Source organism: Streptomyces sp. CBMA152 (assembly GCF_014596475.1).
GTDB lineage: Bacteria > Actinomycetota > Actinomycetes > Streptomycetales > Streptomycetaceae > Streptomyces.
Genome location: NZ_MECJ01000029.1, coordinates 682,225 through 788,318, shown reverse-complemented (window position 1 = coordinate 788,318; position 106,094 = coordinate 682,225). Strand labels below are relative to the sequence as shown.

Below are 106,094 nucleotides of genomic sequence, written 5' to 3'. Positions count from 1 at the left end.
ATCGCCGGCGGCGGGCCCGCGGGCGGCGGCGGCATCTGCGGCGGCTGTGCGGGCGGCACGGGCGTCCCGGGAGGCGGGTCCGTGGGTGCCCCGAAGCCCCCCTGCGGCGGCTGCTGGCTGGGCGGCTGGCTCACAGCGTGTATCCCCCTTCGTGCGGACCGCTGCCCGAACGGACTCCCCCGCGTTTCCGGAGCGGAATCGGACATGGTCCCGCACAGTTTGCGTCAGTCGAGCGGGGCTTCTTTCTATCACTCGGGCCCCTCGAACAACGGGCCGGTCCGCCCCTGTTCCCAAGGGCGGACCGGCCTGTGATGCGCCTGTTATGCAGTTTCCACGCGCTCTTTACGGATCCTTACGCGGCCTTGACAGCATTCAGTTCCGCGCCACCCAAGGGGCGCGGGGAACTGCGCGAGCAACCCAGCACGGTCCGCAGACAAAGACCGCGCCCTTCCAGCGGAGCGCTACGCCTCCTCGGCGAGTTCCAGCCAACGCATCTCCAGCTCGTCGCGCTCGCCGATGAGTTCGCGCAGCTCCGCGTCGAGTTTCGCGACCTTCTCGAAGTCCGTGGCGTTGTCGGCGATCTGGGCGTGCAGCTGGGTCTCTCGGTCCGAGATCTTGTTCAGCTGCCGCTCGATGCGCTGGAGTTCCTTCTTCGCGGCGCGGCTGTCGGCGGCCGAGGCCGTGCCCGCCGACTTGGCGGCGACCGGCGCGGGGGCCGGGGCCGCCGCCTCGATCATCCGCTTGCGCCGCTCCAGGTACTCCTCGATGCCGCGCGGCAGCATCCGCAGCGACGCGTCGCCGAGCAGCGCCCACACATGGTCGGTGGTGCGCTCGATGAAGAACCGGTCGTGCGAGATGACGACCATCGAGCCGGGCCAGCCGTCGAGCAGGTCCTCCAGCTGGGTCAGCGTCTCGATGTCGAGGTCGTTGGTGGGCTCGTCGAGAAAGAGGACGTTGGGCTCGTCCATGAGGAGGCGGAGCAGCTGGAGCCGCCGCCGCTCACCACCGGACAGATCCCCCACCGGCGTCCACTGCTTCTCTTTACTGAACCCGAACTGCTCGCAGAGCTGCCCGGCGGTCATCTCCCGGCCCTTGCCGAGGTCGACGCGGTCCCGGATCTGCTGCACGGCCTCCAACACCCGCAGCGAGGCCGGGAGTTCGGTGACGTCCTGGGAGAGATAGGCGAGCCGCACGGTCTTGCCGACCTTGATCTGCCCGCCGGCCGGCTGCGTCTCGCCGCCGGTACGGGACGCCTCGGCCAGCGCCCGCAGCAGCGAGGTCTTGCCCGCGCCGTTCACCCCGACCAGACCGATCCGGTCGCCCGGGCCGAGCTGCCAGGTCAGATGCCTGAGCAGCACCTTCGGCCCGGCCTGGACGGTCACGTCCTCCAGGTCGAACACGGTCTTGCCGAGCCGCGCGTTGGCGAACTTCATCAGCTCGGAGGTGTCGCGCGGCGGCGGCACATCGGCGATCAGCTCGTTGGCGGCCTCGATGCGGTAGCGCGGCTTGGAGGTACGGGCGGGGGCACCGCGCCGCAGCCAGGCCAGCTCCTTGCGCATCAGGTTCTGCCGCTTGGTCTCCTCGGTGGCGGCGATCCGCTCCCGCTCGGCCCGGGCGAAGACGTAGTCGCTGTAGCCGCCCTCGTACTCGTACACACTCCCCCGCTGCACATCCCACATCCGCGTACAGACCTGGTCGAGGAACCAGCGGTCGTGGGTGACGCAGACGAGCGCGGAGCGGCGGGCCTGGAGGTGGGCGGCGAGCCAGGAGATGCCCTCCACGTCCAGGTGGTTGGTGGGCTCGTCCAGGATGATCAGGTCCGGGTCGGCGATGAGCAGCTTGGCCAGCGCGATACGGCGGCGCTCGCCGCCGGAGAGCGGGGCGATGACGGTGTCGAGCCCGTTCTCGAACCCGGGCAGATCGAGCCCGCCGAACAGTCCGGTGAGCACATCGCGGATCTTGGCGTTGCCGGCCCACTCGTGGTCGGCGAGGTCCCCGATCACCTCGTGCCGGACGGTGGCGTCCGGGTCGAGCGAGTCGTGCTGGGTGAGCACCCCGAGCCGCAGCCCGCCCACGTGCGTGACGCGCCCGGTGTCGGCCTCCTCCAACTGCGCGAGCATCCGGATGAGGGTGGTCTTGCCGTCGCCATTACGCCCGACCACCCCGATCCGATCCCCTTCGGAGACGCCGAGGGAGACACCGTCGAGCAGGGCACGGGTGCCGTACACCTTGCTGACTGCCTCGACATTGACCAGGTTCACGGCCACCAACGACTCCTGACGCGAAAGGATCGATCCGGCTCCAGCCTAATCGCCGCAGCCGGCCCCGCTGCCGTGCGGCGGACGCCCGCGATCAGCGCACACGGCCGTGCCACGGAAAATTGTTCGCGCCGACCCGTGACCGGTCACCCGCTCGGACGGTTGTACGTTCGGATGGTGATCACATGGGCAGGCCGAAGGGCACGACACGACGACCACGGGCGTCGGCGACCAGCGGACTGCGGGTACTGACCGCTGTAGTCCCCGTGTGGCTGGACCGCGCCGACCACGAACGTGCCCACCGGGCCTGTCATGCCTCGGCATTGCTGTGGAACCGCTGTGTGGCGTGGGTCCGGAACGAATGGCGGTCGGGCCGTCGACCGGGCCGGGAGGACGTGCGCCGGTTCGTCACCTCGCTGCCCGTGAAAGAACGGCCGGTGCACGCCCATACCGCGCAAGCAGTGGCGTACGACCTGTGGGACGCGATCGAGACCGCCCGCGCGAACAAGGCGAGCGGGCTGCCGCACGTGCGCCTGCCCTGGCGGGAGAAGGCGTACCGCCCGCTGGTGTTCACCCGCAACTACGGCTGGCGGGTCACTCCGGACGGGTGCCTGTCGCTGTCCCTCGGGCTCGGTCAGGGGCGGATCGTGCTGCCCCTGCCGGAGTTCACGGGGCGAGGTCCGACCAGGACGGAGATCGAGCAGTGGGGCGAGATCAAGCTGTGCTGGGCCCACGACACGGGTGCCTGGGCTCTGCACATTTCCCACTCCTGCCCGCAGCCCGGGTTGCCGGGCCCGGCCTCTGGCACGGGCGACCACGGCCCATCGGACGAAGGCGCCCCGGTGCGGGTGGTCACGGTCGCGATCGACGAAGGGATCATCAATCCCCTGACCATGGCCCATGAGGCGCCTGACGGCGGACGCGAAGTGACGGTGATCAACGGCCGGTCGGCGCGAGCGATCAAGCGCGAGCGGAACAAGACCGTCGCACGGCTCACCTCCATGCTGTCGAGGTGCAAGAACGGCTCGCGCAGGCATCGTCGTCTGGTGACCGCAAGGAGAAAGGCCCGGGGAAAGGCCAGGACCCGACTGCGGGACTTCAACCATCAGACGACCGCGAAAGCCGCCAAGGTCGTCCGGGCCGCGTATGCCCAGCACCGGGCGGCCGCTCCTCAAGGCGCCACCGTCCAGATGCGGGTGGTGGCCGGAGACGTCCGTGGCATCGAGAAGCGCACGGCCGAGCGGCGCAGGGTGAACCGGTCGACGCGCCAGCAACTGTCCCAGTGGGAGCGAGCCGCACACGAGCACCAACTCGCGTACAAGACCGGCTTGAAGATCGAGTACGTCGACGAGGCGTACACCTCTCAGACATGTCCGGCGTGCGGGCGCCGCCGCAAGGTGCGCGGGCGCCGGTACGTCTGCGCGAACCAGGCGTGCGGCTTCCGCTTGCACCGGGACGCCGTGGGCGGCGTGAACATCCTCACGCTCGCCGACAACGGCGGAACACTCGTTCCGGCTGGACCCGACCTCGCGGTACGGGTCACGTATCTACGAGCCCAGCCCGGCTGGAGTCCGCTCCAACGGGAACTGCACGGCCACCATCAGCACGCGCTCGGTCGCGCGAGGGTGGCCGGGCAGGGAAGCCCGTAGTAGTGCCCATGAACCGGGCCCCATTCGCTCTCAGGAACGGATGGTGTCGCTGCGGCGCCGCCTCGCGGTGCAGCGGGTAGTTGGAACAGGCGCACTCTCCGCACCGTGCGGTGCGGCCGGTGAGACTCTTGTCGTCGCCTGGCTCTTTACCTTCGTCGCAGAAACCTCGGCTCCGAGCCGGGGAGGTTCACGGCCATTTCACTCCGCCCCATGCTTCAGGCAACCACGACAGTCGCCCCGGGGGCGGGTGAGGTGGCCACCCTCGCGGAGCGGCAGGTGCCGGATGCCGTCAGCGCGTCCGCGATCTTCCGCGCCGACGCCGCGTCCTCCGCGAGGAACGCTGTGGTCGGGCCGGACCCGGACACCAGCGCCGCCAGGGCGCCCGCTGCCGTGCCCACCGCCAAGGTGTCCGTGAGCGATGGGCGCAACGACACCGCGGCCGTCTGGAGGTCGTTGGACAGCGTGGTCGCCAGGGCCTTCGCGTCGCCCGCGCGCAGGGCGGACAGCAGGGACGGGTCCGCCGCCGGCGGCGCCGCGTCCGGGCTGAGGCGGTCGAACTCCGCGTACACCGCAGGGGTGGACAGGCCGCCGTCCGCCGCCGCGAAGACCCAGTGGAACGTGCCGCCCACCTCCAGCGCGGACAGCTTCTCGCCGCGGCCCGTGCCCAGTGCCGCACCGCCCACCAGGCTGAACGGGACGTCGCTGCCCAGTTCGGCGCAGATCTCCAGCAGCTCCGCGCGCGACGCGTTCGTGCCCCACAGCGCGTCGCACGCCACCAGCGCCGCCGCGCCGTCCGCGCTGCCGCCCGCCATGCCGCCCGCCACCGGGATGTCCTTGGTGATGTGGAGGTGGACGTCGGGCGAGCGTCCGTACCGCGCGGCCAGGAGTTCCGCCGCCCGCGCCGCCAGGTTCGTACCGTCCAGCGGGACCTTGTCCGCGTCCGGGCCGGAGCACGTGATCTTCAGCGAGTCCGCCGGGGACGCCGTGACCTCGTCGTACAGGCCCACCGCCAGGAACACGTTGGCCAGGTCGTGGAAGCCGTCGGGGCGGGCGGGGCCCACCGCGAGCTGGACGTTGACCTTGGCGGGGACGCGGACCGTCACCGTCACTTCTTGGCCTCCGCGATCCGGGCGAACTCCTCGACGGTGAGCGCCTCGCCGCGCGCCTGCGGCGAGATCCCGGCCGCGACCAGCGCCTCTTCGGCGGCGGCCGCCGAGCCCGCCCAGCCGGCCAGCGCGGCCCGCAGGGTCTTGCGGCGCTGGGCGAAGGCCGCGTCCACGACCGCGAAGACCTCCGCCTTGGTGGCGGTGGTCCTGACCGGCTCCGCGCGCCGGACCAGGGAGACGAGGCCCGAGTCGACGTTCGGCGCGGGCCAGAAGACGTTGCGGCCGATCGACCCGGCGCGCTTGACGTCCGCGTACCAGTTGGCCTTCACCGACGGCACGCCGTACACCTTGTTGCCGGGCTTGGCCGCGAGCCGGTCGGCGACCTCTGCCTGGACCATGACCAGGGTGCGCTCGATCGTCGGGAACCGGCCCAGCATGTGCAGGAGGACGGGGACGGCGACGTTGTACGGGAGGTTCGCGACCAGCGCGGTCGGGGCCGGGCCGGGGAGCTCCTGGACCAGCATCGCGTCGGAGTGGACCAGCGCGAAGTGGTCCTTCTTCGCGGGCAGCCGGGCCGCGATCGTGGACGGCAGCGCGCCCGCGAGCACGTCGTCGATCTCGACGGCCGTCACCCGGTCCGCCGCCTCCAGGAGCGCCAGCGTCAGCGAGCCGAGGCCGGGCCCGACCTCCACCACGACGTCGTCGGGCCGTACCTCCGCCGTCCTTACGATCCGGCGGACCGTATTGGCGTCGATGACGAAGTTCTGACCGCGCTGCTTGGTGGGGCGTACGCCCAGCGCTGCGGCCAGTTCACGGATGTCGGCGGGGCCGAGGAGGGCGTCGGGCTCAGTGGTGCTCACCGATACAGCCTACGGCCGCAGTGCGGCCACGGGCTCGACCCCCGCTGTACGTAGAGCTTCTTCGCCCGGAACGTCTGCTCGGCGGCGCTCGCGTGCTGCGGCAGGCCGCTGCCGCCGAGCGCGTGCCAGGTCTGGCCGTCGAACTGGTAGAGCCCGCCGTAGTTCCCGGTCGCGTCGACGGCTCCGGCGCGCCCGCCGGACTCGCAGTGGGCGAGCTGGTCCCAGTTGAGGTGGTCGGCGCCGCCGACCGAGCTGGGCAGCGGCTTGGTGCCGATGCGGACGGTCTGGGTGACCGGCCCGCGTACCACCTGCTCGGCCACCTTCTTCGGCTTCTGCCGCACCCCGTTGACGGTCCGCAGGGCGTACGTGACCTTCCGCAGCCCCTGCTGGCCGGGCCGGTCGACGACCTCGGTGCCGGTGAAGAGCGACTCGTCCTTGGTCTTCTCGACCTCGTACGGGATGGGCTCGGCGCGTACCTCGCGGGTGCCGGTGATGCGCATGACGGTGATCGTCTGGCCGTCGCGGGGGAACGAGGACTGCGGCACCGAGGTGGTGTCCTCGCCCTGGAGGGAGATCCCGGCCTCCTCGACGGCCTCGGCGACGGTCGCCGCGTTGGTGCGGATGGTGCGCTCGCGGCCGTCGGCGAGGAAGGTGACCTGGCGCTCGGTGCGTACGTCGAGACCCATTCCGGCGCGGCCGATGGCGGAGGAGCGGGAGGCGGAGAGGTAGGCGCCCTCGGCCCGTACGCCGAGCTGGCGCAGCGCCCCGTCGACGGTCTGCGCGGTGGTCCACACCTGGCGCCGCTCGCCGTCGAGGGTGAGGGCGACGGGTCGGCCGTAGCGGACGACGACCTCGTCGCCGCTGGTCAGGGCCTCGTGGCGGCCCGGGGCGACGATGTCGTGGTCACCGACGGCCACATGCTGGTCGGCGAGGAGTTCGTCGACGTCGTCGGCGAAGGTGTGCAGGGTGCGCGGGACGCCGTCGACGGTGAGGCGTACGGCCTTGTCGTTGGCGAGGAACGCGGAGGTGCCGCCCGCGAGGAAGGCGACCACCAGGGCCTGCGGGATGAGCCGGCGCAGCGCGTCGGGGCGGGAGGGCGCGAAGCTTCTGCGGCGCCGCGCGGCCCGCCGCGCCCCGGCCCGCCCGCCGGGGTCGGCCGGGTCGGGGTCGGCGGGGTCCGGGCCGCCCCCTTCCGGCCCGTCGCCCTGCCGGGGCAGGAGGGGCGCGGCCACGGTCTGGTCGGCGTCGAAGGCCAGAGGCGGCACCTCGGCCGTTCTGGTGGCGGCGCGGCGGCCGCCACGCGCGGCTCTGTGACTGCCCTGCGAAGTGCTCACGGTGCTCCAGAGGTCCGGCCGATCGTCCCGTCGAGGCCGGGACATTAGCGGAGCCTCTGTCACTCTCCAAAGCGATTCGACTACGGAGCGTCGTCGCGCTACCCTACGTTCGCCCGCTTGGGGGGCATCGTCCGTTATCTCTCAGTAATCGAATGCACGCGCAGTGTTCTCCGCGACGGCCGCGGCCAGCGCGTCCTCGTGGAGGCCCTTCACCGCGGCCATGGCCCGTACCGTAATCGGAATGAGATACGGCGCATTGGGCCGTCCGCGGTACGGCGCCGGGGTGAGGAAGGGCGCGTCGGTCTCCACCAGGACCAGTTCGAGCGGTGCCACGGCGAGCGCGTCGCGCAGCGGCTGGGCGTTCTTGAAGGTCAAGTTTCCGGCGAAGGACATGAAGTACCCGGATTCCGCGCAGAGTTCCGCCATTTCCGCGTCACCGGAATAGCAGTGGAAGACCGTGCGTTCCGGGGCGCCCTCTTCGCGCAGAATGCGCAGCACATCCGCGTGCGCCTCGCGGTCGTGAATGACGAGCGCCTTGTCGTGCCGTTTGGCGATCTCGATATGGGCCCGGAACGAGCGTTCCTGCGCGGCCATTCCCTCGACTCCGGTGCGGAAGTAGTCGAGCCCGGTCTCGCCGACGCCCTTGACGTGCGGGAGGGCGGCGAGCCGGTCGATCTCGCCGAGCGCGTCGTCGAGGGCGCTGGCGCCGCCGGGGGTGCGCGCCCCCTGGCGGGACCAGCCGTCGGGGTCGCCCAGGACGATCCGGGGCGCCTCGTTGGGGTGCAGGGCGACGGCGGCCCACACGCTGTCGTACGCGGCGGCCGTCTCGGCCGCCCACTGCGACCCCTTCACGTCGCAGCCCACCTGGACCACGGTCGTCACCCCCACGGAGGCGGCCTTGGTCAGCGCCTCCTCCACGGTGGTGCCCTGCATGTCCAGATGGGTGTGCGAGTCGGCGACCGCGATCCCGAGCGGTTCGGGCAGCGGCGGCGGGGCATCCTTGGCGGCACTCATGGAGCCGATCCTATGAAAGCCCCCGGGCCGTCACTTCTTGTGGTGGTGGAAGGGGTGCAGCAGGTCGGAGAGGTGCCAGTGGTGGGCGGTGTCGGTCGCGGCCTCGTCCGCCGCGGACTCCGCCGCCGCGGACGGCTTCGGCCGGTCCGGCTCGGGGTCGCCACCGGAGCCCACCGGCCCGGCCGGCGCCTGGTGCGTGGAGTGGTGCGCGAGCCACTGCGTCACGCTGGAGACCCGGCCGGCACGCAGGGTGCGCACCACGTGCCCGCCGCAGTTCGCGCAGGTGGGCTGGGACAGCGGCGACGGCACCCGTTCCCCGTCCGCCTTGTAGACCACGAAGGGCTGGCCCTTCCCGTCCACGTGGTGCTCGATCTCGTACGCCTGCTCCCAGCCATACCCACACCGCATGCACGCGAACGCGTACTCCTCGTGCGCAGTGGTCTCAGCGATCTCACTCATGTGCCGGCTCCTCTTGTCCGCTGGACAAGCTCTTGCGAGCGCTCCTTGCGAAGCGGGGGCGGAAAACGTCCCCGATCCATGGGACGCCTTTCGCCGCCAAAACGCATCAGGGGCTGTCGAGTGTTGGTACCGTCTTGGCCTTTCCTAGGCAAAAGCCCCGGTCTGCGGCCTGAGCTTTACTTTTCGCGTTACGTTTCACGATAGTCCTTTACCGTCCCCCGGTGCCGCCCGTGCCGCGTTCTTTGCCGCCACCACCGCGTCGAACACCTCGCGCTTGGGTAGACCCGCATCGAGCGCCACGGCCGCGATGGCCTCCTTGCGCCGCTCGCCCGCCTCCTCGCGCACCTGCACCCTTCTGACCAGCTCCTCGGCGTCCAGCTCGGCGGGCCCGCTCTCGGCCGCGCCCTCGACGACGACGGTGATCTCACCGCGTACGCCCTCGGCCGCCCACTCGGCGAGGTCCTTCAGCGTCCCGCGCTTGACCTCCTCGTACGTCTTGGTCAGCTCGCGGCAGACGGCGGCGCGGCGCTCGGCGCCGAAGACCTCGACCATCGCGGCGAGCGTGTCGTCCAGGCGGTGCGGGGCCTCGAAGTAGACGAGGGTGCGGCGCTCGTCCGCGACCTCGCGCAGCTTGCCCAGGCGCTCGCCCGCCTTCCTCGGCAGGAAGCCCTCGAAGCAGAACCGGTCGACGGGCAGCCCCGACAGGGCGAGCGCGGTCAGGACCGCGGAGGGCCCCGGCACGGCCGTGACCTTGATGTCCTTCTCCACGGCGGCGGCCACGAGCCGGTAGCCGGGGTCGGAGACGGACGGCATCCCGGCGTCGGTCACAAGCAGCACGCGCGCGCCGCCTTCGAGCGCCTCGACGAGCTCCGGCGTACGGGCGGACTCATTGCCCTCGAAGTACGAGACGACGCGTCCCGAGGTGTGGATGCCGAGCGCCCGGGTCAGGCCGCGCAGCCGCCGGGTGTCCTCGGCGGCGACGACGTCGGCCCGCTCCAGTTCGGCGGCGAGTCGGGGCGGCGCGTCCGCGATGTCGCCGATGGGGGTCCCTGCGAGTACGAGTGTTCCGGTCACCCCGCCATCCTCCCAGCCCCCGGCGGCTCCGGTCGCCCGGGCGGGATCGGGCCCGGCCACGGGACTCGCACAGGCGCTTTCCCTACGATGGCGCGGTGACCAGTACAGCGCCACAGACCCTTGAGGGGCAGGCCGCCGGCGACGCCCCGCCCGGCTGGCAGGACCGGCTGCGCCGCTTCGGCTACTCCGCGCAGCCGAGAACCGGGCTGCGCGAGCGCCTGGTGCCGCCCTACACCCGCCCGTCCGGGCAGCTGTGGTCGGTGCTGCGGGTGCCCCCGACGGTCGCCGGATATCTGGTGCGCTGGTCGGGGTGGGTCGGGCCGCTGCTCGTCACGCTGGTGGCGGGGCTGCTGCGGTTCTGGAAGCTGGGCAGCCCGGACGCGGTGATATTCGACGAGACGTATTACGCCAAGGACGCCTGGGCGCTGATCAACCACGGCTACGAGGCCGCCTGGCCCAAGGACATCGACAAGTCGATCATCCAGGACCCCTCGACGGTGACCATCCCGGCCGACCCCGGCTATGTGGTGCATCCGCCGGTGGGCAAGTACCTCATCGGCCTCGGCGAGAAGTGGTTCGACTTCACCCCGTTCGGCTGGCGCTTCGTGATGGCGGTGCTCGGCACGCTCTCGGTGCTGATGCTCTGCCGGATCGGGCGGCGGCTGTTCCGCTCGACGTTCCTGGGCTGCCTGGCGGGCCTGCTGCTCGCGGTGGACGGGCTGCACTTCGTGATGAGCCGCATGGCCCTGCTCGACCTCGTGGTCATGTTCTTCGTGCTCGCGGCCTTCGGCTGCCTGCTGATCGACCGGGACCGGGCGCGGGCCCGGCTCGCGGCGGCACTGCCCGAGGGCGAGGACGGCGAGCTGCGCCCCGACGCGCGGGTGGCGGCCACGCTGCGGTTCGGCCGGCGGCCGTGGCGGCTCGCGGCGGGCGTGATGCTGGGCCTGGCCTGCGGCACCAAGTGGAACGGCCTGTACGTCCTGGTCTTCTTCTTCGTGATGGCGGTGCTCTGGGACGCGGGCGCCCGGAAGACGGCGGGCGCGGTGCGGCCGTACCGCGCGGTCCTCAAGAAGGACGTGTTCCCCGCGTTCGTCTCCACGGTCCCGGTCGCCATCGCCACGTACATGGCCTCCTGGACCGGCTGGTTCATGACGGACAAGGGCTACTTCCGGGACTGGGCGCACGGCCGCGCGGGCCTCTCTCCCGACCATGTGAAGCTGCCGCTGATCGGCGATGTGCACCTGCCGCAGTTCGGCATGAGCTGGATGCCGGAGTCGCTGCGCAGCTTCTGGCACTACGAGTCCGAGGTCTACAGCTTCCACGTCAATCTGACCGACAAGCACACCTACCAGTCGAACCCGTGGAGCTGGATCGTCCTGGGCCGCCCGGTCTCGTACTACTACGAGAGCCCGTCGCCCGGCGCCGACGGCTGTCCGTCGAACACCGCCGACAAGTGCGCGCGCGAGGTGCTGGCGCTGGGCACGCCGCTGCTGTGGTGGGCGGCCTGCGTCGCGATCCTGTACGTGCTGTGGCGCTGGATCTTCCGGCGCGACTGGCGGGCGGGCGCTATCGCCTGCGGCATCGCGGCGGGCTATCTGCCCTGGTTCCTCTACCAGGAGCGCACGATCTTCCTCTTCTACGCGGTCGTCTTCGTGCCGTTCCTGTGTCTGGCGGTGGCGATGATGATCGGCGCGATCATCGGGCCACCGGGCTCGGACGAACGCCGCCGGGCGATCGGCGCGATCGGCGCGGGCGTCCTCGTCCTGCTGATCATCTGGAACTTCATCTACTTCTGGCCGATCTACACCGGCACCGCGATCCCGCTGGATTCCTGGCGGAACCGGATGTGGCTGGATACCTGGGTGTGAGCGTCGCGTTCCGGTAACGGGAGCCGCCCGCTGTCACTGGTGTCACGTACAGTGCCTCTCAAGCAATGCTCTTGAACATGTTCAAGAGCCTCCTGGGGAGGGGCTGCGATGCGCAGTGGAGCGAAGGCCGCCATAGTCGGCGGAGCGTTCTTGGTGGTCGGCGGGGGCGTCGTCTACGGCGGGTACGAGATGCTGGCCGGGGACGACTCGTCCCCGACCGTGCACACCCAAGCGGCGCCGAAACGGACCGGTCCGCCGAGCGGGGACGAGGTGACGAAGACGGCGCAGGCGTTCTTCGACGCCTGGTCGAAGGGGGACACGGCGGCCGCCTCGGTGCTCACCAACAACAACGCGGCCGCGCAGACCGCGCTCGCGGGCTTCCACGACGACGCCCATGTGGACAAGGTGACGATCACCGCGTCCCCGGCCACGGGCGCGACCGTGCCGTACACGGTGAAGGCGGAGGTCACGTACGAGGGGAAGACCGCGCCGCTGACGTACGCGTCCCAACTGACCGTCGTACGGGGCCTGACCACCGGCAGGGCGCTGGTCGACTGGAAGCCCGCCGTGGTCCACCCGCAGCTCAAGGCGGGCGAGAAGCTGACGACGGGGGCGGCGAAGAACCCCGAGATCGAGGCCGTCGACCGGCAGGGGCGGGTGCTGACGAAGGAGAAGTACCCCTCGCTCGGCGCGGTCCTCGACTCGCTGCGGCAGCGGTACGGCGCCAAGGTCAACGGCACGCCGGGGGTGGAGCTGTCGATCGAGAGCGGCGACGCGGGCACCCCGAACCGGACGCTGCTGACCCTGGCCAAGGGCAGGGCGGGCAAGCTGACGACGACGCTGGACGCGGACGTCCAGGCGGCCGCCGAGCAGGCCGTGAAGCGGTTCGACGAGTCGTCGGTGGTGGCGATCGAGCCGGACAACGGGGAGATCCGGGCGGTGGCGGACAACCGCAAGGACGGCTTCCCCGCCTCCCTCCAGGCCTCGGTCGCACCCGGCTCCACCATGAAGATCATCACGGCCGCGATGATCGTCCAGAACGGCGTGGGCGGCGCGGACCAGCGGGTGGAGTGCCCGGCGACGGCCATATGGGAGGGCTACACCTTCCACAACCTCAACGACTTCACGATTCCGAACGGCACGCTGACCGACGCCTTCGCGCGGTCCTGCAACACCGCCTTCATCAAGCCGGTGAAGCCGCTCACCGGCAAGCACATCGCCGGGACGGCGCTCGGTCAGACCGCCCGGGACTACTTCGGCCTCGGCCAGGACTGGAAGCTCGGCGGGGTGAAGTCCTTCGACGGCAGCGTTCCGGAGTCGTCCGGGGTGGAGACGGCGGCCTCGTACATCGGCCAGGGCAAGGTCCAGATGAGCCCGCTCGACATGGCGTCCGTCTCGGCCACCGTGATCAACGGCGGCTTCCACCAGCCGATCATCGTGCCGAAGGACCTGGACGGCCGTGAACTGGCCACCGCGCAGCCGCTGCCCGGCGCGCTCGCCGGACAGCTCCAGCAGATGATGCACGCGGCGGCCACCAACGGCACGGCCGTGAACGCGATGTCCGGGGTGCCCGGGCCCAAGGGTGCCAAGACCGGCTCGGCCGAGGTCGACCAACAGGGCAAGTCCAACAGCTGGTTCACGGGGTACGGCAACGGGCTCGCCGCCGCCGCGCTCGTCCAGTCGGGCGGCCACGGCGGGGACGCGGCGGGTCCGATCGTGGCGGCGGTACTGCGCGCGGGGTGAGGCCAGGGTCCACCGCTGTGACGAAAACGTCGTCGCGTGCCCCGTACAACCACCGCTAGCGTGCGGATCCATGAGCTCACAGCAACCCCCTTACGCGCAGGACACCCGTATATGAGCCTGCTCGTTGTCGTCGCGGTGCTGGTGGCCGCCTTCACGCACGCCGCGTGGAACGCGATGGCGCACGCAATCAAGGACCAGCTCGTCGCGTTCACCCTGATCGGCGGCGGGGCTTCGGTGATCGGCGCGGCGCTGGCGGCGTTCTCGCCAGTGCCGTCCGGCGGCGCCTGGCCGTATCTGATCGCCTCGGCGCTGCTGCACATCGGCTACCAGGTGCTGCTCATGCGGTCGTTCAGCCTGGGCGACTTCGGGCAGATGTATCCGATCGCGCGCGGCACGGCACCGCTGGTGGTGACCGTCCTCGCGGTGGTCTTCGTCGGCGAGAGCCTGAACGCGTGGCAGGCGGCCGGGGTGGCCGTCGCCTCGGCGGGCCTGGTCGGGGTCGCCCTGTGGGGCATCCGGGGCTCGGGCGCGCGGCCGCACTGGCCAGCGCTCCTCGCCGCGCTCGCGACCGGCCTCTCGATCGCGTCGTACACGGTGGTGGACGGCGTGGGCGTACGCGCCGCCCACACCCCCATCGGCTACATCGCGTGGCTGATGATCCTGGAGGGGCTGCTGATCCCGGCGTACGCCTGGTACAGCCGCCGGGGCGCGCTGTGGGCGCAGCTGCGGCCGTACGCGGTACGGGGTCTGCTCGGGGCGGCGCTGTCCATGACGGCGTACGGCCTGGTCCTGTGGGCCCAGACCCGCGCGCCGCTCGCTCCGGTGGCCGCGCTGCGGGAGTCGAGCATCATCGTGGGGGCGGCGATCGGCGCGGTGTTCTTCAAGGAACGCTTCGGGGCGCCGAGGATCGCGGCGGCGGGGCTGATGGTGGTGGGGATCGGGCTGATGCTGCGGGCGGGGTGACTGCGCCGGGCCCCGTTTTTCGGCTGCGGGCCGCCTTTGGGCTGGTCGCGCAGTTCCCCGCGCCCCTTAATGGGCCCTTCGGGCCCTCCTAGGGGCGGGGAAGAATCGATTCAGCCCACCACGTTGAATGGACCGCGTGCGTCAGCAAGGGCGCACTCGGGACGTGGGAGTGGCAGTGGTGGACGTGCGGGGCACCGTGGACCCGGGGTTCGAGTCGGTCAGGGACGCCTTCATCCGTAACTTCGAGCAGGGCGGCGAGCGCGGCGCGGCCGTCGCCGTCTACCACCACGGCCGCAAGACCGTCGACCTGTGGGGCGGCACCCGCGACGTGGACGGCACCGCGCCCTGGGCCGTCGACACCGTCCAGATCGTGCGCTCCGTCACCAAGGGCGTGGCCGCCGCCGTCCCCCTGCTGCTGCACCAGCGCGGCCAGTTGGACCTGGACGCGCCCGTCGCCACGTACTGGCCCGAGTTCAAGGCCAACGGCAAGGACCGCACCCTGGTGCGTCATCTGCTCTCGCACCGCGCCGGCGTGCCCGTACTGGACCGCCCCCTCACGACCGCCGAGGCCGCCGACGGCGAGTCGGGTCCAGCCGCCGTCGCCGCGCAGGCACCCGTCTGGGAGCCCGGCACCGACCACGGCTACCACGCCCAGACGTACAGCTGGCTGCTCGGCGAGCTGGTGCGCCGCGTCACCGGCCGCACCCTCGGCCGCTGGGTCGCCGAGGAGATCGCCCGGCCGCTGGCCGCCGACTTCTGGATCGGGCTGCCGGACGAGGAGGCGCACCGGGTGGGCCGCGTCGGCCCGGTGGAGACGCCGCGGGTGGCGGGGGCGATCACGACACGGCCCAAGCGCTCGGTCGTGGAGGCGTACGCGGACCCGACGTCGCTGACCCGCCGGGCGTTCGGCGCGATCGACCCGCTCCCGGACGAGAACGACCCCGTCTACCGCGGCGCCGAACTCCCCGCCGCGACAGGCGTGTCCACGGCTCGCGGCCTCGCCCGTATCTACGCGGCGACCCTCGGCGAGGTGGACGGCCGCCGTCTGTTCGCCCCCGCGACGATCGCGCTCGCGCGGACGGAGGAGTCGGCCGGGATGGACCGGGTCCTGGTCGTGGGCACCCGCTTCGGCCTCGGCTTCATGCTCCACGGCCCGGCGTCCCCGCTCCTGTCCCCCGGCTCCTTCGGCCACCCCGGCCGAGGCGGCTCCCTGGGCTTCGCCGACCCCGAGTCGGGCGTGGCCTTCGGCTACGTCACCAACGGCCACCAGAAAAACGTAACGGCGGACCCACGAGCACAGGCGCTGGTGCGAGCGGTACGAGCATCCATCGAGGCCACGAAGTAACCCCCTAGGGGCGCGGGGAACTGCGCGACCAGCCCAGCACGGTCCGCAGACGAAGACCCAGGCCGCCCGCCCAGGGCTTTCGGGAAGGGGCGGGGTGGGGAAAAAGAACCGCAGCCCCCACCGCCCCGCACCCAAACAACCCGCCCCGCGAAGCGCTACGCCTTCGTGGACACCGCCCGAGGATCGAACCCGAACGGCAGCTCAAGCCGATGCGTCCGCATCAGCTCCTCGTCCGACAGGACATCCGCGGTCTTCCCGTCCACAGCGATCGCCCCACCACTGAGAATCACCGACCGGGGGCACAGCTCAAGCGCGTACGGCAGGTCGTGCGTGACCATCAGGACCGTCACGTCCAACGTCCGCAGGATGTCGGCCAGTTCGCGCCGCGACGCGGGGTCCAGGTTGGACGACGGCTCGTCCAGGACCAGGATCTCCGGCTCCATCGCGAGCACGGTCGCCACGGCCACGCGGCGGCGCTGGCCGAAGGAGAGGTGGTGCGGCGGCCGGTCGGCGAACTCCGCCATCCCCACCTGCTCCAGCGCGGCGCGCACCCGCGCCTCCAGCTCCGGCCCCCGCATCCCCGACGCGGCCGGCCCGAACGCCACGTCCTCGCGGACGGTGGGCATGAAGAGCTGGTCGTCGGGATCCTGGAAGACGATGCCGACCCGGCGCCGGATCTCGGCGAGGTTGCGTTTCTCGACCGGAAGACCGGCCACCGTCACCGTGCCCGCGCCACCGGTCAGGATGCCGTTGAGGTGCAGGACGAGGGTGGTCTTGCCGGCGCCGTTCGGCCCGAGCAGCGCGACGCGCTCGCCGCGCGCGACCGTCAGGTCGACGCCGAACAGCGCCTGGTGGCCGTCCGGATAGGCGAAGGCGAGCCCGCTGACCTCAAGCGAAGCGGGAGCGGCAGCAGAAGAGGGAGTCTCGGAAGACGTGTTCACAGGGTCCACCCCAACAGACAGACGACTAGAGCCGACGCGGGGAGCGCCGCCGCGTAACGCCATTGCGCACCGGTCGCCGTCACCTCGTCGATGACCGGTATCGAGCCCGCGTAACCGCGGCTGACCATGGCCAGATGCACCCGCTCGCCGCGTTCGTACGAGCGGATGAAGAGCGCGCCCGCCGACTTGGCAAGCACGCTCCAGGCCTTCACGCCCTTCGCCTCGAAGCCGCGCGAGCGGCGGGCGATGGACATCCGGCGCATCTCGTCCGTGATGACATCGCCGTAGCGGATCATGAACGAGGCGATCTGGACGAGCAGGGACGGGAGCCGCAGGCGCTGGAGGCCGAGCAGCAGCGCCCGCAGGTCGGTCGTGGAGGCGAGGATCACCGAGGCCGCGACCCCGAGCGTGCCCTTGGCCAGCACGTTCCACGCGCCCCACAGACCGTTCTCGCTCAGCGCCAGGCCGAGCACATGCACCTTGTCCCCGGGCACCACGAACGGCATCAGGACCGCGAACGCCACGAACGGGATCTCGATCAGGAGCCGCTTGAGCAGGAAGCCGACCGGGATGCGGGCCGCCGTCGCGACGACGCCGAGCAGCACCGCGTACAGCCCGAACGCCCACATCGCCTCGCGCGGGGTCGAGACGACCACGATCACGAAGAGGAAGCTGGCCGCGATCTTGCAGTGCGGAGGCAGGTCGTGGACCGGTGAGGCGTCCTGCCGGTAGAGCTTGTGCGCGTGACCCGCGCCCATGTCAGACCTTCTCCGTCTCGGGGATCGCGGTGGGGGTCGCGTCGGCGAGGGTGCCCTTGCGGCGGCGCACCACCCAGAAGATGCCGCTGCCGACGCCCACGGTGACCCCGACGCCGATCATGCCCGCGAGGCCCGTGGCCACCCGGTTGTTGCCGATGTCCTTGACCGAGTAACCGGCGAGCGGCGAGCTCTCGGTGGCGTGCTTCTTCGTCTTGGTGTCGATGCCCTTGTCGTGGGCCACCTTCTCCAGGCCGTCGGGCGAGGCGGAGGCGTAGAAGGAGACGAATCCGGCCAGCAGCAGCGCGGCGAAGACGAACACCGCCCGCACCCGGCGAGTGGACCGCGCGGCGGCGGGTACGCGCTGGGGTGCGGGGGCGTCGATCAGTTCGCCGCCCACCCGGAGCTGCAGCGGGACGGTGAGCCCGCGCGCCCCGTGGACGAGGTCGGGCCGTACGGCGATGACCGCACCCACGGTCAGCGCGGTGATCGCCGCCTCGCCGATGCCGATGAGGACGTGCACGCCGACCATCGCGGTGAGCACCTTGCCGATCGGGACGTCGGTGGTGCCGCCCAGCGCGTAGATCGCGGTGAAGGTGAGGGCTGCGGCCGGTACGGAGATGAGCGCGGCGACGAAGGAGGCGACGGTGATCGAGCGCCGCTTGCGGGGCAGCACCTTGACCAGGCCGCGGAAGACGGCGTACGCGACGACCGTCGTCGTGATCGCCATGTCGGAGATGTTGACGCCGAGCGCGGTCAGACCGCCGTCGGCGAAGAGGATGCCCTGCATCAGGAGCACGACCGAGACGCAGAGGACACCGGTGTACGGGCCGACGAGTATCGCCGCCAGCGCGCCGCCGAGCAGATGGCCGCTGGTGCCCGCCGCGACCGGGAAGTTGAGCATCTGGACGGCGAAGATGAACGCCGCCACCAGGCCCGCGAGCGGGGCCGTCCGCTCGTCGAGTTCACGCCGTGCCCCGCGCAGGCTGACGGCGATCGCGCAGGCCGCGCCGACTCCGGCTACCGCGGAGACGGGGGCGTTGATGAATCCGTCCGGGACATGCATGGGTGGTCTCCGCAGGGGCCGGGTCGACGGGATCGGGGGCTGAGCCGTTCGATGATAGTCGTGCACCTGCGAATGGCTTGCAAGAGCGTACGAGTGACTAATAACAAGCGCTCGCCCGCCCGGCGCGCCCCCGAAAATATGCGACATTTAATTACAAAGAGTATGAAAAGCTGCGCACAGTGAGCGTGAGGAGCGACCGATGTCCCCCGCCGTCGAGGAGCACGCCCGAGCGAGGATCGTCACGGACGCCCCGCACCACCGACCCGTCCCCGTCGCCCTGCGCTACGACCCCGCAGAGGACCCGCTGACCGTGCGTTTCGAGTTCCCCGGCGGCAACGACTGGGTCTTCCCGCGCTCGCTCCTGGAGGCCGGTCTGCGCGGCCCGGCGCGCGGCGGCGACGTCGGCGTGTGGCCGTGCGGGCGGGCCCAGACCGTCCTGGAGTTCCATTCGCCGGACGGCGTCGCGGTGGTCCAGTTCGACAGTTCGCCGCTGGTCCGCTTCCTGCGGCGTACGTACAGCGTGACGCCCGCATCCAGTGGCCGGGCGTAGGAGAGCGTACGCACGAAGAGAGCCGGCCCCCCACGCGTGATGCGTAGGGGGCCGGCTCAACGCCCCACGGTCCCGTCCCCACAGGCCGTGGGCGTCCAGGGGCGGCGTCGGGTCAGACGCGCGCCAGCTCGCGGTCCTCGTCGCCGTCGGACGCCTTCTCGGCGTGGGCCTTCAGGCCCTCGCCCTCGACGTCGACGTTCGGAAGGACCTTGTCGAGCCACTTCGGCAGCCACCAGGCCTTCGAGCCGAGCAGCGCGAGCACCGCCGGGACGATGGCCATACGGACCACGAACGCGTCGAAGAACACCGCGATCGCGAGGGCGAAGCCGATCATCTTGATCATCTGGTCGCTGGCCCCGATGAAGCCGGAGAAGACCGCGATCATGATCACCGCGGCGGCGGTGACCACCCGGGCGCCGTGCCGGAAACCGGTCACGATCGCCTGACCGGGACGCTCGCCGTGGACGAACGCCTCGCGCATACGGGTGACGAGGAAGACCTCGTAGTCCATGGCCAGACCGAAGACCACACCGACCATGAAGATCGGCATCATCGACATGATCGGGCCGGGGTTCTCCACCCCGAACAGCCCGCCGAGCCAGCCCCACTGGAAGACCGCGACGACCGCGCCGAGGGCGGCGACCACCGAGAGCAGGAAGCCGAGGGCCGCCTTCAGCGGAACCAGGATCGAGCGGAAGACCACCATCAGGAGCAGGAACGCGAGACCGACCACGAGCCCGAGGTAGGGCAGCAGCGCGTCGTTCATGCGCTGCGAGAAGTCGATGTTCATCGCGGTCGCGCCCGTGACCAGGACCTCGGCCTTGGTGTCGGACTTGATGCCGCTGCCCGCGTCACGGATCGAGTGGACCAGGTCCTCGGTGTCCGTGGACGACGGCTTCGACTTCGGGATGACCGTGATGGTCGCGGTGTCGCCGTCCTTGTTGAGCGCCGGCGGCAGGACCTCGGCCACGTCCGGCAGCTTCTTGATGGTGTCCGACGTCTTGTCGGCCGCCGCCTTGGCACCGCCGGACGCCTTGGCGCCGTCCACGACGATCATCAGCGGGCCGTTGAAGCCCGGGCCGAAGCCGTCGGAGAGGGTGTCGTAGGCGCGGCGCTGGGTCGTGGAGGTCGGCTGCGAGCCGTCGTCCGGCAGACCCATCTCCAGCGAGGCGGCCGGGATGGCGATGGCGCCGAGCCCGAGCACACCGGCGAGCAGCACCCAGATGGGCTTGCGCAGGACGAAGCTGGACCAGCGGGTGCCCATGTTGGGCTTGGCCTCGCTGGAGTCCTCGACCGTGCCGGCCTCCATCTTCTTGCGGGTGCGGCGCCCGAAGACGCGCTTGCCCGCGAAGCCGAGCACCGCCGGGATCAGGGTGAGCGCGATCAGTACGGCGATCACGACCGTACCGGCCGCGGCCACGCCCATCTTGGTGAGCATCGGGATGTTGACGACCGCGAGGCCGCACAGCGCGATGACGACGGTCAGACCGGCGAAGACGACAGCGGAACCGGCGGTTCCGACGGCCCGGCCGATCGCTTCCTCGCGCTCGCGGCCCTCGCGGAGCTCGGCCCGGTAGCGCGAGACGATGAAGAGCGCGTAGTCGATGCCGACCGCGAGGCCGATCATCGAGGCCAGCGTCGAGGTGGTGTTGCCGAGGTCCAGGACGTTGGCGAGCGCGGTGATCGTGGAGACACCGATGCCGACACCGATGATGGCGGTGATCAGCGGAAGTCCGGCCGCGATCAGCGAGCCGAAGGTGATCATCAGGACGATGCCGGCGATCACCACACCGATGATCTCGCCGGAGCCCGTCTCGGGCTTGGCCTGGAGCGCGTCACCGCCGATCTCGACGGTGAGCCCGGCCTTCTGCGCCGCCTTGCCGGAGTCCTCAAGCGACTTCTTGTCGTGCTCCTCCAAGGCCATGCCGTTGACCTTGTACTTCACGGATATGTACGCGGTCGAACCGTCCTTGGAGACGGCGTTCGCCTTGTACGGGTCCGTGATGGAGGCGACCTGCTTGGACTCCTTGGGCAGATCCGTGAGGACCTTGTTGACCTCGGCCTTCTCGGCCGCGTCCTTCATGGTCTTGCCGGCGGGAGCCTTGAAAACAATGCGGGCGGTGGCGCCGTCGGCGCTCCCCCCGGGGAAACGCTTCTCCAGCAGATCGAAGGCCTTCTGGGCCTCGGTGCCGGGCATCGAGAAGGAGCTGGCGGAAGGAGTGGAGGCGGACGCGGCGCCGAATCCGGCGAGGAACAGCAGCGCCACCCACACCAGGGCGACATAGCGGCGGCGCCGGAAGGCGAATCTGCCGAGTCGGTAGAGGAACGTGGCCACGAGGGCGTACTCCCGGTCGGTCGTTGGCTTACAGGGCGTGGATAACCAGCCCGACGACGAGAGCGGCGTACGTCAGGTGGGGCAGGTTTGTGGGGAGCTAGACGGGATCGCCGAGGGCGGGGAGAACCACGGCGTCGATGTAGTCGAAGAGGAAGGCCTTGTCGACCGGTCTGTCCTCCACGAGCTGCCGGGCGACGAAAGCGCCGACCAGCATATGGATCACAAAGGGAAGGGCCGGACAGTCCGCGCGGACCTCGCCGCGGTCCACCGCGCGCCGCAGCACGTGTTCGAGCCCGTTGATCTCCGGCTCGATCAGTACTTCGCGCAGCGCCTGGTGGAGGTCCTGGTTGTCATGGACGGCGCGCATCAGACCCCGCATCAGGGCGGAGTCCTTCTCCAGCTTGCAGTCGTCCTCAAGACCGACCAGCTCGTGGAAGTCGCGGCGCAGCGAGCCGGTGTCGATCTCGTGGAGACTCACCGGCTTGTTGTGCCGCAGCGCCCGCGCGACCAGCTCCGGCTTGTTCCCCCACTGACGGTAGAGGGTGGCCTTGCTGGAGCGGGTACGGGCGGCGACGGCGTCCATGGTCAGGGCGTCGTAGCCGACCTCGCGCAGCAGGTCGAGTACGGCTTCGTACAGTTCTGCCTCGCGTTCGGCCGTGAGCCTGCTCGCCATTCTCGACCTCCCATCCGTGCGAAACGGTTTCGTACTCGTCCGAGGGTAATCCCGTCGGCGAGCGAAACGAAATCGTTTCGCATGTGTCCTCCGCCACAAGTGTCAGGGGTTCATAAGTTGCCGCACCCCCGCCGCGCGGAAAGCATTGAGAAGTGAGCGACGCAACGGTGGACGACCAGCAGCAGGCGCCCGTGACCGAGGGCGCGTACCTCCGCTTCCCGCATCTGCACGACGACTTGATCTGTTTCGCCGCCGAGGACGACCTGTGGGTCGCGCCTCTGGTCCCGGCCGGCCACAGCCCGTCGCGGGCCTGGCGGGTCACGGTCGACCGCACCAAGGTCAGCCACCCTCGCTTCTCCCCCGACGGCAGCCAGATCGCGTACACGACCTGGCGCAGCCTGGACCCCGAGATCCATCTCGCCCCGGTCGGCGGCGGCCCGGCCCGGCGGCTGACCTACTGGGGCTCCTCCGACACCCGGGTCTGCGGCTGGACCCCCGACGGCCACATCCTGGCCGTCTCCTCGCACGGCCAGCCCTTCTCGTACTTCTCCTGGGCCTACAGCGTCCCCACCGACGGTTCCCCCGGCGGGCGGCTGCCCTGGGGGCCGGTCTCCGACATCGCGGTCGCCGACCTCGACGGCGAACGCCGCACCCTGCTGCTCACCGGCAAGCCCCCGCACGAGCCCGCCGCCTGGAAGCGGTACCGGGGCGGCGCCATGGGCCGCCTGTGGCTGCACGGCGAGCGGCTGCTGAAGGACATCGGCGGCCATATCGAGTCGGTGATGTTCGTGGCCGGGCGGATCGCGTTCCTCTGCGACCACGAGGGCGTCGGCAACCTCTACTCCTGTCTGCCCGACGGCTCCGACCTGCGCCGCCACACCGACCACGACGAGTACTACGCCCGGCACGCCTCCTCGGACGGGCGGCGGGTGGTCTACCAGTGCGCGGGCGACCTGTGGGTCGTCGACTCGCTCGCCCCCGACGCCGCCCCGCGCCGCCTGGACGTCCGCCTCGGCGGCCCGCGCGCCGGCCGGCGCACCTACCAGGTGCCCGCCGCCAACCACGTGGACGGGATCTCGGTCGACACCACCGGCCGGGCCAGCGCGGTCGTGGTGCGCGGCAGCCTGTACTGGCTCACCCACCGCGACGGCCCGGCCCGCACGATCACCGACACCGCGGGCGTACGGGTGCGGCTGCCGGAGATGCTGGGCACCGGCGGGCAGGTGGCGTATGTGACGGACGCGGACGGCGAGGACGCCGTCGAGATCGCGTATCTGCCCAGAGCCAGCGGCGACCGCGAACCCAGACGGCTGGCCTCCGGGGAGCTCGGCCATGTCCTGGAACTTCTCTCCGACTCGGACGGTGAGCGTCTGGCGATCGCCTCGCACGACGGCCGTCTGCTGCTGATCGACGCGAGCGAGGAGTCCAACGGCGAGGTCACCGAGCTCATCCGCTCCATCAACGGACCCGTCCGCGACCTGGCGTTCTCGCCCGACGGCCACTGGCTGACCTGGTCGCACCCCGGCATCGGCCGCTCGCTGCGCCAGATCAAGATGGCCCGGATCGCGGGTCCCGGCGCGCGGGTGATCGTGGACGTCACCAACGGCCGCTTCGAGGACGAGAACCCGGTCTTCACCCGGGACGGCCGCTATCTGGCCTTCCTCTCCTGGCGCGGCTTCGACCCGGTCTACGACGTCCACACCGGCGACCTCTCCTTCCCGCTGGGCTGCCGCCCGTATCTGGTCCCGCTCTCCTCGGCGACCCCGTCGCCCTTCGCGCTGCTGCCGGACGGGCGCCCGGCGGCGGGCGGGCTCGACCCGCTCGACGAGAACGGCGACGGCACGGTCACCGTCGAAGTGGAGGGCCTGGAGAGCCGGGTGACGCCGTTCCCGGTCTCGGCCTCCAAGTACTCGGCGCTGTGTCCGGTCTCCGGCGGCGGCCTGGTGTGGCTGCGCTGGCCGATCTCGGGCGCGCTCGGCGAGACCTTCGCCAACCCGGCGGACACCTCGGGCCGCCCGACCCTGGAGCACTTCGACATCACCAAGGCCCGCAAGACCGAACTCGTCGACCACCTCGACTGGTTCGCGGTCAGCGGCGACGGCAGCCGCCTGGTCGTCGTCGACGACGGCGATCTGCGGGCGGTGCCCGCCACCGAGTCCGGCGACACCGACTCCACGGTCTACCTGGACCTGCGCCGCATCCTGCACGAGGTCGACCCGCCCTCCGAGTGGCGCCAGGCGTACGCCGAGGCGGGCCGCGTCATCCGCTCCTACTTCTGGGAGCCCGACATGTGCGGCATCGACTGGGACGCGGTCCTCGACCAGTACCGCCCGCTGGTCGAACGGGTCGCCTCCCCCGACGAGTTCGCGGATCTGCTGCGCGAGGTCCTGGGCGAACTGGGCACCTCGCACGCGTACGTGTCGGCCGCGCGGCGCAACGAAGGCCCGCCCCACTACCAGCGCCCGCAGGGCCTGTTGGGCGCCAACCTCGTCCCCCGGGAGGACGGCTGGATGGTCCGCCGCATCCTGCCCGGCGACTCCTCCGACTCCAAGGCGCGCTCACCGCTCGCGGGCACGGGCATCCGCGAGGGCGCGGTGCTCACCCATGTCGACGGCCGCCCGGTGGACCCGGTGACGGGCCCGTATCCGCTGCTTGCGGGCGCGGGCGGGACGACGGTGGAGCTGACGTTCCAACCGGCGGAGGGCGAGGGCAGATCGAGACGGGTGGCGGTGGTCCCCCTGGTCGACGAACGCCCTCTCCGCTACCAGGACTGGGTGGCCAAACGCCGGGCGGTCGTACGGGAGTTGAGCGGCGAGAAGTGCGGCTATCTGCACATCCCGGACATGGGCGGCTCGGGCTGGGCCCAGTTCAACCGGGACCTGCGCCTGGAGATGTCCCGCCCGGCGCTGATCGTCGACGTACGCGGCAACGCGGGCGGGCACATCAGTGAGCTGGTGATCGAGAAGCTGACCCGCAAGATCCTGGGCTGGGACCTCACCCGGAACGCCCAGCCGGTGTCGTACGCGTCCAATGCGCCGCGCGGTCCGGTGGTGGCGCTGGCCGACGAAGCCACGTCCTCGGACGGCGACATGATCACGGCCGCGTTCCGGCTGCTGCGGCTCGGGCCGGTGGTCGGGCAGCGGACGTGGGGCGGGGTGGTCGGGATGACCGGGCGCCATACGCTCGGCGACGGCACGGTGATCACTGTGCCGATGAACGCGGCGTGGTTCGACCAGTACCACTGGTCGATCGAGAACCACGGCGTCGAGCCGGACCTGGAGATCCTGCGGACGCCGCTGGACTGGGCGGAGGGGCGGCATGCGCAGCTGGACGACGCGGTGCAGCTGGCGCTGGATCTTCTGACGGGCGATCCGGCGGCGGTCCCGCCGGACTACACGAACACCCCGGACCGACGTCGCCCCAAGCTCCCGCCTCGCTGAGCCCCACTCCCCGCCGGGCTGCGCAACCCGCTTGGACCCCCACCCCACCCCTTCCCGAAAGCCTCCGGCGGTGTCGTTCGGCTGCGGACCGGCGGGGGCTGGTCGCGCAGTTCCCCGCGCCCCTGTGGGGCACGCACGAAGTGACGCACCCCCGCGTACCGGGGTGCGCCACTTCGTACGGCTGCGCGCAGGCGTTACACGTCGTAGTCCATGTCCATGCGGTCCTGGGCCTCCTGCTGCGCCCGCTGGGTCTCGTCGTTGCCCTTGGCCTTGCTGCGGAGCTTGTCCTGGGCCTGCTGGCCCCGCTGCGGCGCGTCCTGCTGTGCCTTCTGCTTCGCCTGCTGCGCCTTGTTCTGCATCTCGTCCTTCATGCCCATGAGGTGTTCTCCCGTGAATGGGTGAGGGGGTTGGACCTCGACCAGCGTGGCACGCAGGGACACAGCACGCATTTCGGTCGATTACGGCCGGTGACGGACCACCCGTTCCTCCTCGTCGGCGGCCCCACCGGCCCCCACGAGCCCCCGCCCGACCCCCGCGAGCCGGGGCTCGAAGCGCCGCATCTCGCGCTGGCCCACGGCCCCGATGACCGACGGCAGATACCCCCGCACCGACTGCATCCCCCGCAGCCACCACTGCGCGTACACATGCGAGGAGCGCCGCTCGATGCCCGCCACGATCCGGTCGACGGCCGGGCCCAGCGGATACGTACGGTTGGACGGCCACGGCAGCCGCTGCCGCAGCTCGCGCATCACCTCGTCCTGGTCGGCGCCGCGCACCATGTCCGTGTCGGTCCAGGACAGATACCCGACCCCGACCCGTACGCCCTTGTAGCCCACCTCGGCCCGCAGGCTGTGCGCGAACGCCTCCACGCCCGACTTGGACGCGCAGTACGCCGTCATCATCGGCGCCGGAGTGATCGCGGCGAGCGAGGCGATCTGCAGGAAGTAGCCCCGGCTCTCCATCAGTACGGGCAGGAAGGCGCGGGCCGTCACCGCGCCGCCGATCAGGTTGACCTCGATGACCCGCCGCCACGCCTCGGGGTCGGAGTCCACGAACGGTCCGCCCGACGCGACGCCCGCGTTGGCGACCACGATGTCGACCTTGCCGAACCGCTCCTTGACCTCGCCCGCGACCCGCGCCATCGCCTCGTGGTCGGTGACGTCCGCGAACCAGGACTCCGCCTCGGTGTGCAGCCGCGCGGCCACCCGCTTCAACTCGTCCGGCTCCAGGCCGACCAGCGCCACCTTGGCGCCGCGCGCCGACAGTTTGCGGGCGAGCAGCTCGCCCACTCCCCGGGCGGCTCCTGTGACGACCGCGACCTGTCCTTCAAGGCTCACCCTGCTCATACCAAGTCCTCCTCGACCGTCGCGGTCACCGTCACATACGTACGAACCAGTTCACGGATGCGTTCCGTGACCACCTCCGGCGCCTCGACCGGAGTCATGTGCCCGACGCCGGTGAGCTCGGTGAGCCCCGCGCAGACGGGCAGCGCGGCCGCGAGCCGCCGGGCGTGCACGGGCGGGGTCAGCCGGTCGGCCGTCCCGGCGATGACGGCGGTGGGCACCCTCAACTCCCGTACGAGACCGTCCAGTTCGAGCCCGCTCAGGACCTGCGACCAGGCGTACCGGGGACCCCGGCCGCAGCCGTGCACGATCCTGGCGCACGCCTCTATACGGTCGGGGGCGGCCCCGGGCCCCATCGTCGCGTAACGAAGGACCTTCTTCCCTAGGGGCGTGACCGGGCCGAGCGGGGCCTTCGAGCCGAGGACGGCGTGGGTGAGCCGGGTGCGCACCCGCCCCGCCCGCAGCGGCACCACCAACGACTCGGCCACCAGCCGCGAACTGCCCGTACTGCACAGCAGCACCGCCGCCGCGTGCTCACGAAGCCCCGGCCGCCGGGCGGCCGCCATCAGCGTCATCCCGCCCATGGAGTGCCCCGCGAGCACGGCCTTCTCGTCCGGCGCGAGCGTCGCGGCGAGCACCGCCTCCAGGTCGTCGGCGAGCGCGTCGGTGGAACAGACGGCGTGCGCGGGCGTACGTCCGTGGCCGCGCTGGTCGTACGCGATCACCCGGTGCTCCCCCGCCAGCGCACGGATCTGCGCGGCCCAGAAGGCGGTCGAGCAGGTCCACCCGTGCGCGAGGACGACGGCCGGGGCATCCTCGGCTCCGTGCACCTCGACGTGCAGCCGGGCGCCGTCGGCGGAGACGGCGGTGAGCGTACGGGTGGGGGTGGGCGGGGCGTAGGGGCCGGTGGTGACGTAGGGGGTGCGGACGGGACTCATGAGGCCACCGCCTCGGGGGTGTTGGGCTTCCGGCGGGGTGTACGGGACTTGGCGGGCGCGGGCTCGTCCGTGGACTCGGCGGCCCTGGCCCGGATCACCTCGTACTCCCCGAGATCGACCGCACGGGTCTCCTTGCGGAACTCGCCGGTCGTGCCGGGCCAGATGGTGGTGTTGCGGCCGCTCGGGTCCAGGTACCAGCTGGTGCAGCCGCCGGTGTTCCAGACGGTCCGCTTCATACGTTCCTGGACGCGGCGGTTCCAGGCGCCGACGGCGGAGGGCCGGGCGCCGAGGGCGACGCGCCCGCCGAGGACGTTCAACTGCCGCAGATAGTCGGCCATGTAGTTGAGCTGCGACTCGATCATCAGGATCATCGAGGAGTTCCCGAGCCCGGTGTTGGGCCCGATGATCGTCATCCAGTTGGGGAAACCGGCGGCGGTGGCGCCGCGCAGCGACTCCATGCCGCCCTTCCACGCCTCGGCGAGCGTGTGCCCGTCGGCGCCGACGACGCGGTCGGCGATCGGCATGTCGGTGACGTGGAAGCCGGTGCCGAAGACGATCGCGTCGACCTCGGTCTCGGTCCCGTCGGCGGCGACGAGGGTGGACCCGCGTACTTCACCGAGCCCGGAAGCGACCAGGTCGACATTGGGCTTGGCGAGCGTCGGGTAGTACTCGCTGGAGAGCAGGATGCGCTTGCAGCCGATCCGGTAGTCGGGGGTCAGCTTGGCGCGCAGGGCCGGGTCCTTGATGGCCCGGGCCATGTTCCGCTTGGCCAGCGACTCGACGAGCCCCAGCTCATTGGGCCGCTTGGTGAACGCGCTGACCTGCAACTCCCGTATCCCCCACAGCAGTCCGCGCCGCGCGGCCCCGGTGAACGGCAACTGGCGGTGCAGCCACCGCTCGGGCGCGCTGATCGCCCGGTCGACGCGCGGCATGACCCAGGGCGGGGTGCGCTGGAAGAGGGTGAGGTTGCGGACCTGGGGCTGGATGGCCGGGACGATCTGAATGGCCGACGCCCCGGTCCCGATCATGGCGACGCGCTTGCCGCGCAGGTCGTAGTCGTGGTCCCAGCGGGCGGAGTGGAAGACCTTGCCGGGGAAGGTGTCGAGCCCGGGGATGTCCGGGATCTTGGGATCGGAGAGGGGCCCGGTGGCCGACACAACAACATCGGCGGTGATGGTGGTCCCATTGGCGGCCTCGATGACCCACCACAGCTGCTCACTGTCCCACCGCATCATCGTGACCTCATGCCCGAGGCGCAGATGGGGCCGCAGCCGGAAGACGTCGGCGACATGCTCCAGATAGGCCCGGATGTGCCGCTGCCCGGAGAAGGTACGCGGCCAGTCCGGGTTGGGCGCGAAGGAGAACGAGTACAGATGCGACGGCACGTCACAGGCGCATCCAGGGTAACTGTTGTCCCGCCAGGTCCCGCCCACGGAGTCGGCCCGCTCAAGGACCACGAAGTCGGTGATCCCTTCCCGCCGCAGCCGCACGGCGGCCCCGAGCCCCCCGAACCCGGATCCGATCACCGCGACGCGAACGTGCTCGTGGTCGCGCTCGCGTTCATGGTCGCGCTCGTGCTGGGCCATGCCACCGCCTCCATGCCGTTTGTCCGTGCGTAGCGACTCTGCCAGTAATCACTGGCACAATTGGGAGAGTAGAGCAGCGGCATACCGAGCGGTAGGGGTTCGGACGGGGAAAGTTACCGGCGGTACAACATAGGCTGGCGAACGTGACAGACGGAGGAGCAGGCGCGGGGGACGGTGGCTCCGCCACGGGCGGCGGCACCGACCCCGCCGCGGGCGCCCACTCCCGCCCCACCACCCCCCACCCCGCTGTGGGCAGTCGTTCCGCTGGGGCGGAACGGGTGGGCACAGCGGACGACGGCCTGCAGCCGAACGGGGGGTCCGGGGGCGGAGCCCCCGCCGGGACCGAGGCCCCCCGCACCTCACAGAACCCCGCAGTCGACCCCGCCCGCACCCCGCCGGGGCCCGTCGACCCCGCCCCGCCCCGCGAGTACCGCATGGACGAGCTCGCCGCCAAGGCCGGCATCACCGTGCGCACCCTCCGCTTCTACCGCGAGCGCGGCCTCATCCCGCCGCCCCGCCGCGAGGGCCGTATCGCCTGGTACGACGACCACCACCTGGCCCGCCTCCGCACGATCACCGCGCTACTGGAGCGCGGCCACACCCTCTCCGGCATCGCCGACCTGACCGCCGCGTTCGAGTCCGGCCGGGACGCGGGCGAGGCGCTGGGCCTGGTCGAGCCGACCGAGGAGACCCCGGTCCGCCTGACCCCCGAGGCCCTCGCGGACCACTTCGCGGGCGAGGTGACCCCGGAGAACCTGGCGGCCGCGCTCGACCTCGGCTATCTCGCCGTCGACGGCGAGGAGATCGTCCACATCAGCCGCCGACTGCTCGACGTCTCGGCCGCGCTGGTACGCGAGGGCGTCCCGCTGGCGGCGGTCCTGGCGGCGGGCCGCGAGGTCCGCACCCACGCGGACGCCCTGGCCCGCCTCTTCCTCACGCTGCTGCACGCCCACGCCCCCGACCAGGACATCGCCACCCTGCGCCCGCTGGCCAAGAACGTGGTCGAGGCGGAACTGTCCATGGCCCTGGACCGCCACATGGCGAAGGGTCCGGCCGAGGGACCGACCACGTAACCCCCGTACGCCTACAGCGCGTACACCTCGTACGTACGCCTGAAGCTCGTACGCCTACAGCTCGTACGCCACAGTGACCGGCGCATGGTCGCTCCACCGCTCCCCATGGCTGGCGGCCCGCTCCACGAACCCCTTGACCGCCCGCGCGGCCAGCCCGGGCGTGGCGACCTGGTAGTCGATGCGCCAGCCCGTGTCGTTGTCGAAGGCGCGCCCGCGGTAGGACCACCACGAGTACGGGCCCTCCTCCTCGGGGTGCAGCCCGCGCACGACGTCCACGTAACCGGCGTCGCTCCCGGCCCCGTCGCCGAGTTCGCCGAAGACGCGGGACATCCACTCGCGCTCCTCCGGCAGGAAGCCGGAGTTCTTCTTGTTGCCGCGCCAGTTCTTGAGGTCGGCCTCGCGGTGGGCGATGTTCCAGTCACCGCAGACGACGACCTCGCGCCCGTCGGCGGCGGCCCGTCCGCGAAGTTCCTTCAGATACGGGAGGAACTCCCCCATGAACCGGCACTTCTCGTCCTGCTTCTCCGTACCGACCTCGCCGGAGGGCAGGTAGAGGCTGGCGACGGTGACGCCGGGCAGGTCCGCCTCGACGTACCGGCCGCTGCCGTCGAACTCCGCGCTCCCGAACCCGACCCGTACGCGCTCGGGCTCGCGGCGGGTGTAGAGCGAGACCCCGGCCCGGCCCTTGGCCGCGGCGGGCGCGTGCACGACGTGCCACCCCTCGGGCTCGCGTACGTCGGCCGTCAGCTGCTGCGGCTCGGCCCGTACCTCCTGGAGGCACAGCACATCGGCGTCGGTCCCGGCCAGCCACTCAAGGAAGCCCTTCTTGGCAGCGGCGCGGAGCCCATTTACATTCACAGAGGTAACAGTGAGCACCGGGGCACCATACCCACCCGGTCATCGTGATCGTCTGCATAGAAGTACGCTGGAACGCATGGATATCCGCACCCTCGGGTACGACCACCCGGACGCCATCAAGCTCAACGACCAGGTGCAGCTCGAATACATCGAGCGCTACGGGGACGACGGCGACGCCACACCGCTCGACGCCTCGATGTTCGTACCCCCGAACGGGCTGTACCTCATCGCGTACGACGCGGACGAGCGCCCGATCGCCACCGGCGGCTGGCGAACCCAGGACAAGAACGACGAAGGCTACTCGGACGGCGACGCCGAGCTGAAGCGCATGTACGTCATCCCGGAGGCGCGCGGCCTGGGCCTGGCCCGCCGCATCCTCGCCGCCCTGGAAGCCGACGCCCGCGCGGCCGGCCGCACCCGCATGGTCCTGGAGACCGGCAACAAGCAGCCGGAGGCAATAGCCCTCTACACCTCGACGGGCTACACCCCCTGCACCAAGTTCGGCCACTACCGCGAATACCCGAGCAGCCGCTGCTACGCCAAGCCGCTTGTGTGAGACGGAGCCCACACCCCAAGGGCGCCCACCGGGGCGGCCCTTGGGGCCCTCTCGCCCGTACGGCCGTCTGTCTGGACACATGTGAAAGAGCCCCTGCCGGATTTCTCCGACAGGGGCTCTTCCCTGTTGTTGTGGACCTGAGGGGATTCGAACCCCTGACCCCCTCGATGCGAACGAGGTGCGCTACCGGACTGCGCCACAGGCCCTTGCAACGGGTGAAACATTAGCACCCCGATCGGGGTGCTTGGAAATCCGATCCCCGCTGGTGGGCGAGACGGGCGTCACTCGTTGGCCGCGCGGGGGCGGTCCTGCTCCGCGTACTGGTCGAAGAGCGGGGTCCGGCGGCGACTTGGGGACGTGCGCTGACGGGGTGCCGGAGCGGCCGGGGCCGTCGGGTCCGCGGTGGAGGAGCGGGCCGAGGACCAGGTGTCCGGGGCACCCAGGTCGATGCTGCCGGTGGCGCGGGGGGCGACCGGGGCCGTCACGTACGTCGGGAGCGGCACCGGGACCGGCTCCCAGCTGTCGCCGCGCTCGGGGCCGCGCTCGCGCTGCTGGTCGACCCACTCCGCGTGGTCGGTCTGCTCGACCAGCGCGCGCCGGTCGGCCTCCTGCGGGGAGACCACGGGCTCGGGCTCGGGCGCCGGGTGGAGCTCCGGCTCGTCCTCGGTCTCCGCCACGGCGGCGGGCTGGCGGCGCGGCTGGCGCTCGCGCAGCCGCTGCGCGGCGACCTCGGCCCGGCGCCGGTCCATGACGAACGCGAACCGCCGCCGCTCGCGCGCCCGCAGATGCACGATGTACGCGCTGAGCAGTACGGCCGGGCCTGCGGGCGCCCACAGGAACTCAAGGCCGCCCACGGCCGCCACGACCGTGCCCAGCGTGAAGGCGAGGAAGAGGATCACCGTCGTACGCCGGCGGCGCGCCAGGACCGCGCTGCGCCGGGCGCGGCGGGCGCGTTCGGCGGCATCGGCAGGTCGTTCGGTGCGCCGGCGCCCGGCATCCTGCCGCGCGCCCTCGGGCCGCTCCTCGCTCCGGCGTCCCGCACCCGTCCGCTCGTCCCGGTGCTCCCTGCCGGATGCCCGGTCCTCGCCCCGGGAGGAGTCCTCTTGGCGGGCGGCGGCCTCGGAGGACGCCGTCTCCTCCCGCCGCGCACCCCCCGTGCCCGTCGGGTGCGTCCGGGGCACGTCGAAGTCCCGGACGTCGGCGCCGCTTGCGGGGTCCCCCAGGGACTCCGTGGGCGCGTCCGGGTCGGCGTCGGGTGCGATGGCGCCAGAACCTCGCTGCCGCAGCTCCTTGGCGTACCGGCGCTCCATGGCAGACCGTCCGGACAGCAGCCGGATGGCAGTGCTGAAGCGTTCCGTCGGACGGGCTTCGTTGAGCTCGTCCTGCCTGCGGAGCCACATCGGCACCAAGTAGGCGGCCCAGGCCCCGACGATGACTGCGTAGATGAGGCCGCTGCTGCTCACACCCCACACGGTAGAGGGACGGGCCCGACGGGATACGCCAATTGAGCCGGTGTGTCGCACGATCTGGCTGATATCACTGGCTTTTTTTGTGATTCTTCAGATCGGTTCGGTGGAACGAAACAAACGTAGGCAATCGAATTCGAACGTATATTTCATTTCTCGTGGTGGGCCCGGCGCGCCTGCTTCCACCTGTGCAGCAGCCCCTCCGGCACCTCTTCCGCCGTCAGCGCGTACACCAGATGGTCCCGCCATCCACCGTCGATGTGGAGATAGCGCGGGCGCAGGCCCTCCTCGCGGAATCCGAGTTTCTCCACCACCCGCCGGCTCGGCCCGTTCTCGGGCCGAATGCAGACCTCCATACGGTGCAGTCCGACCGTACGGAAGCAGTGGTCGGTGGCGAGCGCGACGGCCGTCGGCATCACGCCCCGGCCCGCCACGTCGCGGTCGATCCAGTACCCGACGTGCCCCGAGCACATCGAGCCCCAGGTGATCCCGGCGACGGTCAACTGGCCGACCAGGCGGCCCTGGTACTCGATCACGAACGGCAGCATCCGGCCCGCGTTCGCCTCGGCGCGCAGATGCCGGACCATCTGCCGGTACGTGGGCCGCTGGGCGGCCGGGGCGCCCGGCACCGGCGGCGGAATGGTCGCTTCCCAGGGGCGCAGCCACTCGCGGTTGCGCCGGTTCACCTCGCGCCAGGCCCGTTGGTCGCGCAGCTTTATGGGGCGGAGGACCACATCGCCGTCCGCCAGCTCGACCGGCCACGATGGGACGTTCAGCTTGGGCTCCCCGTGGGTCTGGGGTGGTCGCCGCCCCGGATCTGGTCGACGGCGTGCGTCAGCAGCCGCCCGAGGACCGCCAGGCCGTCGCGTACGCCGCCGGTGGAGCCCGGCAGGTTCACGATCAGGGTCCGGCCGCCCGCGACCCCGGCCAGGCCCCGCGAGAGCGCGGCGGTCGGCACCTTCGCCAGGCCCTCGGCGCGAATCGCCTCGCCGATGCCGGGCACTTCGTAGTCGATGACGCGGCGGGTGGCGTCGGGGGTGCGGTCGGTGGGCGAGATGCCGGTGCCGCCGGTGGTCACGATGACGTCGTACGCCTGCGCGACCCCGGCCCGCAGCGCTTCCTCGACGGGGTCACCGTCGGGCACGACCCGGGGGCCGTCGACCTGGAAGCCCAGTGCCGTGAGCCCTTCGGCGACCAGCGGGCCGCCCTTGTCCGCGTAGACCCCGGCGGAGGCGCGGTTGGAGGCGGTGACCACGAGGGCGCGGTAGCCGGAGGGGGAACCGGTCACGGCGTGCCCCCGTCCACCCCGGGGCGGGCCCAGTCGCCCGACTTGCCGCCCGTCTTCTCCTCGACCCGGATGTCCGTGATGACGGCCGCCTTGTCCACGGCCTTCACCATGTCGACGACGGTCAGCGCGGCCACCGACACGGCGGTCAGCGCCTCCATCTCGACGCCCGTGCGGTCGGTCGTCTTCACCGTCGCCAGGATCTCCACCGCGTCGTCGGCGAGCGCGAGGTCCAGCTTCACCCCGGAGACCGCCAGCGGGTGGCAGAGCGGGATCAGGTCCGGGGTGCGCTTGGCACCCATGATCCCGGCGATCCGGGCGGTCGCCAAGGCGTCGCCCTTGGGGACGCCCTCGCCACGCAGCAGCTCCACGACGCGCGGCGAGACGAGCACGCGTCCGCTCGCGCGCGCGGTGCGGACCGTCACGTCCTTCTCGGAGACGTCGACCATGCGGGCCGCGCCCGCCTCGTCGATGTGGGTCAGCCTGCCTTGCGTACTCATGGTGTGTGGCGCTCCCGGTCCGGCCTGTGTGGGCAGACACGCTACCGCCACCCCGGCCCCCTCAGCCGAGCAGGATGACCTCGACCTCCGTGCCGGGCTCCGCCGATGTGACGTCCTCGGGGAGCACGATCAGGCAGTCCGCCTGCGCCAGGGCCGCGATCAGATGCGATCCGGAGCCGCCGACCGGCGTCACGGTGGCTTCGTCGGCGTCGTACGTACCGCGCAGGAACTGGCGCCGGGCCGCCGGGGACGACAGCGGCTTGTCGGCGCTGAGCACGGCACGCGCGCGTGGCCGGTGCACGTCCGGCAGGCCCATCAGGGTGCGGATCGCCGGGCGTACGAACAGTTCGAAGGAGACGTACGAGGAGACCGGGTTGCCGGGCAGGGCGAGCAGCGGGGTGTGGTCGGGGCCGATCGAGCCGAAGCCCTGGGGCTTGCCGGGCTGCATGGCGAGCTTGCGGAAGTCGATCCCGCTGCCCGGCTCGTCCTCGTCGCCCACCGAGGACAGCGCCTCCTTGACCACGTCGTACGCGCCGACGCTGACCCCGCCCGTGGTGACCAGCAGATCGGCGCGGATCAGCTGGTCCTCGATGGTGGCGCGCAGGACCTCGGCGTCGTCGGTGACCGCGCCGACCCGGTAGGCGATGGCTCCCGCCTCGCGCGCGGCGGCGGCGAGCGCGAAGCTGTTGGAGTCGTAGATCTGGCCCTGGCCCAACTCCTCGCCGGGCTGGACGAGTTCGCTGCCGGTCGACAGGACGACCACGCGCGGGCGCGGGCGTACGGTGACGCTGCCGCGGCCGATGGCGGCAAGGAGGCCGATCTGGGGCGCCCCGAGCACCGTCCCGGCCGCGAGGGCCAGGTCGCCCGCCTGGACGTCGCTGCCACGCGCGCGTACGTGCGCTCTCGCCTCGGCGGGGCGGTGCACCCGGACCTCGCCGCCGGCGCCCTCGGGCGCGGCGCCGGCGGGGCGCATGGTGGTGGCCGGGCCCCCGCCCGTACCGCCGTCGGTCCATTCGACCGGGACGACGGCCTCGGCGCCGGGCGGCAGCGGGGCGCCGGTCATGATCCGGGCGGCCTGACCGGGACCGACGGCGGGCAGCTCGCCGCTGCCCGCGGCCACGTCGCCGATCACCGTGAGCACCGCGGGGAACTCCTCGCTGGCGCCCGCCACATCGGCGACGCGCACCGCGTACCCGTCCATCGAGCTGTTGTCGAAGGGCGGCAGGGCGACCGGCACCGTGACGTCCTCGACCAGGACGCAGCCCTGGGCGTCGGGCAGTTGCAGCTCGATGGGTTCGAGCGGCTTGACGGCGGCGAGGACGTCCTCCAGGTGCTCGTCGACCGACCAGATCGTGTTGCTCACGGTGCCTGCATCTCCTCGGTGACATAACTGCGAAGCCAGGCCTTGAAGTCCGGGCCCAGGTCTTCACGTTCGCACGCGAGTCTGACAATGGCGCGCAGATAGTCCCCGCGGTCGCCGGTGTCATAGCGGCGGCCCTTGAAGATCACACCGTGCACGGGGCCGCCGATCTTCTCGTCCTCGGCCAGCTGCTGGAGCGCGTCGGTGAGCTGGATCTCGCCGCCGCGGCCCGGCTCGGTCTGGCGCAGTATCGCGAAGACGGCGGGGTCGAGGACGTATCGGCCGATGATCGCCAGGTTGCTCGGCGCGTCCGCGGGCTCGGGCTTCTCCACCAGGCCGGTGACCCGTACGACGTCGCCGTGGCCGGTGGGCTCGACGGCCGCGCAGCCGTACATCTGGATCTGGTCGGGCTCGACCTCCATCAGGGCGATCACGCTGCCGCCCTCGCGCTCCTGGATCTCGACCATCCGGGAGAGCAGCGGGTCGCGCGCGTCGATGAGGTCGTCGCCGAGGAGCACCGCGAAGGGCTGGTCGCCGACGTGCGGCGCGGCGCACAGCACGGCGTGGCCCAGGCCCTTGGGGTCGCCCTGGCGCACATAGTGCATGTTGGCGAGGTCGCTGGACTCGCGGACCTTGGCGAGCCTGGCCTCGTCGCCCTTGCGGGAGAGGGCCTCTTCGAGCTCGTAGTTGCGGTCGAAGTGATCCTCCAGCGGACGCTTGTTGCGCCCCGTGACCATCAGGACGTCCGAGAGACCGGCGGCGACCGCCTCCTCGACCACGTACTGGATCGCGGGCTTGTCGACGACCGGCAGCATCTCCTTGGGCGTGGCCTTGGTGGCCGGCAGGAACCGGGTGCCGAGGCCTGCCGCCGGAATGACAGCCTTGGTGATCCGTGGGGGCGACTGAGTCATGCGCAGCACACTAACCGCTGCGTATGGGCGGAAGATTATCCTCCGGTTAATTCGCTCTCATAAACGGTCATTTGAGGGGATTGTGAAAAACACTGTGAGTGATGGTGCAGCCGAAAAGGCCCTCTTGCGCGGGGAACTCCTGGGTGTCCGGCGCCTTCTGACGGACGACGACGTCCGCGCGGCGGGCGAGGCCCTGGCCCGCCGGGCGCTGGCACTTCCCGAGCTCGCGGGGGCCACGACGGTGGCCGCGTATGTCTCGGTGGGGCGCGAACCCGGCACGCGCGCGCTGCTCGACGCACTTCGCACGCGGGGCATCCGCGTCCTGCTCCCCGTACTGCAATCGGACAATGACCTGGACTGGGCGGAGTACGAGGGCGCCGACCGCCTCGTACGGGCCGCTCGGGGACTCCTGGAGCCGACCGGCACCCGCCTCGGCCCCGCCGCCGTCCTGGAGGCCGACACGGTGCTGCTGCCCGGCCTCGCCGTCGACGCGCGCGGGATGCGGCTCGGCCGGGGCGGCGGCTCGTACGACCGGGTGCTCGCCCGGATCGCGGCCGCCGGGCACGACCCCGCGCGCGTGGTGCTCCTCTACGACGACGAGGTGGTCGCCCGGGTCCCGGAGGAACCGCACGACCACCCCGTTCACGCCGTGGTCACCCCGAAGGGGGTGACCCGCTTCACGGCTTCAGAGTGAGCTTGTCCACCGTCGCGGTGTCGACCGACTTGGCGGTGTACGACCAGTCCAGCTGCTCGCCCTTGGCCCACTTGGAGGTCTGGTCCGAGTAGTGCGCGCTGTAGGCGTGGCCCGAGGCACCGGTGAGGTTGATCCACTTCGACTTGTCGAAGTCCTTCAGGTTCACCACCATCCGCATCGACGGCACCCAGGTCACTCCGTAGTCGCCGCCTCCCGCGTTCCAGCCGGTGGCGTTGACCGCCGCCTCGCCGCCGCCCAGGTTCCACGGGCCGCGGTTGAGGAGGTACTTGACGATGCCGGGCCCGTCGGTGCCGAGCGTCTGGTTCTTGAGCATCAGCTGGTGCAGCCGGCCCCAGCTCCAGGTGGTGACGTCCTTGCCGAGCTTGGCCGTCAGCTCCCAGCGGGCGTCCTTCATGGCGCGCGCCAGCAGCTGGTCGCGGGTCGTGGTGGCCTTGTCCAGACGGCTGCCCGGCGACTGCCACCAGACGTTCTTCTGGTCGGGGAAGATGCGGCGCACCACCTCGAACCAGCGGTCGCCGCCGTCCGGCTGCGCCGAGTCCGCGTCGCGCTCGCCGCACTCGCGTACGCGCGCATTGGGGTCGTCCACCGGGCCGGAGCCGACCGGCGGAAGGACGTACAGGCACTCGCCCTTGACCCGGAGCTCCTTCGGGAGCTTGTTGCCGAAGGCCAGCTTGAGGACGTTGCGCCAGACCGCGTTGAAGTAGGCGGCGGCCCCCGAGTCGGACTCCTGGGTGTAGTCCCAGCCCTCAAGGAGCTTCTGGGCCTCCCGTACGGCCGGGTCGGACACGTCGATCTTCAGCAGAGCGGGCGTCAGCAGCGCGGCGATCTCGCTGCTGTTGTCCATCTGCATCTTCTGCATGTCCTCGGTGGAGATCTTCCCGCCGTCCTTGGTCTTCGACTCGATGAGGTCGTTGATCCGCTGGCTGCGGGTGCCGTAGCCCCAGTCCTTGGTCAGCAGGTACGGGTACTTCTTGTCGTCGACGACGGCCTGGTTGGCGGTGACGATGTAGCCGCGCTTGGGGTCGTACTCGTAGGGCAGCGCGTCGAAGGGGATGTACTTGTTGTTCCAGCTGTACTTGGAGTCCCAGCCGGGGGCGGGCATCGTGCCGTCGACGCCCTTGGCGCGGATCGGGATCCGGCCCGGCGCCTGGTAGCCGATGTGGCCCTTGGTGTCGGCGTAGATCAGGTTCTGCGAGGGGACCTCGAAGTCCTTGGCGGCCGCCCGGAAGGACTTGAAGTCCTTGGCGCGGTCCAGCTCGAAGACGGCGTCCATGGACTTGCCCGGGTCCAGGGCGGTCCAGCGCAGCGCCACCCCGTATCCCTCGCCCCGGTCGGGCGCGGAGGTGGTCACCGGGGCCTTCTGACCCACCTTCTCCAGCTCGTCGTTGCGGTCGGAGACCAGCGGACCGTTGTTGGTCTCGCGCACGGTGATCGTCTTGCTCTTGCCGCCCGCGACCTTGATGACCTCCTCACGCGTCTTGAGGGCCACCTGCTGGTTGTCGAGCGTGTAGGTGTTGCCGGAGATCTTCTCCAGGTACAGGTCCGTCACATCGGCGCCGAGGTTGGTGAACCCCCAGGAGACGTCCTGGTTGTGGCCGATGACCACGCCGGGCATCCCGGAGAACGTGTAGCCCGCCACGTCGTAGCCGCAGGTCGCGGAGACGGTCCGGCAGTGCAGACCCATCTGGTACCAGAGCGACGGCATCATCGGCGCCAGGTGCGGGTCGTTGGCGAGCAGCGGCATACCGGTCGTCGTGTACTTGCCGGAGACGACCCACGAGTTGGAGCCGATGCCGCTGCCGTTGGGGCCGAGCAGCGCCGGGATCTTGTCGAGGTTGTCCGAGAGCCGCGCGAGCTGCGTCTGCGCGCCCTGGGTCGCCCCGTCGGGGGTGCCCGCGAGGGCGGTGCCGGTGCCCGGCTCGCGGTTCGGGTCGTACTTGCCGGTGGTCTTGTTGAGCGAGCCCTGGTCGACGATCGGCCGGTGCGTGGCCGTCGGGTACGGCGGATACAGATCCTTGATCTGCTGCGGGCTGAGCCGGCTCGTCATCAGCGAGCGGTCGATCTCGTCCTGCATGTTGCCGCGCAGGTCCCAGGCCATCGCCTTGAGCCAGGCCACCGAGTCGACCGGCGTCCACTGCTCGATCTTGTAGTCGTGCACGAAGTCCAGCGCCGCGTACTCGACCGAGATCTCCTTGGGGCTCTTGCCCTTGAGATACGCGTTGACACCGGCGGCGTACGCCTGGAGGTACTTCTTCGTCTGCGGTGACAGCTTGGTGTCGTACTCCTGCTGCGCGACCCGGCGCCAGCCGAGAGTGCGCAGGAAGGAGTCCGTCTCGACCTGGTCCTTGCCGAACATCTCCGAGAGCCGGCCGGAGGTCATGTGGCGGCGGACGTCCATCTCCCAGAACCGGTCCTGGGCCTGGACGAAGCCCTGGGCCATGAAGAGGTCGGTGTCGCTGTCCGCGTAGACCTGCGGCACTCCGTAGTCGTCGCGCTTGACGTCGACCGGGCCCGACAGGCCCTTGAGCTGGATCGACCCCGTGGTCTGCGGGAACGAGGCGCGCACGGTGCTCACGCCCCAGTAAGCGCCGTACCCGACACCCGCTACGAGCGCCAGCACCAGGACGATCAGGAGGAGGCGGGCGCGGCGTCCCTTCTTCCTGACTTTCGTCTTGGCGGAAGGGGCGGTTGTGTTGGCGGGCATCGCTGTCCTTCGAGGGGCAGGGTGGTCCTAGGTGCTGGAGCAACCATAGGCGCAGCCACTGACAGCCCCGGACGCGGTGTCTTTTATGAGCATCGGACCGCCGTCTTATGAGCGTCGGACCGCCGTCGCCGTACAGCCGTGCGTAAAGAACTCGTCAAAGATTAGGTAAGGTAACGAAGTACCAGGTGGTCGAAGAAACGTTCCGGCGCCTGTACGTGAGGGCGCCCGACGGCGCGTGAGGGGAAGGATCGGCCACTGACTGTCCACCATCTCAACGAGCTCCTGCTCATCTGCTCGCTCGTCCTGCTCATCGCCGTCGCGGCGGTGCGGATCTCCTCGCGCAGCGGGCTCCCGAGCCTGCTCCTGTACCTCGGCATAGGCGTCGCGATAGGGCAGGACGGGATCTTCGACGTCAAGTTCGACAACGCCGAACTGACCCAGGTCATCGGCTACGCAGCCCTGGTGGTGATCCTGGCCGAAGGCGGTCTGGGCACCAAGTGGAAGGAGATCCGTCCGGCCCTGCCGGCGGCGATCGTGCTGTCGATCGTCGGTGTCGCGGTGAGCGTGGGGGTCACCGCGGCCGGTGCGCACTATCTGGTCGGGCTCGAATGGCGGCAGTCACTGATCATCGGCGCGGTGGTGTCCTCCACGGACGCCGCGGCCGTCTTCTCCGTGCTGCGCAAGGTGCCGCTGCCCTCGCGGATCACCGGCGTCCTGGAAGCCGAGTCGGGCTTCAACGACGCCCCCGTGGTCATCCTGGTCGTCGCCTTCTCCACGCCGGGTCCGGTGGACTCCTGGTACCTGCTGGCCGGGAAGATCGCCCTTGAGCTGGCCATCGGCGCGGGCATCGGGCTCGCGGTGGGCTGGCTCGGCTCCTGGGGACTGCGGCACGTGGCCCTGCCCGCCTCCGGCCTCTACCCGATCGCCGTGATGGCCATCGCGGTGACCGCGTACGCGGCGGGCGCCATGGCCCACGGCTCCGGCTTCCTCGCCGTCTACCTGGCCGCGATGATCATGGGCAACGCCAAGCTGCCGCACTGGCCCGCGACGCGCGGCTTCGCCGACGGGCTCGGCTGGATCGCCCAGATCGGCATGTTCGTGCTGCTCGGCCTGCTGGTGACCCCGCACAAGCTCGCCGGCGACTTCTGGCCCGCCGTGATCATCGGCCTGGTCCTGACGATGGTGGCGCGGCCCCTTGAGGTCCTGGTCAGCCTGCTGCCGTTCAAGATGCCGTGGCAGGAGAAGGCCCTGATGTCCTGGGCGGGGCTGCGCGGCGCCGTACCGATCATCCTGGCCACGATCCCGATGGTCTCCGGGATCGAGGGCAGCCAGCGGGTCTTCAACATCGTCTTCGTCCTGGTCGTCGTCTACACCCTCGTCCAGGGCCCGACGCTGCCCTGGCTCGCCCGCAAGCTGCGGGTCTCCGAGACCGAGGCGGCCTCCGACCTGGGGATCGAGTCGGCGCCGCTGGAGCGGCTGCGCGGCCATCTGCTGTCCGTGGCGATCCCGGACGAGTCGAAGATGCACGGCGTCGAGGTGCACGAGCTGCGACTGCCTCCGGGCGCGGCGGTGACGCTGGTCGTACGGGACTCGAAGAGCTTCGTACCGGGGCCCACGACCGTGCTGCGGCGCGGCGACGAACTGCTCGTCGTGGCGACGGATCCGGTACGGGACGCGGCCGAGGCGCGGCTGCGGGCGGTCGGACAGGGCGGCAAGCTGGCCGGGTGGCTGGGAGCGGGCGGCGCGGGCGCCTCGGGCCGCTAGGACGGCCGGGGCCTTGGGCGGCTGGGCCTGTGGGGGCTCTCGGCCGGTGGGGCGCTGGGCCGCCTGGGGTCGCCCGGGTCGCTGGGGCGCCGGGGGCTGGGCCGCCGGGTGGCGTCGTCTCGCGTCCATCGAATCAGGGAACAACCGGGCGAAGATCCGGTTAATCACAGGTGTGATCTCGGCCATCTGCGCGCTTTCTCAGGCGCAGATCCGATTCCCCCTGTAGCATGAAGGCACACCACTGATCGACCAACTCTGCCTGACGCAGAGCTGGCGCGACCGTATGGCGGTCGGAGGCTCTCGCAGTGAGCCCCGGCATCTACCGCAGTTCCGCGCAAGAGGACAGCTCTCGGCAACGCCCGTACTCACCCGTACCAGGGGCGCGCTACCAGGCGGCAGAAAGGCAAGGACCGTGGCATCCACGGTCACTTCTGAGCGTCGCCCCGGATACGGGCAGCTCCTGCGCACCCCTGGCGCTCTGTCGTTCGTTCTGCCCGGATTCTTTGCCCGGCAGCCTTTCGCGATGCTCACCATCAGCATCGTGCTGCTCGTCCAGCACACCACCGGCTCCTACGGCAGCGCGGGCGCCGTCGCCGCCGTCACCGGTGTCTCCATGGCGCTCTTCGCGCCGCAGGGCGGCAAGCTCGCCGACCGGTTCGGCCAGCGCGCCGTGTTGCTGCCCGGCGTCCTCGTGCACGCCGCCTCGGGCTCCGTACTGATCTCACTGGCCCTGGCCGGCGCCCCCCTGTGGGCGCTGTTCCTGGCCGCCGTCCCGACCGGTGCCTCGGTGCCGCAGGTCGGGCCGATGGTGCGGGCACGCTGGGCGGCCAAGCTGGAGGGCTCGCCCCTGATGTCGACGGCCGCGGCCTTCGAGTCGGTGACGGACGAGTTCACCTTCGTCATCGGCCCGGTGCTCGCCACCGCGCTGTGCACCGGCGTCCACCCGGCCGCCGGTCTCATCGCCGAGGCCTCGCTGACCCTGGTCGGCGGCCTGCTCTTCGCCTCCCAGCACCGCACCCAGCCGCAGCCCAGCCGCGACATCGCGGGCCACGCGCGCGTGGAGCACGTCTCCGCGCTCTCCATCCCCGGTGTGCGCGTCCTGGCCGTGTCCTTCCTCGGCATCGGCGCGGTCTTCGGCGGTATGCAGGTCTCGCTGACCGCGTTCTCCGAGGAGATCGGCAACCCCGGCGCCAACGGTCTGCTGTACGGGATCTTCGCCGCGGGCAACATGCTGGCAGGCATCGCGTGCGGCGCCATCGCCTGGAAGTCGGCGCCCCGGACACGTCTGATCGCGGGCTACACCGGGCTGACCCTGGCGGCCTCGGGCCTGTGGGCGATGCACTCCGCGGTGCTGCTCGGCGGCCTCGGCCTGATCGTCGGCCTCTGCATCGCCCCGGCCCTGATCACCGGCTACACGCTGGTCGAGTCCCTGGTCCCGGCCTCCGCCCGGACCGAGGCCTTCACCTGGCTGACCGGCGCGGTGGCCCTCGGCCAGGCGGGCGCGGTCACCGTGGCCGGCCGTCTCGCCGACGCCCACGGCTCCAGCGCGGGCTTCCTGGTGCCGCTCGCGGGCACCGCGCTGGCCCTGATCACGCTGGTCTCCCTGCGTTCGCGGCTCGCGCCGCGCGCCGAAAGCCGGACCGTCGCGCGTAGTGGCGTCGGTCACCGAGTTCCCGTGACGGTGGACTGATCCAGCGGAATACGTCACTATGGACCGTCGTTAGCACTCATCGAGTGAGAGTGCCAGGAGGAAGACACAGTGCCGACCTACCAGTACCAGTGCACCGAGTGCGGCGAGGGCCTTGAAGCGGTGCAGAAGTTCACCGACGACGCCCTGACCGTCTGCCCGAACTGCGACGGACGCCTCAAGAAGGTGTTCTCGGCCGTCGGCATCGTCTTCAAGGGCTCCGGCTTCTACCGCAACGACAGCCGTGGCGCGTCGTCGAGCAGCACGCCCGCATCGTCCTCGGCCGCCAAGCCGTCGACGTCGTCGAGCTCCGACTCGAAGCCGGCCGCGTCCTCCTCGACGCCGTCGAGCTCCACCAGCTCGTCGTCGGCCGCCTGACCCACCGGGTCGCGCGCTCCAGACCATCCGAAGACCCTGCCGTCACGCACGGCGGGGTCTTCGGCGTACCCGCGGCGACGCACGCGCGCGTACGGGTCCACAAGATGTGCGTGTGCCCGCCGACGACGCACGCGCGCGTAGGCGTCCGTACGCACGTTTTGGCGTCCGGCGGCCCCGGCTAGTGTGCTCCGCATGGCTAACGCAGAGATCGGCGTCATCGGCGGTTCGGGCTTCTACTCGTTCCTTGAGGACGTCACCGAGATCCAGGTCGACACCCCGTACGGCAGCCCCAGCGACTCCCTGTTCCTGGGCGAGATCGCCGGGCGCCGGGTCGCGTTCCTGCCCCGGCACGGCCGCGGCCACCACCTGCCGCCGCACCGCATCAACTACCGCGCCAACCTCTGGGCCCTGCGGTCGGTGGGCGTACGGCAGGTGCTCGGCCCGTGCGCGGTGGGCGGGCTGCGGCCCGAGTACGGCCCGGGGACCCTGCTCGTACCGGACCAGTTGGTCGACCGTACGAAGGCGCGCACGCAGACGTACTACGACGGTTACCCGCTGCCCGACGGCTCGATCCCGAACGTCGTCCATGTCGCGCTGGCCGACCCGTACTGCCCCGAGGGCCGCAAGGCGGCGCTGTCGGCGGCGCGCGGGCGGGACTGGGAGCCGGTGGACGGCGGCACGCTGGTCGTCATAGAGGGCCCGCGGTTCTCCACGCGCGCGGAGTCGCAGTGGCATGCGGCGATGGGCTGGTCGGTGGTCGGCATGACCGGGCACCCCGAGGCCGTGCTCGCGCGTGAACTGGGGCTCTGCTACACGTCGATGGCCCTGGTGACCGACCTGGACGCGGGGGCCGAGACGGGCGAGGGCGTCTCCCACGAGGAGGTGCTGCGGGTCTTCGCGGCCAATGTGGACCGGCTGCGGACGGTGCTCTTCGACGCGGTGGCCGCTCTCCCGGCGGGCGAGGGCCGCGACTGTCTGTGCACGCGGGCGCTGGACGGGCTGGACACGGGGATCCGGCTGCCGTAGGGCACCGGCTGCCGCACCGACACGGCCGGGTGACCGGGTTCCGGCCCCAGGAGTGTGGGTGCCGACGCCCCCACCCGCTCGACGCGCCATCCGCTCGAACGGGTGACGGAGTTATCCACAATCGGGGAGCAATCCACAGGGCTCAGCGGGAAGTTGGCGGGGCGGGGATCGTGAGGAGCGTTCGAGCAGCACTCGCTCCGCACGATCGGTGGTGACCCACGATGTCCATGCCTCCTGCCCTGCCCACACCCTCCCCCGCGCACTCCGCCGCACCCGAGCCGCTCGGCGTGCCCGCCTTTCCGCCGCTCCGGGTGCGCGGCGGCAGAAATCGGCTGCGGCGGGCCGTGCGACGTCGGCGGCGGGCGATGGCCGCCGGACTCGCCGTGGCGGCAGCGGCCCTGGCGGCGACGGGCGCGGGCGGCTCCGGCCGTGCGGCCCCGCGCGTCAGCGATACGGCGAACACCGCGAGCACGGGCGTCCACCGGCAGGCCGCGCCGCGACAACCCGCGCGCCAGGCCGTCGAAGTGGTGTCCGCGCCGGTACGGATCGCGGACGCGGAGACGGTCCGGCTGCTGCGGCCCGGCGACCGGGTCGATGTGATCGCGTCCCCCGACTCGCGCTCGGGCGGCGGGGGCGCGGCGCGCGTGGTGGCGTCGGGTGTACGGGTGACCGACGTGCCCCGACCGCGCGACCTCTCGCCGGACGGCGGAGCGCTGATCGTCCTCGCCGTCCCCCGCGCCACCGCCACGACGCTCGTCGGCGCGGGAGCCTCGGCCCGGCTGGCGGTGACCCTGTGCTGAATCACATGAATAGCACTGACATCCTGTCAAGTCACCTGTTTGCGTATGTGGATTGGACATCCCGGCCATGCGCTGACGTAGGTTGCGGAACGGTTTGCTCCACCTCCTGCACCTGCGAAGAGAGGCTCACTCGTGACCGACGAGAAGAAGGGCGGCGGTGTCCTGGACGGCTTCAAGGCCTTCCTGATGCGCGGCAATGTGGTCGACCTGGCGGTCGCGGTGGTCATCGGCGCCGCGTTCACCGCCGTCGTGAACTCGGTCGTGAAGGGCGTCATCAACCCGCTGATCGGCGCGTTCGGCACGAAGGACCTGAACAGCTACAGCTCATGCCTGAAGGGACCGTGCGGCGTCGACCCGAAGACGGGCGAGGCGGTCTCGGGCATCCCGATCATGTGGGGCTCGGTCCTCAGCTCGGTGCTCACCTTCCTCATCACCGCAGCCGTCGTGTACTTCCTGATGGTGCTGCCGATGGCCAAGTACCTGGCCAAGAAGACCCAGCGGGACAGGGCGAAGGAAGGGGTCCAGGAGACCCTGGAGGTCAGCGAGCTGGAGGTCCTGAAGGAGATCCGCGACGCGCTGGTCTCCCAGCGCGGCTCGGGGCACAGCGCGCCGTAGCACTCCTGCGGCGGCTCTGTCAGATGTGGTGGGGCGGCTTCTCGTCGAGGAAGCGTGCGAGGTCGGCCGCGCTGCCACCGGCCGGGGCCCGCTCACCCCACCCACGGTCCGTGTCGTCCGTCGACTGCTGGTCGAGCGGATCGTCGAAGACCAGCGCGGGCCTGGGCTTCGGGTCGGACGCCGACTTCGCATCGCGCGGTCCGGGGGCGGGGGCGGTACTCATGCTTCCAGGGTACGGCGACACCGCGCCGAGGACGGGACCAGTCCCGCCCTCGCCTCTCACCCCGCCCCCACTTCTCGCCCCGGCCCGGCCTCCGGCACCGAACCCTCAGCGATCCCTCGGGTCGAGCAGCCACAGCCCGAGGACCACGACGAACGACAGGCCCAGGAAGCCCGCACCCCACCAGGCGGTTCCGGTGGCGCCCTTCATCCACTCGTTGACGACGACCGTCAGACCCCAGAGCTGGCCGATGACCACGGTGATGGCCAGGGCGAGGCGGGCGCTGAGTTTCGAGGACCGCTCGGGCTCCTGCTCGGTGCCCGCGCCGGGTCCCGGACCGGTGCGGCGGATCCGGGGGTCGCCGTATCCGCTCGTGGAGCGGATCTGGGGGTACCGGTCCCGCACCGGACGGTTGAGCCGGGGCTGCGCGCTGCCGGGTGTGTACTGCGGCCGAGGGGGGACCGCCGCACCGCCGTCGCCCATACCCGCACCCGTACCTCTGTCGGCACTCATGTCGGCTCGCTCTTCATGTCCGCTCGCCCTTCTCGGTCTCGGCCCGTGTCCCGGAGCAGCCGATCCGGGCCGCCATGTCCGGGTGCTGGTCGGCGAACTGCCGGCACATGGCGTCCTTGACGCTCTCTCCGGAGCGGGTGGTGGCCACCGCCCAGACGCTGCCGTCGATCTCCTCCACGAGGAGCACCTTCGGCAGCGGACGCGGCGGCGGCCCGGCGGTCACCTCTCCGGTCCGGGCGTCGAAGACCCCTTCGTGGCAGGGGCAGTACAGCTCCCCTTCGTTGCCCCGATGCGCGCGCCACAGCACCCCGCAGGCCAGATGGGTGCAGACAGCCGAATAGCCGACGAGGGTGCCGTCCTTGAGGCGTACGCCGACGGCGCGGTCGTCCTCGCCGGGGAAGCGGAAGGCGATGGACTCGCCGGGGCCGAGCCGTGCGGCGACGCGCTTGGCCTGGGGGACGTCGTCGCTGTCACCGTGCCGGTGGAGCACTCCCCCGGCCACGGCGACACCGCCGACGGCGAGCCCGCACGAGACGGTGGAGACGATCCGCAGATAGTCGCGGCGGGTGGTCAGCGAGTCGGCGAAGACGCGGTCGCGCAGCGCCTCCTGCGCGGGGTCCGGCCAAGGCCTCGCCCCGGGTTCACCGGCCGGTGCCCGGGCTGCTCCCGACGCCGGTCCCGCAGCCGGTGCCGGGGGGCTTGGCTCAGGGGCTGGTTCTGGCACCCGTTCCTGGCCCGGCACCGGTTCCGGGCCCGAGGGCGGCTGTTCCGGCCTACTCATCGAACCGCCCTCCCGTTCACCTCGACGACCGGGAGGCCACCGGGCACCGGCCACTGCACCTTGTCGGCCGGGACGACCATCGCCACTCCGGTGGAGACGACGACATCGCCGAACGTGAAGGAGTCGGCGACGCGGACGCCGGGGCGCTCGGCCTGGAGCTCCTCAAGGGTTCCGTAGAAGAGGGCGCCGGTGGGGCAGACCGTGGCGCACATGGGGGCGAGGCCATAGGCGGTGCGGTCGTAGCAGAGGTTGCACTTCATCTGCAGCTTCGCCTGGAGGTCGATCTTCGGTACGCCGAAGGGGCAGGCGTTGACGCAGTTGGCGCAGCCGATGCAGCGGGTGGTGTCGGCCTGCTGCACCACACCGTCGGCGGTCACCAGGATCGCGTCGGCGGGACACACCTCGGCGCAGGGCGCGACCGGGTCCTCGCAGTGCATACAGACCGTGGGAAGGGAGGCGACCGAGTGCCCCTCGTCGGGGTAGTCGAGATGGATCATGGATTTGCCCCGGTGCGAGTCGCACTCACGGCAGGCCGAGACACAGGCCTGGCAGCCGATGCACCGCCCCGGGTCGATGAAGATCGTTCTGCCCATCATCGCGGGCGTCAGCTCCTCTCGGCGGTGCCACGGCCCTGCGGGGACGTGGGCGGCAGCGGATCGGTGCGGGAGACCTGGGTCGCCGGGTAGGCCACCTGGCCGGGGGCGGTCGGGGGCGCCGGGACCTCGTCGATCCGCTCGCCGGGCTCGATGCGGCAGGCACAGACCTTGTACTCGGGAATCTTGGAACGGGGGTCGAGGGCGTCGATGGTCAGCGCGTTCGCGGACGTGGGGACCGGCCAGTGGTACGGGATGAAGACGGTGTCGGGGCGGATGGCCTCGGTGACCAGGGCGGGGAAGACCCCGCTGCCGCGCCGGGTGACGACGCGGACCGGGTCGCCGTTGCGGAAGCCGTGCGAGGGGTGGATCTCGACCCAGGGGCGCGGGGTCTGTTCGACCAGGGCGCCGAGCCTGCGGGTCTGGTTGCCGGAGAGGAAGTGCGCGACGGTCCGGCCGGTGGTGAGCGAGAGGGGGTGTTCGTCGTCGTACGGGTCCATCGGCGGGTGCCACTCGACCACCTGCATATGGATCTTGCCGTCGGGGTGCCAGGTCCGCCCGTCCTCGAAGAGACGCGGGGTGCCCGGATGGTCGGTGGAGGGGCAGGGCCAAGCGATCCCGCCGGTCTCCTCCAGGCGTTCGTAGGTGATGCCGTAGTAGTCGTTGACCGTTCCGGCGGAGGCGGTGCGCAGCTCGTCGAACACCTCGCGCGAGCCGGGGAAGGCGAACTTGTCGCCCGCGCCGAGGCGCCCAGCCAGCTGGCAGATCACCCAGGTGTCGGTGCGCACCCCGGCGGGGGGTTCCTGGGCCTTGTTGTGCTTGACCACCCGGGCCTCGGCGTTGGCCATCACGCCTTCGTCCTCGGCCCAGGTGGTGACGGGGAAGACCACATGCGCGTTGGCGGCGGTCTCGGAGAGGAAGAAGTCGAATTGGGCGTGGAATTCGAGGGTGTCGTAGCCGTCCTTGACGGTCGCGTAATGGGGGAGGGAGACGAAGGGGTTGTTGCAGATACCGATCAGGCCGCGGATCTCCTGGCGGCGCATCTGATGGACCATTTCCACCATCGAGGTTCCGGCGGGCGGGAGTTCGGACTCCTCGATGCCCCAGATCTCACAGATCTGCCGGCGGTGCTCCGGGTTCGTGATGGAGCGCCCGCCCGGCAGCAGGTCGGCCTTCTGGCCGTGCTCGCGCCCGCCCTGGCCGTTGCCCTGGCCGGTGATGGTGCCGTAACCGGCGCCGGGCTTGCCGAGGTTGCCGGTGGCCACGCAGAGGTTGATGACGGAGAGGCAGTTCTCCACACCCTGCGAGTGGTGCTCGATGCCCCGGGCGTGCCAGGCCATGGCCCTGGGGGCGCGGGCGAACGTCCGGGCCACCTCGACGATCTGGCCGGCCGGGATCCCGCAGATCTCGGCGGCGTGCTCGGGGGGATACTCGGCGACCGTGTCGCGGACCTCTTCCCAGCCCGTGGTGTTGGCGCCGACGAAGCCCTCGTCGTCGAGTTCCTCCTTGATGACCACGTGGAGGACGGAGTTGAAGAAGGCCGAGTCGGTGCCGGGCTTGAGGGCGACATGGATGTCGGCGGTGCGGGCGACCGCCGTCTCGCGCGGATCGATCACGATCAGCGTGGCACCCCGGTCGCGCGCGCCCCACACGTACTGCGTCATGACGGGGAAGCACTCGCCGACGTTGGACCCGGCGATCAGCAGGCAGTCGGTGAGGAGGATGTCGGAGAAGGGGTTGGCGGCGCGGTCGATGCCGAAGGCGAGTTTGTTGGCGCCCGCGGCGGAGACCATGCACAGCCGGCCGTTGTAGTCGACGTGCCGCGACTTGAGCGCGACGCGGGCGAACTTGCCGACCAGATAGGTCTTCTCGGAGAAGAGGCTGGCGCCACCCAGCAGCCCGAAGGCGTCGTTGCCGTGGGCGGCCTGGATGCGGCGGATCTCGGCGACCGTGAAGTCCAGCGCCTCCTCCCAGGAGGCCTCCCGGAACGGCTCGTCACGGGAGCGGCGCAGCAGCGGGGCCGTCAGCCGGTCGGGGTGGTTGACCTGCTGATACGCGTTGATGCCCTTGGGGCACAGGCGCATCCGGTTGATGTCGTGGTTGCGGGGTTCGACGCCGAAGACCTTGCCGCCGCCGTCGACGCGGAGATACATCCCGCACTGCACCCCGCAGAAGCAGCAGTGGGTGGGGACCAGGGTCTCGCCGTCCTGGTCGGCGCGCCACTGGTCGGCCGGGATGCCGCCCGCGTCGCGGAAGTTGCGGGTGCCGGGCGGGGCGATGGACGGGTCCAGCGGGACGTGCTGGGTCACTTGTAGCCCTTCTTGACGTGCGAGAGGTACGCGGTGCCGCGCAGCACCCGCTTGCAGCGCGGGCAGTACTCGGCCCAGGCGTCGAAGCCGAGGTCCAGGTCGCGCATGGTGCCCCGCAGGTTCTCGACGTAAGGAGCGGTGTCGATCGGCTGCCCGCAGCGGCGGCAGGGGAAGAGCTGCTCTTCCTGGCGGGCGGTGTACTTGAACAGCTGCATCCCGACGGCGGCCGGCCGCTGGACGATGTGGAAGAACTTCCCGAACGGGATGTAGATGAGGGTGAGCACCACGGTCACCATGTGCAGCAGCGCCAGGAACTCATAGCCCCCGCCGTGCAGGAAGATCGACGAGAAGGTGAGGAGGAGGCCGGTCACGGAGATGACGATCAGCAGGAGCAGCGGGACCAGGTCGTAGGCGAACCGCTGGCCGGTGATCGCGCCCCGGTCCTTCATCCGGCGCCACAGGAAGTACGAGGCACCGGGGATGACCAGGACCGCGGCGATGTCCAGGCCGTGGAACATCAGCCAGCCGACGATGTTCAGCGAGTCGAAACCGAGCAGCTTCACGCCCCAGATCCGCATTTCGTAGCCGGGTCCGGAACCGGTCGAGGTGGTGAAGGTGAACCAGCCCCAGGTCAGCGGGAACGTGATCGCGGCGGCCAGCAGGCAGCCCCAGAAGATCAGCTGGTGGGCGCCCCAGCGGGCGTGGGAGCGGGCGCCGAGGAACTTCTGGAAGCCGAGATAGGTGGCGGCCATCCTCGGCAGGGCGGTGGGGGCGCGGCGGAAGTTGGCGGCCGAGAACAGGCTGCGCCAGCCCTGCTTGAAGAGGCGGCGGGCGCCCGGGGAGGAGATCCACATGGTGTAGCGGTAGGCGACGCCGAAGGCGAGGAAGACGGTGGCCACGGCGTACGGCATCAAGGCCGAGTCGAAGTCCCTGAGCCGGCGGCTGCCGAAGAAGATGGCGAGGACCAGCAGAAGGGAGACGGCGGTACCGGCCACGGTCGCGCGCAACGCGACGGCGGGCGGCGATGCTGCGGGAGGCTCGGTCACCCGGCCACCGTAGGTGCTTATGGGATGGTTTCACCTGTTGTGACAGGCGGCGGGGTGAACCCTTCAGTCAGATGGCGCGCAGGCCGTGGGCGGTGAAGACGGCCCGGGCGGCGGCGACCTCGTCCGGGGTCGGAGACGGCGTGTCGGGCAGGGTGAAGGGCCTCCTGAGCGCCTGCCACTTCGCCTCGCCGAGCTTGTGGAAGGGCAGGACGTCGACGCGGGAGACATTGCCGAGCGAGGCGGCGAAGGCGGCGACGCCTTCGATGTCGGCCGGGTCGTCGGTGAGGCCCGGGACGAGCACGAACCGTACCCAGACGCCCTGCCCAAGGCCCCGCCCCGCAACGGACCCATGGGACCAATGGGCCCTACGGCGCGATACGGGAATCCACGGGCGGCGCACCACGAGAATCCCCACGGCGGCGCGTTAGCGGAATCCCCGCCCGCCCCATCTGGTCTCCTAGGCCCCATGCCTCGCATGACCGCACGCAGTCGCCACGAGGAACACCGCGCGGCGACCCCCCTGGAACTCTTCTTCGACCTCTGTTTCGTGGTCGCCGTCGCCCAGGCCGGCGCCCGGCTCGTCCACTCGCTCGCCGAGGGGCACGTCGGCCACGGGATCGCCGGGTATCTGGCCGTCTTCTTCGCCATCTGGTGGGCGTGGATGAACTTCACCTGGTTCGCCTCCGCCTACGACAGCGACGACCCGCTCTACCGGGTGGTCACCCTCGTCCAGATCGCGGGTGTGCTGATCCTCGCCGCCGGGGTGCCCCGCGCCTTCGACAACGGCGACTACGGGGTCTGCATCGTCGGCTACATCGTGATGCGGCTCGCGCTCACCAGCCAGTGGCTGCGCGCCGCCCGTTCCGCGGCGAGCCCCGGCGAGCGCCGGATGGCGCTGCGGTACGCGGCCGGGCTCGTGGTGTGCCAGCTGGGCTGGGTCGGGCTGCTCTTCGTGCCGCACACCGCCCGGTCGTGGGTGTTCGTGGTGCTGGCCGCCGCCGAACTCTCCGTACCCGTGATCGCCGAGCGCACCACCCAGACCACCTGGCACCCGCACCACATCGCCGAGCGGTACGGCCTGTTCACCCTGATCGTGCTCGGCGAGACGGTCTCCGCCGCGACCGTCGCCGTACAGCAGGCGCTCGACGAGCACGACGCGCTCGGCGATCTGCTGCCGCTCGCGGGCGGTGGGCTGCTGATCGTCTTCGCCGCGTGGTGGATCTACTTCGCGGTGCCCATCGCCGGGCATCTCACCTCCAACCAGCAGGCGTTCGTCTGGGGGTACGGGCACTTCGTCGTCCTCGGCTCGGCCGCCGCCATCGGCGCGGGGATGGAGGTCGCCGTGGAGCAGCGGGTCGGCAAGGCGCACATCTCGACCGCTGCCGCGTCGGCCGCCGTCACGGTGCCGGCCGCCGTGTTCATGCTGACCGTCTGGGCGCTGCACGCCCGCCACTTCAAGCGCACGACGACCCAGCAACTGACCCTGCCCGTCTCGGCGCTGGCCATCCTGGCCTGCACGTTCGCGGGCGAGCGGGCCGTCCTGGTCGCGGGCCTGGTCGCCGCCGCCACCGTGGCCATCGGAGCGACGCTGAGCCGACGTACGGGCGAGAGCCCCACACCGGCGTAACCACACGAACCCCGCCCACACAGGCGTACCGTCAAGGTTCATGACCGACTCGATCACCGACGTGCCCGGCATCCTCGTCGGGCACGCGCGCGTTCCGGGTGAGCGCGCTCTCAGCGGTACGACCGTCGTCCTCGCCCCGGCCCCGGGGGCCGTCGCCGCCGTGGATGTGCGCGGGGGCGGGCCCGGCACCCGGGAGACCGACGCGCTCGACCCGCGCAATGTCGTGGAGCGCATCGACGCCGTCGTCCTGACGGGCGGCAGTGCGTACGGACTGGACGCGGCCGGGGGCGTGATGGCCTGGCTGGAGGAGCGGGGGCGCGGGGTACGGGTGGGGCTCGAGCCGGATCAGGTCGTTCCGGTCGTCCCGGCCGCCTGCCTCTTCGACCTCGGGCGCGGCGGCGACTGGCGCGCCCGCCCGGACGCGGCGACCGGACGCGCGGCCGTCGCGGCGGCCACGGCCGAGGTCGAACAGGGCAATGTCGGCGCCGGGACCGGGGCCGTGGTGGGCGGCCTCAAGGGCGGCGTCGGCACCGCGAGCGTGAAGCTCGCCTCGGGCACCACGGTGGGCGCGCTCGTCGTCGTCAACGCCGTCGGCTCGGTGCTCGACCCCGCGACCGGCGCCCTCTACGGGCTGGAAGGACACCTCACGTATCCCGAACCGGCCGTCCACGAGGCCGCGTTGAAGCGGATCGACGAGAGCCGGGCCGCCATGGGGATGCCGCCGCTGAACACCACGCTCGCGGTCGTCGCCACCGACGCGCCGCTCACCAAGCCGCATGCCCAGAAGCTCGCGGGCATCGCGCACGACGGCATGGCCCGGGCCATCCGGCCGGTCCACCTCATGCACGACGGCGACACGGTGTTCGCCCTCGCGACCGGCAGCGGGGAGCCGTTGTCGCCGCTCGACCTCAACCACGTACTCGCGGCGGGCGCGGACGCGGTGGCCCGCGCCATCACCAAGGCCGTTCGCGCCGCCGAGGGCGTGGCGGGGGCTGGTGGGACATTCCCGTCTTACCGGGATTTGTACGGGAGTTGAGCCCACCCGAACATCCAAATGTGGCGTGAGTCACATCCCGCTCTCGCAACCATTCACCTTATATGGGTGCTCTGTGCACGTACTGGAGTAACGCACGCATAGCCAATGCGCGCGGGTACCCCACACACGCTCGCGTTGACCAACGCCCGCACAGATGGAGCAGCCCGTGATCTCGCCGGACACCGCCGCGCAGCCGCAGCCCCGCACCCAGCAGCTTCGGCGCACCAACCGGCTCAGGGCAATCGCCGGTATGTCCGCGCTGCTGCTCGGCGCCCTGACCCTGACCGCCTGCGGGGGCAGCGCGTCGGGCGCCGGGAAGGACGACAAGAAGGGTTCGGACGCGGCGGCCGCGAAGGACGCCTCCACCCTGAAGATCACGATCTCGGCGAAGAACGGCTCGTCCAACGCCGGTATCAACGGCACCGCGGTCACCGCCCAGGGCGGCAAGCTCACCCAGGTCACCATGGTCGAGGCGCAGACCAACAAGGCCGTGGAGGGCGCGCTCGCCGCCGACGGACTGTCCTGGAAGCCCACCGCGAAGCTGGACCGCGGCACCCAGTACAAGATCATGGCGACCGGCAAGGACGACAAGGGCCGCCCCGCGACCGAGAACTCGTCCTTCACCACGGTGACGACGAAGAACAGCTTCATCGGCACGTACACGCCGGACGACGGCTCCACCGTCGGCGTCGGCATGCCGGTCTCCTTCAACTTCGACAAGCAGATCACCGACAAGAAGGCCGTGCAGTCGCACATCACGGTCTCCTCCAGCAGCGGCCAGCAGGTCGTCGGCCACTGGTTCGGCGCCGACCGCCTGGACTTCCGGCCGCAGGACTACTGGAAGGCCGGGTCCAAGGTGACGATGAAGATCGCGCTGGACGGGGTGCAGGGCGCGAACGGCGTCTACGGCGTGCAGTCCAAGACGGTCACCTTCACCATCGGCCGCAACCAGGTCTCCACGGTCGACGCCAAGACCCAGCAGATGACGGTCCAGCAGGACGGCAAGACGATCAAGACCATCCCGGTCTCGACCGGCAGCTCCGAACACACCACGTACAACGGCCAGATGGTGATCTCGGAGAAGTTCACCGAGACGCGGATGAACGGCGCGACGGTCAACTTCGGCGGCGAGTACGACATCAAGGACGTGCCGCACGCCATGCGCCTGTCCGAGTCGGGGACCTTCATCCACGGCAACTACTGGTACAAGGGCGACCCGTTCGGCAACGAAGGAACCAGCCACGGGTGCGTCGGCCTGCGGGACGTCCAGGGAGCCCAGGGCGATACCCCCGCCAAGTGGTTCTTCGACCACACGCTCATCGGTGACGTGGTCACGGTCAAGGGCTCGCCCGACAAGACCATCGCCCCCGACAACGGCCTGAACGGCTGGAACATGGGCTGGAGCGAGTGGCAGGCGGGCAGCGCGGCCTAGCCGACGCGGCAGGCCCCTTGCGGGCGGTGGTCCGGTGCGCGCCCCGGACCACCGCCCGTTTCCGTTCCAAGCTGATGGGAATGTTTCGGCCATGCCCCCTGCGCAAAACGCGCGCAGGGGCTACGTTGAGCACCCTCTACGTGACGAACAGCTACGGCGGGGAGACGCCTTGGTGCCCAACGAGTGCGAGTACGAGACGACCGAGGAGCACGTCGCCGGTCTGCTCGGCCGCGCGCTGAACTCCTTCGAGCTGCCGGACGAGTTGGTCGACAGCCTCGACTCGGCGCTCGCGCACACCACGTCGCTCCACTCCTCGCTGCACGTCTCCGGCGGCCCCGGCCGCCCCGGGCTCAGCCGCGAGACGTACCGCCACACGTACCTGCTGCTCGACGGCGCCACGGTCACCCTCTGGGAGCTCGTCCACCAGCGGGGCAACGAGCTGTACGCGGACGAGGAGAGCGCCCGGCTCGCGGCGGCCCGCCTCGACGCGTCGACGGGTCTGGGGCACCTGGGATACCTCGGCTGCCTCGGTGAACTGGACGGCGTGGACGGCCTGGAGCCGCTGAGCGATCTCGCGCCGGTGGAACCGTCCGGGGCGACACGGATGTACGTACCGGACGACTCGGCCGACCACGCGCGCCGGCTGCTGCGCCGCGCCGAGAACCCGGACCGCCCCGGCGAGCCGGTCGCCCGCCTGCTGCGCGGCGCCCTCGCCCACCAGATCACCCGCGCGCTCGGCGGCCACGGCCGCACGGACCGGCGGGACGGCGGCGTCATCCTCTACGAGCACGCGTTCCTGCTGCTCGACGGCACCGAGCTGAGCCTGTGGGAAGTCGAGCACACGGCGACGCCGGACGGCAGCCATATGTGCGAGGTGTACGCGTCACAGGACGCGGCGCGCAGGGCGATGGAGCGCCTCGCGCACGTCTCCTGACGAGTCGTCACCCACTTTTCCCAGCTCCCCCGGGGTCTAATTTCCGCCAACCCCGTTTCTCTCTCTATGCTTCCGCCGATCCGACCACGACCGGTCGGCGGGGGAAAGGGAGTTCGGCATGTCCAGTGCCGGTAGTGGCAGGACAACGCTGCTCACATGGGGTCCGACGATTCTGTTCAGCGTCGTCCTGCCGTGGATCACCTACGGGATGCTCACCGATCACGGGATGCACGAGGTGCCCGCGCTGCTGCTCATCTCGGCGTGGCCGGTGGCCGAGATAGGTCTGTACTTCGCGCTCCACCGGCGCATCGACGAGTTCGGGATGATGATCCTGATCACGCTGCTGCTCAGCGCGGTGAGCGCGCTCGCGTACAACAGCGCGAAGCTGCTGTTCCTGAAGGACTCGGCGCTGACCGGCCTGCTCGGCCTCGCCTTCCTGGTCAGCCTCACGCTCAAGCGGCCGCTGATGTTCTACTTCGGCCGCAAGTTCGCCACGGACGGCACGCGCGAGGGCGTGGCGAAGTGGAACGCGATGTGGGACCAGTACCCCGGTTTCCGCCAGAGCCAGCGCAAGCTGACGGTGATCTGGGGCGTCGCGTTCCTGGCCGAGGCGAGCGTGAAGGCGGCGCTGGTGTACGTACTCGACACGTCCACGATGGTCGGCGTCTCCAACGCCCTCCCGTTCGTGGTCCTCGGCGGGCTGATGTTCTACACGATCCGTACGGGGAAGAAGGGGCGGGCGAGGATGGAGCAGGCCGAGCGTGAGGCGGCGCAGGCCGCCTGATTAGTTTTCAGGGCAAGCGAAACGGCGGGTCCGGAGGCCAACTGTGGCCTTCGGACCCGCCGTTTACGTTTCCCGTGCGGGATACCCGACTGCGGACCGTGCGTGGCTGGTCGCGCAGTTCCCCGCGCCTCTGAAAACCTCGCGGCTCACTGCGTGAGCGCGGGCTCCTTCGCGGCCTCCGGGGAGGCATCCTCCGCGCCGCCCTCCAAGTGCTGCTTCGGCTTCGCCGGGAGCAGGAACATGCCGATGAAGATCACCGCGCAGACCCCGGTCACGACCCACAGCGAGCGCTGGAACGCGGTGGAGAACGCCGGGCCGATGTCGGAGAGCGCCAAGTGGTCGCTGATCGAACCGAAGAAGACCACCGACACCAGGCCCAGACCCAGCGCGTTGCCCATCTGCTGGACCGTGTTGATCAGGCCGGACGCCGAACCCGCGTGCTCCTGCGGGACCTCGGAGAGGACCGCGTCGGTGAGCGGGGCGACGATCAGGCCCATGCCGATGCCGAGCACGACCAGCGGCAGCGCCATCTGCCAGGAGGCGATGTCCATGCCGAAGTGGTGCGCCTCCCAGATGTAGATCAGCAGGCCGAGACCGGTGATCAGCGCGCCCGCCTGGAGCACCTTGCGGCCGAACTTCGGCACCAGCGACTGGACCGACATACCGGCCGCGGCCGACATCGCGATCGAGAACGGGACGCCGGTCAGACCCGCGCGCAGCGCGCTCCAGCCCAGGCCCATCTGCATGTACAGCGTCCAGACCAGGAAGAAGATGCCCATCGCGACGCCGAACGTCAGCTGCACCGCGATGCCCGCCGCGAAGCTCTTCACACGGAACAGCGAGAGCTCCACCAGCGGCGAACCGTCCCGGCGCGCCTTGACCTTCTCGTACGCCACGAGCGCGCCGAAGACGACCAGGCTGCCCGCCATCGACAGATGGCCCCACAGCGGCCAGCCCAGCTCGCGGCCGCGGGTCAGCGGGTAGAGCAGCATCAGCAGGCCGAGGGTGACCAGGGCGACGCCCACGAGGTCGAGCTTGAGCGCCTTCGGCGCCTTGGACTCGGAGATGAACTTGGCGCCCAGGATCAGACCGGCGATACCGACCGGCAGGTTGATCAGGAAGATCGGGCGCCATTCGAGACCGAACAGGTTCCACTCGGTCAGCAGCGCGCCCAGGATCGGGCCGGAGACCGCGCCCAGGCCGATGACCGCGCCGAACATGCCGAACACCTTGCCGCGCTCCTCCGCCGGGAAGGTCGCGTGGATGATCGAGAGCACCTGGGGCACCATCAGGGAGGCCATGCCGCCCTGGAGGATGCGGGAGGCGACCAGCATCTCCGGGTTGGCGGCGAAGCCGCACAGCGCCGAGGCGATGGTGAAGCCGGTCATGCCTATGAGGAACAGCTTCTTGCGGCCGTGGATGTCGCCGAGGCGACCACCGGTGATGAGACCGGCGGCGAAGGCCAGCGCGTACCCGGCGGTGATCCACTGGATCGAGGCGAAGGTCGCCCCGGTGTCCTTCTGGATCGAGGGAATCGCTACGTTGACGATCGTGACGTCGACCAGGTCCATGAAGGCCGCGGTCATCACGATGGCCAGGGCGAACCACCGGCGGCGGTCGGCCGAGGCCGCCGCCGCTGTGCCTGCGGCTGAGGTCGCGTCTTCTGGGGGACTGGTCGTTGTGGAGGTCATGAGAGGAACGCTAGATCCCATATAGGTCAGAGTGCGTCCTAATTTTTGGGACCCTGGATCCATGACGGACACCCCGGCTCGGCTGCTCCAGCTCCTCTCCCTGCTCCAGACCCCCCGCGAGTGGCCCGGCGGCGAGCTCGCGGACCGGCTCGGGGTCTCGCGGCGCACGGTGCGCCGGGACGTCGACCGGCTCCGCGAGCTCGGCTACCCGGTCCAGGCGACGCTGGGCGCGGACGGCGGATACCGGCTGGTCGCGGGGAAGGCGATGCCGCCGCTGGTCCTCGACGACGAGGAGGCGGTGGCCATCGCGGTCGGTCTGCGGGCGGGCGCGGGGCACGCGGTCGACGGGGTGGAGGAGGCGTCCGTACGGGCGCTCGCCAAGCTGGAGCAGGTGCTGCCGTCCCGGCTGCGCCACCGGGTCGCCACGCTCCAGGCCGCGACGATGCCGCTGACCGGGGGGTGGGGTGGCGACAGCGCGACCGTCGACCCGCACACGCTGACCGTGATGGCGTCGGCGGTCACCGGGCAGGAGCGGCTGCGGTTCGTGTACCGCAAGGGCGACGGCAGCGAGTCGCGCCGCCAGGTCGAGCCGTACCGGCTGGTGTCGACGGGGCGGCGGTGGTACCTCGTGGCGTACGACGTGGAGCGCGAGGACTGGCGTACGTTCCGGGTCGACCGGGTGGCCGACCCGTTCGCCACGGGGGCGCGGTTCGCGCCCCGGGAGCTGCCCGCGCGCGACCCCGCCGAGTTCGTGAGCCGGTCGCTGGCGCGGATGCAGCCGATGGTCGACCTCGATGTGACCTTCGAGGCCCCGGCCGACTTCGTGATGGCGCGGCTGCCCGGGTCGATGGGGGTCCCGGAGGCGCTCGGCGAGTCCCGCTGCCGACTGCGGGCGCGGGTCGCGGACTCGCCGGAGTGGCTGGCGATCCGACTGGCGCTGGTGGACTGCGAGTTCGCGGTGGCTCAGCCGGTGGAGATGACGGCGTATCTGGCGGATCTGGGGGCGCGCCTGAGCAGGGCGGCGGGACCGCAACCCGGGCACGGGTGAGCCCCCGGCACCAGGGGGGGGAGGGTGTCGGGGGCTCGTCTGGGGGGCGGGAACGGGGTGCGGCTTACGCCGCCGCGTCGAAGCCCGTGTCCCTGGCCATCTTCTTCAGTTCGAGCAGCGCGTGCTTCTCGATCTGGCGGATGCGCTCGCGGGTGAGGCCGTGCTCCTTGCCGACCTCCGTCAGCGTGCGCTCGCGGCCGTCAACGATTCCGTACCGCATCTTGATGATCGAGGCGGTGCGCTGGTCCAGCTTGCCGATCAGGTCGTCGAGCTCCTCGCTGCGCAGCAGCGTGAGGACGGACTGCTCAGGGGAGATCGCGGAGGTGTCCTCCAGGAGATCGCCGAACTGCGTCTCGCCCTGGTCGTCGACTGCCATGTTGAGCGAGACCGGGTCGCGCGCCCAGTCCAGGACGTCGATGACCCGCTCCGGCGTCGAGCCCAGCTCCGCGGCGACCTCGGCCGGCTCGGGCTCCCGCCCGTTCTCCCGGTTGAACTCGCGCTGCACCCGGCGGATCCGGCCCAGCTCCTCCACCAGGTGGACGGGCAGGCGGATCGTACGGGACTGGTCCGCTATCGAGCGGGTGATGGCCTGGCGGATCCACCACGTCGCGTACGTGGAGAACTTGAAGCCCTTCGCGTAGTCGAACTTCTCGACCGCGCGCACCAGGCCCGCGTTGCCCTCCTGGATCAGGTCGAGCAGGGGCAGGCCCGCCCTCGGGTAGCGCCGGGCGACGGCGACCACGAGGCGCAGGTTGGAACGGATGAAGAGGTCCTTGGCGCGCTCGCTCTCGGCGACGAGCGCCTGAAGCTCCTCGGGGCTGGCACCGCCGGCCTCGCTGTCCACCTCACCGTCGAGGATGTGGCGTGCGTACACACCCGCCTCGATGATCTGTGAGAGCTCGACCTCCTTGGCGGCGTCGAGCAGCGGCGTGCGCGCGATCTCGTCGAGGTACATCCCGACCAGGTCGCGGTCGGCGATCTCCCCGCTGACGGCGCGAACACTGCTCCCCGACTCGGATCCGCTGCTGGCGGACCGACTGCGGGCGACGGCGCGGGTTGCCATGCGTGCTCCCTTGCTGTGTAGGTCGCGACACCCTCCCGGGTGCCCTGCATCCGATGGAAACAACGGCTGGAATCCGGACAGAATTCCCGTCCCGCCCATCGATTTTCGTGATCATGCAGTACCCTGTGCCGCCACGGACGGAGGACGGATGCCGCAAGGACGTACAGAGGTGCAGGTCAGGCCCGGTGTCGAGGCCGACGTAGAGGCCCTCACGGAGATCTACAACCATTACGTCCGTGAGACCGCCATCACATTCGACACGGTCGCCTTCACCCCGCAGGAGCGTCTTTCGTGGCTGCGCTCCCACCCTGAAGACGGCCCGCACCGCCTTCTGGTTGCTCAGGATGTCCAGACTGCCCGAATTCTCGGGTACGCGACGAGCAGCGCCTTCCGGCCGAAGGCGGCGTACTCGACCTCGGTCGAGGCCAGCGTCTATCTGGCACCCGACGCCGGGGGCCGCGGCGTCGGCTCACTGCTCTACGAAGCGCTCTTCGAGGCCCTGCGCAAGGAGGACGTCCACCGCGTGTACGCGGGCATGACGCTCCCCAACGAGGCCTCCGCGCGCCTGCACGCCCGCTTCGGCTTCGCGTACGTCGGCACGTACCGGGAAGTGGGCCGCAAGTTCGACCGCTACTGGGACGTCGCCTGGTACGAGAAGGAGCTTTAGCCCGTACTTCTTACGAAGTACAGGAAGCTGCGCACCGTTGCCTCATGCGCGCGTCAGCCGAACTGCACCGAGCGCTTCGCGAGCCCCATCCAGAAGCCGTCGATCACGCTGCGCTGGGCGCCCAGTTCGCCGTACGCGTCCGAGGCGCCCAGCGTCACGAAGAGCGGGGCGAAGTGCTCGGTCCTGGGGTGGGCGAGGCGGCCCGCCGGGGACTTGCGCGCGAAGTCGAGCAGCGCGTCCACGTCGGCCGCCGCCAGCGCCCGCGCGCCCCAGTCGTCGAACTCGGCCGACCAGGCGGGCACCCCGCCGCCCTGATGGCGAAGGGCTGCCAGGTTGTGGGTGAAGAAGCCGCTGCCGACGATCAGTACGCCCTCGTCCCGCAGCGGCGCGAGCTTGCGGCCGATCTCCATCAGCCGCTGCGGGTCGAGCGTGGGCAGGGAGATCTGGAGGACCGGGATGTCGGCCGCCGGGAACATCTCCACCAGCGGGACGTACGCGCCGTGGTCGAGGCCGCGGTCCTCGATGTCCTGGACCGGCGTTCCGGCGCCGCGCAGCAACTTCCGTACACTGTCCGCGAGTTCCGGGGCGCCGGGAGCCGCGTACGTGACCTGGTAGTAGTGCTCCGGGAAGCCCCAGAAGTCGTACACCAGCGGGACGGTCTCCACGGCGCCGAGCGCGAGCGGGGCCTCCTCCCAGTGAGCGGAGACCATCAGGATCGCCTTCGGCTTCGGCAGCGCGGCGGACCAGGCGGCGAGCTGGCCGGGCCACAGGGCGTCGTCGGCGAGCGGCGGGGCGCCGTGCGAGAGGTAGAGGGCCGGCATCCGTCCGCCCGGGCCACGCTCATGGGCACTGCCCTGAGTCGCGCCGGGGTCGACTGCGGAGGTGGCGGTCATGGCGGACTCCCTGTCTACTGGCCACTGAAGAGATCTATTTGAACTCTAAAGTTTTCGTTGTCGTCGAGATTATCTCCATCTAGTTCAACTTTCAAGGAGTAGTCGTACAGTGGAGTCCATGACCACCACCCCCGCCGAGGAGCCGCGCTGGCTCACCGACGACGAGCAGCGCACCTGGCGCGCCTACCTCCATGCCACCACGCTCCTCGAAGACCATCTGGACCGCCAGCTCCAGCGTGACGCGGGAATGCCGCACATCTACTACGGGCTGCTCATCCAGCTCTCCGAGGCGCCCAAGCGGCGGCTGCGGATGACCGAGCTGGCCATCGGCGCCAAGATCACCCGCTCCCGCCTCTCGCACGCGATCGCCCGCCTGGAGAAGAACGGCTGGGTGCGCCGCGAGGACTGCCCCTCCGACAAGCGCGGCCAGTTCGCGGCGCTCACCGACGAGGGGTTCGCGGTGGTGGAGCGCACCGCGCCCGGCCATGTCGCCGCCGTACGCCAGGCGATGTTCGACCGCCTCACCCCCGAACAGGCCGAGCAGCTGGGCCAGATCATGCGCCTGATCGCCGAGGGTCTGCAGCCCAAGGACGCGAACGCGGACCTGCCCTGGCTCCGTTGAGGAACCAGGGCAGGTCGCGGTGCGTTACGTACGTACGCACCGTACGTACCAAGGTGGCGGGCCCGTAGGCCTCAAGCCGGGGTCAGTGGGCGATCACCGGGATGCGGACCTCGTCCTCGATGGCGTCGTCGTCACCGGAGCCGGAGACCGGACCCGAGCCCGGGCTGCCCGTGGTGATCAGCGTGACCGCGATCGCCGAGGCGAGGAACAGGATGCCGACCGCCCACCAGATGGCGCTGGTGAAGCCGTGCACCATCGCCTGGAGCTTCAGGAGCTCCACGCTCTTGGCGCCGGCGGCGTGCGAGGTGACGTAGGCGGTGGTGGCCGACGCCGCGATGGTGTTCAGGAGGGCGGTGCCGATGGCGCCGCCGACCTGCTGCGAGGTGTTGACCATCGCGGAGGCGACACCCGCGTCACGCGGCTCGACACCGATGGTGGCCAGCGACATCGCGGGCATGAACGCCGTACCCATGCCGAGGCCCAGCAGGATCTGCGCGGGCAGGATCAGACCGGCGTACGAGGTGTCCATCTTCAGCTGGGTCAGGATCAGCATGCCGATGCCGGCGGTCAGGAAGCCGGGGCCCATCAGCAGGCGCGGCGGGACCCGGGTCATCAGGCGGGCGCCGATCTGGGTGGAGCCCGTGATCATGCCCGCGATCATGGGCAGGAACGCGAAGCCGGTCTTGACCGGCGAGTAGCCCTTCACGACCTGGAGGTAGTACGTCAGGAAGAGGAAGAGGCCGAACATCGCGATGATCGCGAGGCCCAGGGAGAGGTAGACCCCGCCCCGGTTGCGGTTGGTGACCACGCGCAGCGGCAGCAGCGGGTGCTTGACCTTGGCCTCGGTGGCCACGAACGCGAGCAGCAGCACGGCCGCGGCGACGAACATGCCCACGGTCAGCGTGTCGGACCAGCCGGCCGACTCGGCGCGGGTGAACCCGTAGACGAGGGCGACCAGACCCAGGGTGGACAGGACCACGCCGGGGACGTCCAGCGGCGAGCGGTTGCGGGTGCCCGAGGGCTCACGGATGACGAAGTAGGCACCGGCGGCCGCGACGATCGCGAACGGGATGTTGACGAAGAACGTCCAGCGCCAGTTCAGGTACTCGGTGAGGAAGCCGCCGAGGATGAGGCCGACGGCGCCGCCGCCACCGGCGATCGCGCCGTAGATGCCGAACGCCTTGGCGCGCTCCTTGGCGTCGGTGAACATCACCGCGAGCAGGGAGAGCGCGGCGGGCGCGAGCAGCGCGCCGAAGGCGCCCTGGAGCGCGCGCGAGCCGAGCAGCATGGCCTCACCGGTGGCCGCGCCACCGAGCGCGGACGCGGCGGCGAAGCCGAGCAGACCGACCACGAAGGTGCGCTTGCGTCCCCACAGGTCGGCTATGCGGCCGCCGAAGAGGAGCAGTCCGCCGAAGGCGAGGGCGTAGGCCGTGATGACCCACTGCTTGTTGCCGTCGGAGATGTCGAGGGCCTTCTGGGCCGACGGCAGGGCGATGTTCACGATCGTCGCGTCGAGCACGACCATCAACTGGGCGAGCGCGATGAAGGCGAGGGCCTTCCAGCGACTGGGGTCAGGAGCGAGGTCCTGAACCGGAGACTGGGCTGTTTTCGACATGGGTGTAGCCACCTTGGGACGCGTTGTGCTGAAAGCGGAGTGCTGAAGTCTGCGGAGTGCGTACGGAAGTCTCGGGTGCTGCGGGTGCTGAAGTCTCGGGTGCTGCCGGGTGGTTGCTCGGTTACGCGATGGTGCTCGGTTGCATCTGGCTGAGGTCCTGGAGGCTCGCCGCGGTGCCGGGCAGCCGGGACCGCGCCGGGGCCATCAGCCCGTCGAGGAACAGCTGCAGATGGCGGCGGACGAACCCGTCGATGCCCGGGCACGCGGTGCCCGGCAGCGGTCGGGTGAGCTGGGAGAGGGCGACCATCAGATCGCCCACGGCGACGTCGTCGCGCAGCTGGCCGCTGCGCCGTGCCCGCGCCATGAGGTCGGTGACGGCCCCGTCCAGGCGGTCGCGGGCGTCCTCCAGCTCCGGCAGGTTGCGTTCGAAGCCCTCGGAGAGCATCGGGCACAGGGCTCCGATGCGCTCGTCGGCCGCCGCGTACACGAACCGGCGCAGCGCGGCGAAGGCGTCCGACTCCTCGGCCGCCGCCGTCTCCGCCGCCACCGCCACGCGCTCCATCACCGCGAGGACCACGCTGGTGACGAGCTCGGCGCGGTCCGCGAAGTGCCGGTAGAGGGTCGCGTTGCCGATGCCCGCGCGCCGCGCGATCTCGTCGAGCGGCACCATGGCGCCCTCCTCGACGAAGATCTCGCGGGCGGCCGCGATGATCCGCTCCCGGTTGCGCAGGGCGTCGGCCCGCGGGCGCGGGGCGCGGCGGGGCTCTGCGGCGGTGGTAGCGGTGGCGGTGGACACGACACGCACTCCTTCTCGAAGTCTTCGAAGCTGTTCTGATCACATTGCCGAAGCGGGGAAGCTCTCCCCGTTTCGGCGGGACACAGGTGCAAACGGGGAAAGGCTCCCCGGTTATTTCCGACCGGCCGGCCAGTTTCATGTGACCTGAGTCACACCTTCCGAATCGGAAAACCACCCCTCCCGAATCGGAAAACCACACGCGCGGCCCACCCAGCGCGCGCCCGCGACACGCCCGACACAGGGTGATCGCACGAGCGCAGTCAGGGACCGGCCTGCTGCCGGACGGCCGAAGGCGGGCGTGCGTATGGACGTACGTATGGAGGAGTCCGGCGGGCCCCGCCGTCCGATATCCGGCGGGCCGCGCGACCCGCGCCGACGCCGCACCCTCGCCGGGGCCGCCCTGGCCGCGGTGGTCCTGGCCTCGATGACGTCCGGCAGCACCACGCTGGTGGCCCCCTCGCGGGCGTCGGCGGGGCCGGTGGCCACGGGCGGCGATCTGGCGCTCGGCCCGTGCCGGATCAGCGCCACAATGGGCGTGCAGATGTCGGAGGGCCTGCCGACACCGCCCGGCTACGCGCACTCCACGGGCACGGTCCGCGCCCTCACCCTGATGGTCGACTTCCCGGACGCGCCGGGTCCGCAGTCGGCGCTGAGCCGGTACGAGGAGTTCGTGCCGCAGACCACGCAGTGGTTCCGCACCGCGTCGTACGGGCGGCTCGACTACCGCCCCGAGGCCCCGATCCCGCAGTGGCTGCGGATGCCGCAGGCGTTCTCGGCGTACGGGATAGAGCGCGGCGCGCCGTACGAGCCCGGCTACCACCGGCTGGTCAAGGACATCGTGGCGGCGGCCGGCCCACGGGTGAACTTCGCCAAGTACGACCTGGTCAACATCCTGATGACGCCGAACGCGGGCCCGTCGGCGCTGGACACGGTCCTGTCCGTCACCTTCTCCGGGAACGAGGACGCGCCGGTGGCGGACGGTGTGCCGCTGTCCAACACGTCCTTCGTCTACAGCCGCCAGGACGATGGCTCGGGCTCGTACCGCGAGACGGGGTACCGCGTGCTGCCGCACGAGAACGGCCACGTCTTCGGGCTGCCCGACCTGTACACCCCCGAGGGCGGGGGCGCGGTCGGCCACTGGGACATCATGTCCGAGGACTGGGGGGCCAACAACGACATGCTCGGCTGGCACAAGTGGAAGCTGGGCTGGATCGACAACTCCCAGGTCAACTGCGCGTCGCGGCCGGGCACGACGGAGTACGTCCTGACCCCGCTCTCGGCGCCGGGCACCGGCCGCAAGCTGGTCTTCGTCCCGCTGTCGGACGAGTCCGGTTACGCGCTGGAGGTACGCACCCGGGCCGGCAACGACGAGGCCGTCTGCAAGCCCGGGGTCCTGATCTACCGCGTCAACACGGACGTCGACACGGGCCGGGGTCCCATCACGGTCGCGGACAGCACGAAGGACAGCGGCGGCTGCACTCGCCGCCCCAACGTCCAGGCGGAACTCTCCGACGCGCCGTTCGCTCCCGGGGAGCACTTCACTGATCGGGAGCGGGGGGTGCGGGTGGCGGTTCTCGGGGTGGATGAGCTGGGGAACTACCGGGTGCGGGTGACTCGGGGCTGAGGGTTGTTTCCCCCACCCCACCCCTTCCCGAAAGCCTCCGGCGGGTGTCGGTCGGGTGCGGGTGGGTGGGGGCTGGTCGCGCAGTTCCCCGCGCCCCTAACTACCTAGGGGCGCGGGGAACTGCGCGAGCAAACCCAGCACGATCCGCAGCCGAAACGGGGCGCAGGGGCGAAGCCCCGCGTACCCACCCACCCCAGCGGGGTGCAGGGGCCGCAGGCCCCGCTGGGGTTCAGGGGCGAAGCCCCGCCAGGGGTCCGGGGGCGTAGCCCCCGGGAGACCACCCTCGCCCCCACCCACCCCCGGAGGGTTCAGGGAAGGGGTGGGGCGGGGGAAAACCGCGCCCGGAGCTCACGCTTCAGCACCTTCCCCGTCGCATTCCGCGGCAACGGATCCCGCCCGATCAACACCTGGGACGGGACCTTGAACGCCGCCAGCGTCCGGGACACATGGGCGCGCAGCTCCTCCGGGGTCACCACACCACCCACCTGGACCGCCGCCCCCACCTCCTCCCCCAGCCGCGCATGCGGCACCCCCACGACCGCAGCGTCCAGCACCGCGGGGTGGCCGCACAGCGCCGCCTCCACCTCCACGCAGTACACGTTCTCCCCGCCCCGGATCACCATGTCCTTGATCCGGTCGACGACCGAGACCCGGCCGTCCCGCAGCACCGCCAGGTCCCCCGTCCTGAACCACCCGTCCACGAAGGCGAGTTCGGTGGCAGCCGGATCGTTCCAGTACCCCCGGATGTTCGACTGGCCACGCAGCCACAGCTCACCCACCGACCCGTCCGGCACATCCCGCCCGGAGACGTCGACGACCCTCACCAGGGTGGTGGGCGTGGGCCGCCCCACACAGTCGGGCCAACTCCGGTACTCCGCACCGAAGTTCGCCAGCACTCCCCCACTGGTCTCGGTCAGCCCGTACCCATTGCGGGGCTCGATCCGCTCCCCGTACCGCGAGGTGAGCCGCCCCACCAGACCGGCCGGCGCGGCGGACCCACCGGTGTTGAACATCCGCAGCGACGGCATCGGGTCGCCCACCTCCTCGGCCGCGTCGAGGAGGTGCAGGGCAGTCGTGGGGACACCCGCGTAATGCGTCACCCCGTGCTCACGTATCAGCGACAGCGCCCGCCCCGCGTCCCACTTGCGCATCATGACGAGCGTGCCGCCCGACCCCATCACGGAGTAGAACCCGCTGAAGCCCGCCACATGGAAGAACGGATACGTCACCAGGGATACCGGCGCGGGCCCCTGCCCCGGCACCTCACCCCGTCCGAGGAGGGACATGGCGGCATGGAAGCGGGGGTTCATCGCGGCCCCGGCCTGCGCGAGATGCGTGGCCACGGCACCCTTGGGCCGGCCGGTGGTGCCGGAGGTGTAGATGATCGTGGCGTCGTCGGACGGCGAGACCGGCACGTCGGGCGGCCCGGCGTCGGGCTCGTCCGCCGCCGACGCCAACAGGTCGGCCATGCCGTCGTACACCTCGAAGCCCTCCGGGAGATCACCCACACCCTCGAAGACGATCCCCGGCACCGAGGCCCCGCGCGCCCACCCCGCGACCCGCTCCAGCCGCTCCCCGTCCACCATCAGCACAGCGGGCCCGCAGTCGTCGAGCGCGTACGCGAACTCGTCCTCGGTCCACCACGCGTTCAGCGGTACCGCCACGAGCCCCGCCAGCTGCGTGGCCCAGAAGGCCACCTGCCACTCGGGCAGATTCCGCATGGCCACGACGGCACGGTCACCGCGCCGCAGCCCATAGACCCCGACCAGCCGCCGGGCCAGCGCGGAGGCCGCCGCGAAGAACTCCGCGTACGAGTACGTCCCGCTCTCCGCCACCAGAAACGGCCGGTCCCCGTACGCCCAGGTGACCTCCACGAACTCCCGCAGGGTCCGTGGCCCGGCCGCATAGACCGGCACCCCGTCCGCCCCGCGCTCCACGGCGAAGGGCGCTCCGGGCGCGGTGAGGAGCGCTTCGGCGGAGGCCGGGGTGTGCGGGTGCGGCACGGGGTGCCCTCCTGTGACGGCGGATACGACGAGCTACGGCGGATACGGGCGGCGCACCCCACAACATATGCGCCTCGCCGCGACGGGGTCAGCCCAGCCAGGCCGAGGCCACCGCGACCGCCTGGCGCGGGTTGAGGCGGGGGTCACAGAAGCTCGTGTACTTGTCGCCGACCTCGTGCAGTCCCTCCGGGTCGCTGACGCACTCGGTGACGGCTTCCGGCGTGGTCTCCAGATGCATGCCCCCGGCCACCCCGCCCGCGCCGGTGACCGCGTGATGGAACTCCACGACCTCCCGTACGACCGTGTCCACCAGCCGTGTCTTGAGCCCGTCGGGCGCGCTGACGGTGTTGCCGTGCATCGGATCGGTCAGCCAGGTGACCGGGTGGCCCGCCGCGCGCACGGCCGCGACCAGCGCGGGCAGCCGCTCGCCGACCCGGTCGGCCCCCATGCGCGCGATCAGGGTGAGACGGCCGGGCGTGCGTTCCGGGTCGAGCGTGTCGCACAGGGCGAGCAGCTCCCCGACGGTCATGCCCGGCCCGACCTTGCAGGCCACCGGGTTCGCGACGGCCGCGAGCAGCGCGACATGCGCACCGTCCACCTGCCGGGTGCGCTCGCCGATCCACGGCCAGTGGGTGGAGGTGAGCAGCAGCCGCCCGTCCTCCTGGCGGCGCACCAGCGGCAGCTCGTAGTCGAGCAGCAGCGCCTCATGACTGGTCCACACGGGCGTGTCATGCGGAATCCGCCCACTCCGCTCACGCCGATCACTCCACCCCAGCAACTCCACAACTGCGCATGACGCTTGATAACCCGTCAGCATGCGAAGGGGATCGGGTCGTCGCACTTCCGGGTCGGGTTCGGGCCCGTTGACCATGTGCCCCCGATATACCGGCAACTCCACCCCACCTACGAACTCGGTCGGCCGCGAGCGCGGCTTGGCGTACTGCCCCGCGAGCCGTCCGACCCGTACGACCGGCTTGTGCGAGGCCATCCTCATGACCCCGGCCAGCATTTCGAGCAGTCCCACTTTGCGCGCGACATCGCCGTGACCGGCCTCGGCCCAGTCCTCGGCGCAGTCGCCGGACTGGATGACCTGCGCCTTTCCGCCCGCGACGGCGGCGAGCCGCGCATGCAGCGCATCGACGTCACGGGCGTCGACGAGCGGTGGCAGCGAGGTGAGTTCCTCCGTTACGCGGCCGAGTCCCGCGTGGCCTTCCCAGTCGGGCTGCTGGGCCGCCGGAAATGTGCGGAGGTACGTACGTAATGTGCGGACACCGGTCACCTTTGCTCCCCCAGAGTGCGAGTCCTACGGACATCGACTCTTGCGGAGCGCGAGCGGAAAACCGGAGTTGTTCCGCCGCTCCCGGGAATTGCGGCGGATTCTCGGCCCGAAATTGACGGAGTTCCCGCTCTTGCGCAGACGCGTGACGACGTCATGCCGCGTTGGTGAAGCTCGCCAGGGCGGCGACGTTGATGCAGATGTTGGACTTCTGTATACGTACGGGCGCAGAGTGGACGCACCGAGTCGAGAGGACCGCCCCATGGCCCAACACCCCGCCGAATCCAGTGCGTTCGCGCCAGCCCCGTCCACCCGGGCGGTGGTCGAGGCGTTCTTCGCCCGGCAGCGCACCGGGGACCTGGCGGGTCTGCTCGACCTCTTCGCCGACCGCGTCGACTTCCTCGCCCCGGGCGCCCCGAACGCCGCCGATCTGGGCCCGGACGCCGCCCTGTCGGACGTCTCCCGGTTCTTCGCGACGCTGGACAAGGTGTTCGCGCCGGACGAGGACTTCCTGGTGCTGGGGCGGGACGCGGTGGTGACGGGGTTCGCGTGCGGGGGTGTCGGGGACGGGACCGCGAATCCGATCGCGCTGCGGTTCACGGTGACGGGCGGACGGATCGACCGCTGCCATCTGACGGAAGTGAGCGCGAGGTCCTGACCTGATTCCGGCATTCCGGTATTTCGGCATTCCGGGAGGTGAATTCCGCCCCAGAGATGGGCAGTTGATGACTGCTCGGGGCGTACGTGTGCCCGCACCCAGGAACGTGGACGCAGCCGTAGACGTACGCGTAAAGGAGCCCGAGTGAATGCCACGAGGCGCGACAGCCGTGCCGCCACGCTCGTCATGGCCTGTGTGGGCGTCTTCGTCGCCTATCTGCCGGTCACCACGGTCTCGGTGAGCCTGCCGACGATCCAGCGCGGACTCGACGCGTCGACGGCCGACCTGTCCTGGGTCACCGACGCCTTCGTCCTGCCGATGGCGGCGCTGATTCTCACGGCGGGCGTGGTCGGCGATGTGTACGGGCGGCGGAAGGTCTTCCAGGCGGGGCTGGTGTTCTGCGCGGTCGGAGCGGCGGTCGCGCTGAGCGCGCACGGTGTCGCGGTCCTGTGGACGGGGCAGGCGCTGGCCGGTGTGGGGGCCGCCGCGCTGCTGCCCGCCACGCTCGGACTGATCAGCCACGCCGTCCCCGACCCTCGTGAGCGGGCGAAGTACATCAGCATGTGGACGGCGTCCCTGATGGGCGCGCTGGCCGTCGGCCCGATGATCTCCGGCGTGATCCTGGAGCACGCGTCCTGGCGCTGGATCTACCTGGCCCCGATCCCGGCCTCGCTGCTGACCATGGCGACAGCCGCGCGGCTGGTGGCCGACTCGCGCGCGGCGGGCAGCCGCAGACTCGACTGGCCCGGCCAGCTGACGGCCGCGGTCGCGATCACGGCGTTGGTGTACGGGGTGATAGAGGGCGGAAGTTCGTCGTTCGGCGAACCGAGGGTGGTCGTCGCGCTGGTCCTGGCGGGGGCGGGCCTGATCGCCTTCGTGGTGGTCGAGGGCCGCAGCGACAGCCCGATGCTGGACCTGAAACTGTTCCGCAGTGCGGCGTTCAGCGCGACGGCGCTGGTCGCGATGATCAGCTTCCTGGGCCTGATCGGCTTCATCTTCGTACTGAGCCTGTATCTGGGCCAGGTGCAGCAGCTGGGGACGCTGGACGCGGGGTACCGGATGCTGATGTTCACGCTCCCGGCGATGGTGGCGGGCCCGGTGTTCGGGCAGGTGATGCACAGGGTGTCGGCGCGGATCCTGATCACGGGCGGCCTGCTGCTCGCCACTTGTTCGCTGCTCTCCCTGACCTCGATCGACGCGTCGACGTCCTTCGGCGGCCTGGCCTGGCGGCTGATCATGCTCGGGGTCGGCTTCGGGGCGGTGTTCGCCCCGATGACCGCGACGGCGATCAACGCGGTGCCGCAGCAGCTCGCGGGCATGGCGGCGGCCGGCAGCAACGCGTTCCGCCAGGTCGGCGGGGCGCTCGGCCCGGCCCTGATGAGCGCGCTGCTCACGACGAAGGTGACGGCGGCGCTGCCGGGCCGCCTGGCCGACGGGGGTGTCGCGCCCGATGCGCGGCACCGAGTGGTGGCCGCGGTCGACGGCGGCGGCTTCGGCGCGGTCCACACGGTCGACCTCGGCGCGTCCACCCCGCGCATGCTGCACGCGTTCGGGCTGGCCTTCGTCGACGGGATCCATCTGTGCCTGGTGGTGTCGGCGGGGTTCATGCTGCTGGCGGCGGCGGTCAGCGCGGCCCTGCTCCGCACCCCCCGACCCGCCCACCCCGCTCCCCCGCCCCCATCCGCTACCCTGTCCTGGGCTGCCCACAGCGGCGGCCGCACGTAGCCCCGCCTCCGTAGCTCAGGGGATAGAGCACCGCTCTCCTAAAGCGGGTGTCGCAGGTTCGAATCCTGCCGGGGGCACAGTGAAGTAGCAGGTCAGAGGCCCTTCCACCCAACGGGTGGGAGGGCCTTTCTGTCACGCTAGCCCCATCGGGACGCGGGCTGTTCCACATCGCTGCCGCCCCGGTGCGGTGTGGTGACGTACCCCTCCGCCGGGGTCGGGAGGGCGTTGACGCACTGCTGCGAACATGCGTTGACCAGCAGGGGCAGCACGTCCGTGGCGACGCGCAGGGATATCCACACCTGGTGGAGCGAGCGGGCTTCGACCGGCTGGTCGCAGACGCTGCACCGGTCGATGCCCGTCGTGCCCCAGCGGTACGGGTCGAGGTCGGCGAGGTCTTGCTCGCCTGCCGCCGCCCCGCTCGGCCTCAGCCGGGGGAACGGGGGGCGCAGCTTGAAGTTGCCGAACAGGGACCGCGTACTCACCGTGCTCGCACGCAAGTTGGGGCACCGGGTGATCTCGTAAGGGAACCAGTGCAGCCGGCACGAGGTGTACGGGCTGAACTCCTCCAGGCGGGTCATCGCCCCGATCTCGGGCGGGACGCGGACCAGGTTGCTGCCGTACAGAACCAGGTGCTTGACCGCCGTCAGCTTGGCGATCGACGGCGGGAGGGTGACGATCTGCCGCCGCTCGCCGGGGCTCAGCTGCACCAGCGGCTTGAACACCTGCCTGCCGTCGGCCGCCGCCTCGTCGATCAGTTCAAGGAGGTGCTGCCAGCCCGGCGCCGAGGTGTCCTGACGCTCCGGGTGAAAACCGACACCGGTCCCCCGCTGGACACCGCTCTGGTCGAAACACGTACACCGGTCGCGGTCCGGCTCAGCCCCGCCCGGCCCGACCGCATCGGCCCACCGGTTCCCGAAGCGGACCGGCTGATCTTCGTCGCCCATGGCGCCACGATACGGACTGACAGCGGCAGCAGCTCACGGGTTAACCGGGACACCGCGGTCGCCCAGCCGGCGTACGTGGTGGCGGCAGTAGCATGCCGATGGGGCGTGGCGTGGCCATGCGCGGTCACGGCTCGACGCCGGGCGGCAGGGCGGCTGCCGCGCAGGTGTCGTGCGCGTAGCGGGAGTACGCGCCGCCGGAGTCGCTGAGGAACACGTACGTGATCGCGGCGGCGCCCGGGTCGTGGCAGATCACGCACTCGCGGTACCGCTCTGGATGGCTCGACGCCGGTCGCCCGTCATCGGCGGCTTCTGCATTGCCTGTTGCTGGGGTCATGCCGGGGACCGTAGGGACGGTACGACCGGCAGCGCGCGACGATTGCGCCCCATTGCGCATGCCGCCTCGCCGGTTGAGGCGGATTCCTATGAAGCCTCCATGGACACCCTCGCCCGGCCGATCAGACGTCGCGCCTGCGCCCCGTACACGGCGGCCTCGGACAGCCAGTCCCATGCCCGCCCGTACAAGGCGATGTTGTCCTCGTCGTCGAGCCACATCTCCGTGTTGATCGTCTCGACGATGACGAGCCGTTGATCGTAGATCCAGAATCCATGTGAGGGCGCGCGCCGCAGCTGTGCGCCGAACGGAATGACGCCGAGCTCGATGGTGTCCAGGCCCATGAGCCCCGTCAGGCGGTCCAGTTGGGCGGCCATGACGCTGCGGGGGCAGGTGACGACGTGGAGGGCGCCTTCCCAGACGAGGAAGCGGAAGCGCCGCCCCGGCTCGTACAGGACGTCCTGGCGCCGGATCCGGGCGCGGACCGCGTCCTCGATGTCCCGGGAGAGCTGCCGGAATTCGGCGTTCGCCCGGAAGGTGTGCCGAGCGTACTCGGCAGTCTGGAACAGCCCCGGGATCCGCGCGACTTCGAGGCCGCGGATCGTCTGCGTCGCCGCGCTCTCGGCGATCCCGAGTTCCTGGCGGGCCCGGTGCCCGCCGGCCAACTGGCGGCGCCAGGAACGGTAGTGCGTCTCCAACCCCGCCAGGCGCCCCGTCAGTTCATTCGAGAGATCGGGCCGACCGACCGCCTGCGCCCACTGCGTGAGATCGCTCTTCGAAGGGGTCTGCTTCCCGTTCTCCAGACGACTGACCTTGGAGCGCTGCCACCCGAGCACCCCCGCGATGCCCTTCCCGTCGAACCCGGCCTCGGTGCGCAGCTCACGCAGCCGGGCACCGAGGGCGATGCGGGCGGATTGGAAGTCGTTGCTCACACGGCGGAACGTACCGTCCGTGCGAACTCGGCGGCACGGACCGCGTAGTGCCAGGCGGCATCGCGGGCCCGGCAGGCCGCGACGACGTCGAACGGTTCTTCGCTGAGGTGCACCCCGAGGGTGGTGTCGTGGTCGTCGAAGGCGAACCGCATCAGGATGCGGCTGTCGAACAGCCAGAAGTCGAAGTCCGGCAGGCCGAGCCGTTCGGCGTCGGCACGGTAGAGGTTGCGGATGTCCTCACCCGCTGCGACGTTGGCCGGGGCTCGGGCCAGGAGGAACCGCTGTCCTTCGGTCGGCGGATCGTCGACCAGGCGTACGCGTTCGATCCGCTTACCGGCGGACGTCTGGGCCGCGATGTTCCGCAGCCAGGGGCGCTGTGCGTCCTGGCCGACGTCCTCGCCCCGCAGCCACCGCTGCCAGTTGGGGCTGTGGCGGTCGGAGGCGTAGCCCCGGCGGGTCTCCAACCGCCACGCGGTGTGCTCGAAGTCCTCGAAGAGGTGAGCCGCCTCGGAGAACGGTGTGAGGTGCACCGTCACTCCTTGGGGGCGAAGCGCAGAAGAAGCTCGCGAGGTACGCGGACGAACCCCTCGGTCGGCTTCACATCCCGGAGCTGCGCCAGGTGTTCGGGATCGGTCTCCAGCTCGCCCTGGACGAGGATGTCGCCCGTCTCGACGATCTCGTACAAGGTGGGACAGTCACCGTCGTCACTGGTCGTGCCGATGAACCGGAGTGTCATGGTGCCCTCCATCTGCTGCCGGTCGGGGGACCAGGATGCGACGGATGGGCGCAGAGCGGGGCGGGATTGCGGCGGATTGCGGATCCAGTCCGTGACGACTCCGTTGCGCACAACGACGAGGGCCCCACCTCAATACGGCGCAATAACCCGCGCCTCCCCCGCCCGCATCCGCAACCCAAGGGCCGACGCCTGCGCCGTGTACGCCAGGATTCGTTCGCCCTCGGGGGGCAGGGGGGTGCGGGGGCGGAAGAGGAGGTGGCCCAGCCACGTCGTGCCTGCCCAGATCGAGGCCTGCCAGACTCCGCCGTCCAGGAGGACCGGGGGGCGGGGGGACGGGGCCGGGCGGGGCACCGTGGGGAAGGCCGTCGAGCGGCCCGCCACCACCGTGCCCACGTGGTCCCGCACCATCGCCTCGCCGTCCAGCAGGATGCCGACCTCGTCCGCCAGCGCCGCAAGGCCCCGGGCGGACAGGGCGAGGCCCAGGATGTGGTCGCGCAGCGCCTCCAGGCGGCGTTCCGTCTCGATCGTCTCCATCGCCAGCGCGCTGTGCTCCTCCAGCTTCGCCACCTCGGCGTTGTAGAGCTCCACCCATTGGGCCTTGTCTATGGCCACTGCCGCCAGGTCCGTCAGCGAGCCCATCAGGGCCACCTCCGCCGGCTCGAAGGGGCGCACCTCCCGCTGGCCCAGGTAGAGCACTCCCACGCTGCCGCCCTCGTGGTGGAGCGGCAGGGCCAGGACCGAGCGCACGCCCTCGCGCGCCGCCATCGCGTCCAGCGCGGGGTCGTGGTCGATGTCGGGCTCGGTGAGGTAGTCGGAGGTCCAGAACGGCGCGCCGGTCGCCCGGACCACCGCGCCGATACCCCTGCCGCCGGTCATCTGGATGCCCGTGTGGAAGGAGTTGGTCACGCCCGCCGAGGCCCTCACCACCGAGTCGCCGTCCTTCGACGTCAGCAGCGTCACCACCGCCACGTCCACGTCCAGGAGTTGGCGGGCCCGCTGCGCCACCACCCTCAGCAGGCCGTCCACATCGCACGCGCCCATCAGGTCGCGTGAGGTCTCGATGAGGGCGGCCAGGTCCAGTTCACGCCGTCGGCGGCCGCTCAGCAGGCCGTGGACGGTACGGCCCAGCCGGCCCGCCCGATGGATACGCGCCAGTTCGTCGGCCGACGCGCCCCGGTCATGGACGCGCAGCAGCACCTCGTCGATCTCCTGCAACGGCGCCTGCGCGGCGAGCAGTTCGAGGATCTCCAGCGCTCCGGAGTCGCCCGCTCCCCACCGTGCCGCCGCAGCGGACGTCCTCTTCGCCACGACAGCCTCCCCCCGGGCGCGTCCGCCACCAGCCTTCCGAGCCCTTCCGAGCCTTCCGGGCCTTCCGAGTCAAACACATGTGTGGATTGTGTGGAAGAGATGCGTGGGAGGTGTGTACGGCGACTTCAAGCCGTTCCTCAGCCGCCGGGCAACCGCCCCGGACGCCCGGCGGACCGCCGCGCCCTCACCCCCACACCCGCTCCTCCGACTCCTCCGCCAGCGGCGCGTAGTGCTCCGTGAACAGCTTGGCCACCAGCTCGCCCCGGCTCGACACCCGCACCTTCTCGAAGATCGCCTTCACATGGTCGCGGACCGTGTGCGGGGAGAGGAACAGCTTCCCGGCCATCTCCGCCGTGCCCAGGCCCCGCGCGATGTACTGGGTGATCTCCAGTTCGCGGTCGGTCAGTTCGTACGCCTTCACCATCAGCGGGGCGACCTCCGAGATCGACGCGCGCTCGATCACCACCGCCGACACGCCGAGCTCGCCGTCCGCGCCGCGCAGACACGAGGCGTGGCAGACCAGCCAGCGGCCGCCCTTGCTGCGCACCCGCACCCGGGCGCTGCCCTTGTCCCAACCGGCCGCGATCGCCCGCGCCTTGCTCGCCGTGCTGTGCATCCAGGCCGGTACGCGGACGCCGAGCGCGGTCGGGGTCGTGGGGCCGGGGACGAGGTCGTCCAGGAGCTCGCGCGCCTCGTCGTTCACGGAGAGGAGCTGGCCGCCCGCGTCGAAGAGCAGCAGGCCCGGGCCGGGGCCGCGGCTCGGGGTCGGCTCGGCGGACGGCTCGGTGAACGACCGCAGCCGCTTGGCCATCGCGGTCGACAACTCCCGTACGACGAAGGTGTCGTCGGCGCCGAACGCCGGCGCTCCCTGCGCCCGGAACAGGCTGACCTGGCCCCAGGGGTGGCCGCCCACCCGCAGCACCGCGCGCAGCTCGTCGTCGAGGCCGCGCGGCGCCAGGAAGTCGCGGTAGAGCGTGCTGCGGCCGGGCAGCCCGCCGGTCGCCTCGCGCAGCCCGGCCACCGGCACGCTCGCGCGGGCCAGATCGCGGAACAGGTTGATGTTCTCGGTGAGCAGCTCGGACTCCCAGTACACCGAGCAGCCCTCGGACGTCAGGTTCTCCACCCGGATCGGCGAGGTCATCATGCCGGTCACCGGGTCGGTGGCCCGCCACACCGCCGCGTCGTACGGCAGCAGCCGGCGCAGGTGGTCGGAGGCCGTGGCGAAGAGCGCGAGGGCGTCCGGGGCCGTGCGGATGTCCGCGAGGAGCGTGTCGATGGCTCGGGCGGTGCTCGCGTTGGTGCTCGCGTTCGCGTTCCTGGGCGCAGTCACGGGACCGGTCACTCCTCGTCGGGTGCGACTCGGCACCTACGCGTCTCGTTGCGTGCGAGTCGTCCCTCCATGGTCTCCCACTCCAACCCCTGCGCACACCCCCTCACTTGAGGGGGATGCCGAGGTGAGGACACCCACATCTCGGGATGGAGGCGAGGGTGCCCCAACGTCGACGATCTGTGTACGGGTCGCCGTCGGCGGCCCGGGCTCCCCTGCCGACACAGGAGGCTTCTGCCGTGCGATCCGCCCTCCAGCACACCCCGCCCATAGGCGCCGACGAGGCGGCCGCGCTCGCCGCCGCCGTGCGCGGGCCCGTACTGCTGCCCGGGCAGCCGGGCCACGCCGAGGAGAGCGCGGGCTTCAACACGCTCCTGGAGCACCGGCCCGCGCTGGTCGTCGGGGCGACCGGGGCGGCGGACGTGGCGGCGGCGGTGCGGTTCGCGGCCGCCCGGCGGCTGCCGGTGGCGGTGCAGGCGACCGGCCACGGCGCGGCCATGGCCGCCGACGGCGCCGTGCTGATCTCCACCCGGCGGATGACCGGACTGCGGGTCGCGCCCGAGCGGGGCAGCGCGCGCATCGAGGCCGGGGTGCGCTGGGAGCAGGTGATCCACGAGGGCGCCGCGTTCGGCCTGGCGCCGCTCAACGGCTCGTCCCCGCTGGTCGGCGCCGTCTCGTACTCGCTCGGCGGCGGCCTGGCCGTGATGGCCCGCACCTTCGGTTACGCGGCCGACCACATCCGCAGCATCGACGTGGTGACCGCCGACGGCGAGATACGCGTGGTCGACGAGGAGCGCGAGCCCGAGCTGTTCTGGGGGCTGTGCGGCGGCAAGGGCAACTTCGGTGTGGTCACCTCGCTGGAGATCGGCCTGATGCCGGTGCGCAGACTGTACGGGGGGTGCCTCAGCTTCGACGGCGCGCTGGCCCCGGAGGTGCTGCGGACCTGGCTGGAATGGACCGCCCGGGTGCCGCGCGAGATGACCTCCTCGATCGCCCTGGTCCGCTTCCCGGACGACCCGGCGCTGCCCGATGAGCTGCGCGGGCGCCTCGTCACCCAGGTGCGGATCGCGTTCACGGGATCGGCCCGGGACGGCGAGCAGCTGGTGTGGACGCTGCGGGAGGCGGGGCCCCGGCTGCTCGACACCGTACGGGAGATGCCGTACACCGAGATCGCCTCCGTGCACGGCGACCCGACCGTTCCGTACGCGTATCACGAACGCACCGCGATGCTCGGCCCGTTGGACCGCGCGGCGGCCGACCGGCTGCTCGCGCACGCGGGTCCCGACTCCGGGTGCACGCTCGGCCTGGTCGAGCTGCGGCATCTCGGCGGCGCGCTCGCGAGCCCGGTGCGGCACGACAACGCGGTGGGCAACCGGGACGCCGAGTACTGCCTTTTCACCGTCGCCCCCGGCGGCCCCCGGGACATGGGGGCGGGCCCCGACGACCTCCTCGTCGACGCGATGGCGCCCTGGGCCACCGGGGGCCGGTACCTGAACTTCCTGGACGCCTCGGCGGGGGCCGACCACGTGCGCAGCGCCTTCACCCCCGATACGTACGACCGGCTCGCCGCGCTCAAGGAGCGCTACGACCCGGCCAACCTGTTCCGGGTCAACCACAACATCGCCCCCCAGGCACGGCGCAGCGAGGTCCCGGCGTGAACATCAGCGTGATCGGCGCGGGCCCGATGGGCCGGGCCACCGCCCATCTCTTCGCCCGGGCCGGGGAGACCGTGCAGCTCGCCGACCGCTGCGGGGACCGCGCGGTGCGGGCGGCGGCCGACGCGGGCGCGGGCGCCCCGGGCACGGTCGTCGCCCGGGACGTCGCGAGCGCCCTGCGCGCCGAGCTCATCACCCTCGCGGTGGGCGCCGACGACGTGCTCGGCTTCGTCGGGGAGCACCGCTCCGCGCTCGCCGGGAAGATCCTCATCGACACCACCAACCCGGTGGAGGCGGCCGGGGCGCTGCCGGACCGGGCGACCACCACCAGCATGACGGAGCTGATCGCCGAGGCCGCGCCGCAGGCGTCCGTGGTCAAGGCGTTCAACACCTCGTGCGCGGCCACCCTGTTCTCCGGCCGGCTCGACGGCGCCCACCTCGACGTGTTCGTGGCGGGCGACGACTACGAGGCCAAGATCCCCGTGATCGAGCTGATCGACCGGGCGGGGCTGCGCGGCCTCGACGCCGGTGACCTGCACAACGCGCGCGTCCTGGAGCAGATGGCGCTGCTGTGCATCGAACTCATCGACCGGCTGGGCCTCGGCCGCAACGCCGGACTCAAGCTCCTGCCCGACGGGTGACACCCACCCGTACTCCCCTCCCCGTACCCACCCAAGGAGCCACTGTGCGTCTGCGATTACTCGTCCTCGCGGTAGGAAACTTCGCGATGGGCGTCGACACCTTCGTCATCGCGCCCATCCTCGACCCGATGGCCGACGACTTCGGCGTGGCCCGGACCACCGCCGGCTGGCTGATCACCGCGTTCGCGCTCGCGTACGCGATCGGCGGGCCGATGCTGGCCGCCGCGACCGGCCACCGCCCGCCCCGCCAGCTGCTGCTGGGCGCGCTCACCGTCTTCGCCATCGGCAACGCGCTCACCGCGGTCGCCGAGGGCTATACGTGGGCGATGCTCGGCCGTGTGGTGGCCGGAGCGGGCGCCTCCATGTACACCGCCAACTCCCTTGCCACCGCACGGGCGATGACCCCGCCGGAGCGCAGCGGGCGGGCCACCGCGCTGGTGGTCGGCGGGCTCACCGCGGCCATCGTGCTCGGGCTCCCGCTGGGCGCCTGGCTGGGCGACCAAGCCGGGTGGCGCGCCACGCTCTGGCTGGTGGTGGGTCTGACCGTGGTCGCCGCCGTCGGCATCGCGTCGACCATCCCCGATCTGCCGGGGCAGGCCGCGACGACCCTGCGCGCCCGGCTCGCGCCGCTCGGCCAGCCGAAGGTGCTGGTCACGCTGCTCGCCACCCTGCTGTGCCTGAGCACCAGCTGGACGGTCTACAACTACGTGGACCAGGTGATGGACCAGGCGACCGACGGCGACGCGGGCCGCACCTCGCTGATCCTGCTCTGCTTCGGCATCGGCGCGGTCTCGGGCAACCTCCTCACCGGGCGCCTGACCGACCGTATCGGCGCGGTACGCACGATCCGCTTCGGGGCGCCGCTGCTCGTGGTGGCCGCCACCCTCACCCCGCTGCTCGCCCGGAACATGGCCGCGGCCTTCGTGCTGGCCGCCGCGTGGGGCGTGTGCCACTGGATGATCAACGTGCCGCAGCAGCTGCGCACGGTGGCCGCGGCCCCGCAGTCCGCGCCGATGGTCCTCGGGCTGCACCAGAGCACGATCTACATCGGCATCAGCCTCGGCGGCGTGGCGGGTGCCTCCGGGTTCTCGCTCGGCGGCGCGCACGGCGTGGGCTACGCGGCGCTGACCGTCGGCGTGCTCGCCATGGGCATGCTCGCGCTCTCCCTGCGTATCAACAAGCCCGCCCCCGCCGAAGCACCGGCCCCGGCAGCACCGCAACCGGGTGCCTCCACCCAGGCTCCAACGACGATCTGAAATCCTGCTGTACGCGCTCCGCCCGGCTACCGCATTGGCCGGGCCGGACCGCCGCACCCGGAGGTCGGCCGCCACGACGGACCGGCTTCTTTTGGGGGGACGACAAGTGATGGTGCACCGCCGACGTGGGGAGGGGCTCAGCCCAATGCAGTCAGCGCGCGACCAAGAACCGTTCACCTTCCGAATACTGGGGCCGCTCGAAGTCGAGTGCGCGGGCCACAAGGTCCGCCTCGGCGGCTTCCGCCAACAGGCCCTGCTGGCCACGCTGTTACTCGAAGCGGACCGCGTGGTACCGATCGAACGGCTCCTGGAGGCCATCTGGGAGGACACCCCGCCCGCCTCCGCCAAGGGGCAGGTGAGGATCTGCGTCTCCGCCATCCGCCGTCAGTTCGTGGGCGGCGGCATCGGGGACATCATCGAGACCCATCCCGCCGGATACCGCATCCGGCTGCCGCACACCGCCCTCGACCTGGCCCGCTTCGAGCACCTTGCGGGCCTTGGCCGCAGGGCCGCCCGGGACGGGCATCCCGAGCAGGCGGTGGACCTGTTCCGCTCGGCGCTCGCCCAGTGGAAGGGGCCGGTCGCGGCAGGGCTTGAGAGCCGGGTGCTGCGGCAGGCCGCGACGATGCTGCGGGAGGAGCAGCTCTCCGTCCTGGAGGAGTGCGTCGACCTGGAGTTGCAGATGGGCCGCCATCGCAAGGTGGTCGGGGAGCTGTACCGGCAGGTCGCCGAGAACCCGTATCGCGAGCAGATGTGCGCCCAGCTGATGCTGGCGCTGTACCGCTCCGGGCGGCAGGCGGACGCGCTGCGGCAGTTCCGGGAGACCCGCACGCTGCTCTCGGTGGAGCTGGGCATCGACCCGGGGGAATCTCTGCGCGCCCTGGAGCAGGCCATTCTGGTGGAGGATCCGTCCCTGGACGGCCCCCGCCGGCCGGCGGCGCCGGCCCCGGTCCGCCCGTCCTCGGTCGCCTCGCTCTCGCTGGTCCGCCAGCCTTCGCTGCGTACGCTCAAGAGCGCGCGCAGCGAGCAGTCCGGGGCGATCCGCACCCGCCTGAAGAGCCTCCAGCAGTCCAACCTCCGGCTCCAGGCGGCGCTGAGGCTGTCGCAGGCCTGACAACCGCGGTCCCGGGCCTGATATCCGCTGCCCCAGGCCTGGTCACCGCACCCTCCGAAGAATGCCCCGTGCCTCAAGGCGCGGGGCATTTCGCATGCGTTCGCGGCACGTTTCGTGTGCGTTATCGCGCCATGCGCATCGCGATATCCGCGTGAAACCTGGCCGATACCGGTCCACGGGAGCGTCTGCGGCGGTGGGGCCGGCACAGGACGGCACGGGGAACCAGGCAACGGCCTCGCCGAATCCGCAGGAAAGGACTGCTTCATGGTTCTCCCGAACGGCGCGGGCGGCGTCCCGCCGGTGGTGCACAAGTACGGCGGCAGCTCGCTCGCCTCGCTGGGGCAGGTCCGTGCCGTGGCCGAGCGCGTGGCGGCCGTATACGGCAGCGGACAGCCGGTGGCCGTCGTCGTCTCGGCCCGGGGCGACACCACCGACCAACTGCTCCGCCTCGCCCACTCGGTGGGGGCGGACGCGGGCGACCGCGAGACCGACCAGCTCCTCGCGACCGGAGAGAGCGCGTCGGCGGCCGTACTCGCCATGGCCCTGCACCACATCGGCGTCCCGGCCGTCTCCCTGGTCGGCGCGCAGACCGGCATCCTCGCGACCGGCGCGCACGGCCGCGGGGTGATCGTCGCCGTCGACACCGAGGCGATCAACGAGGTACTGGCCCAGGGAGCGGTGGCCGTGGTCGCCGGGTTCCAGGGGCTGACCGACCGACGCGATGTCATCACGCTGGGACGCGGCGGATCGGACACCACGGCGGTGGCCGTGGCGGCCGAACTCGGCGCCGCCCACTGCGAGATCTACACCGACGTCGACGGCGTCTTCACCGCCGACCCCCGCATCCTGCCCTCCGCTTCGATCCTGCCGGTCATCGACGTCGGCGTCATGGCCGAGATGTCGTTCGCCGGCGCGCAAGTCATGCACGCACGTGCCGTGGAACTAGCAGCGCTCCGGGGTGTGGACATCCATGTCCGGCACTCCGTACGGACCGGACCCGGAACCGTGATCGCTGCCAGGGAGGAGACGAAAAGCGACATGCTCGAATCACGCACGACCGTCACCGGAGTGGTGCTCGATTCCGACGTGGCCCGGGTGAACCTGCGCTTCGACGCGGGGGACGTGGACGCGGCGGCCGATGTCTTCGCGTTCCTCGCCGAGGAGTCCTTACCCGTCGACATGGCGGCGCTCTCCGACGAGAGCACCGGGGTCAGCATCGGCATCACCGTGCACACCGACGACGTGAAGCCGCTCCGCGATTTCCTCACCCGTCGCTCCGGACCCCCGGGCCGCCCGCTCGAATGCGACGCGAACATCACCAAGCTGTCCCTCGTCGGTACGGGACTGCTGAGCCGCCCCGACAGCACCGCCCGGCTGCTCACCTGCCTCAAGTCGGCCGCGATCGCGCCCAGTTCGGTCTCCGCGTCGCAGATGCGGATCTCGGTGACCGTCCCGGACGACGACGCCGTACGCGCGGCACAGGTACTGCACGACGAATTCGGTCTCGCCCAGCTCGACGCCGCACCCGGGTGCACCACACCCGTACCGGCCTGACCCCCACAGGGGAGGTTTCGATGATGTTGACCCATTCCTTCGCCCGGAAGCTGCGGCTGCGGCGGCTGCACCGCCACGGCGGCGAGCGGCTGCTGATCGTGCCGCTCGACCACTCGATCACCGACGGCCCGGTGACCGGCGGCAACCGGCTCGACCATCTGGTGGGCCAGCTCGCCGTGAACGGCGTGGACGCGGTGGTGCTGCACAAGGGCAGCCTGCGCTACATCGACTCGGCGCGGTTCGCCCGTACGTCGCTGATCGTGCACCTCAGTGCCAGCACCGTGCACGCCCCCGACCCGGACGAGAAGTACCTGGTCGCCAGCGTCGAGGAGTGCCTGCGGCTCGGCGCGGACGCGGTCAGCGTGCACGTCAACCTGGGCTCCGCCCAGGAGCGGCAGCAGATCGCGGACCTGGCGGCGGTGGGCGACGCCTGCGACCGCTGGAACGTTCCGCTGCTGGCCATGATGTATCCGCGCGGCCCGAAGATCACCAACCCCCGTGACCCGGCGCTGATCGCGCACGCGGCCTCGCTCGCCGCCGATCTGGGTGCCGACATCGTCAAGACCGTCTGCGCCGAGACCATCGGCGAGATGCGGGACATCACCAGTGCCTCGCCCGTCCCGCTCGTCGTGGTCGGCGGCCCCCGCGAGCCCGACGAGAAGCGCGTACTCGCCTACGTGGACGAGGCGCTGCGCGGCGGCGCGTCCGGGGTCGCGATGGGCCGCAACGTCTTCCTCGCGCCGGACCCCGGGGCCATGGCCGCCAAGGTGTCCCGCCTCATCCACCCCGCCGCGCGCCGCGAGGTGCCCGACGGCCACGTACCGGCGCCCAACGCGCCCGCCGATGACCGCACCGCCCCGTTGACCACCGTCTCTTAAGAGGAGTTCTCCCATGAAGATCAGCTGGCTCGACGCCCGTTCGCTCGGCGACGCCAAGGAGGCCATCCTCCAGGAGGCCCTGCACTACCGCCTCGAAGGCATCGTCGCCGAGGACCCCGCCGACTTCGCCGACCTGCCGCCGACCCTGACCAAGGTGCTGCTGCCGCGCAAGGAGCTGCCCGCCGAGTTCGGCGACGCCTCGGTGGTCATCGTGGACCCGGCCGTGCACGGCGTCACCCCGGCCGAACTCGCCCTGAAGTACCCGGACATCGAGTTCGGACGCTTCGTGGAGATCATCGACGCGCCCACTCTTGAGGACGCCTGCGAGTCGGCGCGCACCGAGAAGTGGAGCGTGCTGCTCTTCCGCGACCCCACCAAGATCCCGCTGGAGATCGTGATCGCGGCCGCCGCCCGCGCCAAGGGCAGCATGATCACGGTGGCCAAGGACGTGGAGGAGGCCGAGATCATCTTCGGCGTCCTGGAGCACGGCTCGGACGGCGTGATGATGGCGCCCGCGGCCGTGGGTGACGCGGCCAAGCTGAAGGCCGCCGCGACCGCCGACGTGCCCGACCTGGACCTGGTCGAGCTCACCGTCGAGAAGACCGAGCACATCGGCATGGGCGAGCGCGCCTGCGTCGACACCTGCACGTACTTCCGCGAGGACGAGGGCATCCTGGTCGGCTCGCACTCCAAGGGCATGATCCTGTGCGTCAGCGAGACGCATCCGCTGCCGTACATGCCGACGCGGCCGTTCCGGGTCAACGCGGGGGCGATCCACTCGTACACGCTGTCCAAGGACGAGCGGACCAACTACCTCAGTGAGCTGAAGGCGGGCAGCAAGGTCCTCGCCGTCGACATCAAGGGTCAGACGCGGCTCGTCACCGTCGGGCGGGTCAAGATCGAGTCCCGGCCGCTGATCTCCATCGACGCGGTTGCGCCCAACGGGCAGCGGGTGAATCTGATCCTTCAGGACGACTGGCATGTACGGGTCCTGGGCCCGGGCGGTGTGGTGCTCAACAGCACCGAGCTGAAGCCGGGTGACACCGTTCTCGGCTTCCTGCCGAGCGAGGACCGGCATGTCGGTTACCCGATCGACGAGTTCTGCCTGGAGAAGTAACAGCTCGTTCTTCGGCTGCGGGCCGGCCTGGGCTGGTCGCGCAGTTCCCCGCGCCCCTTTAGGGGCGCGGGGCCGTCCCCCACCGAAAGGTCGCCCTATGCTCAACCGTCGCGATGTCATCAAGCGCGGCGCCGTCGCCGCCACCGTAGTCACCGGGCTCTCGGGAGCCGCCGGGATCGCCGTGTACGGGACGGGGTCCGGTGATGCCGTCGCCGCCGCTCCCGTCGCCCACGGGGACGACCACACCGAGACCTACAAGGGCCGCACCATCCGGGTCACCCGGATGGGCAACGACCACGCCGTGTCCATAGACGGCAGGCCGCTGTCTCTGATGAAGCTCGGTGAGGGCGCCTATCTGAGCGCTCTGTGCCACTACGAGGTGGCGAAGACGCCGCTGCACGCCGCGCGAGCCGCCGTGGACGAGTTGCACGGCGCCAACCTCGTACCGCTCGGCGACGCCGCCTCCCACCACTCCATGTGATCCCGCGAGATTGAGGAACAAGGCCATGACGCACGTCCGCAGGAACCACCTGGACCTGTCGCGCAGCGAGCGGCGGCGGTTCATCAAGGCCGTCCTGGAGATCAAGCGGCGCGGGATCTACGACAGGTTCGTCAAGCTGCACGTCGACGTGAACTCGCAGGACTACCTGGACAAGGACACCGGCAAGCGGGTCGGCCACATCAACCCCGGCTTCTTCCCGTGGCACCGCCAGTACCTGATGGAGTACGAGAAGGAGCTGCGCCGGGTCGACCCGACGGTGACCCTGCCGTACTGGGACTGGACCATGGACCAGTCCAAGGACTCGCCGCTGTGGCAGGACGACTTCATGGGCGGCGACGGGCGTGCCGAGGACGGCATGGTGATGACCGGGCCGTTCGCCTACCCCAACGGGTGGGAGCTGAAGGTCAACGTGCAGCCCGAGGGCCCCGAGAGCCCGGCGCTGAACGGCCACTACACCGTGGACGACCGCAAGTTCCTGATCCGCCGCATCGGGCAGAAGCTGCCCACGCTGCCCTCGCCCGAGCAGCTGAAGCAGACCATGGACCTGCCGGTCTACGACTGCCCGCCGTGGAACTACACCTCCGGCAGCACACCCCCGTACAACAGCTTCAGAAACCACCTTGAGGGCTACACCAACTTCGCCTGGGAGCCCCCGGCCGGGAAGCTGCACGGCGCCGGGCACCAGTGGGTGGGCGGCCACATGATGTACATCTCCTCGCCCAACGACCCGGTGTTCTTCCTGCACCACTGCTTCATCGACAAGATCTGGGGCGACTGGCAGGCGCTGCACCCGGACGTGCCGCACTACCTGCCGCAGGAGCCGACTCCCGAGGTCGCCGACCCGAGCACACCGCTCTACCCCTGGCACACCAAGACGGTCGCCGAGGTCATCGACCACCGCCGTTTCTACACGTACGCCTGACGGCGAGAGAGGGGTCCCAGACATGTGCGGCATCGCAGGGTGGGTCGGCTACTCCCACGACGTGAGCGAGCACCAGGACAGCGCCCGGGCCATGACCGCCACCATGGTCTGCCGCGGGCCCGACGCGGGCGGGGTGTGGACCGACCGGCACGCGGCCCTCGGCCACCGCCGGCTGGCCGTCATCGACATCGAGGGCGGCCGCCAGCCGATGACCTCCGGGGAGAGCGGCACCCCGCAGGCGGTCATCACGTACAGCGGCGAGGTCTACAACTTCCCTGAATTGCGGCAGGAGTTGACCTCCCGGGGCCACCGCTTCCGTACCGCCAGCGACACCGAGGTGGTGCTGCGGGCCTATCTGGAGTGGGGCGAGTCCTTCGCGGAGCGCCTGAACGGCATGTTCGCGTTCGCCATCTGGGACACCCGCACCGAGGAACTGCTGCTGGTACGCGACCGGATGGGCGTCAAACCGCTCCTGTACTACCCGACCGACGACGGCGTGCTCTTCGGCTCGGAGCCGAAGGCGATCCTCGCGCATCCGCTCGCCGAGGCGGTCGTCGACGCCGAGGGCCTGCGCGAGGTGTTCGGGCTGACGATGACTCCTGAACACGCCGTGTTCCGGGGCATGTACGAGGTGCGGCCCGGCACCATGGTGCGCATCTCGCGGCGCGGGGTGCGGAAGATCCGGTACTGGCAGCTGGAGTCGCGCCCGCACACCGACGACCTCGACACCACCGTCGGGCATGTGCGCGAGCTGCTCGACGACATCGTGCGCCGCCAGCTGGTCTCCGACGTACCGCTGTGCTCGCTGCTGTCCGGCGGGCTGGACTCCAGCGCGGTCACCGCGCTCGCCGCCCGGGCGCTCGCCCCCGAGGGCAAGCGGATCCGCACCTTCTCCGTCGACTTCACCGGCCACGCCGAGCGGTTCGAGGCCAACGCGGTGTGGGAGGCGCCGGACGCGCCCTTCGTACGGGAGGCCGTCGCGCACATCGGCACCGACCACGAGGACATCGTCCTCGACAACGCCGAACTGCTCAGCCCCAAGGTGCGCGATAACGTGCTGCGCGCACTCGACCTGCCGACCGTCACCGGCGACATGGAGTACTCGCTCTACCTCCTCTTCCAGGCCGTGCGGGCCCGCTCGACGGTCGCCCTGTCCGGGGAGTCCGCCGATGAACTCTTCGGCGGCTACAGCCACTTCCACGACCCGGAGGCCGTCTCGGCGGCCACCTTCCCCTGGCATCTGCCCTACCGCCGGGCCGGCGGACAGGACGCGCTGCGCACCACGGGCCTGTGGGACCGGCTCGACCTCGGCGCCTACATCGACCAGCGCTACAAGGAGGCCCTGGCCGACGTCCCGGCCCTGCCGGGCGAGAGCCCGCAGGAGGCGCGGATGCGGGAGATCAGCCATCTGCACCTGACCCGGTTCGTCAACTTCCTGCTCGACCGCAAGGACCGGATCAGCATGGCGGTGGGCCTGGAGGTCCGGGTGCCGTTCTGCGACCACCGCCTGGTCGAGTACGTCTTCAACACCCCGTGGGCGATGAAGACGTTCGACGGCCGCGAGAAGAGCCTGCTGCGCGCGGCCACGCAGGACGTGCTGCCCGCCTCGATCGTGCAGCGCAAGAAGAGCCCGTACCCGTCCACCCAGGACATCGAGTACGAGCGCGCCCTGCGCGGGCGGATCGCGGACCTGGCGGCGGGCGACTCCCCCGTCCTGGACCTCGTCGACCCGGCCGGGCTGCGCCGCCTGCTGGAGAAGCCCGAGGGCTCGTACTCGATCGGCGGCCCCTACAGCGGGCGCGCCGTGATGGAGCGCATGGTCGACCTGGACACCTGGATCCGCGACTACGGCATCCGGTTCGTGCCCGAGGGCGGCTGAGGTGGCGAACCCCGCGATACGGCGGAGAACCGTGCTCGCCGCCACGGCGGGCGCGGCCCTCGTCGGAACACGGACAGCCGCCGCGACCGCGCCGAGCCCGGTGGTGGCGCACACCTCCGCCGGGCCGGTGGCGGGGGCGCGGACCGGCGAGACGGTGGCCTTCCGGGGGGTGCCGTACGCGCGCCCCCCGGTGGGGCCGCTCAGATTCGCCTCGCCCAGGCCGCCGCTGCCCTGGCGGCAGGTGCGCGACGCCACCCGGTTCGCGCCCGCGTTCACCCAGGTCCTCGACCCGGACAGCCGCGAGGACGCGCTCTACGCCAACGTCTGGACCCCCGACACCCACGGCCGCCGTCCGGTCCTCGTCTACATCCACGGCGGCGGCTGGCAGGTCGGCGCGGGCAGCCTGCCCACGTACGACGGCAGCAGGCTCGCAGCCCGCGGCGACCTCGTCGTCGTCACCTTCAACTACCGCCTGGGAGCGTTCGGTTTCGGCTACCACGAGGAGCTGACCGACGACGCCACCGGCGACTGCGCCAACTGGGCCCTCCAGGACCAGGCGGCCCTGCTGCGCTGGGTACGGGAGAACGCCGAGGCGTTCGGCGGCGACCCGCACAACATCACCCTCAGCGGCACCTCGGCGGGCGGCGCCTCGGCCTGGCAGCTGGCGCTGCGCGCGGATGTGCGCAGCATCGTCCGGCGGATCCTGCCGATCAGCGCCTGCCATGTCTGGGAGCCCGCCACCTCGCTGACGGTCCCGGATGCGCGTCGGGCGTACGAGGTGCTGGCGTCCCAACTCGGCACCTCGGTCAGGGGATTGCGCACGGTCCCCGCCGACGCGCTGCGCGCCGCCTGGAGCGCGCTCTTCGCGGGCGGCCCGGCCGGGCGCGCGCTGGGCAGCGGGCGCGAGTACCGGGGTCCGGTGGTCGACGGGCGCTGGATGCAAGGCTTCGACCACCAACTCCCCACGCCCGCGCTGCCAGTGCTCTCCATTCACACCCGTACGGAAGGCTCCTTCTACACCGGCCCCGGCTCGCCGATCCCCACCCCGGCCCCGACCGACGACGCCTCCTTGCGCGAGGCCGTGCGCGGGGTGCTGCTCAAGGGCGCTGCGGACGTGCCGGACTCGCTGGTGGACGGCTGCCTGGACGCTTACCGGGCGGCTGCGGTCGCCGACGGGCTGCCGCTGGATCCCGTGTCGTTGTGGACCGACGTATGGGGTGACGGCCTCTTCCGGTACCTCAACATCCGTTTCGCCGAGCGGCACGCCCGTACGGGGGCGGCGCCCGGGTATCTGATGGAGTTCGCGCACCCGGCCCGCGCGCCCTGGTTCGGCACCCCGCACGAACACACCTCGCCGTTCCTGTTCGGGACGTACGGGATCGCCGACAACGCCCCCGAGTGCGGGGCCGGACCCGGTGAGCGCGGGGTCGGCAACGCGTTCATGGACGCGGTGGCGTCCTTCGCCCGCACCGGGGACCCCGGGTGGCCGGTGTTCTCGCCGGACCGGCCGAGCACGCTGATCCTCGGCGAGCCGGACGGGCCCCGCGTCGCGCACCCCACCAAGTCCCGCCAGCTCCGCTTCTGGGACGACAGCGGCTGGGCGCCGCGCGTCGTCTGAGAGGTGGCGCCGCCTACCCGGCGGCACCCGAGGGAGTCGTCGCCCCCCGCAGCGACGACTCCCTCGGCATGAGCCGCGCCGGAATCATCTGCGCCACCTGGCCGGACGCGCCCTCGACCAGGTCCACCAGGGCCGACACCGCCGCCCGCGCCGTGCGATGCGGGGCGAGCGACACGGTGGAGACGGGCGGGGCGGTCGCCCCGTACGCCGGATCCTCGCTCGCGCACACCACGAGCAGGTCGCGCGGCACCTTGAGACCGCAGCGCGCCGCCGAGGCCAACACCCGGTGCCCGCACGGGTCGTAGAGCCCGTACACCGCGTCCGGGGAGTCACTCGCGCCCAGCAGCGCGTCCAGGGTGCGGCCCTCCCTGTCGGCGAAGTCCAGCGGCACCACCCGGGGCGGGTTGCCGTGCGCCGCGCACCACTCCTCGTACGCCGCGAGGCAGCTGCGCGTGTAGTGCTCCTCGCCGGGGCCCGCGACCAGCGCGATCCGGCGCGCGCCGCGCGAGGCGAGATGGTCCAGGACCTCGTACGTGGTGGCCCGGTGGTCGTTGTCCACCCATGCCTCGCGCGCGCCGAGCCGGTCCGGGCGGCCGTCGAAGACCAGCGGCAGCCCCCGCTCGCGCAGCACGCGGACGACGGGGTCGTCGGCCGGGCTGTCCAGGAGCACCACCCCGGCCACCGGCACGGTCCGCCACAGCGCCTCGGCGGGCCCGGCGGGCAGCGCGATCAGGGCGTACCCGCGCCGGTGGGCGGCAGCGGTCGCGGCGCTGATCGCGCGGGCGTAGAACGGGATGCCCGCGAAGTCCCAGGAGAGCGTCCCGTACGTGGTGACGGCGAGGCCGAGCGTACGGGGCGGGGGCTCGCCGTACCCGAGCGCGGCGGCGGTCGCGCGCACCCGCGCGCGCGTCGACTCGGCCATGCGGCCGGTGCCGTTGAGGGCGTTGGAGACGGTCGCGACGGACACCTCGGCCGCGCGGGCCACTTCGGCGAGGGTCACTCGGGGCACGGGGGTCAGCGTACGGAATCGGTTGGTGGAAGGGGAGTTCACGGAGGGAATCGGCTGTGTCGGTGTGCTGGTGGTTAAGGGATTAATCGCGGAGGGTCGGGTCCCAGCCGCAGGGGTCGGGGCGGGCAGCGCCCCGTCGCCGCAAGGTCCCGGGCGGTCGCCGCCCCGCCCGCCGCGGTCCGGGCGGACAGCACCCCCGCCCGCTCGCCGCCCACTCACCTCCAGGAGCAGCCATGCGCAGCAGCAGTTCCCAGCCCTCCCGCCGCCGGGTCCTCGCGACCGCCCTGGGCGCGGCCGCGGCCGTGCCTCTGGTGGCGCCCGGCACGGCCGTCGCTTCTCCCCTGCCCTCGAAGCGGCGCTCGGCCGCGCTCGTCGTGCACCACGCGCGCGTGCTCACCGGCGAGGAGCACGCGCCCGTCCAGCAGGCCGTCGCCGTCGGGCGGGACGGGACGGTGCTCGCGACCGGCACCGACGCGGCGCTGAAGCGCTTCATCGGGCGGGACACCGAGGTGGTGGACGCGCGCGGGGCAACCGTCATGAGCGGCATCCACGACGGCCACGCCCATCCCCTGGGCGCGGGCGAGCGCAGCCTCCACCCCTCGCTGGACGGGACGAGCTTGACCGTCCCCCAACTCCAGGACCGGATACGGGAGTTCCTGGCCGCCGACACCGCCCACGAGCCGGACGGCTGGCTGGTCGTCGAGGACTGGAACCCGGTGGGCCTGCTTCCCGCCGGAACCGTTCCGCACCACCGGATGCTCGACGCGCTCCCCACCCGCCGCCCCATCGCCCTCATCGGCGACGACGGGCACAACGCCTGGGCCAACCAGCGCGCCCTCGACCTCGCCGGGATCACCGCCGCGACCCCCGACCCGTCCGGCGGCCACATCGTGCGCGACCCGGACGGCACACCGGGCGGACTCCTCAAGGACACCGCACAGGACCTCCTGACCAGAGTCATCCCGCCGCCCACGCAGGCCCAGCTCGTCGACGCCTGCGCCAAGGTGCTGGCGCAGGCGGCGGCGTCGGGCATCACCACGTTCATGGACGCGTCGGTGGAGACCCACCAGCTCGACACGTACGCCGCGCTCGCCGCCTCCGGACGGCTGCCGCAGCGGATCGTGCCCGCGCTCCTCATCGGCCCGGACCTGGCCAAGGACCCGGCGGGGGCGCTGCGCCACCTGCACGACCTGCGTACGCGGTACGGGCAGGTGCCCGGGCTGCGGTTCGGCACGGCCAAGGTGTTCCTGGACGGGGTGATCGAGTACCCGTCCCAGACGGCGGCGCTGCTGTCGCCGTACCTGGACGCGGACGGGAAGCCGACCGACCACCGGGGCGACCTGTACGTCTCCGCCGCCGACTACGGCCGTCTCGCGACCGTCCTCGACCGGGCCGACTGGCAGCTGCACGCGCACGCGATCGGGGACCGGGCGGTACGGACCGCGCTCGACGGGTACGAGGCGGCGGTGCGGGCGAACGGGCGGCGCGGCAACCGCCACACCGTCGCGCACCTCCAGCTGGTCGACCCCGCCGACTACCGGCGGTTCGCGCCGCTCGGGGTGGTCGCGTGCATGCAGCTCCAGTGGGCGATGCGGGACATCTGGACGATGGAGGCGCTGCTGCCGTACATCGGTGCCGCGCGGCACCGGCTGCTGTACCCCGCGCGCAGCCTGTCGCGGCACGGCGCGCTGCTGTCCGGCGGCTCCGACTGGCCCGTCGACCCGCTCCAGACCTGGAACCAGATCCGTACGGCGGTGGACCGGGAGGGGTCGGAGGCGGGCGAGGGTGCGCTGTATCCGGAGCTGGAGGGGATCTCGCGTGCGTCGTCGCTACGTATGCACACGTCCGGGACGGCGTATCAGCTCCACATGGAGCGGCTGAGTGGGCGGCTGCTGCCGGGGATGGCGGCGGATCTGGTGGTGCTTGACCGGGATGTGACGCGGGTGCCGATCGGGGAGGTGTCGGGGGTGGGGGTTCGTCTGACGCTGGTGGGGGGCCGGGTGGTCCACGAGGGCGCCTCTTCGGCCCCGGCCGCCTCTCGCTCGGCCGCTGCCCGCCCCGCCGCCCTGGCCGGGGTGCACGGCGGGCGTCATGGGGCTTGCGGCTGCGGGTGAACCTGCGGGCCGGTTGCCGCCTGCGGCGGGCGTTTTCCCCACCCCGCCCCTTCCCGAAACTTTCCGAGGGAAGTGGTCGGGTGCTGACCGTGCTGGGTTGCTCGCGCAGTTCCCCGCGCCCCTTAGTGGGCCCTTCGGGCCCTCCTAGGGGCGCGGGGCACATGACGTGTTGCGGCCGCCTATAGGGGCGCGGGGAACTGCGCGATCAGCCCCCACCGGCCCGCAGACGAAACCGCCCTAGTGGTGCGGCGGGCGCAGCTCCGCCGGGCACGCCGTGCCCCGGCGGAGGCTGTACGGGGCGGCCAACCGGTACGTGCCCGCCTTGGGGGCGAGGAGTTCCGTCCACTCATCCCCCGCCGCATCCTCCGGCGCCTTCCACAAACAGCCGTTGGGGTTGTCGTACGTCTTGGGGACGCCGTGCGCGCGACGCTTGGACGCCGCCGTCTCCTGCGGGGGCTCCACGCCCTTGCCCTTCTCGTCGACCAGTTTCAGCCACGGCGAGTACGGGATGCGGATGAGGATCCGGCCGGGGGACTTCACGATGACCGTGAGCTCGCCCTCGTCCGCGCGCTGCACGACGGCGGGCGGGTCGGCGAGCGGGGTCGGGTCGGTGACCTCGAACAGGCGCCAGTTGGGGTTGCGCCACAGCTCCTTAAGGTACGGCTGGCCGTCCTTGAGGAGCTTCGCCTCCATCTCGTCGCCCTTGCCGTCCGGCGGGCCCATGGGCAGCACCACGTAGCGGACCGCCCAGCGGTCCAGCCAGCCCCGGTAGCTCGCCGAGTTCAGCGTGTCGTCGTAGAAGAGCGGGTTGCGCTCCATGTCGGCCTGGCGGTTCCAGCCCCGGGCGAGGTTGACGTACGGGGAGAGCGCCGAGGCCTCGCGGTGGCTGGAGGCGGGCACGACCTCGACGCGGCCGCGCTCGGCGCCGACCTCCTGGAGCTGGTCGACGAGCGGCGCGAGCTCGCGCGCCCAGGACGCGGCGGGCAGGGTGCGGACGATGTCGTCGACGGCCTTGAAGCCGATCCAGAAATTCATCCCGGCGAAGGCGATGACCAGCACGTACCACTTGCGCGAGCGCGGCACCACGTACGGCAGGGCGGCCAGGAACAGCACGCCCGCGAAGAGCATCGCGAGCCGGGTGACATTGGACCCGATCTGCGAGTCGATCAGCCAGGTCAGCAGCGTGCCGACGCCGTAGACGGCGGCGCCGGTGCGGACCGTCTTCCACTCCTTGGGCACGATGACCAGCACGATCACCGCGAAGAGGAACGGCAGCGAGGTGCTGGCCAGCGACATCGGCTGGGTGCCCGAGAACGGGAACAGCCAGGCGGAGAGCGCCACGACGATGACCGGCGGCACACCGAGGGAGTACGCGCCCGGGCGGCGCCCGTTCAGGAACAGCGCGGCCGCGACCACACCGAGGAAGAGCCCGGCGACCGGGCTGCTGGCGGTCGCGAGGCCCGCCAGGGGAGCGGCGACCACGCCCTTGGCCCAGCGCTCGGTGCGCCACTTGTGCGGCCAGCAAAAGACCGCCGCGACCGCGCCGAGCGCGAACATCGTGCCGAGCCCGAAGGTGACCCGGCCCGACGTGGCGTTGCACAGGAAGGCGAAGAGCGCCGCGAAGGCACACGGCAGCGGATTCTTCACCGCCCGCACCCGCACCAGGATCAGTGTGGTCAGCGCCATGGACACGGTCCCGGCGATCATCATCGTCGTCCGGACGCCGAGCACCGACATCAGATACGGCGACACCACGCTGTACGAGACGGGGTGCATCCCGCCGTACCAGGCCAGGTTGTACGCGGACGCCGGGTGGCGGCCGACGAACTCGGCCCAGGCGTCCTGGGCCGCGAGGTCGCCGCCGCTGTTGGCGAAGAAGAGGAACCACAGGACGTGCCCGACGGCCGCGACCGCGGTCATCGACCAGACGGGATGCTTCAGCATCAGCGCACGTACCCGGCACAGCAGCCTGCGGTCCGCCTCGGGGGCGTCCTCGTCCACGCGCGTGTCCAGGCCGCTGTCGGTGCTCACGTCCCGGTCCTCGTTCGTGTCCTGTATTCGCCCCTCCGGTTCGGCGGGGCTGCTGCCGTCGGCGCGCGCGGGCGTCGGCTCAGCGGTGGTCACTGCGGCTCTCCCGCCTCACACTGTCACGTTCATGGGACGTCTCTCGCCCCGTCGCTCATAGGGACGCCGCCCCGCGTCCTCCAGTTGACCGAAGCTAGCACGAGGGCGCCACCGGAGACCGGGGCGCCCTCGTGGTCATCGGCCGACGATCAGCCCAGACGGGTGAGCTTCGAGCCGAAGCCGGGCTCGGCCAGTGCCTTCTGGAGGGCCACCGGCGCGGAGACCTGGCCGGCGCCGGAGCCCACGGTCAGCTTGCCGATCACCGTGCCCGCCTTCGCGGAGTGCGGCACCTTGGCGTCGGTCGCCGTCAGCGCGATCGTGGTCCGCAGCCCGGGCCACCCGGCGACGGTCAGGTCCTTGGTGGCGACGACCGGGGCCTTGCCGCCGAGCCCGTCGTCCACGTATCCGACGACCGTGTCCTTCTTGATCACCGTCGCCGACGTGAGGCTCTTGCGGGTGGCGATCAGCACGTCCTTGCTCACCTTGTTCACGGTGTCGAGGATCGAGACGCCCTTGTGCTGGCCGAAGACCGCGCCGACGATCGTCTGCGTGGTCCCGCCGACGTCCTTGGTCGCCGCGAAGAGCAGGTTGCCGCCCGCCTTGGTGGTGGAGCCGGTCTTGATGCCGATCGCGCCGTTGTAGGGGACGAGGGTGTTGTAGTTGCGCCACGACTTGCCGGACGGGTCGGTCCAACTCGGCTGCTTGGTGATGTCGACGAGCGCCGGGATCTTGACCAGCTCGGTGGCCAGCTTCACCTGGTCGACCGCCGTGGAGACGGTCGTGGCGTTCAGACCGGACGGGTCGGTGTACGTGGTGTTCGTCATCCCGAGCTCCTTCGCGGTGTCGTTCATCTTCTTGACGAACGCCGCCTCGGAGCCCGCGTCCCAGCGGGCAAGGAGCCGTGCCACGTTGTTCGCGGACGGAATCATGACCGCGCTCAGCGCGTCCTTCTGGGAGAGGTTCTGACCGGCCTTGATGGTGTCCACGGTCGACTCGTCACCGGTCTTGTTGTAGCCGCCCTCCTTCTCCGCGAGCTTGTCGACGGGGATGGAGGCGCCCTTGGAACCGAGCTTCATCGGGTGGTCGCGCATGATGATGTACGCGGTCATCGACTTGGTGACACTGGCGATCGGGACCGGCTTCTCCTCGCCGAACTGCCCCACCGTGCCGAGCCCCGGCACGGTGATCAGGCCCTGCCCCTCGGTGGGCCACGGCAGCTGCGGCGCCGAGCCGTCGAAGGTGTACTGGGCCGCCGAGGTCATCTTCAGCGCCGGGTCCGGCAGCGGGCGTACGAACTGTACGACCGCGAAGACCACCAGCAGCAGGATGACCAGCGGGGTCCAGATCTTGAACCGGCGGACCACGGTACGGACCGGGGTCTGCGCCGGGGGCGGCGTGTTCGTCAGCTCGGCGAGCAGATCGAGCGGCGGCTTCGGCGGCAGCGGCTGCTGCCGGGTCCGCTCGGCGGCCTCGGGCAGCGCGGGGGCGGCGTCCGGGACCTGGATGCGGGGGGAGGTCGGGGTCTTGACGAACGGGGCGGAGGCGTTGGTGGCCTTCGCCTCGCCGTCGGGCTTGGCCTCGGTGGCCTTCGCGGCGGGGCGTACGTCGTCGGAGCGCAGCGGCACGAAGGTGCTGGTCTGCTCGGAGTCCGACTCCGGCTTCCCCGCGCCCTTCCCCTTGCCGTTGTCCTTGTCCTTGGACGGCAGCCGGATGGCGGTGGTCGGCTGGTCCACGACGGGCGGGCGGACGGCCTTGAAGACGGTGGTGGGCTGGTCGACCGCGTCGTCGGTCTTGGCCCCTGCCTTGACCTCAGTCTTGCCCTCGGCCTTGTCGTCGACCTCGCTGCCGGGGGAGAGCTTCGCGCCCCAGGATGCGGCCCGTGCGGGCTTGTCGGCGTCGTCGTCTTCGGCGCCCTTGGCCGCGTCGGCGGCCTTCGGGGCGGCCGGGGACGCCTTGGGGGCGTCGGAGGTGCCCGAAGTCGGCTCGGAGGCCGTCTTGGACGCGGGGGCGGGCTTCTCGGGCTTGGGCTGGGCGTCGGGCTTCGCTTCGGCCTTGGGCTCGGCTTCGGCCTTCGGCTTGCTGTCCGACTTGCTGTCAGGCTCGGTCTCGGCGACCGGCTCGGCGTCGGACTTGCTCTCGGCGTCCGACTTCGCAGAAGCGACCGGCTCGGCGTCGGACTCGGGCTTCGGCTTCGCGTCCGCCTCGGGCTTCGCGTCCGGCTTCGGCTCGTTGCCGGGCGCGGGCACGGTCTCGCGTACGTCGTCGGGCTCGGCGGGGCCGGACTCCGACTTCACATCGGCGTCGGCGCTCGGCGTGTCGCCGTCGGCCGGGGCGTCCGCGTCCTCCGGGTCGCCGTCGGTGGCCACCCACGCCGCCACGGCCGCCCGCAGACGGGTGTCACGGGACTCGGCGTCCTCCTGGCGCGGGGCGCGGAACACGGCGGTCGCCTGGTCCACGGACGCGGAAGCGGAGGCGGAAGCCGAGCCGCCGTCCTCGGCGCGCTCAGGAGCGGACCCGTTCGCGGACTTCACCGATCCGTTCGCGGACCCGTTCGCGGAGCCATTGGCTCCGGCCTTGTCCGAAGTCGAACCGTTCGCGGAGCCGTTGGAGGACCCGTTGGCGGCCCCCTCCGTCGGGGATCCGGACGTACGGGTGGGGCCGTCCCCGGCCCCGAACACCGCTACACGCGGATCGCGTTCGCCCGGAGTCGTCTCCCCCGACGACTGCTGCTGCTTCGACCTGTCGGGGGACTCGCCCGCCACCGATGCCTCCTCCCGGCGCCCCGGGGCGCCGTCCGAACCTGTCCGAACCATCTACCAGTGTCCTGTGTGCGGGGTCGTCCCCAGTGGCTAGACGAGAACGACATACCTGTCGGTTCCCGTACTTACCGCCCAGGCGCTCTCGACAGATGAATGTGAGAGGGGTCACCCTGTCATTCATCCACGCGGGGAGGCATGGATGGGCAGGAGCCGCAGAACAATTCCGGAAGAGCTGTTGCTGCTCGCTCTGGACCCGACCACGGGTACCACAGCGCAGCCGCAGTCGCTCGACCTCGGCCTCGCCGGAGCACAGCTAGTAGAGCTGGCTCTGGCAGGACGGATAGCCCCGGACGGGGATCGTATCGCCGTGGTGATGGCACGGCCGACAGGAGATCCGACACTGGACTCCGCACTGGAACTGCTGCGCAGGCGCGGCAGTCCGGTCCGGGCCGTCCACTGGATCGGCGGGCCCCGACTGGGGCTGCGCCAGACGTATCTCTCGCATCTGGAGAGGTGCGGCATGGTTCATGCCGTGGCCGGCCAGATGTGCGGGGTGCTGCCGACGACTCGCTACCAGGCGACGGACACGGCGATCAGCCGGGAAATCAGGTCCCGGCTGGACAGTGCGATCCGCACCGGCGTACCGCCGGACCCGCGGACCGCGGCGCTTGCCGCACTGGCCCACGCGGTCGGGCTCGGCAAGCACCTCTACCCGGGCAACGAGGGGCGTTCATCCCGCTCCCGACTCCGGGACCTGATCAGGCACGACCCCATGGGCGGACTCGTGGCGCACGCCGTGATGGACGTCCAGAACGGTGTGGGCGCGGCACCGCGCCGCAACGCCAACGGCACCGGCGCCGGACCCACGGCGGGCACCCGCCCGACGGCGACGGCGACGGCACCCGGGGTGCCGATGCAGCCGCGTCGCGGCAGCATGGCCCGCGCCGTGGCCCACTAGCCCCACACCCGTACCACCGGGCACCAGAACCATCGAACGACCCGCACCACCCGCACCACCCGTACGACCCGCCGCACCGACGTCCCCCTCACGACCCGGTTCGGGAGCCGCAGCACGGGCGCGCGGGGCCGGCCATCGCCGGTCCCGCGCGCTTCGCGTCTTTCCGACGCCTACCGGTCGCTTTCGGGCGCCCACTTCCCGTCTCGGGTACTCACTCGGCGTGTTTGGGCACTCGCTCAGTGACTTCCGGCGCTCGCTTCCCGTACCGAATCGCGAGAAAGAATTCGTACCCCCGGTAGCCAATGCCCCACCGTGTGTGGCCATTTCCCAGCGGGGCCACGAACATTGGTGGCAGTCTGCTGAGCGGAAGAGCAGAGAAAAAGCGAAGTGCCGCAGCCGGAGGTGCAGTTCCCGTGGCGTCCAACGTCAATCCCACCGTCAGGCGACGCCGACTGGGCCAGGAGCTCCGTCGGCTCCGCGAGCTGAAAGGCATGACGGCCGAGGAGGTCGCCGAGCGCCTGCTGGTCTCCCAGTCGAAGATCAGCCGCCTGGAGAACGGCCGCCGTTCCATCAGCCAGCGCGACGTCCGCGATCTGTGCGGGGTGTACGAGGTCGACGACCACCGGATCGTCGACTCGCTGATGCAAATGGCCAAGGACTCCCGGCAGCAGGGCTGGTGGCACGCCTTCGGCGACATCCCGTACAGCGTCTACATCGGTCTGGAGACGGACGCGGCGAGCCTGCGCGTCTACGAGTCGCTGATCGTGCCGGGGCTGCTCCAGACCCGCGAGTACGCGCAGGCGGTGATCGAGGGCATGTGGCCCGAGGCCACCTCCATCGACGTCGACAAACGCATTCAGATCCGGCTCAAACGCCAGGACCGCCTCACCGACCCGGTGAACCCGCTGCGCTTCTGGGCGGTGATCGACGAGGCCCTGCTGCGCCGCGTCGTCGGCAACCGGCAGATCATGACCGCCCAGCTCGAACATCTCGCCCACCTCAGCGAGCAGCCGCACGTCACGCTCCAGGTGCTGCCGTACGACGCCGGGGCGCACCCGGGCATGTACGGCAAGTTCGCGATCCTGGAGTTCCATGACGCGCTCGACGCCAGCGTCGTCTATCTGGAGGGCGTCACGAGCGACCTCTATCTGGAGAAGGCGAACGACGTCCAGAGCTACACGGTCATGTACGAGCATCTGCGGGCCAAAGCGCTCAGCGCGGAGCTGTCCCGGGCGTTCATCCACGAGGTGGCCGACGGCTACCGGGATTGACGCGAAATCGGCTTGAGAGGCGTCGTCGGCCGCGAGGCGCGCACCTTACACCTACGCGGTCCCAACTAAAAAGACCTCCATGGAATATGCCGCCCGAATGGGTGAACACCCCCTGCCCCAGGTGATGTTGCGGCGTAGCGTCGCACGCACAGTCGCTGGGAACAGCGACAGGGTGCACCACACCCAGACAAACCGGCACAACCATCGGAGTTACCATGCCTGTTCAGCGTGACGCGTTCGCGGAGTGGACCAAATCGTCGTACTCCGCAGTGAACGGCGACTGCGTGGAAGTCAAGACGCAGAAGAGCCGGACGCTGTCCGTCCGCGACTCCAAGAACCCCGAGCTCGGGATTCTGGACTTCGCCCCGGAGACCTGGTCGGCCTTCGTCCTCGACATCAGCCGCCCGTAACGCAGTACGACGCACCACCAGCACGACCCGCACGACATCCAACCCGCGCAAGGCCCTCTCGACTGGTCCGCCGTCCTGGCCGAGGGGGCTGGTTGCTGTCCGGGCCCCCGCGCCTCCCCGCGCGGCCCGCTCAGCGCAACCGGTCGACGTACCGGTCGGTCCCCGGCACGGTGGGAACGAACGGCGCGACCAACTCGACGCGTCCGAGCCCCGATTCCCCGACTTCGGCCCCGAGTCCCGCGAAGTGCTCCGCCCAGACCTCCCCCGGCTCCCGCTCCAGGAACCAGAGCAGCGTGAGCCGGGTGCCGACCCCCTCGACCTGCTTGACGTACGTCATACGGTCGCCGGGCAGCGGGGTGGGCCGGAAGAGCGTCACCATCGCGGCGGGCCCGCCGGCGAGCCGCCGGGGCAGATGCCGCGACCGCAGCCACTCGGCCAACTCGCCTCGCTGCTCAGGGCTCTCGGCGTCGACGACCTCCAACACCAGCCCGGCGTAGGGGTGGTCCAGCGCGTGATAGTCGCGCGGTCCCGCCGCCCCGTCCCGGTAGACGGTCGCCTCGTGGTCCTGGAAGGCGGTGAAGACGTGCGTACGGTCCTGGTAGACGCGGCCGTCCCGGTTGAGCCGTTTGTTGATGCCGACGGTCCACTTCATGTGGTCGTCGTAGCGGCCCTCGGTGATCCAGTACGTGGAGAGATAGCACCCTGCGGTCACCGGCTGGGCGATCGCGGACTTCTCCGGGTAGCGCAGCTCCTGGAGGTCACGGGTGGCGACCCAGCGGCGGCCCGCGTACATCCAGGGCATGGCCATGGCGCCCGCGTAGTAGTGGTCGTCCTCGTACCAGCGGTTGTAGGCGTACTCGTGGCCCGGGTGCGGCTCGACCATGGTGATCAGCGCGTGCCCGGGGTGCACGCCGTAGGGCCCGACGGCCGCGAGCTCGGCGTAGGTCTCGCTCCTGGTCTCCTCGCTCACGCCACTCCCCTTCCCTCGTACTGCGGATCGACCTACTCTGACGCCCCGTCAGAAGAACTGCCAGAGCCGGGAGGCCCCAGATGTTGCTGGACGGGAAGACGGTCGTCGTGTCCGGGGTCGGCGCGGGCCTCGGGCACCAGGTCGCCGCGACCGTGGTGCGGGACGGCGGCAACGCGGTGCTCGGGGCGCGGACCGAGGCGAACCTGGTGAAGGCGGCCCACGAGATCGACCCCGAGGGCGCGCACACCGCATACCGGCCCACCGACATCACCTCCGAGGCCCAGTGCGAGGCGCTGGCGGCGCTCGCGGTGGAACGGTTCGGGCGGATCGACGCGGTGGTCCATGTGGCCGCCTGGGACAGCTACTTCGGCGGGATCGAGGACGCGGACCTCACCACCTGGCAGGCCGTCCTGGACGTCAATCTCCTCGGAACCCTGCGGATGACGAGGGCCTGCCTTCCGGCGCTGAAGGAGCGCGGCGGGTCGGTGGTGGTGATCGGCACACAGTCGGCGGTGGCGGCGCCCTCGCAGGTGCGGCAGGCGGCGTACGCGGCGTCGAAGGGCGCGCTGACCTCGGCGATGTACTCGATGGCGCACGAGTTCGGCCCGCACCGGATCCGGGTCAACACGGTGCTGCCGGGCTGGATGTGGGGGCCGCCGGTACAGGCGTACGTCCAGTTCACCGCGCACACCGAGCGGGTGCCCGAGACCGAGGTGCTCGGCCGGCTCACCGAGCGGATGGCGCTGCCGGACCTGGCGACGGACGGGGACGTGGCCGAGGCCGTGGTGTTCCTGGCCTCCGACCGGGCGAGGGCGATCACCGGGCAGTCGCTGCTGGTGAACGCGGGTGAGTTGATGAGGTAGTCGACCTTCCCCACTTCCTCGGCCGCACGGGACCCGCATCCCGTGCGGCCGTTTGCTTATTCCCCTTCATGACCCGAGTTCATGTACATAACCATCCTTACCCTTGACCGCGCCGACGAACGGGCGGTTCAATCCCTGGAAGTCCCCTCTCCCCCATGGGGCGTCGCCGATCCGGTCGTACTGAGAGAAGAGCACGCGCGTACACCTGCGTACATCCGTGTTCACAAGACAGAACTTCGGAGGGGACATGAACGGTCTCGACTGGGCCGTGCTCGTCGGCTACTTCGGCGTGATGGTCGCGATCGGCGTCTGGTCGCACAAGCGCGTGGACGACGTCTCGGACTTCTTCACGGCGGGCGGGAGGATGCCGTGGTGGCTGTCCGGCATCTCGCACCATATGTCGGGGTACAGCGCGGTGATGTTCACGGGGTATGCGGGGATCGCGTACCGGTACGGCGTGACGTCCTTCGTCACCTGGTCCTTCCCCATCGCGGTCGGCATCGGCATCGGCGCGAAGCTCTTCGCACCCCGGCTCAACCGGCTGCGCTCCAGGCTGCATGTGGCCTCACCGCTCGAATACCTCAAGAACCGCTACAACGTCCCCACGCAGCTGGCGCTCGCCTGGTCCGGGCTGCTGCTCAAGATCGTGGACGTGGGCGCGAAGTGGGCGGCCATCGCCACACTGCTCTCCGTCTTCACCGGCGTCACGATCACCCAGGGCATCCTCGTCACCGGCTGCATCACCGCCGTCTACTGCACGGTCGGCGGGCTGTGGGCGGACGCGCTGACCGAACTCGGCCAGTTCGTCATCCAGTTGTGCGCCGGGGTCGCCATGCTCGTCGCGACCATGGGCAAGCTCGGCGGGTTCAGCGCGCTGTGGACGGTGTGGGACAAGCTGCCGAGCGGGCACGCCCACCCGACGGCCGGGCCCTACACCGTCACGTTCCT

92 protein-coding genes, 2 tRNA genes and 1 pseudogene (1 of these 95 running past the window's edge) are annotated in these 106,094 nt (G+C 71.1%); 45 read left to right on the top strand and 50 right to left on the bottom strand.

The window, feature by feature from the left end:
- Positions 1-461: 461 nt before the first annotated feature.
- Positions 462-2,267 carry an ABC-F family ATP-binding cassette domain-containing protein gene (locus BG418_RS30660; RefSeq protein WP_188277223.1) on the bottom strand — a complete coding sequence of 602 codons (1,806 nt, stop codon included), beginning with the start codon at positions 2,265-2,267 and terminating at the stop codon, positions 462-464.
- A gap of 176 nt (positions 2,268-2,443) precedes the next feature.
- Between BG418_RS30660 and BG418_RS30655 the strand changes: the two genes are divergently transcribed.
- Positions 2,444-3,907 (top strand): zinc ribbon domain-containing protein, encoded by a 1,464-nt coding sequence (locus tag BG418_RS30655; protein ID WP_188277222.1) that lies wholly within the window; start codon positions 2,444-2,446, stop codon positions 3,905-3,907.
- Positions 3,908-4,122: 215 nt separating this feature from the next.
- Here BG418_RS30655 and BG418_RS30650 read toward each other — a convergent pair whose 3' ends face one another.
- The 6 genes from BG418_RS30650 to rsmI form a co-directional block, all read right to left on the bottom strand.
- Positions 4,123-5,016, bottom strand: coding sequence for a 4-(cytidine 5'-diphospho)-2-C-methyl-D-erythritol kinase (locus tag BG418_RS30650; protein ID WP_188277221.1), 894 nt, complete (start codon positions 5,014-5,016; stop codon positions 4,123-4,125).
- Complete coding sequence (rsmA, locus tag BG418_RS30645; RefSeq protein WP_188277220.1) at positions 5,013-5,873, bottom strand: 16S rRNA (adenine(1518)-N(6)/adenine(1519)-N(6))-dimethyltransferase RsmA; 861 nt, start codon at positions 5,871-5,873, stop codon at positions 5,013-5,015. The genes BG418_RS30650 and rsmA overlap by 4 nt, the downstream gene beginning before the upstream one ends.
- Positions 5,870-7,207: a ubiquitin-like domain-containing protein gene (locus BG418_RS30640; RefSeq protein ID WP_317453807.1), complete on the bottom strand. Its 1,338-nt coding sequence runs from the start codon at positions 7,205-7,207 to the stop codon at positions 5,870-5,872. Before BG418_RS30640 ends, rsmA begins: the two co-directional genes overlap by 4 nt.
- Before the next feature lie 141 nt (positions 7,208-7,348).
- The gene (locus tag BG418_RS30635) at positions 7,349-8,221 is read right to left on the bottom strand and encodes a TatD family hydrolase (protein ID WP_188277218.1); all 873 of its coding nucleotides are present in this window, start codon (positions 8,219-8,221) and stop codon (positions 7,349-7,351) included.
- Positions 8,222-8,251: 30 nt separating this feature from the next.
- Positions 8,252-8,680, bottom strand: a complete 429-nt coding sequence (locus BG418_RS30630; RefSeq protein ID WP_188277217.1) for a hypothetical protein — start codon at positions 8,678-8,680, stop codon at positions 8,252-8,254.
- A 195-nt stretch (positions 8,681-8,875) separates the two neighbouring features.
- Entirely contained in the window at positions 8,876-9,754 is an 879-nt protein-coding gene (rsmI, locus tag BG418_RS30625; RefSeq protein WP_188277216.1) for a 16S rRNA (cytidine(1402)-2'-O)-methyltransferase, read from the bottom strand.
- A gap of 95 nt (positions 9,755-9,849) precedes the next feature.
- On the opposite strand from rsmI, the gene BG418_RS30620 reads away from it, so the two are divergent.
- The 4 genes from BG418_RS30620 (at position 9,850) to BG418_RS30605 (ending at position 15,673) form a co-directional block, all read left to right on the top strand.
- Positions 9,850-11,622, top strand: coding sequence for a phospholipid carrier-dependent glycosyltransferase (locus BG418_RS30620; protein WP_188277215.1), 1,773 nt, complete (start codon positions 9,850-9,852; stop codon positions 11,620-11,622).
- Between the two features lie 108 nt (positions 11,623-11,730).
- Positions 11,731-13,365 (top strand): penicillin-binding transpeptidase domain-containing protein, encoded by a 1,635-nt coding sequence (locus BG418_RS30615; protein WP_188277214.1) that lies wholly within the window; start codon positions 11,731-11,733, stop codon positions 13,363-13,365.
- 111 nt (positions 13,366-13,476) lie between these two features.
- Positions 13,477-14,328 (top strand): EamA family transporter, encoded by an 852-nt coding sequence (locus BG418_RS30610; protein ID WP_188277213.1) that lies wholly within the window; start codon positions 13,477-13,479, stop codon positions 14,326-14,328.
- Positions 14,329-14,506: 178 nt separating this feature from the next.
- The gene (locus BG418_RS30605) at positions 14,507-15,673 is read left to right on the top strand and encodes a serine hydrolase domain-containing protein (RefSeq protein WP_188277309.1); all 1,167 of its coding nucleotides are present in this window, start codon (positions 14,507-14,509) and stop codon (positions 15,671-15,673) included.
- A gap of 155 nt (positions 15,674-15,828) precedes the next feature.
- Here BG418_RS30605 and BG418_RS30600 read toward each other — a convergent pair whose 3' ends face one another.
- The 3 genes from BG418_RS30600 to BG418_RS30590 are packed head-to-tail and all read right to left on the bottom strand — an operon-like array spanning position 15,829 to position 18,435.
- Entirely contained in the window at positions 15,829-16,635 is an 807-nt protein-coding gene (locus BG418_RS30600) for an ABC transporter ATP-binding protein (protein WP_223185696.1), read from the bottom strand.
- Entirely contained in the window at positions 16,611-17,372 is a 762-nt protein-coding gene (cbiQ, locus tag BG418_RS30595; protein WP_188277211.1) for a cobalt ECF transporter T component CbiQ, read from the bottom strand. The genes BG418_RS30600 and cbiQ overlap by 25 nt, the downstream gene beginning before the upstream one ends.
- Position 17,373: 1 nt before the next feature.
- Complete coding sequence (locus BG418_RS30590; protein ID WP_188277210.1) at positions 17,374-18,435, bottom strand: energy-coupling factor ABC transporter permease; 1,062 nt, start codon at positions 18,433-18,435, stop codon at positions 17,374-17,376.
- 199 nt (positions 18,436-18,634) lie between these two features.
- Here BG418_RS30590 and BG418_RS30585 point away from each other — a divergent pair, with 199 nt between their 5' ends.
- Entirely contained in the window at positions 18,635-18,985 is a 351-nt protein-coding gene (locus tag BG418_RS30585) for an SsgA family sporulation/cell division regulator (RefSeq protein WP_188277209.1), read from the top strand.
- A gap of 112 nt (positions 18,986-19,097) precedes the next feature.
- Here BG418_RS30585 and BG418_RS30580 read toward each other — a convergent pair whose 3' ends face one another.
- Together BG418_RS30580 and BG418_RS30575 are read right to left on the bottom strand one after the other, a co-directional pair.
- Positions 19,098-21,320: an MMPL family transporter gene (locus BG418_RS30580; protein WP_188277208.1), complete on the bottom strand. Its 2,223-nt coding sequence runs from the start codon at positions 21,318-21,320 to the stop codon at positions 19,098-19,100.
- A gap of 97 nt (positions 21,321-21,417) precedes the next feature.
- Complete coding sequence (locus tag BG418_RS30575; RefSeq protein WP_188277207.1) at positions 21,418-21,993, bottom strand: TetR/AcrR family transcriptional regulator; 576 nt, start codon at positions 21,991-21,993, stop codon at positions 21,418-21,420.
- 152 nt (positions 21,994-22,145) lie between these two features.
- Between BG418_RS30575 and BG418_RS30570 the strand changes: the two genes are divergently transcribed.
- A complete protein-coding gene (locus tag BG418_RS30570) occupies positions 22,146-25,433 on the top strand; it encodes a S41 family peptidase (RefSeq protein WP_399000880.1) in 3,288 nt (1,095 codons plus the stop codon).
- 194 nt (positions 25,434-25,627) lie between these two features.
- On the opposite strand, the gene BG418_RS30565 is transcribed toward BG418_RS30570, so the two are convergent.
- The 4 genes from BG418_RS30565 to BG418_RS30550 all read right to left on the bottom strand — a co-directional run bounded on the left by BG418_RS30565 (position 25,628) and on the right by BG418_RS30550 (position 29,300).
- Positions 25,628-25,810: a hypothetical protein gene (locus tag BG418_RS30565; RefSeq protein WP_188277206.1), complete on the bottom strand. Its 183-nt coding sequence runs from the start codon at positions 25,808-25,810 to the stop codon at positions 25,628-25,630.
- 81 nt (positions 25,811-25,891) lie between these two features.
- A complete protein-coding gene (locus tag BG418_RS30560) occupies positions 25,892-26,779 on the bottom strand; it encodes an SDR family oxidoreductase (RefSeq protein ID WP_188277205.1) in 888 nt (295 codons plus the stop codon).
- Entirely contained in the window at positions 26,776-27,714 is a 939-nt protein-coding gene (locus BG418_RS30555) for an alpha/beta fold hydrolase (RefSeq protein WP_188277204.1), read from the bottom strand. The genes BG418_RS30560 and BG418_RS30555 overlap by 4 nt, the downstream gene beginning before the upstream one ends.
- A complete protein-coding gene (locus tag BG418_RS30550; RefSeq protein ID WP_188277203.1) occupies positions 27,711-29,300 on the bottom strand; it encodes an NAD(P)/FAD-dependent oxidoreductase in 1,590 nt (529 codons plus the stop codon). Before BG418_RS30550 ends, BG418_RS30555 begins: the two co-directional genes overlap by 4 nt.
- Positions 29,301-29,734: 434 nt before the next feature.
- Between BG418_RS30550 and BG418_RS30545 the strand changes: the two genes are divergently transcribed.
- Positions 29,735-30,373, top strand: coding sequence for a MerR family transcriptional regulator (locus BG418_RS30545; RefSeq protein ID WP_188277307.1), 639 nt, complete (start codon positions 29,735-29,737; stop codon positions 30,371-30,373).
- Between the two features lie 54 nt (positions 30,374-30,427).
- Here the strand turns inward: BG418_RS30545 and BG418_RS30540 are convergent, their stop codons facing one another.
- Entirely contained in the window at positions 30,428-31,249 is an 822-nt protein-coding gene (locus BG418_RS30540) for an exodeoxyribonuclease III (RefSeq protein ID WP_188277202.1), read from the bottom strand.
- Between the two features lie 58 nt (positions 31,250-31,307).
- On the opposite strand from BG418_RS30540, the gene BG418_RS30535 reads away from it, so the two are divergent.
- The gene (locus BG418_RS30535; protein ID WP_188277201.1) at positions 31,308-31,787 is read left to right on the top strand and encodes a GNAT family N-acetyltransferase; all 480 of its coding nucleotides are present in this window, start codon (positions 31,308-31,310) and stop codon (positions 31,785-31,787) included.
- 132 nt (positions 31,788-31,919) lie between these two features.
- On the opposite strand, the gene BG418_RS30530 is transcribed toward BG418_RS30535, so the two are convergent.
- From BG418_RS30530 to galU, 7 genes are all read right to left on the bottom strand, one after another.
- A tRNA-Ala gene (locus BG418_RS30530) sits at positions 31,920-31,993 on the bottom strand.
- 75 nt (positions 31,994-32,068) lie between these two features.
- The gene (gene glpR / locus BG418_RS30525) at positions 32,069-33,250 is read right to left on the bottom strand and encodes a gephyrin-like molybdotransferase receptor GlpR (RefSeq protein WP_188277200.1); all 1,182 of its coding nucleotides are present in this window, start codon (positions 33,248-33,250) and stop codon (positions 32,069-32,071) included.
- A gap of 152 nt (positions 33,251-33,402) precedes the next feature.
- Positions 33,403-34,029: a GNAT family N-acetyltransferase gene (locus tag BG418_RS30520; RefSeq protein ID WP_188277306.1), complete on the bottom strand. Its 627-nt coding sequence runs from the start codon at positions 34,027-34,029 to the stop codon at positions 33,403-33,405.
- A complete protein-coding gene (locus BG418_RS30515; protein ID WP_223185691.1) occupies positions 34,026-34,574 on the bottom strand; it encodes a MogA/MoaB family molybdenum cofactor biosynthesis protein in 549 nt (182 codons plus the stop codon). Before BG418_RS30515 ends, BG418_RS30520 begins: the two co-directional genes overlap by 4 nt.
- Positions 34,538-35,038: a cyclic pyranopterin monophosphate synthase MoaC gene (gene moaC, locus BG418_RS30510; RefSeq protein WP_188277198.1), complete on the bottom strand. Its 501-nt coding sequence runs from the start codon at positions 35,036-35,038 to the stop codon at positions 34,538-34,540. The genes BG418_RS30515 and moaC overlap by 37 nt, the downstream gene beginning before the upstream one ends.
- A 61-nt stretch (positions 35,039-35,099) precedes the next feature.
- Complete coding sequence (glp, locus tag BG418_RS30505) at positions 35,100-36,401, bottom strand: gephyrin-like molybdotransferase Glp (RefSeq protein WP_188277197.1); 1,302 nt, start codon at positions 36,399-36,401, stop codon at positions 35,100-35,102.
- Positions 36,398-37,309, bottom strand: a complete 912-nt coding sequence (gene galU / locus BG418_RS30500) for a UTP--glucose-1-phosphate uridylyltransferase GalU (RefSeq protein WP_188277196.1) — start codon at positions 37,307-37,309, stop codon at positions 36,398-36,400. Before galU ends, glp begins: the two co-directional genes overlap by 4 nt.
- Positions 37,310-37,433: 124 nt before the next feature.
- Between galU and BG418_RS30495 the strand changes: the two genes are divergently transcribed.
- Complete coding sequence (locus tag BG418_RS30495) at positions 37,434-38,003, top strand: 5-formyltetrahydrofolate cyclo-ligase (protein ID WP_223185552.1); 570 nt, start codon at positions 37,434-37,436, stop codon at positions 38,001-38,003.
- On the opposite strand, the gene BG418_RS30490 is transcribed toward BG418_RS30495, so the two are convergent.
- Positions 37,987-40,728: a penicillin acylase family protein gene (locus BG418_RS30490; protein ID WP_188277194.1), complete on the bottom strand. Its 2,742-nt coding sequence runs from the start codon at positions 40,726-40,728 to the stop codon at positions 37,987-37,989. The genes BG418_RS30495 and BG418_RS30490 overlap by 17 nt on opposite strands.
- A 255-nt stretch (positions 40,729-40,983) precedes the next feature.
- On the opposite strand from BG418_RS30490, the gene BG418_RS30485 reads away from it, so the two are divergent.
- The 6 genes from BG418_RS30485 (at position 40,984) to mscL (ending at position 46,998) form a co-directional block, all read left to right on the top strand.
- Positions 40,984-42,492 carry a potassium/proton antiporter gene (locus BG418_RS30485; RefSeq protein ID WP_188277305.1) on the top strand — a complete coding sequence of 503 codons (1,509 nt, stop codon included), beginning with the start codon at positions 40,984-40,986 and terminating at the stop codon, positions 42,490-42,492.
- A 412-nt stretch (positions 42,493-42,904) separates the two neighbouring features.
- Complete coding sequence (locus tag BG418_RS30480) at positions 42,905-44,182, top strand: MFS transporter (RefSeq protein WP_188277193.1); 1,278 nt, start codon at positions 42,905-42,907, stop codon at positions 44,180-44,182.
- 69 nt (positions 44,183-44,251) lie between these two features.
- Positions 44,252-44,557, top strand: coding sequence for an FmdB family zinc ribbon protein (locus BG418_RS30475; RefSeq protein WP_188277192.1), 306 nt, complete (start codon positions 44,252-44,254; stop codon positions 44,555-44,557).
- Positions 44,558-44,749: 192 nt separating this feature from the next.
- Positions 44,750-45,583 carry an S-methyl-5'-thioadenosine phosphorylase gene (locus tag BG418_RS30470; protein ID WP_188277191.1) on the top strand — a complete coding sequence of 278 codons (834 nt, stop codon included), beginning with the start codon at positions 44,750-44,752 and terminating at the stop codon, positions 45,581-45,583.
- Positions 45,584-45,804: 221 nt separating this feature from the next.
- The gene (locus BG418_RS30465) at positions 45,805-46,383 is read left to right on the top strand and encodes a hypothetical protein (protein ID WP_188277190.1); all 579 of its coding nucleotides are present in this window, start codon (positions 45,805-45,807) and stop codon (positions 46,381-46,383) included.
- 132 nt (positions 46,384-46,515) lie between these two features.
- On the top strand, positions 46,516-46,998 hold the full coding sequence (gene mscL / locus BG418_RS30460; protein WP_188277189.1) for a large conductance mechanosensitive channel protein MscL: 483 nt from the start codon (positions 46,516-46,518) through the stop codon (positions 46,996-46,998).
- Between the two features lie 19 nt (positions 46,999-47,017).
- Here the strand turns inward: mscL and BG418_RS30455 are convergent, their stop codons facing one another.
- From BG418_RS30455 to BG418_RS30425, 7 genes and pseudogenes are all read right to left on the bottom strand, one after another.
- On the bottom strand, positions 47,018-47,221 hold the full coding sequence (locus BG418_RS30455; RefSeq protein WP_188277188.1) for a hypothetical protein: 204 nt from the start codon (positions 47,219-47,221) through the stop codon (positions 47,018-47,020).
- Between the two features lie 105 nt (positions 47,222-47,326).
- Entirely contained in the window at positions 47,327-47,701 is a 375-nt protein-coding gene (locus BG418_RS30450; protein ID WP_188277304.1) for a hypothetical protein, read from the bottom strand.
- A gap of 43 nt (positions 47,702-47,744) precedes the next feature.
- Positions 47,745-48,512, bottom strand: a complete 768-nt coding sequence (locus BG418_RS30445) for a ubiquinol-cytochrome c reductase iron-sulfur subunit (protein WP_188277187.1) — start codon at positions 48,510-48,512, stop codon at positions 47,745-47,747.
- Positions 48,509-49,108 (bottom strand): 4Fe-4S dicluster domain-containing protein, encoded by a 600-nt coding sequence (locus BG418_RS30440; RefSeq protein WP_188277186.1) that lies wholly within the window; start codon positions 49,106-49,108, stop codon positions 48,509-48,511. Before BG418_RS30440 ends, BG418_RS30445 begins: the two co-directional genes overlap by 4 nt.
- An 8-nt stretch (positions 49,109-49,116) precedes the next feature.
- Entirely contained in the window at positions 49,117-51,414 is a 2,298-nt protein-coding gene (locus tag BG418_RS30435) for a molybdopterin oxidoreductase family protein (RefSeq protein ID WP_188277185.1), read from the bottom strand.
- On the bottom strand, positions 51,411-52,460 hold the full coding sequence (locus BG418_RS30430; protein WP_317453805.1) for an MFS transporter: 1,050 nt from the start codon (positions 52,458-52,460) through the stop codon (positions 51,411-51,413). The genes BG418_RS30435 and BG418_RS30430 overlap by 4 nt, the downstream gene beginning before the upstream one ends.
- Before the next feature lie 67 nt (positions 52,461-52,527).
- Positions 52,528-52,788: pseudogene (locus tag BG418_RS30425) on the bottom strand (pyruvate formate-lyase 1-activating enzyme); the annotation flags it as partial.
- Positions 52,789-52,926: 138 nt separating this feature from the next.
- Here BG418_RS30425 and BG418_RS30420 point away from each other — a divergent pair.
- From BG418_RS30420 to BG418_RS30400, 5 genes are all read left to right on the top strand, one after another.
- Positions 52,927-54,087, top strand: coding sequence for a low temperature requirement protein A (locus tag BG418_RS30420; RefSeq protein ID WP_188277184.1), 1,161 nt, complete (start codon positions 52,927-52,929; stop codon positions 54,085-54,087).
- A 40-nt stretch (positions 54,088-54,127) separates the two neighbouring features.
- Positions 54,128-55,123 (top strand): P1 family peptidase, encoded by a 996-nt coding sequence (locus tag BG418_RS30415; protein WP_188277183.1) that lies wholly within the window; start codon positions 54,128-54,130, stop codon positions 55,121-55,123.
- 154 nt (positions 55,124-55,277) lie between these two features.
- Positions 55,278-56,555, top strand: coding sequence for an Ig-like domain-containing protein (locus tag BG418_RS30410; RefSeq protein WP_188277182.1), 1,278 nt, complete (start codon positions 55,278-55,280; stop codon positions 56,553-56,555).
- A gap of 172 nt (positions 56,556-56,727) precedes the next feature.
- Positions 56,728-57,489: a DUF6227 family protein gene (locus BG418_RS30405; RefSeq protein ID WP_188277181.1), complete on the top strand. Its 762-nt coding sequence runs from the start codon at positions 56,728-56,730 to the stop codon at positions 57,487-57,489.
- A 118-nt stretch (positions 57,490-57,607) separates the two neighbouring features.
- Positions 57,608-58,273, top strand: coding sequence for a VC0807 family protein (locus BG418_RS30400; RefSeq protein ID WP_188277180.1), 666 nt, complete (start codon positions 57,608-57,610; stop codon positions 58,271-58,273).
- Positions 58,274-58,419: 146 nt separating this feature from the next.
- Here the strand turns inward: BG418_RS30400 and BG418_RS30395 are convergent, their stop codons facing one another.
- The gene (locus tag BG418_RS30395; RefSeq protein ID WP_188277179.1) at positions 58,420-59,964 is read right to left on the bottom strand and encodes an MFS transporter; all 1,545 of its coding nucleotides are present in this window, start codon (positions 59,962-59,964) and stop codon (positions 58,420-58,422) included.
- A gap of 61 nt (positions 59,965-60,025) precedes the next feature.
- Between BG418_RS30395 and BG418_RS30390 the strand changes: the two genes are divergently transcribed.
- Positions 60,026-61,012: a YafY family protein gene (locus tag BG418_RS30390; protein WP_188277178.1), complete on the top strand. Its 987-nt coding sequence runs from the start codon at positions 60,026-60,028 to the stop codon at positions 61,010-61,012.
- 64 nt (positions 61,013-61,076) lie between these two features.
- Here the strand turns inward: BG418_RS30390 and BG418_RS30385 are convergent, their stop codons facing one another.
- Entirely contained in the window at positions 61,077-62,075 is a 999-nt protein-coding gene (locus BG418_RS30385) for an RNA polymerase sigma factor RpoD/SigA (RefSeq protein ID WP_188277177.1), read from the bottom strand.
- Positions 62,076-62,223: 148 nt separating this feature from the next.
- Between BG418_RS30385 and BG418_RS30380 the strand changes: the two genes are divergently transcribed.
- Positions 62,224-62,742 (top strand): GNAT family N-acetyltransferase, encoded by a 519-nt coding sequence (locus tag BG418_RS30380; RefSeq protein WP_188277176.1) that lies wholly within the window; start codon positions 62,224-62,226, stop codon positions 62,740-62,742.
- 53 nt (positions 62,743-62,795) lie between these two features.
- Here BG418_RS30380 and BG418_RS30375 read toward each other — a convergent pair whose 3' ends face one another.
- On the bottom strand, positions 62,796-63,563 hold the full coding sequence (locus tag BG418_RS30375; RefSeq protein WP_188277302.1) for a dioxygenase: 768 nt from the start codon (positions 63,561-63,563) through the stop codon (positions 62,796-62,798).
- Positions 63,564-63,744: 181 nt separating this feature from the next.
- Between BG418_RS30375 and BG418_RS30370 the strand changes: the two genes are divergently transcribed.
- Positions 63,745-64,257, top strand: coding sequence for a MarR family winged helix-turn-helix transcriptional regulator (locus tag BG418_RS30370; RefSeq protein ID WP_399000857.1), 513 nt, complete (start codon positions 63,745-63,747; stop codon positions 64,255-64,257).
- A gap of 82 nt (positions 64,258-64,339) precedes the next feature.
- Here BG418_RS30370 and BG418_RS30365 read toward each other — a convergent pair whose 3' ends face one another.
- A complete protein-coding gene (locus BG418_RS30365; RefSeq protein ID WP_188277174.1) occupies positions 64,340-65,872 on the bottom strand; it encodes an MFS transporter in 1,533 nt (510 codons plus the stop codon).
- A gap of 121 nt (positions 65,873-65,993) precedes the next feature.
- Positions 65,994-66,668: a TetR/AcrR family transcriptional regulator gene (locus BG418_RS30360; protein ID WP_188277173.1), complete on the bottom strand. Its 675-nt coding sequence runs from the start codon at positions 66,666-66,668 to the stop codon at positions 65,994-65,996.
- Positions 66,669-66,984: 316 nt separating this feature from the next.
- Here BG418_RS30360 and BG418_RS30355 point away from each other — a divergent pair, with 316 nt between their 5' ends.
- Positions 66,985-68,292, top strand: coding sequence for a M6 family metalloprotease domain-containing protein (locus tag BG418_RS30355; protein ID WP_188277301.1), 1,308 nt, complete (start codon positions 66,985-66,987; stop codon positions 68,290-68,292).
- Positions 68,293-68,600: 308 nt separating this feature from the next.
- Here the strand turns inward: BG418_RS30355 and BG418_RS30350 are convergent, their stop codons facing one another.
- Both BG418_RS30350 and BG418_RS30345 read right to left on the bottom strand, forming a co-directional pair.
- Positions 68,601-70,295, bottom strand: a complete 1,695-nt coding sequence (locus tag BG418_RS30350) for a class I adenylate-forming enzyme family protein (protein ID WP_188277172.1) — start codon at positions 70,293-70,295, stop codon at positions 68,601-68,603.
- Between the two features lie 88 nt (positions 70,296-70,383).
- Positions 70,384-71,574 (bottom strand): 3-deoxy-7-phosphoheptulonate synthase, encoded by a 1,191-nt coding sequence (locus BG418_RS30345; protein ID WP_188277171.1) that lies wholly within the window; start codon positions 71,572-71,574, stop codon positions 70,384-70,386.
- Between the two features lie 259 nt (positions 71,575-71,833).
- Between BG418_RS30345 and BG418_RS30340 the strand changes: the two genes are divergently transcribed.
- The 3 genes from BG418_RS30340 (at position 71,834) to BG418_RS30330 (ending at position 74,031) form a co-directional block, all read left to right on the top strand.
- The gene (locus tag BG418_RS30340) at positions 71,834-72,229 is read left to right on the top strand and encodes a nuclear transport factor 2 family protein (RefSeq protein ID WP_188277170.1); all 396 of its coding nucleotides are present in this window, start codon (positions 71,834-71,836) and stop codon (positions 72,227-72,229) included.
- 186 nt (positions 72,230-72,415) lie between these two features.
- Positions 72,416-73,954, top strand: coding sequence for an MFS transporter (locus tag BG418_RS30335; protein WP_188277300.1), 1,539 nt, complete (start codon positions 72,416-72,418; stop codon positions 73,952-73,954).
- 4 nt (positions 73,955-73,958) lie between these two features.
- Positions 73,959-74,031, top strand: a tRNA-Arg gene (locus BG418_RS30330).
- Between the two features lie 60 nt (positions 74,032-74,091).
- Here BG418_RS30330 and BG418_RS30325 read toward each other — a convergent pair.
- From BG418_RS30325 to BG418_RS30295, 7 genes are all read right to left on the bottom strand, one after another.
- Positions 74,092-74,898: a leucine-rich repeat domain-containing protein gene (locus BG418_RS30325; RefSeq protein ID WP_188277169.1), complete on the bottom strand. Its 807-nt coding sequence runs from the start codon at positions 74,896-74,898 to the stop codon at positions 74,092-74,094.
- Between the two features lie 124 nt (positions 74,899-75,022).
- Complete coding sequence (locus tag BG418_RS30320; protein ID WP_188277168.1) at positions 75,023-75,232, bottom strand: hypothetical protein; 210 nt, start codon at positions 75,230-75,232, stop codon at positions 75,023-75,025.
- Between the two features lie 86 nt (positions 75,233-75,318).
- Positions 75,319-76,161: a Scr1 family TA system antitoxin-like transcriptional regulator gene (locus BG418_RS30315; protein ID WP_188277167.1), complete on the bottom strand. Its 843-nt coding sequence runs from the start codon at positions 76,159-76,161 to the stop codon at positions 75,319-75,321.
- A complete protein-coding gene (locus BG418_RS30310; RefSeq protein WP_188277166.1) occupies positions 76,158-76,691 on the bottom strand; it encodes a DUF6879 family protein in 534 nt (177 codons plus the stop codon). Before BG418_RS30310 ends, BG418_RS30315 begins: the two co-directional genes overlap by 4 nt.
- Before the next feature lie 2 nt (positions 76,692-76,693).
- On the bottom strand, positions 76,694-76,897 hold the full coding sequence (locus BG418_RS30305; RefSeq protein WP_188277165.1) for a hypothetical protein: 204 nt from the start codon (positions 76,895-76,897) through the stop codon (positions 76,694-76,696).
- Positions 76,898-77,026: 129 nt separating this feature from the next.
- Positions 77,027-78,205 (bottom strand): GAF domain-containing protein, encoded by a 1,179-nt coding sequence (locus BG418_RS30300; protein ID WP_188277164.1) that lies wholly within the window; start codon positions 78,203-78,205, stop codon positions 77,027-77,029.
- 184 nt (positions 78,206-78,389) lie between these two features.
- Entirely contained in the window at positions 78,390-79,535 is a 1,146-nt protein-coding gene (locus tag BG418_RS30295; RefSeq protein ID WP_317453804.1) for a helix-turn-helix transcriptional regulator, read from the bottom strand.
- Positions 79,536-79,771: 236 nt separating this feature from the next.
- Between BG418_RS30295 and BG418_RS30290 the strand changes: the two genes are divergently transcribed.
- The 11 genes from BG418_RS30290 to BG418_RS30240 all read left to right on the top strand — a co-directional run bounded on the left by BG418_RS30290 (position 79,772) and on the right by BG418_RS30240 (position 92,668).
- Positions 79,772-81,190 (top strand): FAD-binding oxidoreductase, encoded by a 1,419-nt coding sequence (locus tag BG418_RS30290; protein WP_317453803.1) that lies wholly within the window; start codon positions 79,772-79,774, stop codon positions 81,188-81,190.
- On the top strand, positions 81,187-81,828 hold the full coding sequence (locus tag BG418_RS30285) for an NAD(P)-binding domain-containing protein (RefSeq protein ID WP_188277162.1): 642 nt from the start codon (positions 81,187-81,189) through the stop codon (positions 81,826-81,828). The genes BG418_RS30290 and BG418_RS30285 overlap by 4 nt, the downstream gene beginning before the upstream one ends.
- A gap of 44 nt (positions 81,829-81,872) precedes the next feature.
- Positions 81,873-83,084 carry an MFS transporter gene (locus BG418_RS30280; protein WP_188277161.1) on the top strand — a complete coding sequence of 404 codons (1,212 nt, stop codon included), beginning with the start codon at positions 81,873-81,875 and terminating at the stop codon, positions 83,082-83,084.
- Between the two features lie 145 nt (positions 83,085-83,229).
- Positions 83,230-84,198 (top strand): AfsR/SARP family transcriptional regulator, encoded by a 969-nt coding sequence (locus BG418_RS30275; RefSeq protein WP_188277160.1) that lies wholly within the window; start codon positions 83,230-83,232, stop codon positions 84,196-84,198.
- 264 nt (positions 84,199-84,462) lie between these two features.
- Entirely contained in the window at positions 84,463-85,752 is a 1,290-nt protein-coding gene (locus BG418_RS30270) for an aspartate kinase (RefSeq protein WP_188277159.1), read from the top strand.
- 20 nt (positions 85,753-85,772) lie between these two features.
- Positions 85,773-86,630 carry a 2-amino-3,7-dideoxy-D-threo-hept-6-ulosonate synthase gene (locus BG418_RS30265; RefSeq protein ID WP_399000843.1) on the top strand — a complete coding sequence of 286 codons (858 nt, stop codon included), beginning with the start codon at positions 85,773-85,775 and terminating at the stop codon, positions 86,628-86,630.
- Positions 86,631-86,643: 13 nt separating this feature from the next.
- Complete coding sequence (griH, locus tag BG418_RS30260; protein ID WP_188277158.1) at positions 86,644-87,747, top strand: 3-amino-4-hydroxybenzoic acid synthase; 1,104 nt, start codon at positions 86,644-86,646, stop codon at positions 87,745-87,747.
- A gap of 97 nt (positions 87,748-87,844) precedes the next feature.
- Entirely contained in the window at positions 87,845-88,228 is a 384-nt protein-coding gene (locus tag BG418_RS30255; RefSeq protein WP_188277157.1) for a tyrosinase family oxidase copper chaperone, read from the top strand.
- Positions 88,229-88,253: 25 nt separating this feature from the next.
- Positions 88,254-89,171, top strand: coding sequence for a tyrosinase family protein (locus BG418_RS30250; RefSeq protein ID WP_188277156.1), 918 nt, complete (start codon positions 88,254-88,256; stop codon positions 89,169-89,171).
- Positions 89,172-89,193: 22 nt separating this feature from the next.
- The gene (gene asnB, locus BG418_RS30245; RefSeq protein WP_188277155.1) at positions 89,194-91,050 is read left to right on the top strand and encodes an asparagine synthase (glutamine-hydrolyzing); all 1,857 of its coding nucleotides are present in this window, start codon (positions 89,194-89,196) and stop codon (positions 91,048-91,050) included.
- Positions 91,051-91,081: 31 nt separating this feature from the next.
- A complete protein-coding gene (locus BG418_RS30240; RefSeq protein WP_188277154.1) occupies positions 91,082-92,668 on the top strand; it encodes a carboxylesterase/lipase family protein in 1,587 nt (528 codons plus the stop codon).
- Positions 92,669-92,681: 13 nt separating this feature from the next.
- On the opposite strand, the gene BG418_RS30235 is transcribed toward BG418_RS30240, so the two are convergent.
- Positions 92,682-93,677, bottom strand: coding sequence for a LacI family DNA-binding transcriptional regulator (locus tag BG418_RS30235; RefSeq protein WP_317453802.1), 996 nt, complete (start codon positions 93,675-93,677; stop codon positions 92,682-92,684).
- 233 nt (positions 93,678-93,910) lie between these two features.
- On the opposite strand from BG418_RS30235, the gene BG418_RS30230 reads away from it, so the two are divergent.
- Positions 93,911-95,791: an amidohydrolase gene (locus tag BG418_RS30230; protein ID WP_188277153.1), complete on the top strand. Its 1,881-nt coding sequence runs from the start codon at positions 93,911-93,913 to the stop codon at positions 95,789-95,791.
- Between the two features lie 237 nt (positions 95,792-96,028).
- Here the strand turns inward: BG418_RS30230 and BG418_RS30225 are convergent, their stop codons facing one another.
- Positions 96,029-97,735: an MFS transporter gene (locus BG418_RS30225; protein WP_223185674.1), complete on the bottom strand. Its 1,707-nt coding sequence runs from the start codon at positions 97,733-97,735 to the stop codon at positions 96,029-96,031.
- A gap of 329 nt (positions 97,736-98,064) precedes the next feature.
- Positions 98,065-100,677: a D-alanyl-D-alanine carboxypeptidase gene (locus BG418_RS30220; protein WP_188277151.1), complete on the bottom strand. Its 2,613-nt coding sequence runs from the start codon at positions 100,675-100,677 to the stop codon at positions 98,065-98,067.
- 196 nt (positions 100,678-100,873) lie between these two features.
- Here BG418_RS30220 and BG418_RS30215 point away from each other — a divergent pair, with 196 nt between their 5' ends.
- The 3 genes from BG418_RS30215 to BG418_RS30205 all read left to right on the top strand — a co-directional run bounded on the left by BG418_RS30215 (position 100,874) and on the right by BG418_RS30205 (position 103,313).
- A complete protein-coding gene (locus tag BG418_RS30215; protein WP_188277150.1) occupies positions 100,874-101,632 on the top strand; it encodes a GPP34 family phosphoprotein in 759 nt (252 codons plus the stop codon).
- Positions 101,633-102,045: 413 nt separating this feature from the next.
- The gene (locus BG418_RS30210) at positions 102,046-102,903 is read left to right on the top strand and encodes a Scr1 family TA system antitoxin-like transcriptional regulator (protein WP_188277149.1); all 858 of its coding nucleotides are present in this window, start codon (positions 102,046-102,048) and stop codon (positions 102,901-102,903) included.
- 215 nt (positions 102,904-103,118) lie between these two features.
- A complete protein-coding gene (locus BG418_RS30205; protein WP_188277148.1) occupies positions 103,119-103,313 on the top strand; it encodes a DUF397 domain-containing protein in 195 nt (64 codons plus the stop codon).
- Positions 103,314-103,443: 130 nt separating this feature from the next.
- On the opposite strand, the gene BG418_RS30200 is transcribed toward BG418_RS30205, so the two are convergent.
- Positions 103,444-104,283, bottom strand: coding sequence for a hypothetical protein (locus tag BG418_RS30200; protein ID WP_188277147.1), 840 nt, complete (start codon positions 104,281-104,283; stop codon positions 103,444-103,446).
- 80 nt (positions 104,284-104,363) lie between these two features.
- Here BG418_RS30200 and BG418_RS30195 point away from each other — a divergent pair, with 80 nt between their 5' ends.
- Both BG418_RS30195 and BG418_RS30190 read left to right on the top strand, forming a co-directional pair.
- On the top strand, positions 104,364-105,146 hold the full coding sequence (locus tag BG418_RS30195; RefSeq protein ID WP_188277146.1) for an SDR family oxidoreductase: 783 nt from the start codon (positions 104,364-104,366) through the stop codon (positions 105,144-105,146).
- Positions 105,147-105,393: 247 nt separating this feature from the next.
- Positions 105,394-106,094, top strand: partial view of a sodium:solute symporter family protein gene (locus BG418_RS30190; RefSeq protein WP_188277145.1) — the start only. Its footprint extends 856 nt past the window's final position; the window shows 701 of its 1,557 coding nt (coding positions 1-701); it begins with the start codon at positions 105,394-105,396; the stop codon falls past the right edge of the window.

Bases quoted from the DNA above. Each gene is read 5' to 3' on its own strand.
- BG418_RS30655 (WP_188277222.1), top strand. From the start codon at position 2,444: ATGGGCAGGCCGAAGGGCACGACACGACGACCACGGGCGTCGGCGACC.
- BG418_RS30635 (WP_188277218.1), bottom strand. From the start codon at position 8,221: ATGAGTGCCGCCAAGGATGCCCCGCCGCCGCTGCCCGAACCGCTCGGG.
- BG418_RS30630 (WP_188277217.1), bottom strand. From the start codon at position 8,680: ATGAGTGAGATCGCTGAGACCACTGCGCACGAGGAGTACGCGTTCGCG.
- BG418_RS30615 (WP_188277214.1), top strand. From the start codon at position 11,731: ATGCGCAGTGGAGCGAAGGCCGCCATAGTCGGCGGAGCGTTCTTGGTG.
- BG418_RS30610 (WP_188277213.1), top strand. From the start codon at position 13,477: ATGAGCCTGCTCGTTGTCGTCGCGGTGCTGGTGGCCGCCTTCACGCAC.
- cbiQ (WP_188277211.1), bottom strand. From the start codon at position 17,372: ATGGGCGCGGGTCACGCGCACAAGCTCTACCGGCAGGACGCCTCACCG.
- BG418_RS30590 (WP_188277210.1), bottom strand. From the start codon at position 18,435: ATGCATGTCCCGGACGGATTCATCAACGCCCCCGTCTCCGCGGTAGCC.
- BG418_RS30585 (WP_188277209.1), top strand. From the start codon at position 18,635: ATGTCCCCCGCCGTCGAGGAGCACGCCCGAGCGAGGATCGTCACGGAC.
- BG418_RS30575 (WP_188277207.1), bottom strand. From the start codon at position 21,993: ATGGCGAGCAGGCTCACGGCCGAACGCGAGGCAGAACTGTACGAAGCC.
- BG418_RS30565 (WP_188277206.1), bottom strand. From the start codon at position 25,810: ATGGGCATGAAGGACGAGATGCAGAACAAGGCGCAGCAGGCGAAGCAG.
- BG418_RS30560 (WP_188277205.1), bottom strand. From the start codon at position 26,779: ATGAGCAGGGTGAGCCTTGAAGGACAGGTCGCGGTCGTCACAGGAGCC.
- BG418_RS30555 (WP_188277204.1), bottom strand. From the start codon at position 27,714: ATGAGTCCCGTCCGCACCCCCTACGTCACCACCGGCCCCTACGCCCCG.
- BG418_RS30550 (WP_188277203.1), bottom strand. From the start codon at position 29,300: ATGGCCCAGCACGAGCGCGACCATGAACGCGAGCGCGACCACGAGCAC.
- BG418_RS30545 (WP_188277307.1), top strand. From the start codon at position 29,735: ATGGACGAGCTCGCCGCCAAGGCCGGCATCACCGTGCGCACCCTCCGC.
- BG418_RS30535 (WP_188277201.1), top strand. From the start codon at position 31,308: ATGGATATCCGCACCCTCGGGTACGACCACCCGGACGCCATCAAGCTC.
- moaC (WP_188277198.1), bottom strand. From the start codon at position 35,038: ATGAGTACGCAAGGCAGGCTGACCCACATCGACGAGGCGGGCGCGGCC.
- galU (WP_188277196.1), bottom strand. From the start codon at position 37,309: ATGACTCAGTCGCCCCCACGGATCACCAAGGCTGTCATTCCGGCGGCA.
- BG418_RS30490 (WP_188277194.1), bottom strand. From the start codon at position 40,728: ATGCCCGCCAACACAACCGCCCCTTCCGCCAAGACGAAAGTCAGGAAG.
- BG418_RS30470 (WP_188277191.1), top strand. From the start codon at position 44,750: ATGGCTAACGCAGAGATCGGCGTCATCGGCGGTTCGGGCTTCTACTCG.
- BG418_RS30465 (WP_188277190.1), top strand. From the start codon at position 45,805: ATGTCCATGCCTCCTGCCCTGCCCACACCCTCCCCCGCGCACTCCGCC.
- BG418_RS30455 (WP_188277188.1), bottom strand. From the start codon at position 47,221: ATGAGTACCGCCCCCGCCCCCGGACCGCGCGATGCGAAGTCGGCGTCC.
- BG418_RS30450 (WP_188277304.1), bottom strand. From the start codon at position 47,701: ATGGGCGACGGCGGTGCGGCGGTCCCCCCTCGGCCGCAGTACACACCC.
- BG418_RS30445 (WP_188277187.1), bottom strand. From the start codon at position 48,512: ATGAGTAGGCCGGAACAGCCGCCCTCGGGCCCGGAACCGGTGCCGGGC.
- BG418_RS30440 (WP_188277186.1), bottom strand. From the start codon at position 49,108: ATGATGGGCAGAACGATCTTCATCGACCCGGGGCGGTGCATCGGCTGC.
- BG418_RS30420 (WP_188277184.1), top strand. From the start codon at position 52,927: ATGCCTCGCATGACCGCACGCAGTCGCCACGAGGAACACCGCGCGGCG.
- BG418_RS30415 (WP_188277183.1), top strand. From the start codon at position 54,128: ATGACCGACTCGATCACCGACGTGCCCGGCATCCTCGTCGGGCACGCG.
- BG418_RS30410 (WP_188277182.1), top strand. From the start codon at position 55,278: ATGGAGCAGCCCGTGATCTCGCCGGACACCGCCGCGCAGCCGCAGCCC.
- BG418_RS30400 (WP_188277180.1), top strand. From the start codon at position 57,608: ATGTCCAGTGCCGGTAGTGGCAGGACAACGCTGCTCACATGGGGTCCG.
- BG418_RS30395 (WP_188277179.1), bottom strand. From the start codon at position 59,964: ATGACCTCCACAACGACCAGTCCCCCAGAAGACGCGACCTCAGCCGCA.
- BG418_RS30390 (WP_188277178.1), top strand. From the start codon at position 60,026: ATGACGGACACCCCGGCTCGGCTGCTCCAGCTCCTCTCCCTGCTCCAG.
- BG418_RS30385 (WP_188277177.1), bottom strand. From the start codon at position 62,075: ATGGCAACCCGCGCCGTCGCCCGCAGTCGGTCCGCCAGCAGCGGATCC.
- BG418_RS30380 (WP_188277176.1), top strand. From the start codon at position 62,224: ATGCCGCAAGGACGTACAGAGGTGCAGGTCAGGCCCGGTGTCGAGGCC.
- BG418_RS30375 (WP_188277302.1), bottom strand. From the start codon at position 63,563: ATGCCGGCCCTCTACCTCTCGCACGGCGCCCCGCCGCTCGCCGACGAC.
- BG418_RS30365 (WP_188277174.1), bottom strand. From the start codon at position 65,872: ATGTCGAAAACAGCCCAGTCTCCGGTTCAGGACCTCGCTCCTGACCCC.
- BG418_RS30355 (WP_188277301.1), top strand. From the start codon at position 66,985: ATGGAGGAGTCCGGCGGGCCCCGCCGTCCGATATCCGGCGGGCCGCGC.
- BG418_RS30340 (WP_188277170.1), top strand. From the start codon at position 71,834: ATGGCCCAACACCCCGCCGAATCCAGTGCGTTCGCGCCAGCCCCGTCC.
- BG418_RS30335 (WP_188277300.1), top strand. From the start codon at position 72,416: ATGGCCTGTGTGGGCGTCTTCGTCGCCTATCTGCCGGTCACCACGGTC.
- BG418_RS30325 (WP_188277169.1), bottom strand. From the start codon at position 74,898: ATGGGCGACGAAGATCAGCCGGTCCGCTTCGGGAACCGGTGGGCCGAT.
- BG418_RS30320 (WP_188277168.1), bottom strand. From the start codon at position 75,232: ATGACCCCAGCAACAGGCAATGCAGAAGCCGCCGATGACGGGCGACCG.
- BG418_RS30305 (WP_188277165.1), bottom strand. From the start codon at position 76,897: ATGACACTCCGGTTCATCGGCACGACCAGTGACGACGGTGACTGTCCC.
- BG418_RS30275 (WP_188277160.1), top strand. From the start codon at position 83,230: ATGCAGTCAGCGCGCGACCAAGAACCGTTCACCTTCCGAATACTGGGG.
- BG418_RS30270 (WP_188277159.1), top strand. From the start codon at position 84,463: ATGGTTCTCCCGAACGGCGCGGGCGGCGTCCCGCCGGTGGTGCACAAG.
- BG418_RS30265 (WP_399000843.1), top strand. From the start codon at position 85,773: ATGATGTTGACCCATTCCTTCGCCCGGAAGCTGCGGCTGCGGCGGCTG.
- griH (WP_188277158.1), top strand. From the start codon at position 86,644: ATGAAGATCAGCTGGCTCGACGCCCGTTCGCTCGGCGACGCCAAGGAG.
- BG418_RS30255 (WP_188277157.1), top strand. From the start codon at position 87,845: ATGCTCAACCGTCGCGATGTCATCAAGCGCGGCGCCGTCGCCGCCACC.
- BG418_RS30250 (WP_188277156.1), top strand. From the start codon at position 88,254: ATGACGCACGTCCGCAGGAACCACCTGGACCTGTCGCGCAGCGAGCGG.
- asnB (WP_188277155.1), top strand. From the start codon at position 89,194: ATGTGCGGCATCGCAGGGTGGGTCGGCTACTCCCACGACGTGAGCGAG.
- BG418_RS30230 (WP_188277153.1), top strand. From the start codon at position 93,911: ATGCGCAGCAGCAGTTCCCAGCCCTCCCGCCGCCGGGTCCTCGCGACC.
- BG418_RS30225 (WP_223185674.1), bottom strand. From the start codon at position 97,735: ATGCTGAAGCATCCCGTCTGGTCGATGACCGCGGTCGCGGCCGTCGGG.
- BG418_RS30215 (WP_188277150.1), top strand. From the start codon at position 100,874: ATGGGCAGGAGCCGCAGAACAATTCCGGAAGAGCTGTTGCTGCTCGCT.
- BG418_RS30205 (WP_188277148.1), top strand. From the start codon at position 103,119: ATGCCTGTTCAGCGTGACGCGTTCGCGGAGTGGACCAAATCGTCGTAC.
- BG418_RS30195 (WP_188277146.1), top strand. From the start codon at position 104,364: ATGTTGCTGGACGGGAAGACGGTCGTCGTGTCCGGGGTCGGCGCGGGC.